This is a genomic window from Anthropogastromicrobium aceti, assembly GCF_020687335.1.
In the GTDB taxonomy this organism is placed as follows: domain Bacteria; phylum Bacillota; class Clostridia; order Lachnospirales; family Lachnospiraceae; genus Anthropogastromicrobium; species Anthropogastromicrobium aceti.
This window is the reverse complement of record NZ_JAJEQN010000004.1, coordinates 1-115,343: the sequence shown is the minus strand read 5'-3', so window position 1 is coordinate 115,343 and position 115,343 is coordinate 1. Positions and strand designations below refer to the sequence as shown.

Below are 115,343 nucleotides of genomic sequence, written 5' to 3'. Positions count from 1 at the left end.
AGGGCTTTGTACTAAGCATTCCTGCTTTTTTCTCAAATGCCCTTCAAGCTTTCACTACTTTTATACAAAAAACGACTGGTATCTCGCCGGCCGATCTGCACCATATCTTACGCTGGACTGGTATATTTTTGCTTGCGTTTTTTCTTTTTTTGATTTTAAAGCGTCTTTATCATCTATGGCTTCCTGGTCATTTTGCACGCCGTTATGGTATTAGCCGTCTGCCGAAGCATACTATTATTAAGCGTCGTTTTCGTCTGCCGCTTACGCGAAATTCTTATGTTCTTCGCTTTCCGTCCTGGCGCTATGCCAATCAGGATAAGACACGTGATCAGAGGCGTAAGGGCAATAAAATCAATTGGAAAAACAGCTGTCTTATGATTGACTCTTATAAGATTTTCATGAAAAACCCTATGCAGATGGTTCGTCTTGTTCGTCATTTGCGTGAGGAGGGCTATGAGATTTTGCCTTGTGCTATTGAGATTGAAAAGAAAAGGCTGCTGCGTAAGAGTGATGACACTTACAGAAGCGGCTCTTCCCGCGAGCTTCACAGACGCTTTCAGGAGGATCCGTTTGCATTTGAGGAATATTGTGCCGCTCTTTTTCGCGCAATGGGCAAACGGGCACATACAACGCCTCGCACTAATGACGGCGGCTATGATGTTATTGTAAGCGATGATAATGGTCTAAATGGCATTGTTGAATGTAAGTGCTATGCACCTGACTCTAAGGTTGGACGTCCGCTGCTTCAAAAGCTTGTAGGTGCCTGCATGGCTTATCCGATTCGCCTTGATTATCTTATTTTTGTAACGACTAGTGATTTTTCTGAGGAGGCACGGACATTTGCTCAGGATTTTCAAAAGCGTGAAAAGATAAGCTTTTCACTTATCAATGGTCAGACCTTATCTGATCTTTCTGAGAAATATTTATCTGAGTCTTCTTCTAGGAAAAAGATGAAGCGCCCTATTGATGACTGGAAGCAGTGGCAATTGACTACGGCTGACCTAAAAGAATATGTTCCGCCTGATCTTTATGATCGCCTATAAATAAACAGCCCGGCTTTTGACCGGACTGTTTTTTATTTGTTTGCTCCTGATTGCTGTCTTATTTTTGCATATTCTAGCAGCGGCATCTGTTCTTCTAATGTACCTTCTACGATAAGATCAAGGTAACGATAATTTTTTACGCCGTCGTCTCGGCCGCATGTAATGATATAGCATTTATCGCTTCCTATACTAAAGTTGTCTACGTAGTTTCTTGTGGCTTCGTCTCTTGATACGGCAAATACGTTTGTTACACGGTATGTATAGCGTCCTGATTCTGCCGTTAGATAAAAGGCATCGCCAACTTCTACATCCTTTAGGCGGTTAAATGACAGATCTTGTGCCGTATGGTTATGACCATAGATGCACATATGAGTCTCGCCTAGTGTATAATCTGGTCGTGCTGCTGTTACCATCCAGATATCCAGGTCGTAGTTTATCTCTTCCCATGTTCCTGTGTAGACACCTCTTCTTATGCCTGCTGTCGGAACTTCAAGCACACACTGGATCGTGCCTTTTGCATAATCTGGCGTATAGACAATGCCGTCTCTCATATAATAATTGGCATCCTCATAGTCAAGGTCTGAAAAATCGTATGTTGGTGCTGATTCAGCCTCTCCGGCACTTTCACTGCTTTTTTCTATATCGTCCCAGCCTTTTGCATTTTCCTGCTGCTTACGCCTTGCCATGCGCTCTGCCTTTTCCTTTGCTTCTTCCTGAACCTTTTTTTCGTATGCTTCTGGATCTGTAAGCTTTAAAATCAGATCATCTATATACGTATCGGCAAGATCGCGTTCCTCTGCCTGGCGCTCGTAGGCATCACGATTTTTAAAGAACATCAGATACACACCTGCTGCAATCAAACCAATTGATGCTGTGAATAAAAGTGCAAACAGAAATTTCATGCCTGCCGCCATTTTTTTCTTTCTTTTTTTCTTCACAAAGTCTGCTCCTTTCCCTGATTTTCTTTTTTTCAGCTTATCATCTTTTTTTGTTCTGCACAACCCTTTTTCCTGATTCTTATGCTGCCGTCAAAAATCGTAAGAAATTCGTCAGATTAAAAAAGAGACAGACATATTTCATGCCTGCCTCTCTTATATTAAATAGTTGTTATTACTTATTAGAAAGATACTCGTGAATACCCTTTGCACCAGCTTTTCCAGCTTCCATTGCAAGGATTACGGTAGCTGCACCTGTTACGGCATCTCCACCTGCGAATACACCATTCTTGGAAGTCTGGCCGTTTGTTTCTTCTGCTACGATACACTTCCACTTATTTATCTCAAGTCCCTCAGTTGTGGAGGAGATCAGTGGGTTCGGTGAAGTACCAAGTGCCATGATAACGGTATCTACGTCAAGTGTGAACTCTGAATCCGGGATTACAACAGGACGACGTCTTCCAGATGCATCTGGCTCACCTAATTCCATACGAACACACTTCATGCCCTTTACCCAACCCTTCTCGTCCTCAAGGATCTCAGTCGGGTTTGTCAGAAGATGGAAAATGATTCCCTCTTCTTTTGCATGATGTACTTCCTCTACTCTTGCAGGAAGCTCTGCCTCACTACGGCGATATACGATATATGTGGTTGCACCAAGACGAAGTGCTGTTCTTGCTGCGTCCATTGCAACGTTTCCACCGCCGACAACTGCTACCTTTGTTCCTCTAAAGATCGGGGTATCATAGTCATCGCGGAATGCCTTCATTAAGTTGTTTCTTGTTAAGAACTCATTTGCAGAGAATACACCAACTGCGTTCTCACCTGGAATACCCATAAACTTTGGAAGACCTGCTCCAGAACCGATAAATACAGCCTCAAAGCCTTCCTCCTCCATCAGCTGGTCAATGGTAACAGACTTTCCGATAACAACGTTGCACTCGATCTTAACGCCAAGCTTGCGGACATTATCGATCTCTTTCTGTACAACCTCATCCTTCGGAAGACGAAACTCCGGAATACCATATGTTAATACACCGCCTGGCTCATGAAGTGCCTCGAAGATAGTAACTTCGTAGCCAAGCTTTGCTAAATCACCTGCACATGTAAGACCTGCCGGGCCGGAACCGATGATGGCAACCTTCTTGCCGTTTGTAGTCTCTGGCTTCTTCGGAACATAGCCATGCTCTCTGGAGTAATCAGCAACGAAACGCTCCAGCTTTCCGATGGAAATAGGATCACCCTTGATACCACGAATACACTTGCCTTCGCACTGTGTCTCCTGCGGACATACACGTCCACAGATTGCCGGAAGTGCAGATGATTCTGCAATGATATCAGCAGCTTCTGTGATCTTTCCTTCCTTTACCGCTTTTACAAATGCTGGAATATTGATAGATACTGGACATCCCTGAATACACTTTGCATTCTTACAATTAATGCAGCGTGATGCCTCTTCCATTGCCTCTTCCATGTTATATCCAAGACAGACTTCGTCAAAATTAGTAGCTCTTACCTTTGGATCCTGCTCTCTGACTGGAACTCTGTTTAAAACGCTCATATTCAACCTCATTTCTGCGTATTTTGCGTATTTTTACTTTTCTATATCTTGTTTTATCAGCCTTCGCAGTGTCCGCAGCCGCCGTGATGGGTCTCGCCCTCAAGCTCCTTTAACATTGCTCTGCCTTCTGCTGTCTTATAGGTCTGCTGACGCATCATTGCCTCGTCCCAGTTTACCAGATGACCATCAAACTCTGGTCCATCTACGCAGGCAAACTTGATTTCTCCGCCTACAGATACACGACATCCGCCGCACATACCTGTTCCGTCTACCATGATCGGGTTTAAGCTGACGATTGTTGGAATACCAAGCTCCTTTGTCAGCTTGCATACGAATTTCATCATGATCATCGGTCCGATTGCAACACATACATCATACTGCTTACCCTGATCGTGCAGTTCCTGGATTACCTGAGTAACCATTCCCTTACGCTCATAGCTGCCGTCATCTGTTGTGATATAAACGTTTCCAACAGCTTTCATCTCTTCTTCAAGAAGGATTAAGGACTGTGTCTTTGCACCGACAATTACATCTGCCTGAATGCCATGCTCATGCAGCCACTTTACCTGTGGGTAAACAGGTGCTGCACCAACACCACCGGCAACGAATAAGAACTTCTTGTTCTTTAAAGCTTCTGGATCTTCCTTTGTGAACTCAGATGCCACACCAAGCGGTCCTACAAAATCTGTAAAGCTGTCTCCTGCGACAAGCTTTGACATTTTCTCGGTTGATGCACCTACGATCTGGAACACGATGGTGATAGTTCCATTTTCTCTGTCATAATCGCAGATTGTAAGCGGAATACGCTCACCTTCCTTGTCTACCTTTGCAATAATGAACTGTCCCGGAAGGCAGTTTGCTGCCACTCTCGGTGCCACAACATCCATCAGATAGATCTTATCTGCCAGCTTTTTTGCCTTTGTGATCTGATACATAATAACCTCCATTTGTTGATATATTCACTGCACTAAAGTGTATTCTACTATAATCAGAGCAAAACTTCAATACCATTACTTGGAAATCGTCAAAAAAATCACAAAGAGGGATGCATCAATACTCTCTTCCCAGATCTTTTATCCACGTGATTGACAGACCCATCCAGGACTGTACTTTTGGAAGCTCGCCGTCTTTGTCACATTTTGTTTCTTCGTTTGCGAGGGAGAGGCCATGCCAGCCGTGCGCATACATATGAAATTCTACTGGTACTTTTGCTTTTCTAAGGGCTGCTGTGTAGAGGAAGGAGTTTTCTACTGGTACTGCCTGGTCTTCGTTTGTGTGCCAGATGAAGGTTGGCGGATTTTGTGTGCCTGCCTGTTTTTCCAGTGAGGTGAGCTTAAGATATTTTTCCTGATCAAGTCCTCTGCACAGCTCGTTGAAGGAGCCTCTGTGGGCGAACTCGCCTGATGTGATGACTGGATAGCAAAGGATATTTCCATTTGGGCGAATGTCTTCTGCCAAAAGACCTAGTGGTTCGTAGACAAAGCTTTGATTCCAGAAGCATCCTAAGCTGGCTGCCAGGTGGCCTCCTGCTGAGAAGCCTGCGACTAAAATCTTTTCTGGATCTATATTCCACTCTGTGGCATGACTTCTTACTATGCTTACTGATTTTGCTAACTCTAACAGTGCACATGGGAATACTGCCGGTGCACAATTATAATATAAAACAAATGCCTGCATTCCGGCTGCTAAGTACTGCATTGCTATGGACTCTGACTCTCTTGATGAGGTATAACGATAACCGCCGCCTGGACAGATAACAACTGCCGGACGCGGTACTGGCATGTTCTGAGGCTGCTGCAAATAACATACAAGCTGTGCTGCTGATTCTGGCTTTTCTGCGCCTGCCTTTTCATATGGGATCTCTAAATTCAGCTTTATCAGTTCCATCTTATTTTGTCTCCTTATTCTCTTCGTCAATATCAATGCGTCGTCCTGCCGGAACTAGAAAACGACTCTCAAAAATACCTGCTGCATTTGCGCGCAGCTTATATGGCTCTTGTCTTTGCACATGAATTATAAACTCTGCATGTGGATCTAATGCTGTCAATGTCAGCTTTAATGCTGCATCCTCCTGTGAGGAATTGCAGTAATCAGCGTGAATTAGTCCATCTGACTGCTTTTTTACCGCGTAGTAACGTCCTTTTTCAAGGATATCTCCCGGTTCGCCCTGCATCATATTCAGGACAATTGATTTTTCCTTCATAAATCGATTCCATCTCTTTCCACTATATTTAACTATTAACCCCTGGAAATTTTGGTAATGCAAAAGAGGGATCACCTGACGGCAACCCCTCTTACTTACCATACACGTAAACATCATTGTCATCGACAACTATCAGTGACAATTAGTTGTACTTACGCTTTCTAGCCGCTTCAGACTTCTTCTTACGTCTTACGCTTGGCTTCTCATAATGCTCTCTCTTACGGATTTCCTGCTGGATACCTGCCTTAGCGCAGTTTCTCTTGAATCTGCGTAATGCACTGTCCAGGCTCTCGTTCTCTTTAACGATTACATTAGACATAGACTCTCACTCAACCTCCCTCCAGTTGTGTATTGTGCAAATACAACTGTTTGGGTATTTTTAGCACATGTTTTATTATAACAGATTTTTTTCTTTTGTCAATCAGATTTTTTCTTTTTTTATCAAACTTTTAATGCCATATCGCCTTCTCTGATCCAGCCTTTTTTGCGCATGAACTCGGATACGCCAAGTGTCAGAAGCGCCGGAAGGATGAAGTGCATAATGGCAATCTGAAGAAGTGCCATCCATGTTGACATGCCTGCCTCGGTCATTGCACCGAATGCTGCAATCTGTCCGACAAAACCGGCTGATCCCATGCCTGAACCAACTGGTGTACTTACCATATGAAGTACAGCAGATGCAACTGGTCCTAAAATGGCACTTGATACAATAGCCGGAATCCATATGATTGGACGGCGCACGATATTTGGAATCTGAAGCATAGAAGTTCCAACACCCTGTGCAATCAGACCTCCTACCTTGTTCTCGCGGTAGCTGGCAACTGCAAATCCAACCATCTGACAGCAGCATCCGATAGTTGCTGCACCTGCTGCAAGTCCGGTAAGACCCATGGAAATTCCAATTGCAGCGGAGCTAATCGGAAGTGTTAAAATCATACCCATTAAGACAGAAACGACGATTCCACCAAATATTGGAGACTGCTCTACGTTTACATTAACAAGTCCGCCAAGCCACTTCATAAAGTCAGTGATGTACGGTCCTACAAATAAACCAATCGCAGCACCTGCGCAGATAGAAATAAGCGGTGTTACAAGAATATCAACCTTTGTCTTTCCTGCAACAAGATGGCCAACCTCAATTGCTACGTAAGCAGCTACGAATGCGCCAAGCGGCTCGCCAGGTGCGCCAAGTGTGATTGCCTCTGGTGCAGCCGGGAATGCTCCGATCATACCAGCAACAGCAGCTGATACAGTTACAAGCGGTCCCTCTTTGAATTTACAGGCTACGCCAACACCGATGCCGGCACCTGTAAGTGTCTTTGCTACATTGCTGATAGCCTTTAAATAGCTGCCAACCGGTCCACCAATCAGTGTTCCGATCTGTGCAATGATAGTTCCGATAATCAGAGTGGAAAATAAGCCCAGTGCCATTCCGCTCAGTCCATCAATAAAAATGCGGTTTAATATTTTCTTTGTTTTCTCCATGCAAACAACCTTGCCTTTCCCCTCCCGTTTTCCACGGGTGTATTTTATCTGACTGACGAAACAGTGAAGTGTAAACAAATGTCTTGTCCACTGTCTTGTCAGTTGACTTGTCAAACAGGTGCAAGTGTATCACATTCTGACAAAGAAATCAAGTGTCTTTTTTAAATTGTTTCCTGTAAGTAACCTAGAAGCCGCAGTTTTTGCTCGATACGGTCAAAAATTTCCTCACGGTCTGCTTCTACAGTATGATAATGCTTTCCGTTTGTGAGGATGCTTAACGGGCGTGCCGTGCTTTTTGAGATTTTGTCAAGAAAATCCTGAACGTCACATCTGTTTTCAAGAATCAAATCTACTGTTATCTGTCCGTAGATCTCATGCTCGACTACAACGTCCCTTAAGCGTCCGCCATTGTCTACAATGGCAAATAGTTCTTCTGCCATCTGCTCATCCGTATGGCATACAAAAAAGGTACGGCGTACTACTTTTTTCTCGTCTGCCCTGTCGTATAGATATCCCTTATTCGTCGAGAGAATATTTCGGTTTGATGCGCGAAGCAGTGCAATGTCCTGCACGATCACCTGACGGCTTACCTTCATCTGTTTGGCAAGCTCTGTTCCTGAAATCGGCTTTTTTGTCTGCGTCAAAAGCTGAATAATATATTCTCTTCTCTCTTCTCCTTCTGTCATAATCTCTCCTTTATAAAAGGGGACTGCCAAATAGCAGCCCCCTTATTTTTTTACAGCATTATTTGTTTAACTGATCCTTAAGAACCTCTGCTGCTTTTTTAAGTGCAGCCTGGATTCCGTCTGGATTCTTTCCGCCGGCCTGAGCCATATTTGGACGGCCGCCGCCGCCACCGCCTACAAGTGCAGCAATTCCCTTGATAAGATTTCCTGCATGTGCGCCGGCCTTTATAGCCTCGTCTGTTGCAGTTGCCATAAGGTTTACCTTGCCGTCTGCTGCAGATGCGATTACTACAACACCGTTTCCAAGCTTCTCCTTGAACTGATCGCCTAAGTTGCGAAGCTCATTCATTCCAGTATCCTTAAGTGCTACAGCCAGAAGCTTAACACCATTAATCTCTACTACCTGATCCATTACGTTGCCGACAGCATCTTTTGCCATCTGGTTTTTTAATTTCTCATTCTCAGACTGAAGTGCCTTGATCTCGCCCTGCATAGTCTCGATACGCTCTGTCAGCTTGTCCGGAGTAGTCTTTGCTGCTGCGCTTGCCTCTGCAAGATCAGCTGAAAGCTTCTCGTAGTAATGAATAAGGCCCTCAGATGTAAGTGCCTCAATACGGCGAACACCTGCTGCAATACCAGACTCAGAAATGATCTTGAAGCAATTTATTGCTGCGGTATTTGATACATGTGTACCACCGCAAAGCTCTAATGAAAAGTCTCCCATGCAAACGACACGTACTGTAGAACCATACTTCTCACCAAACAGTGCCATTGCGCCCATCTTCTTTGCCTCATCGATTGTTGTTTCCTTTGTAACAACTGGAAGTGCTGCTGCGATCTGATCATTTACGATCTCCTCTACCTTTGCAAGCTCTTCCTTTGTCATTGCCTGGAAATGAGTGAAGTCAAAACGCAGACGATCCTTTGATACATAGGAACCTGCCTGCTCAACATGGCTTCCAAGTACCATACGCAGTGCCTTCTGAAGAACATGTGTTGCGCTGTGGTTCTTGCTTGTCAGCTGACGGTTCTTCTCATCTACCTTTAATGTAACAGTTTCGCCCTGTGTAAGCATACCCTTTGTCATGGTTCCTACATGGCCGATCTTGCCGCCCTGAAGGTGAATTGTATCCTTTACAGTGAAGCTTCCGCTCTCTGTCTCGATAACACCGATATCACCCTGCTGACCACCCATGGTGCCATAGAATGGTGTCTCCTCGGTAATGATTGTTCCGTTCTGACCATCTGTAAGTGCCTCTACGATCTCATCCTCTGTTGTTAAAACAAGGATCTTTGAGTCGCTTACAAGCTTGTCATATCCAATGAACTTACTTGTAACAGACGGATCGATGGACTGGTATACAGTTACATCTGCGCCCATGTAGTTTGTTGTCTTACGAGCCTTTCTTGCAGCCTGTCTCTGTGCTTCCATGTTCTCCTTGAAGCCTTCTTCATCTACATCAAAGCCCTTCTCCTCAAGGATCTCCTTTGTAAGATCAAGCGGGAAGCCGTAGGTATCATACAGCTTGAATGCATCAGCACCGTCAAGTGTAGTCTTTCCTTCTTCCTTCATTGCTGCCTCAAGATCCTCTAAGATTGTCAGACCCTGATCAATTGTCTTGTTGAATTTATTTTCTTCCTCAGAGATTACCTTTAAGATCATCTCTTTCTTTTCTTCTAACTCCGGATAACCATCCTTAGATGTTGCGATTACGACCTTAGCTAACTCGCTTAAGAACAGGCCATCAATTCCAAGGATTCTTCCATGACGTGCAGCACGACGAAGCAGACGGCGAAGAACGTAGCCTCTGCCCTCGTTAGACGGCATGATACCATCGGAGATCATAAATGTTACGGAACGGATGTGATCGGTGATGATACGAATGGAAACATCCTTCTTTTCATCCTCATGATAAACAGCATGTGCAACCTCACCAACATGGTCGGTCAGTGCGCGAAGTGTATCTACATCAAAAATAGAATCTACGTCCTGAACAGCAACTGCCAGTCTCTCAAGACCCATACCTGTATCAATGTTTTTCTGAATCAGATCTGTGTAATGACCATGTCCATCGTTATTAAACTGTGAGAATACGTTGTTCCATACTTCCATGTAACGGTCACAGTCACAGCCTACAGTACAGCCCGGCTTACCGCAGCCATACTTCTCGCCTCTGTCGTAGTAGATCTCAGAACATGGACCGCAAGGACCTGAACCGTGCTCCCAGAAGTTGTCTTCCTTTCCAAAACGGAAGATTCTCTCAGCCGGAATGCCCTGCTGCTTATTCCAGAGCTCAAATGCCTCATCATCATCCTCATATACGGACGGATACAGACGGTCTGGATCAAGACCAACAACCTGAGTTAAAAACTCCCAGCTCCATGCAATAGCTTCCTTCTTGAAGTAATCGCCAAAAGAGAAGTTTCCAAGCATCTCAAAGAAAGTACCGTGACGTGCAGTCTTTCCAATGTTTTCGATATCACCTGTTCTGATACACTTCTGACAGGTGGTCACTCTGCGTCTCGGCGGGATTTCCTGTCCGGTAAAATATGGCTTTAACGGTGCCATACCGGAGTTAATAATTAAAAGGCTGTTGTCGTTGTGCGGCACCAGTGAAAAACTCTTCATCTTCAGATGTCCTTTGCTCTCCATAAAATCAAGGAACATCCGGCGTAATTCATTTACTCCATACTTTTCCACAATCGTTTCCTCCAAACTAATCTGCACCTGCGGCCGTTTTTGCAGACCACAGGCAATTTTATCGCATTTATTATAGTATAAATAGAAAAATACTGCAAGACGTTTTTATTCTAAACTCCACACTCCTGTATCTAAGAAGCGCTTTGCTGTTTCGTCTGCCTTTGTGATGACATTCTCGTCGTAGCCAAGAACACCTAAAAGCTTGATTGCATTTCTTGATACGGCACGTCCCTCGTACAGACGGTAATTGAAGATGACATCGTTATCCTTGACATCTTCTTTGAAATGATAATTGCTGTACAGATGCTCTAACATATGAGTAAGCTCAATATCATGTGTTGCTGCAAAGCACATAACACCGCTGTCGGCAAAGCTCTGTAAGATACGGCTTGATGCCGCGATACGCTCTACTGTATTAGTTCCGCGAAGAACCTCATCTACAAAGCAAAGAACTGGTGTCTTGTCCTGATTTACAGCATCAAGAATACGCTTTAAGGACTTGATCTCGACAATGAAGTAGCTCTCGCTGCCCTGAATATTGTCCTTTAATGCCATTGATGAGTAAATTCTAAAGAAGCATGAACGATACTCCTTTGCAAGAGCCATACCACATGTCTGTGATAAAAGTGCGTTGATTGCAACAGTCTTTAAGAAGGTTGACTTACCAGATGCATTTGAACCTGTAAGAAGCACTGGATGATGCTCGTAAATACTATTTGCAACTGGCTCTGAAAGCAGAGGGTGATACATATCCTTTGCCTCAACAAAGCCCTCTTTTGACTCCTCTAATTCGCTCTCGCAGTAAAATGGCATAAGCTCGCGGAATGAGGCAATAGAGATATAGGCATCGAGACGGCCAATCTCGTCCATTAAAATAAGCATCTCTTTTTTGTGCTTCTGAACCTTTGCCAACAGACGATTAAACATGATCAAGTCAATTCTAAAGAACATGTTTAAATAGTCCATCATCATAGAGCCCATATTTCCGCTGAACTTGTCAGTGGAACCAAGAAACTTTGCATTTCCCTTTACTGATGAAAGGACATTTACAGCCTGCTTTAAGTTCTCTGTGTAATCTTTAAGCTCTGGCACATTCAGCTTTAACAGTCCCTGTGCACAGGACACTAAATGTACAATGGCACCAACAGACACATAATATGGTTCAATCTCTGTTTTCTTTTTGTAGTAGGTGTAGATATTGTAGATCAGCACACCTATTGCAACAAGAATACCGCTTGCCGGCTGTGCGATAATCGCAAATATTACTACAACATACAAAAACAGATGCATGTAGTTGTCAAGGTTGCTGTCAGGAAGAAGCTTTGTGATGTTGTTGACATAATCAATCAACGCAAACTTCTTTGAATGACCTACCTTGGAAAGCTCCATCTGGTAAGCTATTCTTGTCTTTTCGTTTCGCTGAAAGAAGCTTATGATGCGGTTTCTCTCCTCAAGCTCCTTCTTGCTTGTCAGCGGTGTACGCAGCAGCTTGTAAAGATAGTCGTCTCCGCTGCTGCTGCGGCACTGATTCATCATACAGAACACAGAGTCCATATCTAAGTCGTTCCATGTGATATCATCAATCGTAAACTCTTCCTTTTTTGTTGCCTGAAAATATTTGGCAATGTGCTCAAGCTCACCGTAATCATACTCTCTCTTTGGCAGATTTCCCCATGAGTTGATGATCGAGCTTAAAAAACGCTTGTTGCGGCGGCTGTTGCTGGTGACAACCTGATAGACCAGCACACCGACAACAATAACGGCAAGCCCGATATACAATAGTGTCGTTGTGTCCATAAAATTCCTTACCTTTCTGTCGGCTCATTATAAGGAGCCTTATCTTTAGTAATATACCTTTTTTTGCGCGTATCGTCAAGGTATCGTTAGATAATTATGCACACAATACCGCCATTGCTGTCGTTTATAATCTTTTTAAGCGCATCCTGAAGCTTTTGCTGGCAGCTGTCTGTCATTTGGTTTATTTTAGCGTTCATGCCGTCTTCGACGATCTGCTCAATTGATTTTCCGAAGATGTTTGTGTTCCATATTCCATCCTGCTCTTTCTGTGCCGCAGATTCTATGTAATCGACTAGATCTTTTGCCTGCTGTTCACTTCCGACTATAGGTGCAATCTCTGTCTCTACCATGCTTTGTATCATATGAATTGACGGAGCCGTTGCCTTCATTCTGACGCCATATCTGCTTCCGTGACGCACGACTATTGGCTCTGAGATATTTATCTGTTTTCTCTCTGGCGTGACAACACCGTATCCCTTTTGGGCAACTGATTCCATTGCTGACTGTACCTTTTGATACTGAGAGCGAAGTCTGGCATACTCGGCAAGAGCATCAAAAAGCTGCTTTTGTGATGTAAGCAAAAAGCCTGCACATTCACTGGCCAATGAAAAATAAAGTTCTTCCTTTAAGCTTATTTCATAGACGATCTTTCCCTGTGCAAGATTTGTCTCTTCTAGCACAAATCGGCTAATCTGCTGCGGAAGGTTTTCTTTTTCTGGTACCTTTGCATCGCGCATACAGCTGATCTGATTCATGACTTTCTGCGCAAATTCGATGACTGCTTTTTTGACAGGACTAGAAAGCTCAAGCACATCAAACCAGCCCGGCGTTTCAAAATCAACCTGACACACTGGAAATTCAAACAAGATTTTCTTCATCAGCTGACTTATATCCTCAAGATCCATCGATGCACAGTCCATTGGCACAACTGTAACCTTATACATTTCCTGCAGCTTTTTTGTAAGCTGCTTTACGGCTATTGTATAAGGTGTCTTTGTGTTTAAGACAACTACAAATGGTTTTTGATGCTTTTTAAGCTCTTCTATTGTTTTCTTCTCCGCTTCCTCATAGGCTGCTCTCTCGATTCCTGTCACACTGCCATCTGTCGTCACAACAATACCTACTGTGCTGTGTTCTTCAATTACCTTTCGCGTGCCAAGCTCTGCCGCCTGTGAAAATGGAATATCATAATCAAACCATGGTGTATGTACAAGACGCTCTTTTTCTTCTTCTGTGGCACCAAACGCGCCAGGAATCAGAAAGCCAACACAGTCAATGAGACGAATTTTCATCTCTGTCTTATCCTCTAAGAAGATTTTTGCCGCCTCTGTCGGAATAAATTTAGGCTCTGTTGTCATAATGTTCTTGCCTGATGCTGCCTGCGGAAGCTCATCTTTAGAGCGCGTTTTCGCCGGACCATCCTCCATATGTGGGATGACCATCTCCTCCATAAAACGGCGGATAAAGGTGGACTTGCCGGTACGCACCGGGCCTACAACCCCTAAGTAGATCTCTCCGTTTGTTCGCTGTCTGATATCCTTATAAATGTGAAATTCCTTCATACACGCCTCCTGACAATCATCCCCGGACAGTCCGGGCTGTTACTGTCAGTCTATGCGCATATGAAGGAATTTATTCGTTAGGAATTTATTCGTTAGGATATTATTGTTACTTATTTTCCCACAGCAAATTTTCACTCTCAATTGTTCTGTCTCTAAGCATCAGATCCTTTAATGCTTCTGCTGCTGTTTTTCCACCGAACAAAACCTGATTAGTTTCCTGCACGAGCGGCATGGAAACATTATATTTTTTGCTGAGTGCAAGGGCTGCCTTCGCAGAGTACACACCTTCTACCACCATCTGAACTTCGTCCATGGCTTCCTGCATTGTCTTTCCCTGTCCGATCAGGATGCCGGCTCTTCTGTTTCTGCTATGCATGCTTGTGCATGTGACAATCAGATCTCCGATTCCTGAAAGTCCGGAAAATGTCTCCGGCTTTCCGCCCATTGCTACACCAAGTCTTGTGATCTCTGCGATTCCTCTTGTCATAAGAGCTGCCTTTGTGTTATCACCGCAGCCAAGACCATCGCTGACACCTGCTGCAAGGGCAATGACATTTTTAAGTGCACCGCCAAGCTCAATACCTAAGATATCAGGGCTTGTATATACACGAAAGACAGATGACATAAACAAGTTTTGGATGTGCTCAGCTGTCTGTCTGTCCTTTGCTCCAGCAACAACAGTTGTCGGAATGCCGCGACTGACTTCCTCTGCATGGCTTGGGCCAGAAAGAACTGCAACATTTGCCATCGGAAGTTCTTCTTCAATCTGCTGGGACATTGTCATTAATGTTTTTTCCTCAATGCCCTTTGCTACGCTTACAATCAGCTGTCCCTCCTTTACGAAAGGATTCATCTGTTTTGCTACTCCTCTGGTAAATACCGAAGGAACTGACAAAACAAGCATCTCCTTATCAGTACATGCCTCCTGTAAATCTGCTGTAAATACAATGCTTCTCGGGATCTCAACTCCCGGAAGATTTTTGCATGTATAGCTTTCCCTTAGTGCCTCAATTTCCTTCGGCAGCGCAGACCACGCCGTTACTTCATGGCCATTCTGCGCCAGCACCATGCCAAGGGCAATGCCCCATGTTCCCGTTCCTATAATGCTGACTTTTGCCATAACACAAACCTTCCTTATATTTATTTCTTAGCACCTATTTTATTTTCAGTGCCGCTTAACAGACGCTTGATATTTGCTCTGTGGCGAATATATGCCTGAATTGTAATTAGGGCAAGCAATATAATAAACTCTGCCATATTTGCCGGCTCTACACTAAGCATACCGTTTACGCCAAAAATCACACCCATCACGAAGCAGATTGAAACAACTGTCAGTGAGCCTAATGATACGTAACGTGTCGTTCCAACAATTACACTGAATGCTGCCAGACACACAGCGGCGATACGAAGATCAAATGCTAAAATAAAGCCTGATGTACTGGAGATTCCTTTTCCGCCCTTAAAATTTAAATAGCATGGATAATTGTGTCCCAAAATAACACCAAACGCCAGATACAGCATATAGATATCTTCCATATGCTGCTGTCCGCTTGAAACAGCCCATGCCTTTACGATCAAACATGGAATAAAACATTTGCACAAATCGACAGCAAAGACGATAAGACCAGCCTTTTTGCCAAGTACTCGAAGTGAATTTGTCGCACCGGAGTTTCCACTTCCCGCCTTGCGGATATCAATTCCCTTCATTCTTCCATAAAGATAACCTGTCTGGATCATTCCCAGACAATATCCGATCACCAGCAATAATACGCGTATCATTACTTATCTTCCTTTCTCTCGCGGATAATAAAGCGAAGCGGCGTTCCTCTAAAGCCAAATGCATTGCGGATCTGGTTCTCGATATATCGTGTGTAAGAATAATGCATCAGTTTCTTATCATTTACAAAGACAACAAATGTCGGCGGCTTTACTGAAATCTGAGTCATGTAGAAGATCTTTAAGCGGCGTCCTTTATCTGACGGCGGCTGCTGCATAGCTACAGCCTCTGCTAAGATTTCATTTAACACACCAGTTGCAATACGCATAGACTGATTTTCGATGATCATATCAATCAGCTCAAAGAGCTTGTCTAATCTCTGTCCTGTCTTTGCAGAGATGAAAACAAATTCTGCATATGGCATATATGCAAGTGTCTGCTTGATCTTTTCTGTCATCTTGTAGATTGTCTTATCATCCTTTTCAACAGCATCCCACTTGTTTACTGCAATGATTACACCCTTACCGCGCTCGTGTGCGATACCTGCAATCTTTGCATCCTGCTCTGCAACGCCCTCTGCCGCATCAATTACCATAACGACGACATCGGCACGCTCTACTGCTGTAACAGTACGAATGATACTATAGCGCTCAAGATCCTCGTGAATCTTGCTCTTGCGGCGAAGACCTGCTGTATCAATAAGGATATACTCGCGGCCATTTCTCTTAAGAGGCGTATCAATGGCATCACGTGTTGTTCCTGCAATGTCAGATACAATCACACGCTTCTCGCCTACAAGACGGTTTACAATAGATGATTTTCCAACATTCGGGCGGCCTACGATAGCGATGCGCGGACGATCATCATCATCTGACTCACTGCCGTCCTTCTTAAAATGATCACTGACAGCCTCAAGAAGATCACCGACACCCTGATGGTTTGATGCAGATACAGGGATCGGATCACCGATTCCAAGGTTATAAAACTCGTATACATCTGCTTCCATCTTCTTAAAGGAATCCACCTTATTAACACAAAGAACAACTGGCTTTTGGCTGCGGCGAAGCATATCTGCTACCTTGCCGTCTGCATCGGTAAGTCCCTGTCTTACATCAACAAGGAAAATGATTACATCTGCAGTATCAATTGCGATCTGTGCCTGATCTCTCATCTGTGACAAAATTACATCACTTGAATCCGGCTCAATACCACCTGTATCAATCAGGGTAAAATTATAATTCAGCCAGCTGCAGTCCGCATAAATACGGTCTCTTGTTACACCTGGCGTATCTTTTACGATGGCGATGGAATCGCCTGCAATTACATTAAACAACGTAGACTTTCCGACATTCGGGCGGCCTACGATAGCAACTATCGGTTTACTCATATTCTTCTCGCTTTCTTACATAAATATAAATCTTCAAAAACATTCGTAATTACAGCTCATATGGAGAATGAAGCTGCTCGGTTTCTTCACTTTCTTCCATCAGCATTGCACGAATCAGTTCCTGCCCGTCTGATTTTACAATATTTATCGGAACTTGTAAAGCTTTTTCGACATCCTGCTTTGTTAGATCGTCCAAAAATACTTCTTCATTACTTCTAAACATATTCGCTGGAAGAAGAAGAACCTCTCCTAATGGCTTGCCTTTAAGCTGCTTAATTAAATCCTGTCCAGTGATCAAACCAGACACAGTAACACCATGTCCAAAGAAATCATTCAAAATCTCATAGACTGTAATGTTCACATTTGGGAACTTCTCATGAACTTTTGCCGCAATATCCTTTAAAAATGGGTATGCCAGCTTTCCTGTCGCAAGAGACAATGTATGGACACGCTCATCACCGCTTAACGCTTCTAATGTATAATCTGTTTCTTCTATTAAAAGACGCAGCATACCAACACCATTTTCAAGTTGCACATAGCCGTCATAAACTTCTTCCGGCGGCAGAGGACGGTTTGCAAGCAGATAAAACTCATCACTTGCATGAACAAAATGTGTGCCAAAACGTTCATACATTTCATTTTGAAAACGGCCAATAATATCAAGGGCATTTTCTGCATCCTCTTTTGTAAGCGGCTCTAACGGATACAAGCCTTCACGATATTTACTTAAACCAACTGGAACTACTGACATACTCTGCATCTGCGGATATAATCCTGCAAGATCGCGAATTGAACGCTCTAGCTCGGCACCGTCATTTACTCCCTTGCACAAAACGATCTGACCGTTCATCTCAATATCTGCATCACGAAGACGATTCAGCGTTTCCATGATCTTCCCTGCAAAACGATTGTGAAGCATCTTTACGCGAAGCTCTGGATTTGTCGTCTGAACTGAAATATTGATAGGTGACAGATGATATTTTATAATACGTGAAAGATCATGCTCTTTCATGTTTGTCAATGTAATATAATTTCCCTGAAGAAATGAAAGTCTTGCATCATCATCTTTAAAATAAAGCGTATCGCGCATTCCCGGCGGCATCTGGTCAATAAAGCAGAAGATACACTTATTTGTACAGGAACGATAATCTGACATAAGACCGCTCTCAAACTCGATGCCAAGGTCTTCGTAAAAGTCCTTATCGAACTCCCACTCCACCTCTGAGCCGTCCTTTTTCTGGACAACCATATCTATTTCTTCATTTTGAATATAAAAACGATAATCAAGGACATCCTCGATATCCTGACCATTAATCTGCAGGATCTTATCACCTGGCTCTAGCTCTAGCTCCTCTGCAATTGAGCCCGGCGCCACCGATTTGATCTGATGGGCATGTTTCATAAAATTAACCTCCCGGCCCGCAGGCCTGTATCTATAAGCTGTCAAGTAAAAAACAGCAGATTTCTCCATATTCTACTATCATACCAAAATTCAAAAGATCCTACAAGAGTTTTATTAAAAAAAGAGGAGCGTCAAAATGACCACCCCTCTTTTGTAATATTTTTCATCAAATCTTCTGGAACTTAGCGGCATATACCGGGAAGGTATTTGTGCCCTTGATTTCCTTATCGGCAGAGATGGTTACATTCTTATCTGTGATAACATACTCAAGATCACAGCCTTCACCAACTACGGTATCCTGCATCAGCACGCAGTTTCTTACCTTTGCGCCCTTTGCAATCTTAACACCTCTAAAGAGTATACTATTCTCTACCTCTCCCTCGATGATACAGCCATCGGCAGCCATCACGTTCTTTACCTTAGAACCGTTGATGTAGCGTGTCGGGTTATCATCACGAATCTTTGTGTAGATCGGATTTGGTGCAAACAGTGCATCAAGATTTTCATCCTCAAGAAGCTTCATGTTCTCATCGAAGTAGCTCTTCATATCGGTGATTCTTGCAAGGTAGCCGTCAAAACGATATGCCTTTACATTCAGCTTATCGAGTCTATGTGCAAGAATATCACGCTCAAAGTAAACATATCCGCGAACAAATGCAGTATGTACTAAATCAATCAGAAGCTCTCTCTTTAAGATGTAGATATTCATAGAAAGCTTCTGTGGACCAGACTCTTCGGAGTTTACATAAATCTTCTTTACTCTATCTCCTTCAAGTGCAAGTGTATAGAAGAAATCTTCCTTCATGATATCTAAATTCTTCAGACTGTCTGCTAATTCCTCTTCCTTATATGCAACTGTTACATCAGCACCACTCTCAATATGAGCCTGCAGCATTGCACTGAAATCAAAATTAACTGCAATATTGGCATCTGACATTACAACATACTCTTCCTTCTGGTCACGCAGAAGTTCAAGAATGCTGGCAAGTGCCTGAACACGTCCGTTATACATCTTTACAGTCTTCTCTGCAAATGGAGGAATAATTGTCAAACCACCATTTTTACGGGTAAGATCCCACTCACGTCCCGAACCAAGATGATCCATCAAGGAATGATAATTATTGCGGACAATAATGGAAATATTATCAATTCCGCTGCTTACCATGCTTGAAAGGATAAAGTCGATCATACGATAACGTCCTGCAAAGGGAATGGAAGCCATAAGACGCTCTGTTACCAGCTCCGGAACCATATTATCATAACTGTTCGGGAAGATAATTCCCAGCGCATTTACATTTGATTTTACCATTGTTCTTCACCACCCTTTACATTCTCGCTGACCATTGCGTTTGGACCAATCTTTGCATTGTCTCCAATATAAACACCTGCACCGACTGTCGCAACGCCCTTGCCGCCCTCTGAGAGCGCCTCGCCTACAACTGCATTCTCGCCAATTACAACATTCTCAGCGATAATACAATGTCTTACCTGTGCACCTGCCTTGATTACAGTGCCACCCATGACAACTGCATCCTCAACAACTGCACCCGGCTCTACAGAAACACCTGCAAATAAAATGGAGTGCTTTACTTTACCATGGATACGGCATCCATCGGTAATCATGGAGTTTTGCACTTCTGCATCTGCACCAATGCGATGACCTGTCATACCGCTGTTTCGGCTATAAATCTTCCAGTTTTCATCAAACAGATTGATACCGCTGTGCTCAGGATCAAGAACCTCCATATTTGCTTCCCACAAGGAAGAAATAGTTCCAACATCCTTCCAATATCCATCAAAACGATATGCATACATATTACGTCCGTCACGAAGAAGGTTTGGAATAATGTTGTTTCCGAAGTCATTTTGAGAATTTGGATCTGCCTCATCCTCAATAAGATACTTCTTTAAGATATCCCAGTTGAAAATGTAAATACCCATGGAAGCCAGATTTGACTTTGGATTCTTTGGCTTCTCCTGGAACTCTGTAATACGAGAATCCTCGTCAGCCACCATCAGGCCGAAACGAGATGCCTCATCCCACGGAACCTCCATAACTGCCACACTGAACTCTGCGCCCTTTTCCTTATGGAAACGAAGGAAATCACTGTAGTCCTGCTTGCAGATCTGATCACCTGAAAGGATAATTACGTACTGTGGATTATAACGCTCTATAAAGGAAATATTCTGATAAATCGCATTTGCGGTTCCCTTATACCAGTCAGAGCCGGACGCCTGCTGATACGGCGGAAGAACATGAACGCCGCCATGCAGACGGTCAAGATCCCAAGGCTGTCCGTTTCCAATATATTCGTTTAATACCAACGGCTGATACTGTGTGAGAATACCGACGGTATCAATACCTGAATTCACACAATTTGATAACGGGAAATCGATAATACGATATTTTCCGCCGAAAGGTACTGCTGGTTTTGCAAGCTTCTGTGTCAGTGCGTACAGACGTGATCCCTGTCCACCGGCAAGCAGCATTGCAATCATTTCTTTTGCCATGATTAAAATCCCCTCTTTCACTTAGCATACATCTAAATTATACCACGCTTTTCAAAAAAAGCGATGGTTTTTTGTTCAAAAATACTCATTTTATTTTGTTACTTTTCAACAAATTCGCATTTTGTCCTATACTTTATCATATTTGCTTTTTATTTTTGTGAAAATAAGGTAGAAATTGCGCAAAAAGAAGTTGAAATTCGGTTGACAAAAATAAAAAAGCACTCACGCAAATGTTTACATGAGTGCAATCTTTTGCTTATTCTATTTTCTCCGACAAATCTGGCTGCTCTTGTATTTCTTCCGATGCTGCCAGTTGCGGTTCTTCTAGTATTTCTGCCACTTCTGGCTGTGGCTCTTCTAGTATTTCTGCCACTTCTTGCTGTGGCTCCTCTAGTATTTCTGCCACTTCTGGCTCTTTTTGTTCCCACTCTTTAGTGTTTTCTTCCTCGTCCACCACTTCCGGTTCTAATATCTCTGTCTCTGACTTAGCATGCATGAAATATTCCTGAATATCAATCTGCTTTTCTGTCAGCAAATATAACTTATAGTAATAACGATTGTTATACAAGAAGTTGATTTCGCCGCCAATAAGCACAATATTCATGCAGACATACATCCATACTAAAAACACGATAATTAACGCAAGGCTTCCATACATAAAGGCAAGATTCTTACTGTTGCGTATATATGTGGCGTAGATCGCTGAAAAGCTGTACCATCCAATAGTTGCTGCGATTGCACCAGGCATCTGCTTTCTATAAGGCAGACGCTTTTGCGGGAAAATGTTGTAAACGGCAAGAAAGAAAAGAATCATGCCGCCAATCGCAATGCCATTTTGCAAAATGGTAATCAAAACAGTCCAGTTTTCAAGTTCCGGCCATACCGAAACTAAAAACACACGAAACTTGCTTCCATATACAAGAAATGCCATTACAAGAAGCATTATCACTAGAAATATGCCCGTATATACAAGGCACAATGCCCTGTGTACAAACCAATTTCGCTGTTCCTCTCTTTTATAGACGCGGTTTAGTCCCTTAACTAAAAATGAGATTCCCGTTGATGACGACCACAATGCCATGATAATTGTGATCGACAACGCTGATACGCTAAGCGATTTCTCATACAAATCAGACACAATTCCTGTTACAAGCTCAAGCATTTCTTCTGGAAGAACAGAGGATACTATCTTTAGAAGCACCTCTGGCGACAGCATCATGCGTGACATAAGCCAAAGCAAAATCATCAGCATTGGAAACAATGACATAACCATAAACAATGTAATAGTTGCAGCATTTGTCATGACCTGATCGTCATCGTACAGCTTTTTTGCAAATCCGATAGGATTTAAAATAGACTGAATGATACCTGTCTTTTTCTTTACTTTAGGTGTATGTTCTTCTTTTTTCTTTTTCCGAAGATGAATCACTCCTCCACCTGCTTTATCACTACTTCACCGGCGTGCTTATAGATACTTCCGGCGGGAACGATTCCTCTGACTGAGGAAAGTGGATAGATATTGCTGTTTGATCCGATAACAGTTCCCGGATTAAGAACGCTTCCACAGCCAACCTCTACATTGTCGCCGAGCATTGCACCGAATTTCTTTAATCCTGTCTCGATCGCTTCATCTTCTGATTTTACAACAACAAGCTTTTTATCAGACTTAACATTTGATGTAATGGAGCCTGCACCCATATGAGACTTATATCCCAAAATGGAATCACCTACATAATTGTAATGAGGAACCTGTACATTATTGAACAAAATTACATTCTTTAATTCTGTTGAATTGCCAACTACACAATGCTTTCCAACGAGTGCATTTCCACGGATAAAAGCACAATGACGAACTTCTGTATCCTCGTCAATAATACATGGTCCTGTAATAGATGCCGTTTTTGCAACTACAGCTGACTTTGCTACCCATACATTCTTCTCAATCTCATCAAACTTATCCTTCGGAAGTGTCGGGCCAAGTGTTAAGATAAAATCCTTAATCTTCGGAAGGATTTCCCACGGATAGCAGTCATCCTTAAAAAGCTCCTTTGCGATTGTCTCTTCTGTGTTATAAAGTGCAGATACTTTAATTGAATCCATCTTTTTACCATACCTTTCCGTAGTCTGCGTTTTTTGCAGGCTGCCTGTCATCATTAGTTTACTTTATATTTTGCTTTTGTGCAACCATGTTTTTTTAAGACTTGCGCGAAGTCTCATAAAAAGCCTCAAAGCCTGCAAAGTTTCCGCGGATTGCTCCCGGATTTGTTACCTGCTTAACTCCCTGTGTTCTTCTAGCAACAAAATTTTGCAGCTTATCCATATATTCCTGTGATGTGATTGTACCCTCTGAAACATAAGTCAGTCCCTTTTCCCAGCTAGCTGTCAGCTCAGGATTTAAAAGCTGCCTGATAGACACAGCTACTACTTCATATATGGCTTCTCCAAGCTTTTGCGGCTTTATGATCTGTGTCTTTGCATTTAGAGACAAATATCCATTTGATACAAGTTTTTTTAAAATCTCTGCACGCGTAGCACTTGTTCCAATGCCGCTTCCCTTAATCTGCGCGCGAAGCTCATCATCTTCAATAAGCTGGCCTGCATTTTCCATGGCCAGAATCAGTGAACCTGAGTTATAGCGCTTAGGCGGTGATGTCTCACCCTCCTTTACAGCATATGATGTTTCTTCAAAGAGCATACCCTTTTTTAAGCCTGACAAAATGCGGCTTAAAAATGAAGTTTCATCAACAGCAAATTCTTCCTCGCCTTCTTTTTGTGCTGTACTTTCCTGTGGCATGCCTGTTACCTTTAAATAGCCCGGATCCTCCAGCATACGATATGATGTAAAAAAGTGCTCCGTCTTTACCTGAAATTCAAGTGCGTATTTTTTATAGACAGCCGGCCCATAAAAAATGCTGAGAAAACGGCGGCAGATTACCTCATATACGCCCTTTGCCACGCCTGACAGACGCTCATATGCACCAAGACCTTGTCCCGTTGGGATAATGGCATAGTGATCTGTGATCTGCTTATCGTTTGTGTAGCGTGTCTTTGCGATTGTTTTCCATGCATCCTGTGACAAGATTTCCTGTGCAAAACTGCCCATAGGTGCAAAATTACTTAAGCCGCGAATATTTTTTGAAATTTCTTTTGCCACTGCAGTAGAAAGCACACGCGCATCTGTTCTTGGATATGTGACCATCTTCTTCTCATATAATTCCTGAACGATTTTAAGTGTCTCATCAGGACTTATCTTAAATCGTCTTGAACATGTATTTTGAAGCTCGGCAAGATTAAATAAAAGCGGTGGCTGCTTCTGCTCTTTTTTCTTCTCAATTTTAATTAAAGTACAGTCAGGCTTTTTTTCTTCTGGATTAAGAGGTGCCTCCAGATAACTTATAAGCTCCTGTGCCGTCTCTCTCTTTAAAAAGCCATTTTCCTTATAAAGCTTTGGCGACTGAAAATACTTTGAGCCTTCCACACTTCGCCACTCAGCCTCCATAGTTCCCTTATTTTCCTCCTGCGCCACAGGAAGTGATATAATCACACGGTAAAATGGTGTCTTTACGAAGCTTCGTATTTCACGTTCTCTTCGCACAACCATGCCTAGTACGCATGTCATTACACGTCCTACTGAGATGACAGACCACTTTGTATTCATAAAGGAAGCAACAGCAGGACCAAATTTCAGCGTCAGTGCTCTGGAAAAATTGATGCCCATAAGATAATCTTCCTTCGCTCTTAAATAAGCAGAATCGCTCAGATGATCATAAAAGCTCCAATCCTTTGCCTCACGTATTCCTCTTAAAATTTCTTCTTCTGTCTGAGAATCAATCCACACTCTCAGCCTCTTTTTGTTCTTGACGCCGGCCATCTGATCTACCAGACGATAAATATATTCACCTTCACGTCCAGAGTCGGTACAAATATAAATAGTATCTACATCTGCACGGTTTAATAATCCCTTTACAATGGCAAATTGTTTTTTGACAGAGCCAATCACCTCATATTTCCATTCCTCTGGGAAAAATGGAATTGTATTAAGGCTCCACTTTTTGAGTGCAGGATCATAGACCTCTGGATAAGACATCGTGATCAAATGACCAACACACCAAGTCACCACATACTGGTCAGACTCTAAATAGCCGTCCTTTCGTCCGCCATTTACCTTAAGCGCCTTTGCAAATTCTGCTGCAACGCTCGGCTTCTCAGCGATAAACAATTGTTTCCCCATGAAAAAACCTTTCTACATTTACTTTTTTCCTTAAAACGCAAACAAGAGGCAGTAGTTTTTGCTGCTGCCTCCTCCTTGCCGTTATACCGTATGGAAACGATATTCTGTAACAGTTGTAAACTTTGTATTTGCCTTTAATACACAGCTCTTGAAATTCTCATGATGAATGGAATCCGGGAAAAACTGTGTCTCAAAGCATGCACCGCAGAATGGCTTATATGAGCTTTTATTTTTTCCGCATTCAATTGTTGTTCCGTTTGCAGTATATACCTGCATACCTGGCATATCGGTGTAAACATCCATCACGATACCGCTCTTTGCACCTGTCATAGATGCAACCTTTGCAAACTTGCCATCTGTCTTTAAGACATAGTTATGGTCATAGCCGCCGCCATTTTTTATCTGCTCATCATCTGCATGAATATCCTGTCCGATGGTTTTTTCTGTTCTAAAATCAAATGGTGTTCCTGTAACATCTCTATACTCACCTGTCGGGATCAGAGTTGCATCAGATGGTGTAAACTGATCAGCATCAATCCATACCTTCTGTGACAAAACATCACCACTGTCATGACCATCCATGTTAAAATAGCTGTGATTTGTCAGATTTGCAAGTGTGTCCTTATCGCTCTCCATATCATATTTAAGAGAAAGACCATTCTCATCACTTAGCGTATAGGTAACTGTAACTGTAAAGTTACCCGGATAATTCTGATCACCATCTGGGCTATGAAGTGTAAAGGCAACTGAGTTTTCTCCAATCTTTGCATCCCACAGACGCTTATAGTAGCTTCCCGGGTTGCTGTGAAGATTGTTAGGACCATTATTAGCCTCAAGCTTATAAGTAACTCCATTTAAAGTGTACGTTGCATTTGCAATACGGTTTGCATGACGGCCTACGACAGCGCCAAGACTTCCGTTATTCTCCAGATAAAGCTTTGGATCACCAAATCCTAATACAACATCTACCAGATTTCCATTTTTATCTGGTACAAGAAGACTCTCAATAACAGCACCGATATCAAGCAAAACTGCCTTCATTCCTGATTTGTTTGTGAGTGTGTAGGAAGAAATCTCCTTCTGATCGGCTGTATAGCCATAAAACTTTTTTTCAACAGACATTTTTATCCCCTTTCTGTCATCATTTATATTTTACGCTTATGCGTTCTTTGGTGTGATATAGCCCTTTGCAGTTAAAAGCTCTGCACTCAAAACTGCACCGCCTGCTGCACCACGCAGTGTATTGTGGGAAAGACCAACAAACTTATAGTCAAATGCAGTATCTTCTCTCAGACGGCCTAATGAGATGCCCATTCCATGCTCATAGTCACGATCTAAGTGTACCTGCGGACGATTGTCCTCCTCCATGTAGCGGATGAACTGCTTTGGTGCGCTTGGAAGATTTAACTTCTGCGGCTCGCCGCTGAAATTGTTCCAACGATCAATGATCTCTTCCTTTGTTGGCTTCTTCTTAAAGTTTACAAATACTGCTGCTGTATGACCATCCTCAACTGGTACACGGATGCACTGTGTTGTGATCAGCGGTCCCTCTGCCTTCTTGATCACACCATCCTCAATCTTGCCCCAGATACGAAGCGGCTCCTGCTCACTCTTTTCTTCCTCACCTGCAATGTAAGGAATTACGTTGTCGATCATCTCCGGCCAATCCTTGAAGGTCTTTCCTGCTCCGGAAATTGCCTGATATGTAGTTGCAACAACAAGTGTTGGCTCAAACTCGCGCAGTGCGTGAAGTGCCGGTGTATAGCTCTGGATTGAGCAGTTTGGCTTTACTGCGATAAATCCTCTCTTGGTGCCAAGACGCTTTCTCTGATAAGGAATGATTTCTGCATGCTCTGGATTTAACTCCGGAACCATCATCGGAACATCTGGTGTCCAGCGATGTGCGCTGTTATTAGATACAACCGGAACCTCTGCCTTTGCATAAGCTTCCTCAATTGCACGGATCTCATCCTTTGACATGTCAACTGCACTAAATACAAAATCTACCTGTGCAGCAACTTCTTCTACCTGATTAACATTTAACACAACAAGCTTCTTTGCTGCCTCAGGCATCGGTGTCTTCATCTTCCAGCGTCCGCCTACTGCCTCCTCATAGGTTTTTCCTGCAGATCTTGGACTTGCTGCTACTGCAACAAGCTCAAACCACGGATGGTTCTCCAAAAGTGTTACAAAACGCTGTCCTACCATTCCTGTCGCACCAAGTACGCCTACCTTTAATTTCTGCTCCATCTGTGCACCTCTCTCTGTTTTTGTTTTTCATAACTCTTTATATGTAAGGGCTATTTGCCTACATATCGTATATTACTGCTGTGTATCTGTCGGCCCAGATTCAGTTTGCTCATCATCTTTTTCTGATGACTCCTCACTGTCAACACGAGCACCGCAATTAGTACAAAATACATCCTCCTCATCAACTGCAGCACCACACTCAGGACAAACCTTCTGTGTCGGCTGCGGTTCTGGCTCTGGCTGTGGTCTTTCTATTTTTGTTCCGCAGTTAGGACAAAACAGCACATCTTTTGAAATGGTTGCGCCGCAGCTTGGACAGGTATTCTCATTTTTGATATCCCTAATCTGCTGCTCACACTTAGCAATCTTTTCCATAGCATCAGCAATGATCTGAAACTGATTTGCCATATCATTCTCCACATCATCCTTGTGAAGCTCATAGTATCTTTCTCCAATTGCCATGTATGTATTTTTCATCTGATTTTTTGCTTCATTTACCTGAGCATTCAAACGAGAAATGGCCTGCTGCTCTTCGAGCTTGCCCTTGATATCTTTCGTCATCTCCTGGGCTTTGTTTCCAAAATCCTTTGTTACCTTTGAAAATTGATCAAAAATAGACATCGTATCCTCCTTCAACACTTTAATTTAGTATCATAAAGTATAGCACTTGCTTTTTCTTTCGTCAATGACTCATTTTTCAAAATGGTATCATATCCTATATTGGGGGTCGTGTTCACGGATTTTCTTATACAAAATGCACTTTTTCCGTGAAGATATATGCCCTTAAGCTTCATTAAAAGGAGGCAACTATGGAACCAATGCTTGATGTTAGCAATCTTTCCTTTGATTATCTTTCTGCATCATCTTGCTTACCTGTAATCGACAATATCTCGTTTCAGGCTTTTGAAGGCGATTTCATATCGATTGTCGGACCGTCCGGCTGCGGAAAATCAACGCTTCTTGATATTATCGCCGGTCTGATGCCGTCATCTGCCGGACAGGTTTTCTTTTTAGGCGAGCCTGTCATAAAACCGAGAAAGGAAATTGGATATATGCTGCAGAGAGATCAGCTTTTTGAGTGGAGAAGCATTCTTCGCAACACACTTCTTGGCCCTGAAATACAGCATTCCTCCCATAAAGATAAAAGGAAAACACGAAAAACCGCTTCTGAAATGCTTACTCGCTATGATCTTGGCGGCTTTTTGGGTGCAAAGCCTTCTGAATTATCCGGCGGCATGCGCCAGAGAGCTGCTCTTATTCGCACACTGATCATGGAGCCCACGCTTTTACTTCTTGATGAGCCATTTTCAGCACTTGATTACCAGACAAGGCTCACTGTCTGCAATGACATTTGTGAGATTATCCGCACGAACAAGAAAACTGCCATTTTGGTCACACACGATCTGGCAGAGGCTGTCAGTACAGGAAACAGAGTGCTTGTTTTAGGGAAAAGGCCTTCAACAATTAAAATGGAGCTCGTATTTGATCCTGATTTTACTGCACTCTCGCCACTCGCCCGCAGGAACCATCCATTATTCAATCCATATTTTCAAAAGCTTTGGGAGGCATTTGCCCATGAAAAATGAAGAATTGATGCGTCTGCTTGCCAGACGACAAAAAAGAAACCGCAAGCTTTTAACTGCCGGACGGTTTCTGATTGGGATTTTGTTTTTTGCCATCTGGGAACTTTGCGCCCGATTTGGCATTATAAATGATTTTATTTTCAGCAGTCCGTCACGCGTCATACGCACAATACAAAGCTTTGCAGCAAATAATACACTGTGGCTTCATGTTTCTGTTACACTAAAAGAAACAGCACTCAGCTTTTTTATGACTATGGTCATAAGCCTTTTTACCGCTCTTTTATTCTGGCGCTTTCGCTGGATCTACAAGCTATTTGAACCGTATCTGATTCTGTTAAACAGCCTGCCAAAATCAGCACTTGCACCACTTTTAATTGTGTGGCTTGGCAATAAACCGCGCACCATCATTGTTGTCGCAGTTTCTCTCGCCGTATTTGGCGCAATATTAACGCTTTACCACGCATTTGAATCTGTTGACCCAGAAAAGATAAAGCTAATACAAACGCTAAACGGCACAAAAATGCACATCGTCACAAAGGTCTTGCTTCCCAGCACCGTGCTCGTCTTTATCAACAACATGAAGGTCAACATTGGCCTTTGTCTTGTCGGTGTGATAATAGGTGAGTTTTTAGCAGCCCGCGCAGGTCTTGGCTACCTAATAATTTATGGCAGCCAGACCTTTAAAATGGACTATGTAGTTACATCCATAGTAATTTTATGTACGGCAGCTATTGTGCTGTATGCACTTCTTACATGGGCTGAATCTGCTTACAATCGCTATTATTTAAAGAATGCCTCAGCAAACTGATCCATTGCAAGCTGACTAGAACGAGCCATAAGCTCACGGCTAGAATGCATTGCCAGAATCGGTACGCCAAGATCTACTGTCATTGCCGGAATTGAAGTACTTAAGATACTTCCAAGTGTTCCGCCGCCAACAGCATCTCCATGATTAACAAACTTTGTATGAGCGATCTTCTCTGCACGGCAGATTCCCTCTACAATTGATACTGCATTAGTATCTGTTGCATATCTCTGGTTGTAGTTCATCTTGATAACAACACCACCCTCCATTGGAATCGGATTGGTCGGATCGTTCTTCTCTGGATGATTCGGATGCATAGCATGAGCTACATCCAGTGATGCTGTCAGGCTGTGAAGCATTACGTCGATGAATGCTGTGCGGCTCTTGTCTGTATCTGGTGTATTCAGATAAATCTTCTCTAAAATGGAAGACAAGATTACTGAGCCTGCACCCTGCTTTGAGCTTGAACCACACTCTTCGTTATCAAACAATACAACAAGATTACAGATATCAGAAAGTGCCTCTGTATCCATGATTGCATTTAAGCATGACTGGCAGGAGGTCAAATTATCAAGTCTTGGCGCTGATAAAAACTCATCATCAAAGCCTGTAATTGATGGCTCCTCACCATTACATAAAAACAGTTCATAATCAAGAATGCTGTCTGCCTCAATGCCAAGCTCTGCAGCGATCTTTCCAAGAAGCCATCCCTGTGTATTTTCCTTTGCTCCTATTAAAGAGACAATCGGCTCAAGATCAGTCTGAACCTTTAACTCAACACCCTTATTTACTTCTCTGTTCATATGAATTGCCAGATTCGGGATTACGGCAACTGGCTTTTTAGAATTGTACAGAATGGTCTGCGGATTAAACGGATCATCTGTTGCCACACATACACGTCCTGCAATTGTCAGCGGACGATCAAGCCATGTATTTAAGATCGGACCACCATAGCGCTCTACATTTAAAGTGATGCAGTCAGATTTCTTTCTTTCCGGATTTGGCTTAATCATAAAGCACGGATTGTCGATGTGGGATGTGATAATACGAAATCCCTTAAAGCCAGACTGCGGCACACGAAATGCAGCAAGTGAACGATCATAAATTGACACATAATATGCCTTTCCAGGCTCAAGCGCTGCAGACTCTGCAAGTGAAATGCGCTCAAAACCTGCCTTTTCAAGCTGACTGATAGCCTCCTTCATTGTATGATACGGTGACTGGGAGTGGCGGATCAGCTCAACCAGACGATTTGTGGATTCCTGTAATTCCATAACTTTTCCTTTCTGACAGGGTTTATAAATAGCCCTGTTCTGCAATTGCAATTAATGTCGCGATGCTTCTCGTATCATACCATAAAAAAGGGAGGTTGTCACCCTCCCTTTTTCTTTGCGGCTAGTTTAAAAAAGCCCTTCGGTGTAATGGTTTCTGTTTTATTTATATCATTTTGACTTCTATATCCATTTTAATTGAACATATATAGCTCAGCAAAGATTCTACTCCAATCAAAATGATATACATTACAAACATATATTCTCCCGACAAATGCGGATAACCTGAAACGGTATTTATGTTTTCAAGACTGCTCCAATTTATCGGAGAAACATAAAACAAACCATATTGTTTAAAATTTGTAAAATATACAGCTACTGGATCCAACATAATAAAAAAGACTGCTGCTGAAATTCCTATTGTTTTTTTGCCAATTTTTAAATTTAGCAGATACATCAGCTTACCAATGAAAACTATACTTAACCATCCAGTAATAAAAGTATACATAAATGCGGCTAAAGGATAATAATTTTGTATTACTCGTACTGGCATTACTAGTCCCCACGTATAAACTGGAATTAAGCTTCTTTGATTTACAACAAAATCTCCTGCAATTTCTCCCCAAAGTCGATTTGTTGAAACTGTTGGAAGAACTGCTATCAGCGAAATAAGCGAAATAAACAACATATAGAGAAATGCTGCCAGCCACACGTACATGTTTTCACCCAAATACCAGCCTTTCCGCTTGCATCGTAAAATCATATATGGTTTTTGATTATTCAAAAAAGGAGCATTACAAAATAGCATAACACATCCTAAGTAGATTAATACTTTTAATAATCCATTACTATTTTCTGCCTCCGCAAAAACAATTGGAAGAACAAACGGCGTAATTGTTTTTCCTGTTGCCTGCCCATACTCAGATAATCCATGAAGATATCGAAAAATCAATATTGTTTCTATTGCCGCAATCATCCATATTCTATAATTTTTACGCCACTGTATAAAATTGCTTTCGCAAACATACCAACCTTTCTTCAAATTACCCATTTTCATACCTTCCTTTTAGTTTTTTCCATAATACAATTCCCGAAATCGCATTTAACACAAGTAATAAGCTAACAGAATATAAATAATTCCAAAATGAACTATCCGTCATTCTGAGCATTTTTGCTGCACTCGTGAGATTCCAAATATCCAACTCTTTCGGCAAAAAATCAGTAATTGATAATAATCCATAATAAACCAAAAAGGAAATTGCATGTGCTGCAAAGCGATCTGGCATATAAAATACAATCCATAACCCAAAAGAAGTAAAAAAGGATGCAGATAATCCAAAAATTAATCCCATCGCTGCCAAATAAAGAATGGGGCCTAGTGTTTGATAAATATCGTAGTATTCAACTATATCTTGCTGTGGATTATTACCTACTAACGGCATTAGCGGTCTTACGAAAGCCACAAAAAGCCAAATTCCACCAATCGTTGCTGTTGTTACAAGAAACATATTCGCAGCAATCTTTGAGATCACATATCGCTCTATCCTTCCTACTCGAAGTTTTTGAAACAGGAAAAAACCACTGGAGATATCTTCATAAACACTTCCTGCACACAGTAATGATAATACCGCAATCATGACTGCTTTAAAACGATCAAAATACAGCACGTATAAAACATGCTGAATACTACTAAATACGACGTTAGCATTTTCTCTAAATTCTATCGCCTGCGACAGATTTTCTGTCCACCCAAGTGCAAATAGTATTGCTACCATCATCATCACATATATTATTTTCCCATGCAGTATACCACGTTTTAGTTCCGCTTTTAATTCCTTCATATGTGTCTCCTATTAATACATGATTGATCCATCAACTGCATTAATCAAAAAATATCCATTTTCCTGATGTTTCCCATCTTCTGTATCACTATATGTGTCATACTCATTCAAATCTTTGTATAGCCATACAGATTCAGAATTTTTTCTTTTTTGAAAACCAAAACGCCAATATGGTGAACATTGAATTCCTTCAGATGACAGTTCATCTACTGCATACACCAATGAAATATCCGTAATCTGTATACTCTTTCCATCAATATTTGTCGCATTTATTTCCTTATCCAAATAATCTGCTGCCTGTGTCCTGTCAATCAAATTTTTCTTTTGTTCGCTGCAAATACGATAACGTGGAGGAATTTTCATATATAATAATCCCTTCACTGGATGATAAACCATCCACGCAATATCTGAATTTCCATTGTTTTCTAATATTCTTCCATTTATTAGGGGATTTTTCATTATAACTAAATATGCCTCGTCCTCTTGTGTCCACGGCTTCCCACCTGTAAATACACCTGACCAAGTACCATCATATTCATCTTCTTTATTTTCATAACCAGGACCAGATACACTATCTCCTGCATTTTTATTAATTTTCTTAATACTCTGCAAATCCATTACATATGTTCTAACGTATGTATAGGAATATCCTATTTTTTCTGCAATCTCTCTGCAATTTTTTTCTGCATCTTCAGGCTTCATTTCACTATCAATTTTATCCTGTGGAAATGATTCCCTCAACAAAATTTCCTGCCACCGAAGTGTATTGGTTGCCATCTCTGCGATTGCAGAATAGCTTCCTGACACGCCTTTTACTTCATATTCTAAGCCAAGCATATCATACTGGCGTACTCTTCTGTCCCCATCCGTCAAATAATACATGCTATATTGATTTTGACTTTGCTCAACTTCATCTAACGATTTTTCAAATATAGCATTACAAACATCAGACAATTCATATGGTTCTATTTCTAGTGCTAATATATTCACGTTGTTTTCCTGCTTATCCTGAGATTGATTGCTTTCTTTCATACTACTTTCACTCTCTTCAACACTGCTTTCGCTTGTTGTGTTGTTCGCAGATGGCGTTGTTTTTATTGCTTCGGGAGATTTGGCTTGCGTTGCCTCTTCTGTTTCTTCTAATAGCTGTTGTGCTACTGATATTCCATTTGGCATGAACTGCTGACGATCCTGACTTGTCATACGAACTGATTTACAGCCAGTCAAAATTATTCCTGTTAATATTACTGAATATATTTTATATTTTTTTCTCATACAAGTTCCTTTCTGCCGTGCTGAGATAAAAAACATATTTTATTCAGCACGGCAAATTTCACTTACCACTTTACATACTCATTTATTCTCTCTTGATCTCATGTCCGACCATTTTTCCCTTATCAAAGCGAAAGATTTCATCGCAAAGCGTTCCGATATCTTCTTTACTGTGGCTTGCCAGAACAATTAGCTTTCCATCTTCTTTTTGTTTCAAGAAAAGCTTCCACATTTCCTGTACGCCGTCATTATCCAGACCGCTTAGAGGTTCATCTAATAGCAAAATATCTGGATTTTCCATCAATGCCTGTGCCAGTCCCAGACGTTGGCGCATACCTAGTGAATATTTTCCTACCGCCTTTTTGCTTTCTGGATCTAGACCAACAAGACGTATCGCGTCTTTTATCTGCTCATCTTTGATTTTTCCCTGAATCATAGCAAGAAGCTTCAGATTTGTGAAGCCAGAATATTCTGGCAGAAAACCCGGATTTTCGATGATAGCACCAATATTTTCCTGCATGTCATCATTTTCTCCGACTACTTTTCCATTTATCAAAATTGTTCCCTGCGTTGCCTTTACAAACCCAAGGATATGCTTCATAAGCATAGTCTTTCCGGAACCATTTCTGCCTACAAGTCCATAGATTTTTCCAGACTCTAGCTTCATATTAATATTACTTAATACTTCTGCCTCTCCATAACGTTTTGTCAGATTTTTTATTTCAATTGTACTCATATGTTTATCTCACTCTAATGAAATTCGTGTGTAATTCTCACACGTTTTTTCTTCGCCTGCTTTGTTAGTATATGATACCTTCAGAACATATCCCTCTTTCTCATTATTATGATTCTGAATATATACTGGATATGCTTTCGTCTCATTTCCAAGACTCTCTGCATCGATATATTCAATATCATCCTCACCATTAGCTTCGGTCCACACTGCAATTCTTACATTGCTAATTCCTTCTTCGTTTGCAGAGCCATGGAATTTCACCCAAAAATTATCTTCTGTAATCGGGTCCACTGTAAACCAGGCAACATCACCATCACCTTCCGGCACATCACCCGTGATCCACTCAAATGAAAAGCTGACTTCCTGCTCCTCGCTTGATGGCGTCACGTTGCCGGCTTCCGAACTGCTGGCTGGCGCTTGGCTCTGAGCTGTTGACTCTGGTGATGTCGGCTCAGTTACTGCCTGATTTTGTTGTTCTTGTGTTGACACCTGCACAGTTGTATTAGGTGTCACACTTGACGGCTGTGTATTTGCATATGACTCCGCTGTTTTACTCGTCTGTGCTGCTGTGGATGTCGTTTGATTCTTATTTACAGCTCCCTGCAATTCACATCCCGTCATCATCATCATTGTTCCTGCCATTGCGGTAATCGCCGCTTTCTTCCATAATAATTTTCTCATTTATCTTGCTCCTTCCTAATTTATTCTGTTCTTTTAATACGAATCAGCCTACCTGCGGCGGCAGAGGAATTACAAAGCTGTCTGCTGTTGTACTTTCTGTCGGCGACTCTGACTCTTTTTCTGTCATCTCTGCTGCTGTTCCCTGTTCAGATTCACTTTCTTTTTCAGACTCTGGTTCAAACTCTGATTCAAAAGCTTGTGACTCTTTTGTAAGCACTCCTGCTTCCCCTGATGATACCCAAACTGGTTCTGCTGCCCATGTTTTTTCATCTGATGACGACAGTTTTTGAGGAAGCTGTCTTTTAGATCTGTCAAACTGAATTGAGACCATACAACCTGATGTTGAGACAAGTGCCGCTGTCATCCCTGCCGCTGCCAACAGCTTTTTCCATACTTTTTTCATGCGTATTTTCCTTTCCGCTCTCCCCGTTAACTGCACTTTTTTAATGTCTTTGAAATTTCAAAAGCAGCCAATTCAATAATTATTGTTTGACTATTTTTTACTTTTTCTTATGTTATCCCTATTTTATCAGCATTAGGTCTAAAATGCAATTACATTTCCTTTACATTTCTGATACATTTCTATGTATGTTTTGTTACAAAAACTTTGTTATTTAAATTATTCTGTAACATTTGATGTAACATTTTGACTTTATGTCAGAGACAGCCAGACGCATTACTTACTTAAATTTATAAATCCATTTCTTGAGTTTTTTCTTTAATCACCATCATCAATATGGCACAAATACTCAAACTCACCGCATAGACATACACCGAAGTCAGCATGCCTTCTCCTGAATATTTCTTCAAATTTTCAATACTGCTCCAATTTACTGGTGAAAACAACATCATCCAGCTTGTCTGTTCATGATAAAAATAAATAACGACTGGATCACCCAGGACAAGACAACTCGCTGCCAATATTCCCGGCCAGTTTTTTCCCGTTATCACATTAAATGCGTACACTAGATACCCTAACAGCATCACCGTAAGACTACTTACCACATACGAATAAAATGCAGCATTCCATACATTTGTACTAGAAATGACATTTTTCGGATATACCTTAGAATACAAAACATAATTCATCAGTTTATTCGAGGATATTTCCCATATGCTTCCCCAGCCATTCCACTCCAGACAAGGAAGCACCACGAGAAAACTACATACCGCGATGAATGCCATATAAATAAAGGATGCGATTGCAATGTATAGACATTCTCCCTTCCACCATCCTCTTCGCCCTGCTCTGTGAATTAAAAACCATTTATTATCCTTTAAAAATGGAGCGTCACAGAACAGTAAAATTCCACCAAAGAAAATCAGCACTTTTAGCAATCCATTACTGTTCATTGCATCAGCTAACAGCACCGGTAGTAAAAGTGCTGTCGAAGTCTTTCCATTTGGCAACGCATAAAGTGGTACTCCAATCAAATAACGAATAATTAAGACCATTATCACTGTACCTACTGACCAGATTCTGTAGTCCTTTTTCCAACTTAACAGATTTAGGGTCGCAATAATTGTCGCACTCTTAAATCCATCCTTCATGTTTCCTCCTCTTCATTGCCCAAAAACACAAGCACCATGGAACCATGCAAAATAAAAGCATTATTCCAATCGCATAAAAATAATTCACTGCAAAGCCGTTTACATTTAACACCTGTACGCCTGAACTTAAGTACCACACATTCACGGAAAATGGAAAGGTTCCTGTAAATGCATAAATCACATAGAATGCAACAAAAGAGGCCGCAATTCCTACATACCGATTTGGAAATATAGATACAGCAAGAATTCCAAATGATGTCACTGAGACTGCAAACAGTCCAAACAAAAGTCCTACTAATATACTATAAGCAAGTGGTCCTGCAAAATTCATTGCACATGCGAAGTAACCAAAGTACTGCGTCATACCATCTCCACCTACAAGCGGCATAATCGGCAATAGTACAATTGAAAATAGTACAAAGCTTATACAGACTGCTGACACAACCCCTATTGCATTGGAAATCAGCTTTGACAGCAGATACTCTCCTGGCCTGCATCGAAACAGAATCAATCTGTCATACGAACTGTTTCGATCATCACATAATCCAAATGTATATACCGCTGAAAGCAGAACAATTACTGCTGCCTTAAAGCGATCAAATATCAGCAGTTCCATCAGTTTCTCTAAGCTTCCCATCATACGCATTTTATATTGTAATTCTATCATTACCGATTCCCATACATTTGCAATCAGTAATACTACTATTAGAGCAATAATCACAGGAAATCGCTTTGCACCGATGCAGCGATGCAAATCCATTTTCAGCAGTTTTAAGAGATGACTTTTCTTTTTCACTTTAAAAATTCCGATCCAAATATGGAATCTGTGCTGCCATTGACTGCATTCACCAGCATTTCTCCTTGCTTTTGGGAACTGCCTATAATAGTATCATTTGCCCAGAAGAAATCTTCTGCTTCCCCCTTGCATGTGAATTTATATCGAAAACATGGTACTAACACTGATGTTTTTTCATCTAGCGCCGTCTGATCAACTATATATACAATATCAATATCCTGTACATCTGCCTCCTCTGCCTCTACCTGATATCGCTCGGTAACTTTATTGAAATACTCCATTGCCTCATCTTCTGGTAAAATCTGTACTGGTTCTTTTTTTATTAATTCAAATTCTGGACGAGCTTCCAAATAAATTAGGCCATATTCCGGATGCCAGATTATAACAGTAACATTATCTATAATCTGTGTGCTTAGCGGAAAACCTTCCACCTCGTCCAATCCTCGAAAAAGCATCAGCCATGCACCATCTTCTTCGCTCCATTCCCTATCATTTACCTCTTCATAGCCTACTTCTGTATAACCTGGTGCAACAATGTCCATATCCAACGCTTTAACACTTTCGATTCCCATAAAATATGTAGAAATCTCACTGTAGGAAAAATCAAGATCTTCCATCAGCTTCCTGCCATAGTCAATCGCCTTTTTCTTATCTTTCTCATCTCCTTCTTCTGGGAATTTTGATTCCAAATAAATATCCTGATATTGCCAATTCCAGTTACTATAACCAAACATTGGATATGCTCGATAATAACCTGTCTTATAATACTCCACATGTTCAAGCTCATCTTCAAGCGTACCTTCTTCATTATACCAGTACCTTTCATACTCTTTATCTCTTTGATAATCTTCCCCCAAAACTACAGAAGCTATTTTCTCGATATCGTATGGTTTTCGTTTTACTTCTAAGGTATAGTAAGCCTCATCCTCTTCTGTAGTTGTCTCGATTTCTTTTGCATAAGCCATACTTGTCATTGCCATGCACAATGCCGTCGCCGCTATGCATATTACCCTTCTTTTCATACCTTTTTCGCTCCTTGTTTTTTTATTTTGTTGCTTCTATTTATTTATATTTTATATATACCATTTCTTATATAGCTTGTCAATATTATATTTAAGATTCCTAAGTATTGACTTTTTATATATTATAGTTCATACTGAAAAAAATCAAAGATTTCATTTGCAAGATGGAGGTACATTTTGAAAAATAATGCCATTAATACGTATTTAAAAGAGCTTTCAAACCAGCTGTGCTGCAGTGGAAAAGAGAAAAAGGAAATACTGTCATCTTTAAAAAATCGACTATCAGAATTTGAATCAGAGCATTCGGCTGCTTTTAAATATGAGGATATCGTTGAACAATTTGGATCACCCAAGGAAGTGGCTAACAGCTTTTTAGGCGAATATAGTTCAACACAGCTACATAATTTGGTAAAACGCAGGAAAATAAAGCACTTTTGCATTATAACTGCGTGCATATTAATCTTTGCAGCTTTGCTTATCTATTCAATCCGCAGGATTTATCAATTTTATTGGTTTCAGGATGGGTATGTCATTGAAACTATGTATGATGGTACAGATATACCCGGTCCCGAAGAAATTGGTATTACTGATTACCAAAGATATTAACAAAGGAGCAAGATTTCATTTGCAAGATGGAGGTACATTTTGAAAAATAATGCCATTAATACGTATTTAAAGGATCTTTCCAAGCAGCTGTGCTGCAGTGAAAAAGAGAAAAAGGAAATATTGTCGTCTTTAAAAAATCGACTATCAGAATTTGAATCAGAGTATCCGACTGCTCTTAAATATGAGGATATCGTTGAGCAATTTGGATCACCCAAGGAAGTGGCTAACAGCTTTTTAGGTGAATATAGTTCAACACAGCTGCATAATTTGGTAAAACGCAGGAAAATAAAGCACTTTTGCATTATTACCGCGTGCATATTAATCTTTGCAGCTTTGGTTATCTATTCAATCCGCAGGATTTATCAGTTTTATTGGTTTCAGGATGGGTATGTCATTGAAACTATGTATGATGGTACAGATGTACCTGGATTTGAAGAACTTGGTATTACTGATTACCAAAGATATTAACAAAGTAGTTTCACTATAAGCTTCCAACAAAATACTTAATATCAACATGTCATGTGATATTTACGGCAATATTTCATGATTACTACCACTATATAAATCTTAACTCTTGACTTTTATTATCTTTTCATTCATAATAATTGTTTAGTATGATGTTGGGGTTAAAGGTGCTTTACACTCCCGCAATCTTCAAAAAAGTTGTCGAAGGGAGGGACACATGGCAATAGAAATGTTTAAACGAGGGTCTGTTGAGATGCTTGCCCTCCTTATTTTAAATGAAGATGATGCTCACGGCTACCGTATTGTTCAGGAAATTAAGGACAGAAGCGATGGACGCCTGATCATCAAGGAAGGCTCTCTTTACCCAATTTTGTATAAGTTGTCTGACGAGGGCTATATTATTTCTCAGGAAGATATTTCTGAGACTAAGCTTGGGCGTAAGCGTATTCGCGTTATCTATTCCATTACACCTAAAGGACGAGAACATCTGATTCAGCTTAAGGAAGAATACGATATCGTACATGACAGCATTCGCTGCATTTTTGAAAGGAGCAAAAGTCTTTAATTATGAATACCGCTATCGAACAATATATTCGTGAGCTGTCTGATTTACTTTGCTGCGATAAAGCGACAAAACAACAATTTCTTTCTAAATTTCAGCAGACATTAGAGGATTTTGAGGCTGAGCAGGAAAATTCACCGATTTCTTACTCGGATTTAGTTTCCGAATTTGATACTCCAAGGGCAACAGCTGATGCATTTCTTTCTCAGCTTGATATTTCTCATGTGCAGCCTGCAATGCGAACAACCAATAAAAAGAAATTATTTTGGGCTTCACTATGTGTCATAGCCATATTATTCTTAGTCGGTTTGTCCCTTTATCGTGTATACTTAAATAAGCTGGCTGACGAAGGATATTTTGAACCGCCCGTGTACCACCTCACTCCAGCAGAAGCTCGAACCTTTGATCCTGACGAGTATTTTAACGATAAATAAAACTTTTACGAAATCATTACACCGAAGGGCTTTCGTAACATACCGCGTGAACTTTCATTTTTCTCTTGACAAAACCCTCCACCTCTGGTATCATAATATAGTACGGTTCAAAGCGCTTCCGTGGCTCAGTTGGTAGAGCGATTGATTCGTAATCAATAGATCACGGGTTCGAGTCCCGTCGGGAGCTTTCCAGTACAAAAGAGTGTCCGTCACCGGATGCTCTTTTTTTATTTATTTGTAACTATTCAGAGCCATGCAAAATTGCTTTCTATGAATGCTTGCATTCAGACAGAATAGCAATTTTATATTGCGAATGGGGTTCTGAATAGTTACGTTTATTTTTAAAATGCAAATGAGTTAAATTCTTGGAGGTACATGATGCTTGCTTTTACACTCTCTTCTTTAAAGGATGCCACATCCCATTTGTTTACACAACCGTCTTTTGATGACTTTGATGTGCTGTCTGTTACTATTGTCAGCTATATCACTTTTTCTATGGACGGTCATTTAAATGCCGCTTTTTTTGAGGATGCTGATACGCAGCCTGACAAGCTTTGTTCCTGGCAGCGTCTTCGCCCTGTCTGTTTTTCGATAATTAAGGGTAAGCAGCCTCCTGTTTCCTTTCAGATCACATTCTTTCTTGATAAAGACAAGGCTTCCAACTTGTTTAATGATCCGATGCTTGCCAATAATCAGGACATTGATGGCTTTACACTTCATCTTTCCTATAGAAATCACACTCTTTCATTATCGACTGGCACTGTATTTTCCCGTTTTTCCCTTGACCGTGACAGTGAACGACTGTGGGATCACTACGTTGCTGCTTGGATCAAGCAAAAGCAGCTTGATTTTGAGGAGGCTTAATCGTGCAGTCAGCACTCAATTCTAGTGAGTGCTAAAATTTTTATAAAATTGTGCCTTTTCTAGCAGAATTGTCATCTTTTCGTGTTGACAAATCATGTTCATAGCTGTAAAATACGAATTGCAGCAAGAAAATAGCAATCAGGCAGCGACAGTGCTAATAATGTTCGATGTCATGATTCTAAATTGGCTATGAAAGTCGCGTCGTCAAATTTTTACGCTTGCTGTGAAAACGACAGACGCAGAAACGAGGATGTTATGAATAAAGAAGGCAGTTTATCAATTAACAGTGAAAACATATTTCCTATCATTAAGAAGTGGCTGTATTCTGACCACGATATATTCTTCCGTGAGCTTGTCAGCAATGGCTGCGATGCGGTTACAAAGTTAAAGAAGCTTGACATGATCGGTGAGTACACCATTCCGGAAGGCAAAGAGCTTTGCGTAAAGGTTACTGCTGATGCAGAGACTAAGACCATCACCTTTACTGATAATGGTATCGGTATGGATGCAAATGAGATTGATCAGTATATCAATCAGATCGCTTTCTCTGGTGCACGTGATTTCCTTGACAAGTATAAGGATAAGACAAATGATGATCAGATTATTGGTCACTTTGGTCTTGGCTTTTACTCAGCATTTATGGTTGCTGACCGTGTAACGATTGATTCTCTTTCTTATAAGGAAGGTGCTAAGGCTGTTCATTGGGAGTCTGATGAGGGTACTTCTTTCGAGATGACTGACAGCGCTAAAACTGAGATCGGTACTACTATCACTCTTTACTTAAATGAGGACAGCTACGAGTTCTGCAATGAATATCGTGCAAAGGAAATCCTTGACAAGTACTGTTCTTTCATGCCTATCCCGATTTATTTTGAGGCAATCAAGACTGCTGAGGAGCAGGCAAGAATAGATGAGGCCGAAAAGAAGGCTAAGGAAGAAGAAGAAAAGAGAAAGGCTGAGGAAGCTGCAAAGAAGGCTGCTGACGGTGAAGCTGTTGAGGCTGAAACTGAAGCTGAGCCAACCGAAAAAGCACCTGAGGCTCCTAAGCCAATCAATGAGACTACTCCGCTTTGGGCAAAGCATCCAAATGAGTGTACCGATGAGGAATATAAGGAGTTTTATCACAGAGTATTCCATGATTACAAGGAGCCGCTGTTCTGGATCCATCTGAACATGGATTATCCGTTTAACTTAAAGGGTATTTTGTACTTCCCGAAGATCAACACTGAGTATGATTCCATCGAGGGTACAATTAAGCTGTACAACAATCAGGTATTTGTTGCCGATAATATTAAGGAAGTAATCCCTGAGTTCTTGATGCTGTTAAAGGGTGTTATTGACTGTCCTGATCTTCCGCTTAATGTTTCACGTTCCGCTCTGCAGAATGATGGCTTTGTTAAGAAGATTTCCGATTATATCACAAAGAAGGTTGCTGACCGTCTGACTGGTATGTGCAAGACAAAGCGTGAGGATTATGAGAAGTTCTGGGATGACATCAATCCATTTATCAAGTTTGGTGTTTTAAAGGATGAGAAATTCGCTGAGAAGATGAATGATTATATCATCTTTAAGGATTTGAATGGCAAGTATCTGACTCTTCCGGATATCTTAAAGGAGAATGAGGAGAAGCATAAGAATCAGGTCTTCTATGTAACTGATGAGAAGGAGCAGAGCCAGTATATTGAGATGTTTAAAAAGGAAGGCATCAATGCCGTTCTCTTAAAGCATAACATTGACGCTCCATTTATCACAAGATTAGAGCAGAAGAATCCTGATGTTAAGTTTGTACGCATTGACTCTGATCTGACTGATTCCTTTAAGGAGGAAACATCTGATGAGGAGAAGGAAACCTTGAAGAAGGACAGCGAGTCTTTGACTGCACTCTTCCACAAGGCATTAAATAATGATAAGCTGACTGTTAAGGCTGAAAAGTTAAAGGATGCTTCTATGGCTTGTGTTATGACTCTTTCTGAGGAAGGAAGAAGAATGCAGGAGATGATGAAGATGTATGGCATGTCTGGTATGGACTTTGGTACACCAGATGAAACACTTGTCTTAAATCTTACACATCCGCTTGTTCAATATGTTCTGGCTCACGCTGAGGATGAGTCTGTTACAAAGTACTGCGAGCAGCTGTATGATCTTGCCGCTCTTGCTCACGGCACACTCTCTCCGGATCGTATGTCTAAGTTTATCACACGTTCCAATGAGATTATGATGGAAATTGCAAAATAAAATAAAAAATAAGACAGCCCAAAAGGCTGTCTTATTTTTTTATTTTTGATTACGCAAGGAAATCACGGATTCTCTTGCTTCTTACTGGGTTACGAAGCTTTCTTAAAGCCTTTGCCTCGATCTGACGGATACGCTCTCTTGTTACGTTGAACTCCTTGCCGACTTCCTCAAGTGTTCTCGGATGGCCGTCCCGTAAGCCAAAACGAAGCTCGATTACCTGACGCTCTCTCTCCTTAAGATCTCCGAGCAAGGCATCGATATGATCGCGCAGCATAACGGATTCTACATTTCCTTCCGGTGTAACTGTATTGACATCGGCAACGAAATCACCAAGGTTGGAATCATCTTCCTCACCGATTGGCGTTTCAAGGGATGCTGGCTCTCTTGCGATCTGCATGATCTCCATAACCTTATCCTCTGACATATCAAGTGCCTTAGCCAGCTCAGCAACGCTTGGCTCATAGCCTAACTCCAGCGTCAGCTTACGCTGCATCTTTGACATCTTGTTAATTGTCTCAACCATATGAACAGGAACACGGATGGTTCTTGCCTGATCAGCAAGTGCTCTTGTGACAGACTGGCGAATCCACCATGTTGCATAGGTACTAAGCTTATATCCTTTGGTATAGTCAAACTTCTCTACACCCTTGATAAGTCCTAGATTTCCTTCCTGAACAAGATCCAGAAAGCTCATGCCACGTCCGGTGTAACGCTTTGCAATACTGACTACAAGACGAAGGTTTGCTTCGATCAGACGCTCTTTTGCGGACTCATCGCCCTGAGCTTTTCTCTTTGCAAGCTCCATCTCCTCATCCGCTGTAAGAAGCGGTACTGTACCGATCTCCTTTAAATACATACGGACAGGATCCTCTGTTCCTACACCCTCAAGCAGATCAATTGCATCAAGATCAACATCTTCCTCATCATCGGAAAAATCTATATCTTTATCAAAATCATCTGCTGCCATATCTTCTGTTGCGGCACGCAGAACATCAATCTTCTTGCGCTCCAGATATGTGTATACAAATTCCAGTTCTTCTGGTGTCAGGGTTTCACCGGCAAAAAAATCATTTACATCATTGAAATCCAGCGTCTTATTCTTGCTAAGGCCAATTTCAACTAACTTTGTCAAACGTTCCTTTAATACTTCTTTTTCCATGTGCATTGTCCTTTCTGTAAACAATTCTCACACTGTTTCTATGTATGCCCAGGTACGCCTTTCTTTTATTCACGCCATTGGCTTCCTGTTGAAGCATCAAACAGCCACTTGCGCAATACCTTAGCAACTTTATATTATACAGGAAGTCCCCTCATTTGTAAAGAGTTTTTTGAATTTTATTTACTTTTCTTGTGGAATCGTTTCGGCTGGCACTGCAATCTTCATTGCCTGCGGCATTGCCTGAATATGAACCTTCTTGTGGCTTCCGCCATATTCTCCGTCAAGCACCCAGTCAATATCACTGTCGCTTTCAACTATCAGATCTGAAATCTCATAATTTGCTATAAACTTTGAATTTGGATTCTTTGTTACTAGATCTGCCAGCATAACAGAAAAATCTACTGCATTATCTGGTCTGTAAACGATCATAAGATTTAGCTTGCCATCGTCAAGCTCTACATTTTGTCCGCTTATGTTCTTCATGCCGCCTACGCTGAATGAATTGTAGACCATTGCATAAATGCACTCTCCTGCAATCTCCTCGTCGTCAAATGAAAAGCGCACCTGATATGGTTTTAGATTTCCGACCTGACGGATTCCTTCTAATATATAAGCGTTATGGCCTAACGCATTTTTTGTTTTCTGCGGTGTGTTCCAGGAAACCTCTGTAAATGCACCAAATGCTGCTACATAGACGAAGTAGCTGTTTTCCTGAAATTTACCTACATCGACAGCACGGAATTTTTCCTCTGCAATCACATTTGCACAGCGCTTCATCTGTGACGGAAGGCCGAGGCTATACGCATAGTCGTTAGTGGAGCCTGCCGGAATGTAGCCAATCTTTGGACGTCTTTTTTCGTCAATAGTCATCACACCATCAAGCACCTCGCTTAATGTGCCGTCTCCACCGCTGCATACTACAAGATCATAGGCAGCACCCAATTCCTTTGCAAGTCTTGTCGCATCTGCCCGCTCTTGTGTCGAGTATACAACAGTCTCGTATCCAGCCTTATTGAATGTGTCAATAATATCTGCCAGATGATTTCGAATCAGTCCTTTTCCAGAATGTAAGTTGTAAATAAATAGTAGTCTTTTCATAGAATACCTGCCTTTCCTGCATCATCTGGAGTACAAAAATGCCAGTTCTTTTTTGGCATCTTTGTCTGCCGGATACTGCTCTAAATAACTCATCAGTTTTTCAATTGCCGTATCGTAGTTCCCCATTTTTTCATAGCAGATGCTTTCATTCCATAAAAAATCTGCCATCTGGCTCTCATCTGCCAGCTGCATCCCTTTTTGAATCATAATCAGCGCATCCTGATATTCTCCCTGACGAACAAGGCACGATGAAAGCTGATTGTAAAGCCCGGCATCCTGTGGATCGTGCTTTATCTGTTCCTGATAAAGATTTATGGCCTCCTCACTTTTTCCCTGAAGTTCATAACAATAGCCAAGATAATACCCTGCCTGTGCATATCCTTTGTTGTAAGATTCCTCAAATGCAGAAAATGCCTCATCTGTCTGCTCTAGCTCTAAATAAATACGCCCGCGGTAGCACCAGTCCTTCGCCTCGTAGGGAATGACCTCTAATGCTGCATTAAGCACGACCTGGCGCGCATCTTGTGCTTCTGCCTTTTTTAATGCATCTGCCATCGTCAGATATCCCTCGTAGTTGCGGTTATCTATATCAAGACACTCCTGATAGCAGTGAAGTGCCTGATCTACATCATCCATTAAAAGATATACATTTCCTGTCAGCTGATATATGTCACGCAGACGATAGCCTGCCTCAATGAGCTCATTGTAATCCTCAAGTGATCCCTCATAGTCGCCAAGCTTCATTTTTGCTTCTGCGCGATATCCAACCACATCAAGGCGACAGGAGCTGTCGAGTGACCCGGCAGCTTCTATCGCCTGCTGAAAGCTTTCTATTGCTTTTTCATATTCTTCTAATCCATTGTAGGCAAGTCCCATTCCTCTATAGCTATAGAAAGAACTGCCCCCTAGGTTAATGGCTTGTGTGAAGCTTTCGATTGCTTCCTCATAATACCCCTGAGCGCAGTAGGCCTGACCCAAATTACAATAGTAGGCATCCTCTGACGGCTCCTGCGTTATTGCCTGCTTAAATAAATATACGGCATTTTGATAGTCCCCGTTTTGATATGCCTCTAATCCCTTTTTGTTGCTGTTTGAACCTGCGGGGGCACAGGCGCTGATGGCAGCTGCCATCAGTGTCAATGCCCCCGCAAGTATTATATTTTTTTTTCGCATAAATTATATTCTTTCAGTTTTATCGTTGTGAAAACAAAATTTTGGTTCTATTTTCATACACTATTTTATCCCTTTATTGGATTGATTTCAAGCCTATATTGAAAAAATATTTACCGTTCACTGTATATATTATTAATGCCCTTCGGTGCAATGGTTTCGTCGCCGGACCAAACTCAGCAGGCTCCTTTTATATTCTTTCTTATCATACATTACTTTGAAAGACCTGCTTCAAGTGTCCGGCTCGTGAAATCCATTCACCTTCGGGCATGCTGCAAATATTTAACGTCCTGTGAACTGTAATAACACTAATTATAGTGTTTCGATAAAACGAAGGAATCCTTCTTTTCCGCTTTCTGTGCGCTTATAGACACCTGCATCTTCTAGAACCTGTGCGAATACTTTTCCTACCTCGTCCTGCAAAATTGCATCGATGTTGGATTCATCTATCTTGTCGTAGGAAGCCATAAATTCTTCTGCCCAATCAGCATGCTTTGCAAGGACTTCATCCTCACGAAGATTCTTTCCTGCAAGAATAGCCTCTTTTAGTGCTGACAGCTCGCCTTTTAGACGTGACGGCAGTACGGCAAGACCCATAACTTCGATAAGACCGATATTTTCTCTCTTGATATGATGCAGCTTTTCGTGCGGATGGTAAACGCCAAGCGGATGCTCTGGTGTTGTGATGTTGTTTCTAAGCACAAGATCAAGCTCGAATATGCCGTCTTTCTTTCTTGCAATTGGCGTGATTGTGTTATGTGGCTCTCCATCTGTCTCAGCAAAGATGAAGCTTTCCTCGTCGGTGTAGCCTCTCCATGCCTTTAAGATATGATCAGCCAGATCAATCAGACGCTCTCTGTCGTTATGACGAATACGGATAACTGACATAGGCCACTTAACAATACCTGCCTCTACATCCTCGTAGCCTGGGATTGTTACTGGTGTCTCAATTGGAGCCTTTGCCATTGCAAACTCGTAGTGACCACCCTGGAAATGATCATGTGTCAGAATAGAACCGCCTACGATTGGAAGATCAGCATTTGATCCAAGGAAGTAATGCGGGAACTGACCGACAAAATCAAACAGCTTTACAAATGTGCTGCGGTCGATCTTCATCGGTGAATGCTCTCCGCAAAATACGATACAATGCTCATTATAGTACACATATGGAGAATACTGGAAGCCCCACTGAGACTGATTAATTGTAATCGGGATGATTCTGTGGTTCTGTCTTGCCGGATGGTTAACACGTCCTGCATAGCCTTCGTTCTGAATGCAAAGCAGACATTTTGGATAACCGCTCTGCTTCTGTGTACGTGCTGCTGCAATCGCCTTTGGATCCTTCTCTGGCTTTGACAGATTGATTGTAATATCAAGATCACCATATTCAGTGGCAGTCATCCACTTCATATCCTTGCAGACACGATAGCGGCGGATATAGTTTGAATCCTGACTCAGCTTGTAGAAATATTCGGTTGCCTTCTCTGGGCTTTCCTTATATTCATTCCAGAATGCCTCTCTTACCTGTGACGGTCTTGGCATAAGCGCATTCATCAGCTTTGTGTCAAACAAATCACGGTACACTACGCTGTCCTGTGTCAGTCCACGACTGCATGCATCTGCAAGCAGCACATCTAAAATTTCCTCTAACGGTGCTGCTGTCGGTGCTTCCTGTTCCTCATAATCATCAAGCTGCATAATTTCAAGCAGCTGATTTGTTGTATAAATGCGCTCACACTCAGGTGTCAGTCCTGTATCAATTCCATACTGAACGAGTGCTGCGATTGCCTCATATACTGTCATCACTCTACCATGCCTTTCTAGAAAGTCTTTTTTCTAAGTTAAGTAATATTACGAATTGCTCCGTTGCTTTTCGCCCCTGGTATTACATCTTGTGTGCGCCGTCACCTACGGTTACTACGTAGAAGTCTGCTGCATAGCCAATCTTATCCTTATATACATTTCCTACGTTCTCGATGAAGGCATCAATCTTGTCATCTTCTACGATACTTACGGTACATCCGCCAAAGCCTGCTCCTGTCATTCTAGAACCGATTACACCTGGCTGCTTCCATGCAGTCTCAGCTAAGGTATCAAGCTCAATTCCTGTTACCTCGTAGTCATCACGCAGTGATACATGAGATTCGTTCATGAGCTTTCCAAACAGTGCGATATCGTTATTCTTAAGTGCCTCTACTGCACGGATAGTTCTCTGGTTCTCATATACAGCATGCTTTGCTCTCTTTCTGTTTACTGGATCGGTGATTGTATCTGCAATGGCATCAAACTCTTCCTCTGTAAGCTCACCAAGGCTGTTGATTGGCTTTACTGCCTGAAGCTGTGCAAGTGCTGTCTCACACTGGCTTCTTCTTTCATTGTACTTGGAATCTGCAAGTCCTCTCTTCTTGTTGCTGCATGCAATTACAATCTTTGCACCTGTAAGCTCAAGCGGTGCATAGGTATAGGAAAGATCTGCTGTGTCAAGGAAGATTGCATGACCTGCTTTTCCCATTGCGATAGCAAACTGATCCATGATACCACAGTTTACGCCATTGAATTTGTTCTCTGAGAACTGGCAGATCTTGCTGACTTCAACCATATCAACATCAAAGCCAAACTGATCATTTAAAATAACAGCTGTTGCAACTTCGATAGATGCTGAGGAGGAAAGACCAGAACCATTCGGAATATTTCCATAATATAAAATATCAAGACCGCTATCAATGGTATAACCCTTCTGTGTATATGCCCACATAACACCCTTCGGGTAATTGCACCAGTTATCTGCCAAAACATTTGTAAACTCCTGTGCCGGTCCCTCTACTGCCAGCATTCCAAATCTGGTAAAATTCAGGGAGTAAAAACGCATCTTGCCGCAGTCGTTCTTTCTTGCCAGAGCGTAGGTACCAATGCTGAGTGCGCATGGGAATACATGACCGCCGTTATAATCGGTATGCTCTCCAATCAGATTAACACGTCCTGGTGCAAAATAAAACTCAGGCTCTCTTCCTTCTCCAAAAATCTTTGCAAATTCTTCTCTCATTTTAGTCTGCATAATTTTAATCTCCTTATCTGCTTATATCCGCTTCACTGTCAGGTATTTCCCTGATGCTGACCTAAGCATATCACGAAATATGTCTGCTGTAAATAAAATAACTTTGCAATTATTATAAATATATTGAGATTTACCTTTTGTTTTCAAAAAAAGAACCCCGCCTAAACGGGATTCTCTTTTTTCGTCTTTTATCACAAACTAATTGTAAATCAGTCTACTTTTTTTACATCAAATGAGGATGCAACACACTCTCTTGCCTCTTCAAGTGTCTTAAAGCTGCCATCCTTTAACATTTGAACCATAAGATTGCCAAGTGCTGTACCTTCTACTGGTCCTGCGTAAACTTCTTTTCCTGTAAAGGTTTTGATTTTCTGATTTAAGAACATATCCTGGCAGCCGCCGCCTACAACATGGATTCTTGTAAACTTGCGTCCAGACATTTCTTCAAGCTCTGCAACAGTATCCTTATAGCTTTGAGCAAGTGAATTGTAGATAACTACCATAACCTCACCCATAGACTGAGGAATCTTCTGGCCTGTTCTCTCACAGTAATAGCGTACTGCATCTGTCATGCTCTTTGGTGCAAGGAAGCTGCTGTCATTGCAATTTACGATTGACGGGAAGCCATCTGCCTCTTTTGCCATTGCAATCAGCTCTGGGAACGTGTAGGTCTTATTGTCCGTATTCATTTCCTTGCGGACATTCTGCAGCATCCACAGACCCATGATATTCTTTAAATAACGGAAACGATAATCATAACCACCTTCGTTTGTAAAGTTATACTTCATGCTCTTTAAGCTGCACTCTGCATACTTTCTCTCAATTCCCATAAGTGACCATGTACCTGAGCTTAAATAGATAAAGTCATCATCGTTTGCCGGAACTGCCAAAACAGCGGAGCCTGTATCGTGTGTTGCCGGAAGAATTACTTCTGTCTGGCATCCGCACTTTTTTGCAATCTCTGGCTTTAACATACCAACGCTTGTCTTTGGCATATGAAGCTTTCCAAAGATCTTAGATGGAATGCCGATTCTGTCAAGCAGCTCGTAGTCCCAATCCTTTGTAACGGCATTTACAAGCTGTCCTGTCGTTGCATTGGTGTACTCGTTCATCATCACTCCGGTAAGCAGGTAGTTAAAATACTCTGGAACCATCAGATAATGCTCTGCATTCTTAATATACTCTGGATGCTCATTCTTGATTGCAAGAAGCTGATAGATAGAATTATACAGCTGCTTCTGGATTCCTGTGCGCTCATACAGCTCCTCTGGGGAGATCATTGTCTCTAAGAGTTTGTCCATATCATCTGTACGGCTGTCACGGTATGCAATTGTATCTCCAAGAATCTGATTATTCTTATCAAGAAGAACAAAGTCAACACCCCATGTATCGATACCCATAGATGATGGTGCCTTGCCTGCCTTTGCACAGGCTGCAATTCCGTTTACAATTTCCTCAAACAGTCTGTCTAACTCCCAACACAGATGACCATCTCTTGTTACATTTCCATTTGTAAAACGGTACATTTCCTCAAGAATGATCTTTTCATCCTCAAGATGTGCTAAAATATGTCTTCCACTTGATGCACCGATATCAACTGCTAAGTAATATTTCATGATTCATATCTCCTTTTTATATTCATTCAAAGCTTGCTGCAATGTTGCTTTGTGCCTTCGGACGGCGTCCTCTGCGCGCTGGCTTTTTGGGTTCCGCTGCTTCCTTTGCTGGCTTTTCCTGCACTAGCTTTTCCTTTACTGGCTTCTCTTTTGCTGGCTTTTCCTTTGCTGGCTTTTCCTCAGCTGGCGCTGCCTCTTTTTTTGCTCTTGTACTTCTTGTAATTGGCTTTCTGGCTGGCTTTGCCGGCTTTTCTTCTGCTAGCTTTTCTTCTAGCTTTTCTTCTGCTACTAAAGCTTCTTTTTCTGTTTTCTTCTTTGGAGTTTTAGCTGTTCTTGTCTTCTTTGGCTTTACTTCATTTTCTGATGTTTCTTCCTGCTTTGGTGCTTTTTTCGTTTTTGCAGGTGCCTTTTTCTTTACTGGCTTTGTCTTAGTTTCTTCTTCTACATGATGAATGGTCATTCCGCTTTCCACTACAGTAATAGTTGAAACTGACACTGCCGCAGCAATCTTCTTTTGAAGATCTTCCTCGCTGCTATCCTTATACTGCGCATCTGCCTTTTCAAGCTCCTTTCTGACAGACTCTGGAAGCTGTGCAGGCGGCATTACAGAAATTGGCTTATGCTGCTGAACTGGATAGATTATTGTATCAGATGCAAAATTTTCTGGTTCTTTGTTTTCTTTTTGCTGCTCTGTTTCCTGTACTGGCTCTTCTGCTGGTTCTTCCTCTGCGGATTTTTCCTGTACTAATTCTTTTGCAGGTTCTTCCTGTACTGATTTTTCTGCAGAATTTTCCTGTACTGGCTCTTCTGCAGGCTCTTCTTCTGTAGATTCTTCCTGTACTTCTTCATCTGCTGGTGCTTCTTGTATTTCTTGTTCAGCCTCTGCTTCCTGATCTGCTTCCTGCATCACCTCTTCTGCTTCACTACTTTCTTTGTCATTAACAGCCTCTGCTGCTTCTTTTACATCTTCTTTTGTTTCTGGTGCAAAATCTTCTTCTGACTCTTCTAAGTCACTGTCACCCTGAGCCTCAAGCTCTTCGCTCATTGCTGCGAGTTCTTCTTCCATTGCACGTGCACGCTCTTTTGCAGTTGCATTTTTAAAGCGGTTCTGTCTTGCATTGCCATCTGCGATTGTCGCAAAGCAGTATACATATCCGTCAAAGCGGAATGTTCTCTTCCAAAAATCTACTACGTGCTTAAATCCGTTGTCCTTACTGATAATATAGAAATAGGAATCTTTTGCTTCATGAATCAGATAGCCCAGATACGTGGACAGCTGAAAATCAAGTGCATTTTTCCCACCGCACAGAATTTTGTACTTTGATACCTGTGCCTTTGAATTAAAAATCATATCCATTGCTTCAAAAGTAATGGTGTCTGCATTGTGACTATAAAAGATCACAACGCGGTCTTCTTCGCTAAGCTGCGCAATTCCTTTAATACCTTCTGATTTGACATTTTCATAGTCAATAAGATATGTTGCCATAAAAGGTTTCTCCTTTAGCATTTATAGAGTCCGTGGTTAACCACTTCTTTCATCATATCATACAAAGAAGTCGCTTTGCAATAACATTTTTCCTATATATAGCGCAATTTTTACTTTTTTCTTAAAAATAGAAATAATCTTCTATAAAAATAGTAAATATAATTTCATTTTCTTCTAAAAAAAGAGAACACATTTCTGTGCTCTCTTTTCTCTTATTTCTGTGGTTTATAGTATAATGTTCTCATTGCATTTAAGATGGCTATAACTGCAACACCTACATCAGCAAATACAGCTGCCCACATATTTGCAAATCCTGCTGCTACAAGTGCAAGAATAATAACTTTGACTGCAATTGCAAATACAATGTTCTGGTTGCAAATCTGAACTGTTCTTCTTCCTATCTGAATTACATCGGCAAGCTTTGACGGCTGATCTTCCATGATTACAATATCTGCCGCCTCGACTGCTGCATCAGATCCAAGTCCGCCCATGGCTATTCCAACGTCAGCTCTTGCAAGAACTGGTGCATCGTTGATGCCGTCTCCTACGAAGCAAACCATTCTGCCTTTTGTCTTTTTATTGCAGTAATCATTGACATAGCTTACCTTATCTGCCGGAAGCAAATCGGTGTGCACTTCATCAAGATCAAGCAGCTTTGCTGTATACTCACCTATGGCTTTTCTGTCTCCTGTCAGCATAACTGTTTTCTTTACGCCGACATGATGCAGGCGGCTGATTGCCTCTTTTGCATCCTCTTTTACTTCATCGGAAATTAAAAGATAGCCGCTGTATACGCCGTCTACTGCTGTATATACAACAGTTGCCGCTTCCTCTGGTGTCGGAACTGTCAAGCCAAGCTCTGCCATAAGGCTCTGATTTCCAGCATGGATTACATGACCACCGGCAGTTACCTTTAAGCCTTTTCCTGCAATCTCCTGTGCATCCTCTACCTTTGCCAGCTCTTTGCCATTTTTTTCCTTCCATTCAGATAATACAGACAATGCGATTGGATGACTGGAATATTGCTCTGCTGTAGCTGTGTTTAAAAGAAGTGATGACTCGCTGCTTCCCTCTACCGGGGCAAGCTTTGTCACACGAAATGTTCCCTTTGTCAGCGTACCTGTCTTATCAAATACCATAGTTTCTGCTTTTGATACAGCCTCTAGGTAATTGCTTCCCTTTACTAACACACCATTCTTACTTGCACAGCCAATGCCTCCAAAGAAGCTAAGCGGTACTGAGATAACAAGTGCACATGGACAGGAACAAACTAAGAATGACAATGCACGATAAATCCACTCTGCAAACGGATGACCTGGCAGGAAAATCGGAACGATCAAACCAATAAATGCTGCCAGACCGACAACAATCGGCGTATAATATCGTGCAAACTTGGTGATAAAGTTTTCTACCTTTGCTTTCTGGCTGCTTGCATTTTCAACAAGATCAAGGATTCTTGCTACAGTTGACTCACCATATTCCTTTGTGGTGCGAATCTTTAAGATATTCGTCAGATTGATACAGCCGCTGATGATCTCATCGCCAACAGATACCTTTCTTGGAACGGCTTCTCCTGTAAGAGCCTTTGTATCCTCCATGCTGCTTCCCTCTAACACAATACCATCAAGAGGAATGCGCTCACCTGGCTTTACAATGATAGTCTCGCCTACTGCAACTTCGTCTGGAAATACTTCTTCCTCAACACCATCGCGAAGAACAACTGCACTGTCAGGTCTGATATCCATTAATGATGCAACTGATTTTCTGGACTGATTTACAGCGTATGACTGGAACAGCTCTCCTACCTGATAAAACAGCATAACAGCTATTCCTTCTGTATACTCCTGCAGCGCAAATGCACCAATTGTTGCAATTGCCATCAGAAAGTTTTCATCAAACACCTGACCCTTTGTGATATTCTTTCCTGCCTTCGCTAGCACATCATAGCCAACAATCAAATAGCCAGGAATGAAAAATATAAGCTTATAAAGCTCTGGAATCGGAAGAATGACTCCGACAATCAACAGCACAAAGGCTACCACAATCTTGTAAAACTGCTTTTTTTGCTTTTTTGTCATCTTCTTTAACATAACTAAACCACTTCTTTCACTTTTTGTGTGCTTACAGAACTACTCTGCAGTCTGGCTCTACCTTTGCAATGCACTTTACTGCTGCCTGCAGTACTTCATCAAACTGGCTGTCCTCAGCATCTAAAATCATCTTCTGTGTCATGAAGTTTACAGAAACTCTCTTTACACCAGGAAGCTTCTTGATTGCCTCCTCCATCTTTGCAGCGCAGTTTGCGCAGTCTAAATCCTCTAACTCGAATGTCTTTCTCATAATGTTTGCCATCCTTTCTTTTTTTGTTTTGGCGTATTGTTTCGCTCTCTTTCAATTAAACGGTTGTTTAATCGTTGATTTAACTATACCTTTTTTTGCGCCATATGTCAAGGGCTATTATTGAAATTTTTTCGCAATTGTATTACAAGAGCCCTAAGGTGAATGGATTTCACGAGCCGGACACTTGGAGCAGGTCTTTCAAAATAACTTTTGATAAGAAAAAACATAAAAGGAACCTGCGGAGTTTGGTCCGGCGACGAAACCATTACACCTTAGGGCTAATTGACTTATCCATGAACTATAACACGTTTATTTGCATATTTTCATAATCTGATAAAAAGGGGTAAAAGAGGAGCTATGCGGATGGAGAAAAGGGCTGCTATTTACTGCCGTCTTTCCCGCGAGGATGACAATTTGGCTTGTGATGAGGTAAGCGAAAGCATTCAAAATCAGCAGAAGCTGCTTTGCGAATATGCGAAGAAAAATGGATTCTCTGTCTATTGTATGTATGTGGATGAAAATTATTCTGGACTTGATAATACACGTCCTGCTTTTTGCCGCATGATTGAGGATGCTCGCTGTGGGCGTTTTGACACGATTCTTTGCAAAAACCAGTCACGTTTTACCAGGGATATGGAGACGGCTCAGTATTATTTAAATGAAGTGTTTCCTCTTTGGCACGTCCGTCTGATTGGAATTTGTGATGGTGTTGATACAAATGACATGAAAAATTTACGGCTTCGACAGATAAATGGGCTGATTAATGAATGGTACAGTGAGGATCTTTCCGATAATATTCGCCAGATTCTTCGCGATAAGATGATGCGTGGCCAGTTTATTGGCTCATTTGCTTGTTATGGCTATACAAAGGACCCTGCCCATTTGCACAGCTTAATTCCTGATCCGCCTGCTGCCGCCGTTGTACGGGAAATTTATCAGCTTTATATTGATGGATTTAGTCTTTCAAAAATCGCTTCTTTGCTCACTAAAAAGCAGGTTATGCCGCCATGCTTTTATAAGATCCAACATGGCATTTTATTTCAGACGCCTTTTTCTAAAAATAAAATCACAGATGAAGCTGACGGCAAAATTCCAAAATGGTCTGCCTCAAGTGTGCGCCATATTCTAACTAATCCCGTCTATACTGGTACGCTTATTCAGGGAACTACAAAAAAGGAAAGTGCTAAGAGCAAAAAACGCATTAAGCTGTCAAGCACTGAATGGATTATTTATCCTAATGCTCATCCTGCTTTGATCAGTGAAGATATATTCTGCGAGGTTTCCTCATTATTACAGAAACGGCGAAAGAAAAATAAAAAAGTGTAACTCCTTGAGACTATGACGCATAAGATACACTGTAAATGATTTTGGAGGTATCTCCTATGAGTGATTTGGCAGCAACAAACTGCGGCGGATGCACACAGACAACTACTTCTGGCGGATGCAATTGCATGTGGATCATCCTTATCCTGTTATTCTGTGGTGGATGGAATAACAATGATGGCTGCGGATGCGGCGGTGGCAATGGCTTCTTTAACAATGGAAACGGCTGTGGCTGTGATGCCCTGATCTGGATCCTGTTACTTAGCTGCTGTGGATGCGGCTTCTGATTATCATACCACTGACATGAAAAAAGCCCCGGGCTCTGCCCGGGGCTTTCTAATGATACCAGATTACTACGTGCTTTGCACTCCCGCAATCCCTCTTGCAAGCGAGCTTGCATCGGATTTCTGACCTTTTGACCCTGGTATCATATTATCCAATTACATCGCGCATGGTATATACACCTGGCTCTTTTCCCTGCAGAAACTTTGCTGCCTGGACAGCGCCCTTTGCAAATACACCTCTGGAGAATGCCTGATGGTTCAGTTCGATTACCTCGTCCTCTCCTGCGTAAATTACATCATGTACGCCTACGATGGTTCCACCTCTGACTGCTGAGAATCCGATCTCCTTTGGATCTCTCTTCTCGCGTCTTTCACTGCGGTCAAATACAAAATGATATTCACCATTTAATGATTTGTTTGCTGCGTTTCCGAGCATGATTGCTGTACCACTTGGTGCATCAAGCTTACGTCTGTGATGGCGCTCTACGATCTCGATATCAAATCCAGCGTCTGCAAGTACAGGCGTAATAAGCTCTACGATCTTTGCAAGTGTATTGATTCCAAGAGACATGTTGTAGGACTGTACAATCGGAATTGTTTTTCCTGCCTCCTGCACATGAGCAAGCTGCTCATCGGAAAGTCCTGTTGTTGCAAGAACTAATGCAAGTCCTTTTTGTGCACACTGATCTAATACCATATCTGTAATTTTTGAAACGGTAAAATCAATCAGTGCATCAGCCTCTACATCACACGCCTTGATAGATTCAAATACAGGAAATGGTGTATCGACTGCCTGCGTGATATCAATTCCAGCCACAACCTGTGCCTGCTCATCCTGTTCAATGATATTAGCTAACATCTTGCCCATTGCACCATTGCATCCGTTTAAAATAATACGTACCATCGTTTGTTCCTCCGTCTTAAGGTCAGTTTTAAATCAGCTTCATTGCCGCTAATTCTTTACGAAGCAGTTCCTTATGCTGCGGCTCCATCTCGCACAGAGGAGAACGTACTGCACCTGCATTCCATCCCATCATATTCAGTGCTTCCTTTACCGGAATAGGATTTACTTCACAGAAAAGTGCCTTATTTAAGTTCATAACAGACAGCTGAAGCTGACGGCTTAACTTTACATCACCGTTTAAGTAGCTCATAACCATATCATGTGTCAGCTTAGGCATTACATTTGATAAAACGGAGATAACACCCACACCGCCAAGTGACAGAAGCGGAACAACCTGATCATCATTTCCAGAGTAGATATCGATGCAGCCGTCTGCAAGTGCGGCAAGCTCTGCTACCTGAGAGATATTTCCGCTTGCTTCTTTGACTGCTACAATATTCTTTACATTCTTTGCCAGTGTAACAGCAGTCTGCGGCAAAATGTTAACACCTGTACGTGACGGCACGTTGTACAGAATGATTGGCAGATCTACGCTGTTTGCAATTGCAGTATAATGCTGAATCAGACCCTTCTGTGTTGCCTTGTTATAATATGGTGTTACAAGAAGCAGCGCATCTGCACCGTTATTCTGTGCATGTGTGGACAAACGAATTGCCTCTGCTGTGGAGTTTGATCCTGTACCTGCAATAACAGGAACTCTGCCTGCTGTATGCTCAACAGCAAACTTGATACATGCATCATGCTCTTCATGAGTCAATGTGGAAGATTCACCTGTTGTTCCGCAGATGATGATCGCATCTGTTCCTCCGGCAATCTGAAAATCAATCATTTTTCCCAGTTCTTCAAAATTAACCTTGTCATCCTGTGTAAATGGAGTGACGATTGCAACTCCTGCTCCCTTAAATATTGGCATAATAATACCATCCTTTCTTGATTCAGGTAATACTCTATTCAAATGCAGCCACCAGAGTGTCTTGGGATTTCTCCAAAGAAAAAGCCGGTCACATGCGGCCGGCTCATAAGGTTTTCTTTTTCTATTTCCCTTAGTAGCTCCCCATCTGTGAACAGATGACAGTCATATACCTATTCGATATATGCCCAAGAACAGCCTTTGCACAGCCATTCTTTCGGCGCCAATGCCTTTTAGCTAACTTCCCTTGCTCTTGCCTGCATCCATCAGCCTACTCATCAGTAGCGCAACCTCTACCTTTTGTATGAATTTTCTTTAGTGTACATCAATTTTACAGTGCTGTCAACCCTTCTGTTCGACATATTCTAATTTACTTACGGAAACTTCATATGCAATTCGTTTCTCACTCTCAGTCTCGCTTATCTTTTTCATATACTCTCTGCTCTGAACACGGCCCCACACGCGAAGTCTGGTGCCAACCTCAAAAGTGGACACATAGCGGGCGTTTCGTCCCCATGCAATACAGGGAATATAATCACTCTTGCTGTAAGGGCGGTTGACTGCTACCAGAAGATCTGCGATCTCACGTCCAAGCGGTGTCTTTCTATACACCGGCGGTTTACAGATGTAGCCGTCAAGCATGATCTGATTTGTCTTCGTATAATCTGTAAATGCCTCCATGAAATGATATTCTCTGACAAACACAGAGAGCACAAGACGATTTCTCGTCCCCTCATGACGATTATAAGAACGAAACTGTCCGATTGCTTCCATTGTGCGTCCTCTGTAATCCTGATTGATATCGATAAGACGCTCTGAAATCATCACAGGGATCGTATCAGACTGATCGCTTAAGCGATTTACTGACAGCTCCATTATGTAAAAGCTCTCCCCAAAGACCTCATGGCTAAACTCAAACCCTGACACGACAACTCCAATGACACTGACTCTGTTATTTTCTGCGTTTCTTTCTGGCATTTTTGATTCCTCCTGCTTTTTATTCGCAGCTGCTGGTACCATAGCGGCTGCTGCATGTACTAGTTATTCTGCTAACTGTTTGTATATAACTTTTTTTGCAGCTAGTTATTTATATGTCTCAACACACGTACATTATAACGAAGTTATTTTCAAAACGCACGGAAAATGCTTCGCAGGATTCGCGGTCTGACCACTATTATTCGACAAAAAGCAGGCTTTTTTTCATCTTTTCTTTCCCAATTTTTCGGGCATTTTTCCTTTTTTCGACATATCTTTTGTTGTTACGATGAAAATAGATATGCCTAATGAAAGACATTTGTGATGAAGAACGCGAAAAGACGGGCTGATCGACTCAGTCCGCCTTTTTTCACTTTTGTTTTTTTATTCATAACTATTCAGAACCCTATTCGCAAAATCGCATCTTCGATGCTTCCATTTTGCTCATATGGTTACCTCGCCATATAAAATTGCTATTCTGTCTGAATGCAAGCATTCACAGAAAGCAATTTTGCATGGCTCTGAATAGTTACAATTATTCTTTGTGATTAATGTAGTTAATCAAGCCGCCCTCACTAATGATTTTCTGCATGAATGGCGGGAATGCCTGTCCCTGGAAGGTTTCTCCTGTCGTCTGGTCCGTAATGACACCAGTATTAAAATCAATATCTACCTGATCTCCTGCCTTGATCTTTTTGCTTGCCTCTGGACATTCAATGATCGGAAGACCAATATTGATTGCGTTGCGGTAGAAAATTCTTGCGAAGGTCTCTGCTATTACACAGCTTACACCTGCTGCCTTGATTGCAATCGGTGCATGCTCTCTTGAGGAGCCGCATCCAAAGTTTTTATCCGCAACGATGATGTCACCCTTCTTTACATTTGAAACGAAATCCTTATCGATATCCTCCATGCAGTGCTTTGCCAGCTCTGCTGGATCTGATGAATTTAAGTAACGTGCCGGAATGATTACATCCGTATCCACGTTGTCGCCATATTTAAATACACATCCATTTGCTTTCATATCTTCTTTACCATACCTTTCTGAATCGCCTGACCAGCTGTTTTTATGTCACAGTCTGCGAGACTTCTTTATAAAACGTCCTTTGGTCCGGAGATTTTTCCGGTTACAGCACTTGCTGCTGCAACATATGGACTTGCCAGATATACTTCACTTGTTACATCGCCCATACGTCCTACAAAGTTACGGTTTGTGGTAGAAACGCATCTTTCATGCGCAGCCAGAATACCCATATATCCGCCAAGACATGGTCCACAGGTCGGTGTGCTGACAACAGCTCCTGCCTGAATGAAGGTTTGAACAAGTCCTTCCTCGATTGCCTGAAGATAGATTGCCTGTGTTGCCGGAATTACGATGCAGCGAAGGCCTTTCTTTACCTTTCTGCCCTTTAAAATCTCTGCTGCTGCACGCAGATCTTCGATACGTCCATTTGTACATGAACCGATTACAACCTGATCAATTGCGATGTCGCCTACCTCATCTATAGTATGAGTGTTCTCTGGCAAATGTGGGAAGGATACTGTTGGCTTTAAGCTGCTAAGATCAATAGTATATGTTGCCGTATACTCAGCATCCTCGTCTGCCTCGTAAACCTTATATTCCTTTGTGGAATGCTCCTTCATATAGGCGATAGTCTTCTCGTCTACAGGGAAGATACCATTCTTTCCGCCTGCCTCAATTGCCATATTTGCAATACAAAGACGATCATCCATTGAAAGATAAGAAATACCATCTCCTGTAAATTCCATAGACTGATACAGTGCTCCGTCAACACCGATCATTCCAATAATATGTAAGATAACATCCTTACCAGTTACATACTCAGCTGGCTTTCCAGTAAGCACAAATTTGATTGCAGACGGTACCTTAAACCATGCCTTTCCTGTTGCCATACCTGCTGCCATATCTGTACTTCCCACACCAGTGGAGAATGCGCCAAGCGCACCATATGTACATGTATGTGAATCAGCACCAATTACAACGTCTCCTGCAACTACAAGTCCTTTTTCCGGAAGAAGTGCATGTTCAATTCCCATCTCTCCTACATCAAAGAAATTTGTGATTTCGTTGCAGCCTGCAAATTCTCTTACACACTTACAATGCTCGGCAGACTTGATATCCTTATTCGGAACAAAATGATCGAGTACTAGTGCAATCTTGTCCTTATCAAATACTCCCTTTTTGTCAAAGCGCTCCATCTCGTGGATCGCTACCGGAGAGGTAATGTCATTGCCTAAAACAAGGCTCAGATCTGCCTCAATCAGCTGTCCGGCCTTTACCTCTGACAGCCCTGCTGCTGCAGCCAGAATTTTTTGCGTCATCGTCATACCCATAATCGAGTCCTCCTGCTTGTAAATACCTGCTTTTGCTGTGCCAAACTGCACACAAAATTTCAAAATCAGGCAGCTGCATGCGCAACTGCCTAATTTCCTGCATTATTTTTATTTTAATGGATAATAAAAAGTTCGTCAATGATTTTTCTTTTTCTTTTATATGTGTATATTTATTGCCGTTACATCCCATACCCAGAAATTGCATCTAAGACCGCGTCTACACTTTCTTTGCTGACTGTGTTGACCTGATCTGAGTCGTCCATGGAGACGTAGTAATATGCATCGTCTTCTGTTGTTGCTCCTATTGTCAGCTTTAAGGTGGTTTCTTCTTCGCCTGACTGGTATGTTATTGTAAGAACTGTTGCACCGTCTGTTAAGCCATAGGATTCTTTTTCTTCTTCGTCTGCATAATAATCTGCGCAGTCGTTGAAGGTAAGACCTACCATGTTGACTAACAAATCATGAATATCATCACTTTCGTCAAATCGCTGTGTCTTATTATCCTGTGTGAATACCCAGTGTGTTACATCAACCATTTCTACGGTTGATTCCTCTTCTGTTAATCCTTCTTCTGTAGAATCTGATACAGCTTTCGTTGTCTCTTCTTCTGATACTTCACTTCCCGTTTCTGCTTCCTCGGATGCGTTTTCGGTCGTCTCTTCCTCGGTTGCCGGTTCTTGTGTAACTTCCTTTTCCATATCAATTGTAGTGCCGTCTTTTAATAACTGTACATTTGTGATGGATGTGCTGGTGATGGTTGGGAAGCTTTCTTTTTCCTGCAGCGCTGAAATATCGTTGCTGATATCTGAGACATAGCTTGATGCTATTGTATAAATATCATCTGAGCCTTCTACTTTTGCATAATAGTCTGAATTATAGCTGTTAAGGCTTCCAATCTGAATCGTTACCTCTGTGTCATCAGATCCCTTTGCTGTGATCGTGCAGCTTGGATTGTCCAGACCATACACTGACAAGTCATCCTGTACTTCCTCTAGCTTACGCTCTGCAGTAAATGATTTTAAATCGCTTGAAATAGAAGTCAAATAGCTTTGTGTGACAGGAAAGTGCTCGTCGCTGTCATAGCTCCAAGTCTCGTTCTCAGTGTCATAGCTGAATGCGAATGTTCCGTAGCTGTTTGTGTAGCTGATTGAAACAGGCTCTTCCATCTGGCTTAAATAAAAGGTGTTTGCCTCTTTTTCTGCCTTTGACTGCTCGGCTGCCTTTTCTTCGTTATTCTGGTTGATCCACACGATTCCGCCGTATGCGCCGCCTAGGACGGCAAGCGCACCGACTAAACCAAGTAGTTTTTTTGTATTCTTTGTCATATACTCACACCATTATGCCTTTCTTCTGCGGATCCATACAACCAATCCCGCAACAATTGAAAAGACTGGGATGATGATTATAAACAATGCATTCCAAATGCTGCTTCCTGTTACAGTATTGTAAGTAACTGAAAGGCTCTTTGCCGGAATTGATACGTTCTGAACATCATCGAAGTAAGATGATACGATGTTAATGAACTCATTTAAGTTTTCAATTCCAGTGAAGTTCCCAATCAAACTGGAATCAATCATGGTTGATGCTGAGATAACAGTCAGCTTAGAATCTGCTGATGGTGTCTCAAGCCAGCCATCTGTGTTTCCAACTGAAATGTCAGTCAGAACATCCTCAAGAGTACTTTCCTCGGTAGATTCTGCCTCAGATGCTGCTTCAGACGTAACTTCCTCTGATGCATTTTCAGTTACACTTTCAGTTGAAGCTTCCTCTGAAACGCTCTCAACAGATGTCTTTTCAGTTTCTTTTGTATCACTGCCAGATTCTAACTCGCTCTCGCTTTCTGTATCTGCTGGTACTGTCTTCTGTGCTGATGCTGCCAGAATAAACTGTGTTGCCTCATTGCTGTTTCCTTCACGAAATGCATTGTTACTTGTAGTTAAAAGTGTTGTCAGTGTTACATCTTCTGGTGTATTTTCTGATGCTGTCATACCTGCTACTGCACCGACTAAGATGCTGCTTGTTGTTTCTACATTTGTGTCATTGCTTGTGATCATTGGGAAGAAATAGAACGCACTCTGTGCTCTCTGGTAATAGCGATCACGATCTCCAATATAGGAGTTTACCATAGTCATACCATAATCTTCCATCAACTCATTGAAGTTTGTAAGCTCCTTATCGGTAACACCACGAAGCAAAAGCACATTTCCGCCCTGATACAGATAGTTATGAAGTTCTGTATATTCATCAGTTCCAAGATCACTTGTAGGATTGTTGATAATCAAAAGATCACAATCATCCGGCACAGATGCTGTCTCAAGAAGATTTAAATCTGATGTTGTCATGCTGTTTTTAGTAAGCAGCTCGCCAAGCTCTTGACTTATTGCTGACTCACCATGGCCTCTTAACATGTAAATCTTTTTATCGTTATCGGAGGTAACAGCTGCAACAGCACTTGTCAGCTGACCCTCTGCATCAAATTCTGATTCGCTGCTATAGCCATAATAATTTTGCTGACTTACAATTATATCGCTAAAGGAAATTACCTGATTCTTTCCAGTTTCCTCGCATGATACAACAACAGAGTTTGCTGAAATTCCATACTTTGTAAGAATTTCAGGGTGAAGAACAGGGTCTATATAGCTAACCTTTAACTTAGATGAGAGATCGCCATAGATAGAGATAAACTTTTCAATACGAGAGTCTATATTTCCCGTCTCTGCCACTACCTCAACAGTAACATCCTTGTCTAAGTCCTTTAATAATTCTTTGGAAGTATCTGAAACACTGAAAATTCCAGTTTCGCTCAAATCCCAATTTAATAACTTTGATGGAAGCTGTCCTATAATCAAATTTACTACTACAATAATTGCCAGCACAATTGCCGTCACTGCAAGGCTGAAGCTTCCGTTTTTCAGCTGCACTACAGATGAAATATTTTTACCTGACGGCTTTTTTTCTTTCTTTTTTTTGATATCCATTCCTGCCTGCTTTCCTCTCATTCTGCCGCTTTTTCGGCTTTTTTCTTACACCAATCTAGCGCTTATCTTAGCTCCATCTTCTCTTCTGGATTACCTGTGTGGTAAGGAAGATGCATGCCGCACAAATCGAGATCAGCTCCACAACACCCTTTACATCAAACACATAATCAGAAACAAAGCTTGTCATTACCTTTGCAAATGCTATGTTTTCGATCATTCCTGGAATAAGTCCCTCAAAAAGAGCTGGCTTTACAACGTAAAGAATAATTAAAACTGCTGCTCCACCGATCAAAAGACCAAACGTAGCTGCATTGCTCTTTGTCATTACATAGACAATGACGCAAAGAAGAACTAAAAGAATCAGACAGCCTATTAAAGAGGCAATTGCTGTATTTGGCACATATTTGGAAAGACCATTTGACAAATTGATCAAAAGCAGTGTAATGATCGTTCCAACTGCCGCGATGATGACACTCTCTGTCATTGCTGAGATCAGCATTCCAATGGCAACATAAGCGCAGCCGATCAGAAAATATACAAGAATAGTTGAATAGTCAACAAGAAAATATGCTGTTCCAGTGCTCTTAATGATCAATGGACACAGGCAAAAGATCACACACGGAATCGCAACAACTGCTGCCATTGAAAAGAACTTTCCTAAAACAATCTGTGTCACAGATACCGGTGATGTCAAAAGAAGCTGATCTGTCTTTGAATGACGCTCCTCTGAAAAGCTTCTCATTGTCAAAAGCGGAACAGTCAGTACAAATACGATGGCAGAGGCACTTAATGTGTAGGCAAAGTAAGGATAGCCATAGCTCATGTTATACACCATAAAGTAAATACCTGTCACGAGCACAAGTGCGGCCACAAATACAGGTCCAATCATGGATGTGAAATAAGATTTAAATTCTCTGTTAAATATTGCTTTCATTGTCATCCTCCTTATTGGCCTGCTTTGTCTGCTCTGCTTCCTTTACGGCCTCTTCTGCCGATTTTTTAATCTCATCCATCTCTTCTTCATGAGCCTTATTGTCGGCAGTCAGCTCCATAAAGACATCCTCAAGTGTTGCCTTTGAATATTTCATCTCATAAATAGGCCAATTTTTTTCTGCGCAGATACCAAATACAGCTTCGCGCACATCAGCGCCATCTGTACGTATCTCAAATGAGGTCAAATTCAGATGCTTATCATCCTCATTCTGCTTTGTGGCTTCCAAAACTGCTACAACATGATGAAGCTGTGCAAAGCTGTTCTTTGCCTGCTCCTTTGGCGCCCTTATGCTGATTTCAAGCATAGCATCACTATCCATGTAGTGCATCAGATTTTCTGTTGTATCACTTGCAACTAGTCTTCCGTGAGAGATAATTAAAATCTCATCGCATACGGCACTAATCTCGGAAAGGATATGTGAGCTTAAAATAACGGTATGCTCTTTTGCAAGCTCCTTAATAAGTGAACGAATCTCAATAATCTGAATTGGGTCAAGACCTACAGTCGGCTCATCAAGGATTATGATTTCCGGCATGCCAAGCACAGCCTGTGCAAAACCGACTCTCTGACGGTAGCCCTTTGAAAGATTTTTGATAAGTCTTTTTGCTACATCGACAAGTCCAGTCATCTTCATAGCATTTAAAATGCTCTCCTGACGCTTTTTCGCCGGGATATTTTTTAACTGTGCTGCAAATTCAAGATATTCCCATACTGTCATATCTGTATACAGCGGCGGAAGCTCCGGCAGATAGCCTATACAGCGCTTCGCCTCTGCTGGTTCCTTCACGATATCGTGACCATTAATTAAAATCGTTCCCTCTGTAGGGCCGATATATCCGGTCATCATATTCATGGTAGTTGATTTTCCAGCTCCGTTTGGACCAAGAAAGCCATAAATCTTTCCTGGCTCCAGACGAAAGCTTAAATGATCGACAGCCACATGGTTTCCATATTTTTTTACCAGACCTGTTACTTCAATCAAAGTCTTGTCCTCCTGCATCTCATTTTTGCAAACAGCCTTATTGCTGTTTTGCTATCGTTTGTAATGTTAGGCGCCAAATGTGACGACTCTTTGATAAATTTGTGTCCATTGTTTGTCCTCTTGTGAAGAATTATTGAAATTAGGTATTGACTTATTTCTAATTGAGTATTATATTAGACTTTAATATGGTAAAGCACCATAGTGAATTACTGCATCTCACCGGTCTTTGACCGCCCGATAATATCTAATGCAGTGATAAGGAGGTTTCTTTATGGGAAGAGTTTATAATTTTTCTGCTGGTCCAGCTGTGCTGCCAGAGGAGGTACTGCAGGAGGCTGCAGATGAAATGCTTGACTATCAGGGAAGTGGTATGTCTGTCATGGAGATGAGCCATCGTTCTAAGGTTTACGATGCAATCATTAAAGAGGCTGAGGCTGATCTTCGTGAACTGATGAATATTCCGGACAATTATAAGGTTTTATTTTTACAGGGTGGTGCATCCCAGCAGTTTGCTATGATCCCAATGAACCTGATGAAAAATAAGAAAGCTGATTATATTGTAACCGGTCAGTGGGCAAAGAAGGCTGCTAAAGAAGCTGAGCTCTACGGCGAGGTTAACGTTGTCGCTTCTAGTGCTGACAAAACATTTTCTTATATTCCAGACTGTTCTGATCTTCCAATCGATGACGATGCCGACTATGTTTATATCTGTGAAAACAACACTATCTACGGCACCAAATTCCACACACTTCCAAATACAAAGGGAAAAACACTTGTAGCTGATATCTCTTCCTGCTTCTTATCTGAGCCGGTTGATGTTACTAAATATGGTATGCTTTACGGCGGTGTTCAGAAAAATGTCGGTCCTGCCGGTGTTGTAATTGCAATCATCCGTGAAGACCTTATTACTGATGATGTTCTTCCAGGAACACCTACCATGCTTCGCTACAAGATCCATGCAGATGCTGATTCTCTTTACAATACACCTCCATGCTATGGTATTTATATCTGCGGCAAGGTCTTCAAGTGGCTTAAGAAAATGGGCGGTCTCGAGGAAATGCAAAGAAGAAATGTAGAAAAGGCAAAGATCCTCTATGACTATCTTGATTCTAGCAAGCTGTTTCACGGTACAGTTGAGCCGTCCTCTCGTTCTTTAATGAATGTTCCATTTGTAACTGGCGACAAAGAGCTTGATGCCAAATTTGTAAAGGAAGCTGAGGCTGCCGGTTTTGTTAACTTAAAGGGTCATCGCACTGTAGGCGGTATGCGTGCAAGTATCTATAATGCAATGCCAAAGGAAGGTGTAGAGGCACTTGTTGCATTTATGAAAAAGTTTGAGGAGGAGAATTTGAAATGAAAAGTGTTTATTGCTTAAATCCAATTTCTAATGCCGGAATGAGCCGTTTTGATGATACATACTGCATCGCTGATTCGATTGAAAATGCTGATGCTGTGCTTCTTCGCAGTGCTTCTATGCATGAAATGACACTTCCTGATTCTCTTCTTGCAATTGGACGTGCCGGTGCCGGTGTGAATAATATTCCGCTTGATTCCTGCGCAAAAAAAGGTATTGTTGTTTTTAATACACCAGGTGCAAATGCAAATGGTGTAAAGGAACTCGTTATTGCAGGACTCATGCTTGCTTCACGTGATATTGCAGGCGGCTGTCACTGGGTACGTGAAAATAAGGATGACCCAAATATTGCAAAGACAGCTGAGAAGGCAAAGAAGGCTTTTGCTGGAAATGAAATTAAGGGAAAGAAGCTTGGCGTAATCGGACTTGGTGCAATCGGTGTTCTTGTTGCAAATGCTGCAAGTGAGCTTGGAATGGAGGTTTTTGGCTGCGATCCTTATTTAAGCATCCAGAATGCAGTTCGTCTCTCTCACCACATTACAATCGTAAAGGATAATGATGAAATCTATAATCAGTGTGATTACATCACCATCCATGTTCCTGCACTTGACTCTACAAAGGGTATGCTGAATAAGCGTGCTTTTGATCAAATGAAGGATGGTGTCAAGATCTTAAATTTTGCAAGAGATATTCTTGTAAATGATGCTGACATGGCTGATGCTCTTGCAAGCGGCAAGGTTTCTCGCTATGTTACAGACTTCCCGAATCCAGCTGTTGTAAATATGCCTGGTGCTCTTGTACTTCCTCATCTTGGTGCTTCAACTGAGGAATCTGAGGAAAACTGTGCTGTTATGGCTGTCAACCAGATTATGGATTATCTTGAAAATGGAAATATTGAAAACTCTGTCAACTACCCATCCTGCAGCCTTGGCTATCGCAAAAAGGCATCACGTATCTGTGTATGCCACTACAACAGACCAAATGTTATCAGTCAGCTGACTTCTCTTTTTGGTGAAGCTGGTGTTAACATCAGTGATATGGTTTCAAAAAGCCGCGGCGAATATGCATATGCAATGTTTGATGTAGAAGCGCCTGTAAGTGATGAATTTGAGAAAAAGTTAGAGGCAATGGAAAATATTATTCGTATACGAATCTTATAATGAAAAAAAGCAGCGATCAATCCGGTCGCTGCTTTTTTATTTACAAAATTTCATCAATTTCAGCCTGTGTCATAGGCTTAATATGTGCCAGTGTATTTCTTGCATTTCTAAGCCTTGCAATCATTTTCCCATCTTCGAAAGCGACAACTAATCTCCCTAATGATACCAGATGAGACAAGACACCAATTTCCACATCCTCGGCATCAAAAAACATTTCGCCGTATGCACCAGTGATTGGAAGAAGTGCTTCAATTCCTTTTCTGTAGCGCTCTACGATAATGCTTCGCTGCTTTTCTATAATAGGAAATACTACCTTAATCTGTGCTTCCCACATTCGTTCTGCAATCTGCTTTTCGCTTATGTCAGGCCAAAAGGCCGTTCCATCGCTTCTAAATGTTTCTTTTTTTATTGACGCAATTGTCTTTACAGGATCCTCTAAAAATGTACGCCCTCTCTTGATACATGCGCAGGCAAGCTCTGCATCATCTGGCACAACTGATGAGACAGCTTCTGCCAGATACTGGCGAAAACCTTCTGTCTGCTTTTGCGTGGATGCCGCAAGCATCGCAAAAAGATATGTGTCATAATGTGCTATCTCTTTCTCATAAACAAGTCTTTTGATGCTTCCGCGTTCACGAATTGATACATCTTCTCTTGTTTCAATCAAAAATATGCAGCCCTTTTTCCCTTTGCCAAGCGCCTTGCTGTAGCCTTCCAGAAAAGTGTACCACTTCTTCGCCTGCGCTGCATCTGCCTGCGTTACCCAGAGGATATAATGGTTCATTATTAACTCTTCGCTTTTTGCAAGAAACTGCGCATATCCTATTCCTGGCCTATACTGCGCCCTTTTCTCCTGACGGCAATATTGATAAAACAGATATTCCCCCGGATCTTTGCCGCTATCCATAATAATTTTCAGGGAACGGTCTGAGTTTTGCCTTTCAATTTTCGATATGACCAGATCGCTCATTGTCTCATACCACGGGACAAACTGCGGAAGCTGTAAAAACAGATGGCTGCCTGACTGAACGGCTTCCACAATCTGATCAATGAAATGTGATGTATTTGTTATATTTTCCCACCATAGTCTATCCATTGTTTCACCCCGTTATTGATTCTCCATGTATTCAAGCAAACGGCTGTCAATTTCATCTGATGTTCCCATCATCTGGAAGAAGCTGTATCGTGAGAACAGATACTTTTCGTTTACTGTATGACGCAAAATGTTAAGCTCAAGAAGCTCCTGCATCAGTCCATTAATGACTTGTGTTTTCTGAACGGCAACCTGATTGATGCCTACGCCAATTGCCGCCTCTTTGATATCCTCTGCTGAAAAGCCCTCGCTGTCAGCTGCTGAGTTTGCATTTTGGTGATACAGATATGCCATCAAAAGTGCAATGATATAGTACATGTTATCTTCGTCAAGCTTAAGCGTGATCTCAAACTTTTCACGGATCTGATTCATAAAGGATGGATCTGAGAGCACCTTTTTAATATGCTTTTGTGTAACCTCATAGGCTGGTGTATTGCCTTCATCATATCCGGCATAATCGTCCTTTTTCATTGCCTCAATTAAATTCGCACAATAAAGCTGAATCAGACCTGGAAAATAATTGGTGCTTGCTAAAATAAGTGATATCAGCGCCTGACGCTCCTTTGGAAAACGAAATCCCAGACAGTAAAGCGGCTCCTCAAGAAGCTGTCTTGCATCCTTTGTGTGAAATGGTCTAATCGTAATCGAGCTTAAATGCGTAATCACACTATTATTAGACAATGCTGCATCGCGCTTAAAACGCACAATATTATGAAGACCTGCAATAACAAACTTAAAGCGGTCCATTCCAATATTTTGAATCTCTTTTAGAGCATCAAACGGTTTGAAATTTACTTCTGTACAGCTCTCGATAAATGTGTCTGCCTCATCTAACAAAAGTAACAGATAAGGAATACGTTCCTCTTTATCGTCAAGCAGCCTTTTTTTGATTGCCCTTGCTAGTACATCCCAGTCTGTCGTATCAATTTCTTCTTTTAGAACACCAGCATCATACAGCTCACAGCAAATCTTTTTAGCTGCTCGTTCATAATCCATGCCCTTGATTTCAATGTAAACTGCACGGTTATTATTTTCATCAAAATCAATATCCATTTTTGCCTTTTTTAAAAGTGCCGACTTTCCAAGCTGACGTCCTCCATAAACGATATTGACACCGGAAGGTGATTCGATTTTTTCAAGCTCTTCCTGTCTTCCGATAAATATCTCCGGAGGCATTACCTTTGAAGAATCCCACACATACGGCTGACAATATGAAAATGGCATCATAACAGACATCAATATCTGATTGATAAACTGCACACTGTAATTGTTTACTAAGAACATTAATAATACGCGGTCAATGACTGCAAAGACTTTATCACTAAAGCTTGCCTTTATCTTTTTTGCAAATAATCTTCTGTCTGGAAGTGACAGCGCATAATCAAGAAGAACTAGTGTATTTTTGCTGTTTCCGATATTTTTTAATTCTTCAATCAGACGGTCTGCATCATACTTTCCAAACAGGCAGGCAACGCGAAAGCCCTCTGTCTGCGCCTTTGATCCAAATACCGCAATTGGATGCTTATAGTTTTTTTTTCTTCCTACTACAGCAGGAATCGTAACCATATAGTTTTCAATTCTTCCAAGCTTTGCCTGCTCCTTTACCTGTGCGTCTAAAAAGCCAAGCGCCTCAAGAAGAGCTGTCAGCTTATACTGTCCCAAAGCCTGTCCGTTATTCATCCAGTTGTCAATAAGGCGCTTTGCCCACTTTTCGTCCTTGTTATGAATCCGCACAACTGCCAGATCACTAAGACTCTTGCTGCTGTTAGCAACTGCCTTATAATTATAGTCATACTCTTCAATAAACTTTGCCAGATAATCAGTGCCTCGAATTTCCCGCTCCTCATCTGTCTCTTCACTATTAATTTTTGACAAAAGATCCTCTGCCACTGTATAGTTTTGACATTCGATCATGCTTTTTATTGCGGCAATGCGCTTTTTGCGGCACTCATCTAACGTGTCGTTATTCTCGATTCCTTCCACCTCGCGAAGAAGTGCCTCTCCGCGCACCTTTGCGTCCTCGTGAAGTTTTTTCTCGTACTCCTCCAGGATTCGTTTGAAGAAGCCATAATTTTTCGTCTCATCAGCATAAGCAAACCACTCATTTGCGATCTTCTGAATTTTTTCTTTCTTATTTTCCTTTGTCTCTTCAATCTGTCCATAGCTTTGCGCCAACTCCAGATTTTCAATAAAGTTATTAAGACGGATTTGAGCATCCTTTCCAGCCTGCTCCTTAGATGACTGAATATTGTATTCTTCTGTTGCATTTCTATTTTTTTGCATATAATCTAAAATCTGTTCTGCTGCTCCGTAGTCATCTCCATATTCCTTGAAAATATGCTCAAGCTTTTCCTCAAAACTTAACAGCTCAAGCTTAGAATGACGCAAAATACGACCCGGAAGTGACAATTTCTCAAAATCAGCAAAATTTCCCCGCTTATCTGGGAAATATTCTTCGTCTAAAAGTACCTCGCTTCCTCTTAAAAAATCTATGTAAAAATATTTGTGAGACTCTTCCTTGTATCTGCCATCCAATCTTGCCAGAAGCTCTTTTATTGTCTGCGCTAGCACAGCTTTTCCTGCCTGCACATAAATATCTTCTGCTGTTTCCTTCTTTTGAACGATTTTTTCAGCAGCTTTTAATTCTGCCCTAAGATCACTTTTTATCTCACGGTAGCGCTTTTCACCTGTATCATTTTCAGAACGGCTGCGTCCAGATGCCAGATCAATCCACTCACATGTAATCCCAATAACCTTTTCCATAGCATTTGTCAGGTTATTTCTAAGGTCGCTCATAAGATTGCTAGTCTTAAATTTGGTTCCACCATTCGTCTTTGATTTATCCCAACAGTCATTAATATAGTTTCCTAACTTTTCACGGTTAAGATTTGAATATTCGGCTGTACAGCCATCACTAATAAAATTAATAAGCAAATTTACACGAAACAGACTCGCATACTCGTATTCGCCATTCATGATTGCCTGAAGATATGATGCCATCTCACCATCCTCAGCAAAAACTAATTTCCATGTATCAACAAAGCGCTTTACGTTCTTATGGTTTTTAGGCTGACCTAACACGTATGTTTCATAATATCCCTTTGCACGCACTGCCAGATTTTCCAGTCGGTGTTCAATTTTCATCTGATCCCTTAGGCGATAATCGGCGTAGCAATCAATTCCCTTATGGAATTTTCCCTTAAACTGCACCATGCGATATGCTGCGCTCATCAGCTCAGGATAAGCCTGTGTCATAGGAATACTCTTCATGTTCTCATATAATGCCTTCATTTCATAATCATATTCAATATGGTTCATAAAAAAATTGCGAAGGCAGGTAGACAGCATAAGATAATTTGTCAATATATCCTCATTCTGCGGATACATTGCAAAGATTTTATGAGAATCATAGGAGCATCTCATTTTAGGATCATTGACTGCGTAAGCTAACTGCTCATACAGCATTTTATATTGTTCATTTGTATCCTTTACAGCATCGAGATAAGCTGTAGCACAGTAAGTTTTTTCTTCCACAATCATCATGCAGGCATTTTGTATTTCATCTTTTGAAGAGTCTGCTGACTGATCTGGTAATTGATCTTCAAATTGACTTTCTGGCTGACACTCTAACTGATCTTCTGACTGGCTTTCTAGCTTACTTTTCAGCTCACCTTCTAACTGATCATCTGATTTATTCTCTGCTTTGTTTTCTACTTTACTCTCTGCCTTACTTTCTGCTTTGTTTTCTACTTTACTCTCTAATTTTACTGATTGATTTTCCTTCTTTTCTAACAGCTTCTTTGGAGAAAACGGATCATTTGACACATACTCAAAATATTCGTTTTTTAGCAAATCGTAGCAGATTACACACTTTGGATCAAATGTCATTTCTTTTACTACATAATCGGCATTGCAAACTGCATAATCCCTGTTTAGTCCCGCAACAATAACGTAATCAGTGCCATAATTTACGCTCTCTCGAATATTTTCAAGAAGAATCTCTTCATCCTTACTTCCCTTTAAGCTCCAGAAAATACCAATCATAATTATTGAAGATGCATCATTTAATACAGCCACAAAGCACTCATCAAAAACTGCTTCCTTCATTGATGTATTTGGCTGAATAATCTCATAAAATGTATTCAGCAAACGCAGATAAGCAATCCTTGCAAACGCTGCATTGACAGATTCCTCATCCACATCAAGATTCATTTCATTTTTTGCCTGATTATCATAAACAATACCTTTTATTTTTAAATAATTGCGTGCTTCTCTTGACTGCATTGCTTTCCATGCCTTTGCTGAAAGGGAATAAAAAGAATCCAATCCAGGAATTTTATAAATTCTGATATATCCTTTTTCAAATAAGTAGCGAAATGACATTTCGAGTGTGATCATGGATTTCTTCGTTGCGAGTGCCAGAAACTGAATGGAAAGCACACCAAACGTATCAAGACATGTTAAAACCAATCCATTTTCCGTTGCAAACTTTGCACGAATTTCGTTTAAAAAGCTCTTTGTTCCAACTTTTTTCTCTTCTTTTCCTTTTTCAATCTCAAGTGTATAGCAAGCCACATCCTCATCACGAATAAATGGAAGCTGCTTTGCTGCCGCAATCTCTGATAGAAGCTGCGCATCTTCAACTGCTTCGTTATCTTTCGCAGGCTCCTCGTTGCTTTCTTCCACTACAATGTCAGTCTGATCGCTTTCATTTGATGCTTCTTTAATCGTTCTTGCCACAAATGCCTTTCCAAGCAGCTGATTATCAAATACAGACGACAGTTCCAGAATATATGCTATAACTTTGGCGCTGTCTGTCTCATCAAGTGCCTGCATGAATGTACTGTAAGCATCTAATTTTTTCTCTATCTTTTCATCTGACGGTGCTTTTTCATATGCATCCAATAATTCCTTAAGATCATTCTTATATGACGAAATATGCTCATTTGTATCTGGATCTAGCGACTGCAGGGACTTAAAACGCTTATACGCAAGCCTTCTCTCCTCTTTCTCAATCAGCTGCAGCTGTTCTGTTAAAACATTCTTTGCCTCTGACATAGAAGATTCCATAAGATTTTTTATCCCTGTCTCGCCACAAATATCTGTATAATTTTTTGTCTCTTCCCGCAATTCTTTTAATTTATTCTCAAGTTTTGACGCGATTTCATCTGAAAGTAATTTTTGCTGTTTAATTGACTTTGCTGCTTCGTCCATATCCTGCTGTACTTCTGTCATACAGCATAACAAACGCTCTGCACATGCCAACAGATTTTTGATTTGATTTTTCTGTTCTTTTTGAGTCATTCGCACATCCTCCTTTAAAATATCGTGTGGTTTTTGTTCAAATCGCCACCATCATATGACTATTTTACCACAGGATTCATGCAAAATCTACTTTTTTGCAGGGTTTAAACCAAAAAATTTGCCTGCCTAATCTCTTTTGATGCACATCAGCTTTTCTCATCATATATTAAAATATCATCAACCTTTTTTCTTTGCCCTTGCTGCTTTTAGTATATCAGTAAGATTATCTCCATTGAGAACATCTGGATAGTTATCCTCGAATTCTATTAGGATATCTTTGTTCGTCTTTTCATCTTCTCTAACTTTTGCATACAGTTGTGTCAAATCAGGATTTTGATATACTGTCTCAATAAAAGTTCGAGATTCTTCAGATAACTTATCATATCCGCCATAAAGTTTTTCTGCTGCTTTTTTTATATCTTCAAGGCAAATCTGTTGTTGTGATTTTTCTTGTTCCAACAAAATTCCAACAACATCTGACAAATCGTTCTTATACTGTCTTCCAGCCATCAATTTCATGACAACCAAATATTCAGCTGAAACCGTTCGTATTCTTAAAACATTTGAAAATGTCTTATAATATTTAGAGTATTGAATTAACTTTGGCGTATAGGATGTTGTTTTCATGAAGTCTGTATTTAGCCAGCCATTTGGAAGCCCCATGCGATCACCAACACTATTAATTGCATCCTTCATCGACGATGATGCTTGAATAATCGCATCCATATCATATGTCATCTCGCGGAATCCGTAATTAATTAGTACTGATGCCCCACCGATCAAAATAATCTCAGCTGGCATTTTGTTGCCATTTATCTTACGAAATTCTTTTGCTAGTTCTTTTAAATAGCTATCCAAGTTTTCCTTTGTAAAAAAAACTTCAGGCAAGATTTCTCACCTCACTTTCTACAATATTAAATCTCATAAACTCTGGAATTGCATTCTTTATAGCCTCAATTTTAACCTCATCACTATGCATGACTGCAGCCTGAATTAGCACACTTGATGGATATAAAATTGTCGCAAGCTTATGTTTTCGAATATCATTGTAATTCGTACATATTGGCAAATCATTGATTTTAGAGAGATAATCAACCATTCCCAGTAAATATAGTGATTCTGGATACCATGCTTTTTCATATAAATTTCGAATTGTATTCTTTTCAAGTGTATCAATGATAAAATCAATATCTCCCATATCTTTTACATGATGGCATGTGTTGCTCTTGAATGTTTCAAATGAACTGCGATATTCTTGATTTTTATCATTTTCCTTTGCTTGCTCATCTGCTTCTAACAACAAATCCACCGTGACATTTAATGTTTTTGCAATTCTGTATAGGGTTCCAGCAGCACATTTTTTCATTGTCGTCTTTCGGCTACAGATATCAGATATTGTTGCCTGTGCGACTCCGCTTTCCTTACTTAACTTATATTGACTCATTTTTGCATCACGAAGAAGATCATCAATAATCATAGGTTCTGTTCCCCTTTCGTCTTTGTTATCTATAGTATATCGGTATCCCGAAGTATTGTCAAGCAAAAAAGGCAGCTTACCTTTTCGGATAAGCTGCCAATGCATTTATTTTTTTTCTTGTTCTGTACTGTCTTCGTCTTTCTCATGGAGGAGCACCACATGAATCTCTTCTGCTTTCTGTCCCTCGGTTTGTGTCACTTCAATATGAAGCTTCTGCGGCTTGTTGTTTTGATTTTCTTTATCCTTTTCTGAATCTTCTTCCTCTGAAACAGGATTTTCAAAATCAAATGAATCGCCTACTTCCGGAATCTTTCCAATCTGCTCGGTAATCCATCCGTTGATAGTAGAAGCTTCTGTCTCGGTGTTGATGGAAAACTGCTCAAAGAAATCGTCTAAATCCATGTCCTCTGGAACGATGAAGCTTCCATCATCTAACTTTTTGATGCCAGCCTCTACCTCATCATGCTCATCCCAGATATCACCTACAAGTTCCTCTAAGATATTCTCCATGGTAACAATACCCTCTGTACCACCAAACTCATCCACAACAACAGCGATATGAAGTTTTGTCTGCTGGAACTTCTTTAAAAGCTCGGAGATCTTGACTGTAGGCGGAATGAACTCAGCCGGCTTCATGATCGTCTCGATTGACTTTGTAGTTCCTGCCACATAGTTATGGAAATCTTTCTCGTACAGGATACCGATAATATCATCAATCGTATCTTTGTATACAGGGATTCGGGAATAACCAGATGTCTTAAATACATCCGCAATTTCTTCGTTTGGCGTTGTGATATCAACTGCTGTAACATCAACACGCGGTGTAATGATGTCGCCTGCCTGAAGATCATTGAACTCGATTACGTTGTGAATCAGCTCACTCTCATTACTGTCAAGTCCACCGACCTGCTCAGCCTCATCTACTATTGTAAGAAGCTCATTCTCGGTGATTCCATTCGTTGTGCCGCTTACCTTCAAAAGCTTTCCTACACTGCTCTTTAACTTGATCAGAAGGAAATTCACCGGCTTTAAAACAGTAATTAGAATATTAATAATTGGAGCAACAGTTATTGCAAATTTTTCTGGACATTCCTTTGCCAGACTCTTTGGCGTGATTTCACCAAAAACTAAAGTAATCACTGTCATAAAGATAGTTGATACAGTAGCTCCATTTGATCCGAGCCATCCTACAAAGAGAAGTGTTCCAATTGTTGTTGCTGCAATATTTACAACGTTATTTCCTACAAGTGTACTTGAAATCAATTCATCATAATTCTCTGCAAGCTTGTATGCTAGCTTTGCTTTTTTATTGCCTTCTGCTGCCATATTTTTTAATCTCGGCTTATTCAGCGAGGAAAAGGCCGTCTCCGTTGCAGAAAAAAAGGCAGAACCCATCATTAATAATATTAAAGCGACCACCAGGGTCATACTGTGACTATCCATAAAGGATACTATGCACCTCCATACTTAATTAATTAAACTAATGTCAGGATCACAACTAGCTGACCCTGACATCGTATTTTACAAAAACTCAGGTAACTATTTACTTCAAAATCAATCCTTGAAGTTAAAATATGCCTTTGCATTGTTGTAGCTGATACCCTCGATAATGTTCTTTAATGCCTTCTTATCGTATGGATACTCGCCGTTCTCTACCCAGCCTCCTACTAACTCACACAGGATACGGCGGAAATACTCGTGTCTTGTGTAGGATAAGAAGCTTCTGGAGTCAGTCAGCATACCAACAAAGTTTCCGAGCAGACCAAGATTTCCAAGGCTTACCATCTGGTTGATCATACCTGACTTGTTGTCATTGAACCACCATGCAGAACCGTGCTGGATCTTGCCTACTGCCTCGCTGTCCTGGAAACAGCCCATAATGGTACCGATGATCTCGTTGTCAGCTGGATTTAATGAATACAGAATTGTCTTTGGCAGCTCGTTTGTAGTGCTGAGTGCATTTAAGAAATCAGCTAACTGTGCTGCCGTTGCATCGTTATTGATGGAATCGTATCCTGTATCTGGTCCTAACTGATTATAACGGAAGGTATTGTTGTCGCGCTTGCAGCCATAATGCATCTGCATTACCCATCCACGGCGATGATACTCTCTTCCTACATGAATCATAAATGCAGTCTTATACTGGTCAACTTCAAGCTGAGTCAGCTTTTCACCGCGAACCTTCTTCTGGAAGATTGCCTCAACTGCTTCTTCACTTGCCGGCTGATATACAACATAGTTTAAACCATGATCAGATACACAGCACTTCATGGAATCAAAAAATTCCATACGGTTGTCGATTGCTGCAAGCAGACTCTTTACACTGTCTACCTTGATTCCAGATACACAAGCTAACTTCTGTACATACTCTAAGAAATCTGGCTTCTCAATGTTCATTGCCTTATCTGGTCTCCATGCCGGATATACCTTGAAATCTACAGTCTCATCTGCAGCGATCTTCTTATGCCACTCAAGGCTGTCAATCGGATCATCAGTGGTGCAGATTACCTTTACGTTAGACTTACGGATGATATTTCTAACAGTCATAGAATCCTCAGCAAGCTTTGCGTTGCAGATATTCCATACCTCTTCTGCAGTATCACCATTTAATACACCGTGATAATCGAAATATCTCTGCAGCTCTAAGTGACTCCAGTGATACAGCGGATTGCCGATTGCCTTCTCAAGAGTCTCTGCCCACTTCTGGAACTTCTCTCTGTCAGTTGCATCTCCTGTGATGTACTTCTCATCGATGCCGTTAGAACGCATCTGACGCCACTTGTAGTGATCACCGCCAAGCCATACCTGAGTGATATTCTCAAACTTGCGATCCTCATAGATTTCCTTCGGGTTGATATGGCAGTGATAGTCAATGATCGGCATATTTTCTGCGTAATCATGGAACAGCTCTTTTGCTGTGTCAGTTGTCAGAAGGAAATTTTTTCCCATAAATGTTTTCATAATAATATCCTATCCTTTCTTAGTCTTAAAAATCATGTTTTTACGGGTCTCAAGGTCACAAACTTCTTCGTGCAAGCCCGATCAGCTTGTGACTTTTCGACCCTAGTATCACAACGTAACACCCTGCTTGAAGATTGCCATATCGTGGAAGCCAGCTTCCTCAGCCTTAACCTTCTTTCCAGAAGCAACTGCGAGCACATACTCAAACAGCTCCTTAGAAAGCATTTCCATTGGCATATCCTCTACAAGACGTCCTGCATTAAAGTCGATCCAGTTATCCTTATGACCTGCAAGCTTGGAGTTACTGGAAATCTTTACTGTCGGAACTGGTGATGCAAATGGAGTTCCTCTTCCTGTTGTGAATAAAACGATATGAGCACCTGAAAGTGCCAGTGCAGTTGCCGCAACAAGGTCATTGCCCGGTGCACTTAATAAGTTAAGTCCCTTTGTGTGAACTGGCTCTGTATACTCTAATACACCCTTTACAAGTGCGCTTCCAGACTTTTGTGTACAGCCTAAAGACTTATCCTCAAGTGTGGAGATTCCGCCCTTTTTGTTTCCAGGAGACGGATTCTCATATATGGTCTGGTTGTGGCTTGTGAAGTAGTTCTTAAAGTTGTTTATCAGATCTACTGTCTTATTAAAGAGCTCCTCATTTGCACAGCGGTTCATAAGAAGTGTCTCTGCTCCGAACATTTCAGGAACCTCTGTCAGAATCGTGGTGCCGCCCTTTGAGATCAAAAGATCTGAAAATGCGCCGACAGTCGGGTTTGCAGTTATACCTGAAAGACCATCAGAGCCACCGCACTTCATACCAATAATCAGCTCGGAAGCATCAATTGGCTCACGTTTGAAGGTTCCTGCATAATCTGCTAACTCCTTTAACAGCTCCATTGCTGCTGCCTGCTCATCCTCAACATCCTGACACTGTAAAAACTTCACACGATTCTTATCGTACTCACCAATGTAATCCATCAGAACCGGAATATTGCTGTTCTCACAGCCAAGGCCAAGTACAAGCACACCGCCGGCGTTTGGATGATGAATTAAATCTGCAAGTGCCTTTCTGGTGTTCTCCTGATCGCCGCCCATCTGAGAGCAGCCATAAGGATGTGGGAATGCAACTATGTCCTCTACTGTTCCAACTGCCAGACTCTTTGCCTGCTTCTCCAGTGCAGATGCAATGGAGTTTACACAGCCAACTGTAGGAATAATCCAGATCTCATTTCTTACACCAACACGTCCATCCTCACGGCGATATCCCATAAAATGTGCGTGCTCTGTCGGCTCTAACTCACTTCCTGACGGATTATACTCATAATCAAGCACATCACCAAGACCTGTCTTTACATTGTGAACATGCACCCAAGAACCTGCCTTGATGTCCTGCTTTGCCACACCAATCGGGAAACCATACTTGATGACCTTTTCACCTTCTTTGATATCAGCAAGTGCAATCTTATGACCCTGCGGGATATCCTCTAGTGTGGTCACGGTCGTGCCTGCGTTTATCTGTGTACCAGCTGCAATAGGAGCCAGTGCAACACAGACATTATCCTGTGGATTAATCTGAATGTAAGTTTTCATAAATTCTATATGCCTTTCTGTTCGCATTCTGACGTTTTGCGCCGCTTTACGGCATACAGCCGAACCATAAATTGGTCCGGCTGCTTTGTGATTATTTATTTAATACTAAATCGTAAGCTGCCTTCATGCCATCCTTCTCGATTACATCGTAGTACTTCTGTACCATCGGAATCATCTCGGTCAGATCTGCATGCCAGTAGTCCTCTCTCTTCATGATATCCTCTACGCTTGCAGTCTTCATAAACTCCATGATCTCTGCACCATCGTTTGCCTTATCGGTACGATAGAATGCGATCAATGCTGCCATAGACATTACAAGACCTTCCGGATATTTTCCAAACTTCTCTTTATGCTCAAGAATGGTTGGAAGTACACGAACCTGGAACTTACTTACAGAATTCAGTGCGATAGACAGTAACATGTGACGGATGAACGGATTTGCGAAACGCTCTAAAACAGCCTTTCCGAAATTGATATCGGTCTGAGTGTTTCCAAGAGTCGGAACGATCTCCTCGAAGATGCAGTGCTTTAAGTAGCTGCTTACTGTCTCATCCTTTAAGCACTCGCCTACTGTCTCAAGGCCATACAGGTAAGCGCCAAGTACCATAGATGTATGTCCGCCGTTTAAGATACGAACCTTTCTCTTCTTATATGGTGCAACGTCATCAGTCCATACGATGTTATAGCCAGCCTTGTTAAATGGCAGCTCGTCCTCGTGATGACCCTGAATTACCCACAGATGGAAGATCTCAGCAGTATCAATCAGGTTATCGGTGTAGCCTAACTCCTTGCAGATATCAGCAGCCTCTGCTCTTGGATAACCAGTAACGATACGGTCAACTAAGGTGTTGCAGAAATCGTTTTCGGACAACAGCCAGTTTTTAAACTCATCTCCTAACTCCCACAGATCTGCATACTTTAATACACACTCCTTTAAGGTGTCTGCATTGTGATCGATCAGCTCACATGGAAGAAGAATGAATCCCTTTAAGCCTGTCTGGAATCTCTTGTATAAGAACTGGGTCAGCTTTGCAGGATATGACTTAGCCGGCTTGTCATCTAACTTCTCAGTTCCAAGATACTCAATACCAGCCTCAGTGGTGTTAGATACGATTACACGAAGATCTGGGTTCTCAGCCAATGCCATGTATGCATCAAAATCCTCATATGGATTGATACCTCTCGAGATAACATCAACATGAGTATGCTCGATAACTTCCTCACCGTTCTGAAGTCCTCTTAAGTACAGATTATATTCGCAATTCTGATCGTTAAGCATATTTACCATACCCTTATCGATTGGCTGAATTACAACAACCTTTCCTTCATACACCCCGGCATCATTCAGCTTCTTGAAGAAGTAATCAACAAAACCGCGTAAAAATCCACCTTCACCAAACTGCATCACTGTTTCTTTCATTATTATAATTTCCTCCGTTTCTGCTGCAGGGCAGCAAGTTGTGACAAAAATTTGCCGATATTAAGCCTAAAGTTGCAGCCCATCCCAACGGCGCGGTATTCCCGGACAATGCTCGCTTTTTTTGGCAGCTCTTACTTCTACAAAGCAACCACACACACGGCACATACCACCAATCAACTTTTCGCACTCCTTGCATAATTCAAGACGTGCATCGTACTCCCCTTTTGAGCACCGAAGTTTAGGAGGAATCGCGTCAATCGTTCGCTGTATCCTGTGATACATATCTTCATTTGCCATTTCTCGAAGCAGGCATTTTTTGCATCGGATATCCATCGTTCTTCCCCCTATTCTGACCGGTCTTTCGACTCCATACTTATTATTATCATAACAAAAAAGGTGATGTTGTGCAAGCCTTTTTCACAATGTACGTAAATTCATACAAAAAGTAGGCCTGTCAATGTAGCACAACTGCTAAAAAATGTATTTTCCTATCCTTTTTGTTTGAATAAACGGTTTATTTTTCTAGCAAATTCATAATTTCGTTTTTATTAAACTGAGTGCTGCTGATACCCTCGCCAGAAAGAACCTCCTCAGCCAGATCTTCTTTTACCTGCTGAAGTTCACAAATTTTTTGCTCAATTGTTTCCTCTGCTATCAGCTGATAGACATTAATTGCATGTTTTTGTCCAATTCGATGTGCACGATCAGTCGCCTGATTCTGAGCTGCCTTATTCCACCATGGATCATAATGAATTACAATATCTGCTGCAGTCAGATTTAGTCCGGTACCTCCAGCTTTTAATGAAATACAAAACACTGATACTTGATTTTGTGGATTTTGGAATTGCTCCACCATCTCCATGCGCGCCTCTTTTTTTACGCTTCCATCAATGCGATAATAATCTATTTTTGCTTTTTTTAATTCCTCGCCAATAAGATCCAGCATGGACGTAAATTGAGAGAATAGCAGAATCTTATGACCTCCGGCAATAGCCTGTGTAATAAGTTCAATACATGTTTCAAGCTTTGCATTTTCACCCTTATAATTTTCCAAAAGAAGCTCTGGTCCGCAGCAAAGCTGACGAAGCTTTGTCAACTCAGCAAGAATCTGAAGCTTATTCTGTGCAAAATCCTCATCGTTTTGATCCTCAAGAAACATTTTCAATCTCTGTGAATGTGCCTGATAAAGCTTTTTTTGTTCACCTGAAAGTGCAACCGTGACGATCTCCTCCTGTTTTTCCGGAAGCTCCTTTAATACATCCTTTTTCAGTCGGCGAAGGATAAATGGATGTATCATAGCGCGAAGACGCGTCATCGCATCTTCATCCTTGTCAGAAACAATTGGCGTCTCTATTTCACTTCTAAAACGCGTGTATCCATACAAAAATCCAGGCATCAGATAGTCAAAGATACTCCAAAGCTCACTTAGGCGGTTTTCCATCGGTGTACCTGTAAGTGCCATGCGAAAACTGCTGTTTACAAGACGCACTGATTTTGCTGCGTGTGTTGTCTGATTCTTAATATACTGTGCCTCATCAATAATCTCATTTGCAAATACAATATCCTGATACAGCTCGATATCGCGTTTTAACAGATCATATGATGTAATCCACACATCTACATTGCTTGTCTGATTTTTAATAAGCTCCTTTCTCTCATGTGCAGTTCCTGCCATCACGCATACTGACAGCTGCGGTGTAAAGCGCTCGACTTCCTTTTTCCAGTTATAAACAAGTGAGGCTGGAGCAACTATTAATGTGCGAAGCTCGTCTCCCACTTTTCCCTGTTCCTTTTCTGATAAAAGAAATGCCAATATCTGAAGAGTCTTTCCAAGACCCATATCATCTGCTAAAATACCGCCAAAGCCATTTTCTTTTAATGTCTTAATCCAGTAAAAGCCGTCTCGCTGATATTCTCGAAGTACTGCTTCAAGTGACTGCGGTACTTCATAATCACCGTTTTCATAGCTTCTCATCTTTCCAATTAGCTTTCGATATTCACGATTTTTCTTAAGTTCAACTGACTCTTTTTCTGCAAGCAGTTCATCAAGATAAAGTGCCCTAAAAAGCGGCATCTTGATCGTATCAGGATTTTTTTTATCGGCATAATTTTTCATCACGTCTGAGATAGCAGACATTACCTGCTTTTGTTCTTCATTAAAGGTGATAAATGCGCCATTTTTCAAACGATGGTACTTCTTTTTTCTGTCATATGATGAGAAAATTTCAGCAAGCTCTTCCTTGTTAAACTGATTTGATGCCATCGACATCTCAAGAAGGCCGCTAGATACTGAAACTCCAACCTGAAAACTGGCTGACGGAACAACGCTAAGCTTCTTCATCGAATCTGTCACATAAATATCGCCATATTTTTGCAGCTTTGGAATCACCTGAGAAAGAAATGTGAAAATATCTCCCTCATCACCAGAATAGACTAGAAGGCTCTTTTCCTGATCGAACGCATTAAAGTACATCTGGATTATCTCTGCTAATCTATGCTCCTCTGTGAAGTTTCGCTTTTGGCTGTAACGCTCCTTTCCATAAACATGATACTTTTTCTCACCATAAATAGCTGCCACATCACATGTAATCATATTTTCCTGCGGAGAATCTAGGTACAAAGCAATTGTCGGCTTTGGAGGCAGATATTTATCAGGATCCATGCCAGTATAGGTGATTACTGCCGCGTCTTTAAGATTTGATAACACATCTCTTGTGACTGCTGGCAGATCCTTATCTGATATAAAAAGCTCTTTCTTACTCTGGCACAGTTCAAGAATCTTCTGTACAGCCATCTCTGGTTTTTTCATACGATATATGGTATCACCTGACAAGACATAGCTATACTCAAGACTCTCACATAAAATATGATATCGCTCAGCCCTCACAGTCGCTCCATATGTAAGTTTTGCAACTTTGATCTTAGGACTATAGAACTGCTCATCATAAAAAATATTTTTCTTTTCATCTGAAAGCAAATATACGCCATTTGCAGCAATAGTATCCATAAAGGAATCAATGCGGCTTCCAAAAATGGAAACAGATCTTGCCTGCTGACTAGCCGAAGCATAATAAGAATAATTTGTCCTTCCAGAAGCCTTTTCTGTTAAATATTCCTCTAAGAAAAACTGAATAATTTTACGCCCGTTTTCGTCAAACAGATTTTTATCCGGAATAAATTTTATATATTTTCCTAACTCAATTGTTTTTTTCTCTGTCCACTTATAAAAGAACTCATTCAGATCTCGTATTACATACGTTCTCGTCTCACCAACACGAAGCTCCAATAAAAGACCATCCTTGCATTCACCAATGCAGCATTTTGCCTGCATTGAAAGCGGCTGTTTTATATTCTGTTCAACTGGCAATGCCCGCTTTTTAAAGAAGTTCTCTTTTAGAATTTCCATCATTTCCTCATCGGTGCTTTTTAAAATACCCGGAATAAATGGATCTTCTACATTTGTTTTCTGAAGCATTAAAGGAAAAATCTCAGACTGCTTAACCACGTCTTGACCATATATCTCTACAATATACTGCATCACCACCGCTGCCACATGCTCACAGCAAAAATATTGTTTTTGAAAATGACCACACCTGCAAGCTGTCTTTACAAGCTCACCATTTTTCTCATCAAGCCAAACTACTGCATTGTAAATGCTTGTTCTCTGCATTTTTAAGCTCAGCTTTAAAAATCCATTTTCCTTTGTTTTCTCCAATGTCCTTTTGCTATCCTTCAATATATCGATCATTCCATCTGCCAAATCTTCTTTTTTGAAGTCCGCAAGTGCATTTTTTATATTATAACTCACTTTGTTATTCCTCCTGTAAGCCGCATAAACTCATTCTTCGTATGACCATAATACTCAGGACGCCGGATCGTTGCCTCTAGCTTTTCAAGTGCATCTCCTAAAATTTTCACACTGGCTGTTCCTTTTATAAAACAATGTCTGTAATTATATACCACCTTCCTTGGACTCTCACCATTAATACATTTCAGCATCATCTCTGTGACTAATTTATTTTCATCTTCAAAGCTCCTGCAGTTATCGACCAACACAGAAAAAAACATCTTATAACCAGGCAGAGAATAATCAATTCCATCAAACTGCAGTAATTTTATCTCCTCTCCACCTGGTATATAATAAGGAATCTCCTCAAAGTTCTTTTTCACCTGCTGTATGATCCAATCCTGGTCACTTGTAGGTTTAAAAAATACATTTGAGACACTTGACCACATATATCGCCATCGTCCTTCTTTTGCCCGTTCAGCAAACATATCCCAATATTGTTTTTTTGCCTCTTGCGCTATGATTTTTTTATAATTGGCATCAATTAACGCACTGTAGTGCCAATAACTGGCAAATCCGTATAGATTCACGCATGCAGCAATTACAGCCTGTACAACCTGAAAATTTCGAAGCGAACTTTTTTCTGGCTCTTTCATAAATTTGCCTGCTCCCATTGCAAGTTCAATACTCATATCAACTGTGATAGAACCGCTATAATCTACATCAATAGAAACCAATCCGTATTTCTCTAACGTTTTATATTCCAAACAATCTTCGATACTTCTTGAAACCGTTCCACCTGAAGCATACAGTTTTAAAAATACATCAAATTCAGTCAAACTAATCTGTTCAAAAATATGTAACATGACATCAGTTTTTTCTATATAATCCTGCAAGATTAGTTCAGCTCTTTTTTCCTTTTGAATATTGGTCGGATGGTTCATATCTAAATTTTTTTCAATTTCTTTTAGCTCATCTACCCTCATTTGCTTTAAACTGTCCAAACAACTTTTCATCTGCAAAAGTGTGGACGAATCAAGTTCAATACCTTTTTTACCAGATGCATGATTTTCTTTCGATACCCCAAACTCACTAAAAAGTAAATTAAGCTTTAAATTAACAGACTGTTTCTGAACCTGCAAATCCTGTAAGCTGTACCAGCTATTTGAATAGCGATTAAATTCTGCTACTTCTTTTCTCCCATTTCCAATATTTGTTCCCTGAAAACGCAGTAGTATTGGATATTGGACTGTTTTTTCGTCAGAAAGTCTGTTTTCTTTTGAAACAAGTTCAATACGCCACTCCCAGCATACTTTATCATTTTTTTTAACGATACATGACAACATTTTTTCTGAATCAGGCACAGACTCACTAAGCATAATTTCATCAACTTGTTGTGTTTTCTTTAATTGAACTCCATCTTTAAAAAATAAGGTGTCAACACCAAGTGTATCCATATCCGCACATACACAAATCACCCTATACAATTGCTGTAGGGTGATTTTTTCTGGTACCGCAATCTGCCTTATAACATGGGGATTTGAATATTGCAGCGTACATTTTAGTTCCATCTGATATCCTTTCTTTCGTTAACGATTTTTTTAAATTATTATAACATCAACCCTTTTGGTTGTCGATAGTCAAACTTGAATTAGCGTCCGCCATTGACTTTTCCTCCAAACTGCGCTACTATTTTGATGTTAATCATTTGAGAGGAGAAAATTTGTTATGCCTATTCGAATACCCGATTCGCTTCCAGCTCATGCCATACTGGAAGCTGAAAATATATTTGTTATGACGGAACACCGTGCGATGCATCAGGATATACGTCCGCTTAATGTTTTGATTTTGAATCTGATGCCAACAAAAATTATTACTGAAACACAGCTTCTGCGTAAGCTCTCCAATACACCACTTCAGATATGTGTTGACTTTTTACAGACAGCAAGCTACACTTCCACACACACAGACCCTGAACATTTAAAACAGTTTTACTACACCTTTGACCAGATCAAGGATCGCCGTTATGACGGCATGATTATCACTGGTGCACCGCTTGACTATGTGCCATATGAAGAAACTGCCTACTGGGATGAGGTCTGCAAAATCATGGAATGGACAAAGACACACGTTCACTGTACATTCCATCTGTGTTGGGGAGCTTATGCCGGACTCTACTATCACTACGGCATTAAAAAATTTGATCTTGACAAGAAACTGTTTGGCATCTTTCCACATCAGATTTTAAAGAAGACATCACCGTTATTTCGCGGTTTTAATGATGAATTTCTTGCACCTCATTCCCGCGCAACAGATGTGAATGTTTCTGATGTAGCAGCCGTACCAGAGCTTGAGATAATGGCTCTTACAAAAGAAGGCAGTCTTGCCATTGCTAAGACAAAAGACAGCAGACAGTTCTTTGTCACCTGTCATGCCGAATATGATGCCAATACTCTTGCACTTGAGTATAATCGTGATATGGAAAAAGGTCTTACAAGCGTTGACCTTCCAATCAACTATTTTCCAGATGATGATCCGACAAAGGCACCAGTTGTCACCTGGCGCTCTACAGGACAGCTCTTATATTCTAATTGGCTAAATTTCTATGTTTACCAAAGCACTCCTTACGATATCAAAGACATCAAATAAAAAAACACAGGTACAAGACATCTGCCTTGTGCCTGTGCTTTTTTTTATTTAATTACTTTGCTCTTTGCCGCCTTTTTTTCAAATGCGTGCGTCCAATCTGAGAAAATTAAAAACAGTAAAAATACAATGCTGCTGCAGCTCCAGGTCAGCGGGTAAGCCCAGCTGATCATTGTAAATTTTGGTATAAACTCCAGTGCTGTTGTCACATAGACGATTCTAAGTCCACACCAGAAGGCGAGCATTGCTGCCATAGGAATGATTGATTTTCCACAGCCTCGAAGAACACCTGCTGCACAATGTGAGAAAGCAAGCAGGCAGAAAAACAGCGTTGTCACATGCGCATGCATTTCTCCATATGAAACGGATTGTTCCTCATCTACAAAGAAACGAAGAAGCGGCTCAATTCCAATATAGAAGCCAATTCCAATCAGCTCTGCCACAGCGACGCCCGTGATAATTCCAAATACAGCACCCTTCTTTGCACGGTTATACTCCTTCGCGCCAAGATTTTGGCTGATAAATGTAGGAAGTGCCATAGACATACAGGTAATTGGGAGAAATGCAAATCCCTCAAGCTTACTATATGCACCAACACCGGCCATTGCAAATGATCCAAATGAATTGATATTTTTCTGAATAACGATATTTCCAATACTGATAACAGAATTTTGAATACCTGTCGGAAGACCCTGTGTTATTACCTCATTCATCATAGGACCATTATAGTGAAGCTTTTTAAAATCAAGACGTGCAACTCCCTCCATTTTACACATACGATAAATGCACATTACTGCACTTACACCCTGCGCAATGATTGTTGCCGCTGCTGCGCCGCCTACACCCCAGTGGAACACAGCAACAAATAATAAATCAAGCACTACATTGATTACAGATGAAATAAACAGATAATACAGCGGATGAAGGCTATCACCAAGCGCTCTCATGATTGACATACCAATATTATACATGATAATAGTTGATACGCCTGCGAAATATACACGTAGATACAATAGTGATGCCGGAAGCACATTCTCTGGTGTCTGCATCAGACGAAGCAAAACTGGAATCAAAATAAGTCCTACAATTGTAGAAAGGGCTGATGCGATAAGTCCAAATAAAAAGTTTGTATGAATGGCAACTTCCACGCTTTTTTCATCACGTGCACCAAAATATTTTGAAATAACAACGCCGCCTCCAATGGCAATTCCATTGAAAAATCCAATAATTAAAAAGGTTAGACTTCCTGCTGAGCTGACTGCTGCAAATGAATCGTTATCTGCAAAATTTCCTACAACCCATGCATCTGCCACATTGTAAAACTGCTGCAATAGCTGGCCTAAAAATAATGGAATAGCAAATGATAAAATTCCCTTTGCTATTGAACCTTCTGTCAGCAAACCTGCATTTTTCTTTCCTTTCGCCGTTATTCCCATTTTTTATTTCCTCCCTGTTTTCCCCGACAATAGCGGTGTTTTATTTTATATTCTCGTCTGACAGTACTTCTTCTAATGCATCTATTAAACGATCATTTTCCTCTTGTTTTTTTACTGCAATACGATAATACCCTGATTCAAGTCCTTTATAATTACTGCAGTCCCGAATCAGCATTTTTTTCTTTAGCAGCATTTCATATAGATTCTTCTCTGAATAAAAAAGCAAATAATCTGCCTCCCCCTGCCACACAGTAAGACCGAGCAAACGAAGCTTTTCTGTAAGGTATTCCCTCTGTTTTTCTACATATTCTGATGTTTTCTGTACAAACTCATCTTCCTGTAGTGCCGCTGCTCCCGCATACTGTGCTAAGAGCGATACATTCCACTCTGGGAGCTGTCTTTTCAAACATTCTACCATTTTTTCAGATGCCGCCAGATAGCCTAGGCGCACACCCGGTATCCCGTATATCTTTGTAAATGCACGCACAACAATCAAATACTGTGAATGAATCGCAGTTTTTATAAGGCTTTCATTTTGACGCTTCGTAAATTCAATAAAACATTCGTCAATCACCAATGTAATTCTATGTTCACAGCAAAGAAAAACAATCTGTGAGATAATATCAAATGAAATACATACTCCTGTTGGATTATTTGGATTTGCAAGAAAAATCAAATCTGGCGCTTCGTGCGCTTTTATCTGTCTGATCAATTCCTGCACAAAATGCTCTGTCAGTTCAAAATTATCTTCTTTTTTCAGATAATAATAGCACACCTGACAGTCCTCACATGCTGCTGAGTGCTCATAGCCTGAAAAGGACGGTGCAAGCACAAGTACAGTCTTTGGCTTTCTTGCATGGATAATCGCCACAAAAAGCTCTGATGCACCATTTCCAAATAGAATACATTCCTGCGGCACATCAAGCTTTTTCGCCATTGCTTCACTAAGCTTTGAAACTTTTTCATCTGGATATTGAGTGCATAAAAAAATAGCATCGCCAAGTGCCTTTTTAACACCATCTGGCATGCCAAATGGATTTATGTTTACTGAAAAATCAAGCTCTACCTGATTACGATATACATCTCCGCCGTGTACGCTTTTTTCTGTATGCTTGTCCATTTTTGCCCCCTTTGATACCAGATTGTTATCCTATGAAATTTAGCAATATCATCAATATTACGCAGATTACCTCTCCAAGAACTGCAGCCGCATACATCAGATAATTGCACCGGCAGATATCCTCTGGCAAAACTGCCCTTTTATCATCACCGATATATGGCTTTTTAATGACTTTACTGCCATAAATGGTGTCACCTGCCAGACGAATGCCAAGTGCACCTGCGCATGCAGCTTCTGTATGTCCGGCATTTGGACTCGCATGCTTTTTTGCATCTCTTCTCCAGATATACCATGCATCTTTAGTATTATATACTGCTTTTTCTTTGCTGAAAATCCTAGTCACACTAAGAAAAGCGCTTCCTGCAATTAAAAGAAGTGCACTGATTCTTGCCGGAACCCAATTGATGACATCATCTAATTTTGCTGCTGCACGGCCAAAATACAGATAACGGCTGCTTTTATAGCCTACCATTGAATCCATCGTATTGACTGCTTTGTAAATCATGCCAAGCACTGGGCCGCCAAGTGCCGTGTAAAGCATAGGCGCAATCACACCATCAGATGTACTCTCTGCCACTGTCTCTACTGCAGCACGCGCCACACCTGCCTCATCTAAGACATTTGTATCTCGTCCTACAATCATGGAAACAGCATATCGTGCACCTAAAAGATCATTTTTTTTCAATGCGGTGTATACCTTTGTGCTCTCTTTTTGCAGACATCTTGCCGCTAAAATCTGATATGTCATAATTGCTTCGACTACAAAGCCAGCAATTTGGTGAATTGCGTAAGCTCCCAAAAAGATGATTCCTGAGACAATAGCTGTCGCTGCCAACACACAGATTACAAGAAGTATTCCTTTTCTGCGCTCACTTCGTATTGTTGCATCATCTTTTACGCCTGCACCATTTGGGGCATCGGCCTTTTTTTCTTCACCCTTATGCTTTTCTCCCATAAGCTTTTTATCAAGAAAACTAATAAGATTCCCCATAAACCGCACAGGATGCGGCATCCAGTATGGATCACCAAACAAACAGTCCAGCAAAAAACCGCTGACAAATGCCAGCATATGTAATGTTATTGTCATTTGTCTTTTTCCTCTGCCTCTTCCATTGCAATTGGTGTCAGTTTTTCTAACTGCACATTGTTGTTTTTTATCGACAACTCAATTTCATAGCCCTGACCATTTTTTACCTGATAGTCATAATAATCACCGCCTGTAAGACTGCTCATTATAGCCATGATCGTGCCGCCGTGAACAATACAAACTGCACTTTTTTGTTTATAATCTTCCATACATTCTATACACCATTCAAGTCCTGCCATTGATCTTTTCACAAATTCATCACGGCTTTCTCCACCAGGAAATGCAGTCACACCCCCGCTATCTATCCAGCGCTGATAATCAGGATCTCCATTTAAATCCTGATAATTTTTTCCTTCAAAGCGTCCAAAGTCAATTTCCTTCCATTCTGGAAGTAAAATAGCTCTTGTATCCGGATACAAAATATCCTTTGTCTGAAGGCATCGAAGCATTGGACTTGAGAAAATAAGAAGATTATCTTTTTCTTTTGGATATCTTCCAGCTTCATTATAAAAAATAATCTGCTCTCCTCCTTCATTTGATAATGGCTCGTTTGTATTTCCAAGATAGGCGTGACGCTTGTTGGACTTCGTGGCCCCATGGCGGATAATATAAAGTGTGATTGTCATTTCAGCCGCTGTCCTAGTCCACATAATATACGTTCCACCCTTTCTGCCTGCTTTGCAAGCTCTATCATAAGCCGCCCTGTCTGCTCACGCCAGATGCGCTCTTGCTTTTTTATCGGCACAATACCGTTTCCAAGCTCATCACAAATTACAATTACATCAGGATTACTCTTAATCCAAGAAAGAATTGTCGTCTGTATTTTCTCTTCCTCCATACCTTCATCTAATAAATCCCTAACCCACAGATGAAGATGATTTAAAATTAATACATCACATTCTGTTTCTAAAAGCATTTTTTTATAATGTGAATCTGCGCAGTCAATCACCTTTACAAAAAGCTTCTCTGTCTTTTGATTTTCGTTGTATCTACGCTTCACATATTCAAGCTTTCCTTGTGCGAAACCGCCTATATATAGTTCCATGAAAATGTCCTTTCTTATAAGCAGGCAATTGCCGCCATAACCATCAGCGCACCCTCACACAGTGTTACAAAATATCCGGCGAGATCACCTGTGATGCCGCCAAATTCCTTTTTGCTCTTATAATAGTAATAGCCAAACACTGCCAAAGCACATATAAGCTGCATAATACCTGCCTTTGGATTCATCAAAATTTGCCATAATACGCAAAACGCTAACTCTGCATACAGGCTTCTCTTTACTATTTTCTCCTGTGCCGCATCTGCAAACATATACAGCGTTCCTTCTTTTTTTGCACACGGAAACGAGACAACTGCAATTGCACTTAAAATACGTGACAAAAAATATGAACCGCAAAATGATGCCATAACTGAGTAATTTTTAATCTCAGAATATGCACCTGCTGCTATCAGCACATAAAGAACAGTCATAATCACGGCAAATGCACCAATATGAGAATCCTTTAAGATTTCCAGCTTTTTCTCGCGGCTTCCATAAGAATGAAGCGCATCCATCGTATCCATATAGCCATCCATATGAATACCGCCTGTCACCAAAAGAATGATTGCCAGGCCAACAAATGCAAAACACATTTTTCCAATGCCAAATTGCTGGCAAAAAAGCCACCAGCACCATGATAACAGTCCTATTACAATTCCAACAAGAGGAAAGAAACACATTGAATAGCGCATATCTTCTTCCTTCCACTCAAACTGCACCATAGGAATTTTGGAATACATAGAAAAAGCAATTGCAATTGATTTTCCAATTTTTTTAAATAGATTCATTTTGTAATCCTCTGTCAATTATTCTATTTTTATGATCATCTTACTTTTTCCATATGACAGGGCAGCCCGCCACAACTTCTGTGACCTCATCTGCCCACGCAGCAAGTTCAATATTTATGCGCGCCAGTGCACGTATATAAGCCATTGTAGATTCATCATATGTGATTCCATCGTCAAACACATTGTTTGTCACGATGACAAGCTCACGCACTGACTGTGACAGCACTTTTAATCCAGACACAACACGCCTTACAACTTCGTCCTCGCTTCGCTGTCCATTTTCATCGAACATTTCATTAGCAGTAAGATTAGACACACATTCAACAAGTGCTACATATGACATCTTATCACTGTCTTTAAATTTTTTCAATGCCTGTTCAATCTGCACCGTCTGCTCTGATGTAATAAACCCTTTTCCTGCACGCAGCCTTCTATGGCGCTCTACCCTTTTTTTGCCTTCTTCTCCATATACCTGCATCGTGGCAATATAATAGCGGCTTCTGATATTTTCAAACTCAGACAGCAATGACTCTGCATAGGCTGATTTTCCGCTGCCGCTTCCGCCTGTTACAAGATAAATCATTTTATTTGCCTTTCCTTTTTAACTAAGACGTTCATATGGTGCCATCTCCAGACGTGAAAAATCTGTACGACCATTATATACTGACATTGCAAGATCAAGAAGCGAAAATACCATGACTGCACCTGTTCCTTCGCCAAGCGCCAGATCTCCATGGATGACTGGCTTGATCCCTATTTCTTTTAAAATTGCCTTTGCCGCCGGTTCTTTTCCCAGATGAGATGCTATCATAAAATGCTCTGTACCAGGAATAATACGCTTTGCAAGAAGTGCTGCTGCACCGCTTATTAGACCGTCCAAAACAATAGGCACATGATACATTGCACCTCCTATAAAAACTCCTGTCAAACCTGCAATATCAAAGCCGCCAACAGTCTGAAGCACAGTAAATGCATCTGCCTTATATAGATCGTATCTGTCAATTGCCTCTTGAATGACCTGTTTTTTTCTGCTTAGCCCCTTGTCGTTTAATCCAGCTCCTCTTCCTGCCGTCTCACTGGCTAACCTATGAAGAAGTGCCGCTGTCACTGCACTGCTTGTTGTCGTATTTCCTATACCCATCTCTCCTGTTGCGAGTATCTGATAGCCATTTTCCTTACACTGCTTTACAAGGCGCACGCCTGTATCAATCGCATCTAATGTCTCTTTTTCTGTCATGGCAGGCTCTTTTGCAAAGTTTCGCGTACCACAGGCAATTTTTTCATCTAACACACCATCTATTTTACATGAAGCTGCTATTCCAATATCTACTGGAATAACATCTGTATGTGATGCTGATGCCATACGGCAAACGCTCGATTCACGCCTTCCCATTGACTGTGCAACGGCAAGCGTAACTTCCTGCCCTGACTGACTGATGCCTTCCCTAACAATGCCATTATCAGCGCACATCACAATAACTGCCCTCTTAGAAATACATACATTGGTGCTATCCTCTATAGCACCAATCTGTGATATAACATGCTCGAACCAGCCTAGCCCGTCAAGCGGCTTTGCCACTCCATCCCAGTTTGCTTTTACCGCATCATACATTGATTGATCCGGCGGTGTAATTTTATATTTTTCTCTTAAAAACTTAATTGCTTCCATATATAGATGACTTTAATCCTTTCTTTCAGCGCAAGTTAAATTTTTGCTTCCCGTAAAATTCTGTATACAAAATCCATGTCCATATGCTGGCGAATGGTGTCTGCCAATAAATCATATTGTGACTCCTGAAACTTTTTATAATCAAAGCCACTCTGCAGTGCCTCTAATGTCACATTCTTTTTGTCTGCAAGCATCTTTACAAGCTTCCATGCAAGATCGCCTTCATCAAACAGACCATGAACATAGCTGCCGCACACCATACCATTCTCGCTGCATACCACAGTTGGAAGATCACTAGATGGCTGCTTTGGGGACTGACCTACTTTTTTCTCTTTTGAGCTTGAAGCATTGACGGCTGTTGACTTTCCCATATGAATCTCATAGCCCTCATATGGACTGCCATTTAAGCAAGACCAGACTCCACTCAAATGATCAATTGTTCCTGTCACCTGTAATCTCGTCTTTTCTTTTGTGAGAGTCGTCTGAATCGGAAGAAGTCCCATTCCCGGCGCATCCATTCCCTGCTCGATGCCAAATGGATCAGCAATCGACTCGCCCAGCATCTGAAATCCTCCGCATATACCAATCACCGGTGTCGTTTTTGAAAGCTTTTTAACTGCTGCCTCTATTCCGCTTTGACGCATCCACAAAAGATCACCGACTGTATTTTTGCTTCCTGGAAGGAAAATGCAGTCTGGTGTTTCTAGCTCTCTTACATTATGTACGTAGCGCACGCTTACTCCCGAAAGTTGCTCAAACACATCAAAATCGGTATAATTTGACATTCGCGGAAGACGAATTACTGCAAGATCAATCAGTCCCTTTTGGCTTTGCTCTAGCTTTTCACTTAGGCTGTCTTCCTCTTCGATTGCCACCTTCATATATGGAATGACGCCTGCTACCGGCACATGACCACGCTCTTCAAGCATCACAATTCCTGGAGCTAAAATTGTCTTATCTCCTCTGAATTTATTTATAATAAGACCCTTTACTAGCTCTTTTTCATCTGGCTCAAGAAGCATAAGAGTACCAAGAAGCTGAGCAAACACTCCGCCTCTGTCGATATCACCAGCTAAAAGCACAGGTGCACCTACAAGCTTTGCTAAACCCATGTTGACTATATCATCTGCCTTTAAATTAATCTCAGCCGGACTTCCTGCACCCTCGATTACGATGATATCTGCCTGTTCCTCTAGCTTCTTAAAAGCATGAATAATATCAGGAATCAGTTGCTTTTTGTAGGCAAAATATTTTCGTGCCGGCATATTGGAGACTGGCTTTCCATTTACAATCACCTGTGACCCCATGTCACTTACTGGCTTTAATAAAATTGGATTCATATAAACGGATGGCTCTATCCCTGCTGCTCTTGCCTGAACTACCTGAGCACGTCCCATCTCAAAGCCATCCTTTGTAATAAAGGAGTTTAATGCCATGTTTTGTGACTTAAACGGTGCCACCCGATAGCCATCCTGCTTAAAAATACGGCAAAGTCCTGCCGCAAGCAGACTTTTTCCCGCATTTGACATCGTGCCTTGAATCATAATTACTTTTGACATGCATTATTCCTCCGTTTTTTTTTGCTGTTTTCTACTTAAATGAATAATTTACACTCAATATCATTTATTGTATCGCATATGAAAAACAATTACAAGTGGAAGGCAAAAAATAATACAATAAGGGCAGACCTTAATTAGGTCTACCCTTAATACAAGAGCTATATAGTTGTCATTATTACGTAAATGGTGATGAGACACATGCACTTTACTCGAGATTCGTATATCCCATCAAGCTTTCGTCGACTGCCCTCGCTGCTTCTCTGCCCTCGCGGATCGCCCATACAACAAGCGATTGTCCACGGTGCATATCACCTGCTGTAAATACGCCCGGCTCAGAGGTTTCATATGAATCTGGTGCTGTCTTTACATTTGTTCTTGGTGTCAGCTCTACTCCAAATGCATCTGATACATAGCTCTGGCAGCCAAGGAAGCCCGCTGCGATCAGTACTAGCTCGGCTTCGAGTGCAAATTCACTACCCTCTACAGGCACCATCATCATGCGTCCTGTTGCTTCATCCTTTTTTGATTCGAGTTTCACGCAGATCAGTCCGCAAAGCTTTCCGTCTGCATCTTTTACAAACTCCTTTACGGTTGTCTTGTAAATACGAGGATCTGAACCAAATACGGCAATTGCTTCTTCCTGACCATAATCTGTCTTGCAGACCCTTGGCCACTCTGGCCACGGATTATTTGCGGCACGTGTGAGCGGCGGCTGCGGCATCATCTCTAACTGTGTAACAGATGCACAGCCCTGACGAATTGCAGTTCCTACGCAGTCATTTCCAGTATCACCGCCGCCGATGACAACGACATGCTTATCCTTTGCAGAGATATAATTTCCATCTGCAAGATTAGAATCAAGCAAACTCTTTGTCGTGCGTGACAGATAATCAACTGCAAAATAAATACCCTCTGCATCTCTTCCCTCTGCCTGAATATCTCTTGGATTTGATGCACCACACGCTAAAATCACGCTGTCGTATTGTGATTTAAGATCCTCTGCACTTATATCCTTTCCTACATTCACACCAGTCAGAAAATGAATGCCTTCTGCCTTCATAAGCTCCACGCGGCGCTTTACAAAACGCTTTTCCAGCTTCATATTTGGGATTCCGTACATCAAAAGACCGCCTGGACGATCTGAACGCTCATACACAGTAACTTCATGGCCTCTCTTATTTAACCAGTAGGCAGCTGACAGACCAGATGGACCAGAGCCTACAACTGCAACGCGCTTTCCTGTGCGTGTCTTTGGCGGATTTGGCGCCAGATATCCGCTTTCATATGCATTCTCAATGATGGACAGCTCGTTCGCCTTTGTTGTAACTGGCTTTCCATTTAAGTTGCATGTGCATGCTGCCTCGCATAGTGCCGGACAAACTCTTCCCGTAAACTCCGGGAAGCAATTTGTCTTTGTCAGGCGATTAAATGCCTGTACCATATTTCCAGTATATAAAAGATCATTCCACTCTGGAATTAGATTGTTAAGCGGGCAGCCGCTTGCCATACCAGAAATCATTTTTCCATACTGACAAAACGGCACACCGCAGTCCATACATCTGGCTGCCTGCTGTTTTCTCTCAGTCTCAGACAGCTCCTCGTGAAATTCATTATAGTTTTGGATTCTTGCCTTTGGTGAAGAAGCCGGGGCATCTTCTCTGGCATATTCCATAAATCCTGTTGGCTTTCCCATTGTCTTCTCCTCCTTTATTTTCTTCCGGCATTTGCATAGAATGCCTCGATCTGTGCCTGCTCGCTGCTTAAGCCCTTCTCCTCCATCTGAACGATGGCGTTAAGCATACGCTTATAATCATTCGGGATAATCTTCTTAAACTTCGGCAGATACTCGGAGAAGTGTTCCAGGATATACTTTCCTTTTGCAGAGCCTGTTGTCTTTGCATGCTCTGTGATCATCTCCTTTAATTCCTGTACATCGTATTTATTTGTAAGCTCCTCAATACTGATCAGTGACTTATTCAGTCTTGTGTAGAGATCATTGTGCTCATCAAGCACATAAGCAATACCGCCGCTCATACCAGCTGCAAAGTTCTTTCCCGTCGGTCCAAGGATAGCAACGCGGCCGCCTGTCATATATTCACAGCCATGATCACCCACACCTTCAACAACTGCAATTGCACCAGAGTTTCTTACAGCAAAACGCTCACCTGCCACACCTTCGATAAATGCCTTTCCGCTTGTCGCACCATAAAGCGCAACGTTTCCAATAATGATGTTTTCATCTGGCTTGAAGGCTGCCTTCTTTGGTGGGAATACGACAAGCTTTCCACCTGAAAGTCCTTTGCCAAAGTAGTCATTGCTGTCTCCTTCAAGTGTCATTGTCAGACCCTTAGGTATAAATGCACCAAAGCTTTGTCCGCCGCTTCCCTGTGCATGAACAGTAATTGTATCCTCTGGCAGTCCGTCTGGATGAAGTCTTGTTATCTCAGCACCAAGCTGAGTACCAAATGCACGATTTACATTGCCCACATGAATATCAAGTGTCTTTGCATGGCTGCTCTTTACAGACGGCATAAGCTTTTTAATAAGTACACTCTTATCAAGTGTTTTTTCCAGCTCAAAATCATATACATTCTTATGATAATAGCCTGCTACTGATGCATCACTGTACGGATTATCAAGGATGCGGTGCAGATCAACCTCATTTGCTCTCTTATTTGCAAAATCCTTTCTCTGGTATAAAAGATCAGTACGGCCAATAAGCTCATCAACAGTGCGCACACCAAGTTTTGCCATATATTCACGCATTTCCTGAGCAACGAAACGCATAAAGTTGATTACATACTCTGGCTTTCCACGGAAGTTCTTTCTTAGCTCTGGATTTTGTGTAGCCACACCAACAGGACATGTATCAAGGTTACAGACACGCATCATAACACAGCCCATTGTAACAAGCGGTGCTGTTGCAAAGCCATACTCTTCTGCACCGAGAAGAGCAGCAACTACTACATCATGACCATTCATAAGTTTTCCATCTGTCTCTAAGATAACACGGTCTCGAAGGCCATTCATTATTAAAGACTGATGTGTTTCTGCTACACCAAGCTCCCAAGGAAGACCGGCATCATGGATTGAGTTTCTCGGTGCGGCTCCTGTTCCGCCGTCATAGCCTGATACAAGAATAACCTGTGCACCTGCCTTTGCCACACCTGCTGCAACAGTTCCAACACCTGCCTCAGATACAAGTTTTACTGAAATTCGTGCCTGATCATTTGCATTCTTTAAATCATAGATCAGCTGTGCCAAATCCTCGATTGAATAAATATCATGATGCGGCGGCGGAGAAATAAGTGCAACTCCAGGTGTTGAATGTCTTGTCTTTGCAATCCACGGATACACCTTTCCTGCCGGCAGATGACCACCCTCGCCAGGCTTTGCGCCCTGTGCCATTTTAATCTGAATTTCCTTTGCGCTCGTCAGATAGCGGCTTGTAACGCCAAAACGGCCTGAAGCAACCTGCTTGATTGCTGATGAACGATTTAGTCCGTCCTTGCCGATTGTAAGACGCTCTAACGCCTCACCGCCTTCACCGCTGTTGCTCTTTCCATGAAGAGTATTCATTGCGATTGCAAGTGTCTCATGTGCCTCCTGAGAGATAGAACCATAGGACATAGCACCTGTCTTGAAACGTCTTACGATGCTGTCAACACCCTCAACCTCCTCAATCGGAATGCCTCCGTCCTCAGGGAATTTAAATTCCATAAGACTTCTAAGACTCATCGGATTTCCATCATCGCGAAGACTCTCTGAATATTTTTTAAACAGTTCATAATTTCCTGTTCTTGTTGCTTCCTGCAGCATATGAATAGTAAGCGGATTATACAGATGCTCCTCCTTACCGCTTCTTTCCTTATGAGCACCAACGCTGTCAAGTGTCAGATCTACGCCAAGTCCAAGCGGATCAAATGCTGTTGCATGCCAGCTCTCAATATCATCCTCAATATCCTTTAAGCTGATGCCCTCGATACGAGAAACTGTTCCTGGGAAATATTTGTCTACCAGATCCTTATCAAGACCAATTGCCTCAAAAATCTTGGAGCTGATATATGACTGAATAGTGGAAATACCCATCTTTGCTGCAATCTTTACAATACCATTTAAAACAGCCTTGTTGTAATCGTCTATTGCTGCATAAGGATCCTTGTCAAGCATATGGCTGGAAACAAGATACTTGATTCCCTCATGTGCCAGATACGGATTGACTGCACTTGCACCAAATCCAAGAAGTGTTGCAAAATGATGAACTTCTCTTGGCTCTCCTGTCTCTAAGATAACAGACATAGAGGTACGCTGCTTTGTAACAACAAGATGATGGTTAAGCGCAGAGACTGCTAAAAGAGACGGAATTGCAATTCTATTCTCATCTACGCCACGGTCGGAAAGAATAATAATGTTCGCCCCGTTGTGGTGAGCGCGGTCAACATCAATGAATAGACGATCAATTGCCTTATTTAAGGAAGTACTGCGATAATAAGTAATCGGAACTGTCGCTACCTTGAAGCCTTCGATGTTCATGTTGCGAATCTTAAGCAAATCAGTGTCTGTTAAGATCGGATCATTGATACGAAGAATCTTGCAGTTTTCAGGTGTATCCTTTAAGATGTTTCCTGCGCATCCAATATACAGATTAGTTGAAGTGACGATCTCCTCACGGATGGAGTCAATCGGCGGGTTTGTAACCTGTGCGAAACGCTGCTTAAAGTATGAAAACAGCGGCTGATGCTGCTTTGAAAGCACAGCTAATGGAGTATCATGACCCATTGCAGCTGTCGGCTCTGTTCCTGTCTTTGCCATCGGCAAAACGATGCTTCGAAGCTGCTCAAATGTATAGCCAAAGTTCTTCATTAAGCGAAGCATCTCTTCTCTTGTAAACTCTGGTACGCGCACATTCGGAATCTTTAAATCGCGCAGTTGAACCATATTGGAATCAAGCCATTCACCATATGGCTGGCGTGCTGCATAATAACCCTTAAGCTCTTCATCATCAATCACGCGTCCCTTCACTGTGTCTACTAACAGCATACGGCCTGGGCGAAGACGCTCTTTCTTTACGATGATTGACGGATCAATGTCAAGTGTACCCATCTCAGATGTTAAGATCATACGGTCATCAGATGTAATGATGTAGCGGCTCGGACGAAGACCATTTCTGTCTAATACAGCGCCAAGCTGATCACCATCGGAGAATACGATGGCAGCCGGTCCATCCCATGGCTCCATCATAGTTGCATAATATTGATAGAAATCCTTCTTCTTCTGTGACATGGACTTATCATTGATCCATGGCTCTGGAATCAGAATCATGACAGCAAGCGCCATTGGCATGCCGCTCATAATTAAAAATTCCAATACATTATCCATCATTGCGGAATCTGAGCCTGAATCATCGACAACAGGAAGAACTTTTGAAATTTCGTTTTTAAGTTCTTCTGACTCCATTTTTTCCTCACGGGCTAACATCTTATCCACATTGCCGCGGATAGTATTGATCTCACCGTTATGTACCATATAGCGGTTCGGATGAGCACGCTGCCAGCTTGGGTTTGTGTTTGTAGAGAAACGGGAGTGAACCAGCGCGATTGCAGAAACATAAGCTTCATCCTGTAAATCGTTGTAGAAATTGCGAAGCTGTCCAACAAGGAACATTCCTTTGTAAACGATAGTTCTGCTTGAAAGCGAAACAACATAGGTATTATCATTTGACTGCTCGAAGATACGGCGGATGACATAGAGCTTGCGGTCAAATGCAAGACCCTTTGCCACACGTGACGGACGCTTTAAGAAGCACTGCATGATGCATGGCATGCAGTCGAGTGCCTTTGAGCCTAAGATACCCGGTGTGACCGGAACCATTCTCCAGCCAAGTACCGTTACTCCTTCCTTCTTTGCAATAATCTCGAACATCTTCATCGACATGCGGCGGTCAGTCTCGTTCTGAGGCAAGAAAAACATTCCAATACCATAATCTCTCTCATCACCGATGTCGTATCCAAGTTCTTTACAGACACCTGAGAAAAACGGATGAGAAATCTGAAGTAAAATGCCTACACCATCTCCTGTTTTTCCCTCTGCGTCCTTACCAGCACGATGCTCAAGATTTTCAACAATCTTTAATGCATCCTCTACTGTCTGATGCGTTTTTGTTCCTTTAATATTGACAATTGCACCAATACCACAGTTGTCATGTTCAAAACTGGGATCATACAGACCTTCTGTAGTTCCCCAAGGTGTTTTGCTAGTCTGTTCCATGTTGGTCCTCCTGTTTTTTTCAAAGAAAGCCAGAGAGGTGTTCTGCGTCTTTGCAGTCCGTGCCCTCTCTGGCTTTTTCTTTCTTTGTTTGTGCCTACTATACAGCATCTTATTCATTTTGTAAAGAAAGACTTTTTGATAAATTTTCAGATAATTTTACTTTATTTTGTATGCCGTTATATTTTCGTTAATTTTTTAAACTATTTCTCATGATTTCAGTTTTTTATTTTGTTTATATTTTTAAATATTTTTTCTTATTTTTGTTGTTTTTTCTTTTCAACAAGGTTTTTTAACCATTTCTCTGTTTCAAGTTGACAAAATCACTTTTCTCACCTATTATCTTATTAGATAGTTTTAACAAAATTGTGCCGTGACGAACTATCCTTGGCAAAACGGCATAGGAAAGGTTACAAAAAAATGAAAATTGCATTAATCAATGAAAACAGCCAGGCTGCAAAGAATAGCATGATTGAGTCTGTTTTAAAGGAAGTTGTTACACCAATGGGTCACGAGGTTGTAAATTACGGCATGTATGCTGCTGATGATGAGGCTCAGCTGACTTATGTACAGGTTGGTCTTCTGACCGCTATTCTTTTAAACAGCGGTGCTGCTGATTTTGTTATCACAGGATGTGGTACAGGTGAGGGCGCTATGCTTGCATGCAACTCCTTCCCAGGCGTTCTTTGTGGACATGTTGTTGATCCGTCTGACGCTTACATGTTCTCCCAGATCAATGCTGGAAATGCTGCTGCATTCCCATTTGCAAAGGGCTTTGGCTGGGGCGCTGAGCTTAATTTACAGTACTGCTTCGAGAAACTGTTCTGCACTGAGCCAGGCGGCGGATATCCACCGGAAAGAGTTGTTCCGGAGCAGCGCAATAAGAAGATCCTTGACGGTGTAAAGAAGATCACTCATACTGATATGATGACCATCTTAAAGAATATTGATCAGGATTTCTTAAAGGCAACTGTAAGCGGTGCAAAGTTCAAGGAGTTATTCTTTGACAGCTGCAAGTGCCCAGAAATCAAGGCTTACATCGAGAAGGTTCTGGCTTAAGATTCTACCCGGTAGGGTACGGTGGCAACCCGATAATTTATTAAATGAGCATGAAAAAGACCGACAGCGATGTCGGTCTTTTCTATATCTATATTTAATTCTTTATTGCATTTACGTTGAAAGCGCTAATATTCGTATGTTTGATTGAAATGTAATCTGTCATGCCCGATGAAATTCATTTCCCGGCATTTCTTCTATGAGCTTACGAACACCGTCCATCGTATCTGGAAGCGCATCGCGAAGCAGTTCAAGTGTAGTGATTGTATTTAAGCCCCACTGCGCTGCGAAGTTTGTCTTGATCCACAAAATTTCCATATGTGCTTTCTTTTGGTCGTCAGTTGCGTAGCAAACTGGTGTGAAGCCAGCTTCGTCACCTATTTTAATCAATGCATTCAACAAATTTTTCCAAACCGTTTTGGCAAGTGACTTATCTTTTGTGAAAAACGCAGCATAGGCACCGATATCGGAAGCAAACCAAGGGAATGCAAATGGACGTTTCTCAATTAAGCCATGCGTCTTCTCTTTTTTCTGCTCTGGTGTCAGATAATAAAATCCTCCGTAGATAGAAAGGAGCTTTCTCAGTGTCTCATCGCCAAGCATATCTGCTAGCTCCCACCAGACTTCCGGGCCACCCATGCAAATCTGCAAGTGCATGTTTGGACTCTTCTCGTCCTCGCCCTCGTAAATCAGATGGCCATTTTCCTCGTAGCGATAAGACGGACCTGATGCCAGTCCAAACGGCATCTTACTCACGTCCTTAATGCCCTGACGAATCTTTTCCAGATAATAAGGCTCTAATGTGCGCTCATACTGCGTCATCCAGTTTGATAAAAATGAAGTCCAGTCTGGACCGCTTCTTATGACTACATAAGGACCTGTCTCATCCTTTTGCTGGAAATAGGTAATATTTTTCAGCGAAAGATCTGCGTCCTTTGCATCGGCCATTGCATCGCCAATACGCGCATCTCCTGTCAAATAATAGTAAACGCGGTGATGACCTGCCATGGAAACGCGCGGTTCCTTGCAGGAGCAGCCCCAGTGACGCACATTATGACGTGATCCGATACCTGCCATCGGTCCAAAGTGGTAAAAATCCACTTCTGAACAGTGACGGCTCATTGCCTCTGCTACTGTAAATACATCTTCTCTTCCTGTGCGAAGAAAATAAAGCCACAGCCAATAGGTCGGAACAAGCTCCGTGTTCTGCCATGCAAAACCGCCCATATCATAGCGCCAGCAATGACGAATCGGATCATACGTATGCATAACATCACCGTAATCAAACAGACCATACCATTTTCTTGCCTCGATCTCATTTTTGTAAAAATCAAATAGCTGATCAAGCTGATTCTCTAAGAAGGCTTCTGGCTCTGTTTTTCTTTCTGGCAGACTCCAGTAGCCAAATGCTCGCTTTTCATGGTAAGCTATTGGTGACTCCACATAGACTGGCGGCTTATTTACGCGATTCGCAAATGTATTTAATTCATCTTCCGCAGTTAAAGATGAACAAACAGAAAGCGTGCACTCGCTTGTCACGGCAATTCCTTCTGGGCTTGCGCCAAACCAAGGAAATCCTTCGTATGATGTCATCTGGTAGCTTCTCGTATCATAATGACGAAAATCAAAGCTTTTGGCCTCTGGCGAATAAAACCATGCCGTGCAGGATGCGTTATCATCAGCAAGATTTGTCACCTCAAGACCAGACGGATATTTCTGCCAGAAATCACGGATACCAAGAAGGATGCCTCCATCTTCACCACATACCTCCATTGCTCCATGCGCACGTCTTCCTTCTGCGGCACTAAGCACACAACACTGCGGCTTTGTCTGCTTACCGATTCTGTAATGATCAGCACTGTCCTGATAAAGAAAATATCGGTTCCATACTGGAAGATCGGCTGCTGCCTTTTCGACATCACTGTCTGCCGGGTAGCCCCACGTTTTTCCATCAAGCTGTTTTTTTAAGACAGATGGCTGCAAACGAGGATAAGAACTGTTTAATAAAATCGCTGCCTCTTTAAATGGCAATTCGCCTGCAAAGCGAATATGATGCTCATATGGACGACCCTCTAGCACGGTATCAAAGCGGATGCCAAGTCCTTTTAAGAAATCCGTTTGCTCGTCTCCATCAAAGAAAAAGGTATGAACAAAGCGAATATCGCTACTATCTTTATTGATGTACATGCGAATACAGAATTTCATTTTATTTTGATTTTGATGCTGATAGCTACCCTCTGCCTTTATCGTTAACGCAAGTGGACCATCTTCTTCTATTGTTACAGCTGTGATTGCTGCTTTATAGGCTCTCGTCACCTTTGTCTGACCGTCAAGATCAAAATTTGTACTATTTTCATTGCCTTGTTCTTCAAGATAAAGAACTGGCGATGCCTTTTTTACACGCAGCTTTCCATTTAAGAAAATATCCTCTGCCAAAGTATCTGCCTTGTTTTTCCCTGTTGGGACTTTCAAAGAAAGGACGCCATTGTCTATGTACAGCCAGTTATCGTCTCTTCGGATAATCATGGAAACTAGCTCAGCTGTTTCTTCACTAACTTCTCCTAATTTGATTTGTGCTGTCAGTGCAGCCTCTTGCCCCATCTTCGATGCATCTGCCGTATGGGCTACCCACTTGATACTTCCATCTGGCCACCATGCCGTGATACGAGACTGCACTGGAATGGATTCTTTATTTTCATTTTGTAATACAAAAGAATCCATCCCATCATTCTTAAAATTTGGAATGACCAATATACCTTTTTCCCAATAGCTTCCAAATGTCACATAACCAGATGCAACCCTGTTTTCCAGGCAATGCAATTTAATTGTTTGCTTCGACTCCATAATGTTACCCTTCCTCTCTGAATAGGTAGTGTTAAAACATTCTAATTAAATTTTTTACTTATCACTGTAATGATATCGACAAGCCAATATAAAAACATTATTTTCATCAATTTTATAGATAAGCCTATCCTTATCGTTAATGCGCCTGCTCCAATACCCAGCAAGATTTCCACTCAGCGCTTCCGGCTTTCCGATTCCTTCATTTCCATTTCGGCAAATATCTTCTATCAGCTTATTAATCTTCTTTAACGTTTTTCGATCTTCCGTCTCCCAAAATGTATAATCCGCCCAACCATTTTCTGTAAAAACTTTATTCATCCTCCACCTCAATAAGCTCATGTGTAGCACAATGTCCATTTTCCAACTGTGCCTTAGACTCAATTAACCAGTCATAATTTGCCTTGTTTCCCATTACGTACACATTTTCCATGAGATTGTTGTAGGTTTCTTCTGACAGGATGACAACATTTTTATTATTCTTTCTCGTAACAATCATGGTTTCATAATCATCTGTGACCTGATCCATGTAGCGTTTCATGTTATCTCTCAAATTTGTATAATTAACTGCTAACATATGATTCATCTCCTTCCAACTTATTGCGTACAGTTTTCTGTACTTATTCTTGTATTATATTATATAATGTAAAAAGCGATTCGTCAATTCTTTTTCTGCAATCCGCAAGACAATATCATAGCCTGAATTAGCTGCACAAAAAACGGGCAGACCGTTTTGATCTGCCCTATCATTCGTCTATTCTTTTTTTGAAATTCTTATCTTGAGTACAGCGGAATACTCTTATCATTTGACATGCGGTAAATTTCTGCTGCCTCTGGTGCTCCAATCTTCTTCATCACACCTACTGTGCGCTTTCCATAAAAGCTGCATTTGTCGGCCATTTCTTTGATCTGCTCCTCGGTCGCATCAATGCCAAGTTCACAAAGATTAGTTGGCATACCGACGCTTCGATAGTAATCTTCCATTGCCTCGATGCCTGCTACTGCTGCCTTTTCATCATCAGTTTCCTGAATATTAAAAATATTTCTGGCAAATTTTGCAAAACGCTCTGGACGTGCCTTGTAGACATAACGTGCCCAGCTTCCCCACACTGCTGCAAGTCCTGCACCATGTGCCACATCAAACATACCGCCAATCTCATGCTCTAGCTGGTGGCAAGCCCAGTCGCCTCCATCTGTTCCACATCCAGTCAGGTCATTGTGTGAAAGGCTGGATGCCCACATCACCTCTGCACGTGATTCGTAGCAGTCTGGATGCTCCTTTAAAATCTTGGAGTGCTTCATTACAGTCTTTATTAGTGCCTCACTGATGCCATCGGTCAGCTCCATGTTTTCACTCATATTAAAATAGCGTTCCATCGTGTGCATCATAATATCGGTGCATCCACACTGTGTCTGATAATCTGGCAGTGTGTATGTCAGCTCAGGATTCATCACAGCAAAACGGCAACGGCAAAGATCAGTATTACATCCACGTTTTAATCCGCCGTCCTCATTTGTGATAACTGAGGAATTGCTCATCTCACTTCCTGCTGCTGCAATGGTAAGCACCGCACCAATCGGAAGACATGCAGTCGGCACACGTTTTTTTGCATAGAAATCCCACACATCACCTTCATTTGCAACACCATATCCGATTGCCTTTGCAGAGTCAATAACGCTTCCGCCGCCAACTGCCAGAACAAAATCAATCTTCTTTTCCCTGCACAGTGCAATGCCCTCTCTTACCTTTGATAGACGTGGATTTGGAACAACTCCTCCAAGTGTCTCATAAGCAATGCCCTCTTCTTTTAATGACTGGCACACACGATCAATCAAACCAGAAGCAATCGCGCTCTTTCCTCCAAAATGAACAAGTACACTTGATGCGCCCTGCTCCTTTACGAGACGTCCCGTCTCTTTTTCTGTATCTTTTCCAAATACAACCTTTGTCGGTGCATAATAATTAAAGTTATTCATTTATTTCCTGCCTTTCTTTGAGCCACCAGGGACGGATATTTGGCCACCGTACCTGTCCCCGATGGCCTCTATGTAAGCCTGCGCCAGCTTTCCAAGCACAGCTTTCTTATGGTGAATATAGCCAATCTGCATCAAACCTTGTTCCTTTAATGGAACTGCTATAATGTTTTCTCCATTTAAGTTTTCATCAATTACACCACTGCAAACCGTGTAGCCATTTAGTCCAATCAAAAGATTAAATAAGGTTGCACGGTCACGCACGCGAATATTTTTTTTGCGTAATACACGGCTGTAGCGCTCTTCCGCATAATAAAATGAATTATGTTCTCCCTGCTCAAATGACAGATATGGATATGGCGCAAGATCATCCCAGTCTACTGTCTTTTTTGTGGCAAGCGGATGTACACTGCTTATAAATACATGCGGTTTTGCTTCAAAAAGTGGTGTAAATACAAGCTCCTTTTCGCGAAGTGCTCTTGTGATAACATTTTTATTTTCATCATCAAGATATAAAATGCCAAGCTCACTTTTCATAAGCGCAACATCTTCAATGATCTCGTATGTCTGCGTCTCGCGAAGATTAAAGTCATACTCTTCGCCCGCATACTTTTGAATCAGCTCTACAAACGCATTAACTGCAAATGAATAATGCTGTGTTGAAACGCAAAAATTTCGCCCCCACTGGCGCTCATTCGTGTACTTTTCTTTGAGCAGCTCTGTCTGCTCCAATATCTGCCTTGCATATCCAAGAAAGACCTCGCCCTCCTTAGATACTACCACGCCTCTGTTGGAACGGATAAAAATCGTCAGATTCATCTCCTTTTCCAACTCCCGAATTGCAGTTGTCAGACTCGGCTGTGTGATGTAAAGCCGCTCAGCAGCCTCTGTGATTGTTCCCGCAGAAGCGACGGTAACGGCATATTGTAACTGTTGTAATGTCATGCTTCTTCCTTCCCGGAAAAGGTTTGATCAAAAATTTTACCAAGACGCATTTCTCCTCGATATGCCTTTTCTAACTCCTCTGACATTTTTATGGCATCCTGCACACTTTTCTTCATAAGAAGTTCTAGCTTTTCATTGCTGTAACGGCATCTGGGATTGTCTCTCTCATTGGCAAAAAAACCATGAATCTCACCATATACACGCGCAATACGCATTCCGGCAAAAATGACATGACGTTTTGCCTTGCTTGTCGTGAAGAACAAACGTGAAAACCACAAAAAGCCTTTGATTGACTGATGAATTTGAACTGGCTGCAGGCCATAAAACAGTGCAATAGGCTTTGCCCAGCGAAAATTTGTGGATAAGGCCTGTCTAAAATCCCAATTAAACGGATCTAATCCATCCTTTTTCATTAAATATTTTTCAAATTCCTTTTCGATTTCATGATGAGAAATACGTCTTGTCTTTTCGAAATGGTTGATATAGGTATGACATGATGCATCTAGTGCAAAATGACACACAACGCCAAGCGCATATGCCCATAATGCTTTTTGCATTTTGTCTCCCTCTGCTGCCGAGCGATGCATCTGGGTCAGCGCATGTTCAAAAAACACGCGCCCCGTCTCATGATGAATAACAACGCCGATCTGCGTGATCGGGTGACGAATAATTGGATGATAAAAGAACAAAATATCTGGTCCATGCAGACCAATCTCATACAGATCCTGATAATCCTCCAACAGTCTTTGATATTTTGCTGGAATCTTATTTTTCACCATTTGTCCAAATTTATAATGTGCATAAAATGCCGGCATCGAAATCTCCCTTTCTGAAATACAATAATTTACCTGATAAAATTAGTAGAAACTTCCTTTTTTGTATCTGGAAGCGCAATGTTTTGTGCCTTTCCAGCCTCAAAACATTTTAGCATCCATGCCATGCATTTTGCTGCATTGCGCATGGTCTGCAAGCCCTCTAAATCCTGACGAACCTCTTCTGGACAATTTCCATGAACCATGTTCCAATAGGTAGAACCTACTGTTGGCATCTGGTTAATTCCAAAATATTTATTAATGGCATCTAATGACGCAGTTGTACCAGCTCTTCTTGCAGAGGCAACTGCCATGCCTGGCTTAAAACGAAATGCAGCACCGCCACTGTAAAAGGCACGGTCTAAAAATGACATAATGCGGCCGCTTGGATGCGCATAATAAACTGGTGTGCCAAATACAAAGCCATCTGCTTCTTTTGCCTTTTCTACAAATTCATTTACGCAGTCATCACGAAATACACAGCCATTTCCCTTGCTACAGCCGCCGCAGCCAATACAGTCACGAAGCGGTTCTGCACCAATCTGGAAAATTTCAGTATCAATGCCCTCTTCCTGCAAAGTCTTTGCAATTTCTTCAAGTGCCGTGTAAGTACATCCCTTTAAATTGGAACTTCCATTTAATAATAAAACCTTCATATTTTCTAAATCTCCTATCAGTCATTTGTCTTCGGACATCTCCATGAATATCCTGCCTTATTCTCATTTTCTCTCATTGACTTATAGCCAGTCGTCTTTTCCTTGCCGCAAAGCTGTACCTTTGTAAAATCAAGCACAACACTCCAGTCCTGCTTGGTGTAAGCATGACCGCCCTCACGGTAATGAATTGCGCTATGTTCCTTGACACCAAGAAATTCGAATACTTCAGATGCTGCAAGCCACGAAACCTGTGTGCCAAATGGATTGATCCAGTCATCATCAAGACCTTCTACAAGAATCAGCCGTCTCGGCGCAACACACGCACCGAGGATATTCGCATCAAATGGAATTTCATTTTCGCGAAAACGCGTCTTTCCATCTGGTGTACCATAGTCTGCCACATTTTCCATCAGCCAGTATGGGAAACGCTCTTTATTTAACATAACACCAATACGCTCTGAAAGACCAATATTTTCTCCAAGACGACAGCCGCTTAAACGCATACTTGCCATACCGCCGCAGCCAGAGCCTGCCGGTGCTACAACTGCTGCACGCTCATCATAAATACCGCAGCAAAGTGCTGCCTTTCCCATACGCGAGTGACCAGTCACAACTGTTTTTGTCACATCTGTATCTTTCTGCGTTTCGAGCCAATCAATAACACGGCTTTGCAGCCATGCCCACATTGCAAGTGCACGCCATGTGTAACCTGGGTACGCCTTTGCACAGCCACCTTCCCAGATTTTTTCTTTGTCATCCGGTGCTGCCTCAGCAATTTCAAAGCTGCAAATTTCAAAGCCCTGTTCAGCTGCCATGCTTATAATCTCCCCTGGCAGTGTGTCTGCTGCTGGAATTACAACAGGAATTAATTTTTCCTCACAAGGCATCACTGGACGATACACGTGTACATTAAAGAAAACAGGTGCTTCCTCACCCTGCGCGCAAAGACGAACTACTTTATGACAGACAGTATTTTGACATATTGTTTCATTTGACAACTCACTTGCTGCTAATGTCTGTGGACGTCCCGGCATTTTGCCATAGTACATTTCACTTAACAGTTCAATATACGCCTTTCGCTTTTCTTCCCACTCCGCCTTGGTACTCATAATGCTTCCGTCTGCCTTATAAAAAGGATTAGGGAGCTCCCAGGTCGGCTCAAAATAGATTTTCTCACTCATGGAAATCACCTCCAAAAATTGATTTTAATCTATTTTAGCCCTTCCTGATGCTCCCGTCAATTAATTATCTTATCTACTTTTTACAAAAGTCGGGCGGGAAAGCCCACGGTTTTAACCGTGGGATGAAAGCCAAGAAACTTTTTGCAATTATCGGACAATGATGTCGAATTTTGTCGAAATGTTGTACAGGCAACTGCTCGTTTTGTGCTTGTGTCCTTGTGTGTTGTATGATATACTGTTTATATCAACAAAGAACATATATTCATATTCGCAGTTAAAGGAGGGCACATATGCATACGG

General features: G+C 41.4%; 96 protein-coding genes, 1 tRNA gene and 1 riboswitch (1 of these 98 running past the window's edge). Of the genes, 16 read left to right on the top strand and 81 right to left on the bottom strand.

Translation table 11 applies throughout. The features are described from left to right. A protein-coding gene (locus LKD48_RS02645; protein WP_308731094.1) for a restriction endonuclease crosses the window boundary here: on the top strand, positions 1–1,043 show its 3' portion. The gene continues 22 nt to the left of window position 1, outside the view; 1,043 of the gene's 1,065 nt are visible here — the last part of the coding sequence; its start codon lies off the left edge, out of view; it ends in the stop codon at positions 1,041–1,043. A gap of 32 nt (positions 1,044–1,075) precedes the next feature. On the opposite strand, the gene LKD48_RS02640 is transcribed toward LKD48_RS02645, so the two are convergent. The 23 genes from LKD48_RS02640 to LKD48_RS02530 form a co-directional block, all read right to left on the bottom strand. Continuing rightward, positions 1,076–1,981, bottom strand: a complete 906-nt coding sequence (locus LKD48_RS02640) for a sortase (protein WP_308731093.1) — start codon at positions 1,979–1,981, stop codon at positions 1,076–1,078. Positions 1,982–2,153: 172 nt separating this feature from the next. Next, positions 2,154–3,539, bottom strand: coding sequence for an NADPH-dependent glutamate synthase (gene gltA, locus LKD48_RS02635; RefSeq protein WP_082868731.1), 1,386 nt, complete (start codon positions 3,537–3,539; stop codon positions 2,154–2,156). Positions 3,540–3,595: 56 nt separating this feature from the next. After that, positions 3,596–4,474, bottom strand: coding sequence for a sulfide/dihydroorotate dehydrogenase-like FAD/NAD-binding protein (locus LKD48_RS02630; protein ID WP_308731092.1), 879 nt, complete (start codon positions 4,472–4,474; stop codon positions 3,596–3,598). 115 nt (positions 4,475–4,589) lie between these two features. After that, positions 4,590–5,426, bottom strand: coding sequence for an alpha/beta hydrolase (locus LKD48_RS02625; protein WP_308731091.1), 837 nt, complete (start codon positions 5,424–5,426; stop codon positions 4,590–4,592). A gap of 1 nt (position 5,427) precedes the next feature. After that, entirely contained in the window at positions 5,428–5,742 is a 315-nt protein-coding gene (locus tag LKD48_RS02620) for a hypothetical protein (RefSeq protein ID WP_308731090.1), read from the bottom strand. 142 nt (positions 5,743–5,884) lie between these two features. Next, on the bottom strand, positions 5,885–6,061 hold the full coding sequence (rpsU, locus tag LKD48_RS02615) for a 30S ribosomal protein S21 (RefSeq protein ID WP_005603101.1): 177 nt from the start codon (positions 6,059–6,061) through the stop codon (positions 5,885–5,887). A 122-nt stretch (positions 6,062–6,183) separates the two neighbouring features. Continuing rightward, positions 6,184–7,227, bottom strand: coding sequence for a PTS sugar transporter subunit IIC (locus tag LKD48_RS02610; protein WP_308731089.1), 1,044 nt, complete (start codon positions 7,225–7,227; stop codon positions 6,184–6,186). A gap of 161 nt (positions 7,228–7,388) precedes the next feature. Beyond that, positions 7,389–7,913 (bottom strand): transcription repressor NadR, encoded by a 525-nt coding sequence (locus LKD48_RS02605; protein ID WP_308731088.1) that lies wholly within the window; start codon positions 7,911–7,913, stop codon positions 7,389–7,391. A 58-nt stretch (positions 7,914–7,971) separates the two neighbouring features. After that, positions 7,972–10,581, bottom strand: coding sequence for an alanine--tRNA ligase (gene alaS / locus LKD48_RS02600; protein WP_308731107.1), 2,610 nt, complete (start codon positions 10,579–10,581; stop codon positions 7,972–7,974). Between the two features lie 138 nt (positions 10,582–10,719). Continuing rightward, positions 10,720–12,411 (bottom strand): MutS-related protein, encoded by a 1,692-nt coding sequence (locus tag LKD48_RS02595; protein ID WP_118612445.1) that lies wholly within the window; start codon positions 12,409–12,411, stop codon positions 10,720–10,722. A gap of 86 nt (positions 12,412–12,497) precedes the next feature. Next, positions 12,498–13,973, bottom strand: coding sequence for a stage IV sporulation protein A (gene spoIVA / locus LKD48_RS02590; protein ID WP_308731087.1), 1,476 nt, complete (start codon positions 13,971–13,973; stop codon positions 12,498–12,500). Between the two features lie 106 nt (positions 13,974–14,079). Beyond that, a complete protein-coding gene (locus tag LKD48_RS02585) occupies positions 14,080–15,093 on the bottom strand; it encodes an NAD(P)H-dependent glycerol-3-phosphate dehydrogenase (protein WP_227101954.1) in 1,014 nt (337 codons plus the stop codon). 20 nt (positions 15,094–15,113) lie between these two features. Beyond that, the gene (plsY, locus tag LKD48_RS02580; RefSeq protein WP_066564059.1) at positions 15,114–15,752 is read right to left on the bottom strand and encodes a glycerol-3-phosphate 1-O-acyltransferase PlsY; all 639 of its coding nucleotides are present in this window, start codon (positions 15,750–15,752) and stop codon (positions 15,114–15,116) included. Further along, a complete protein-coding gene (gene der / locus LKD48_RS02575) occupies positions 15,752–17,077 on the bottom strand; it encodes a ribosome biogenesis GTPase Der (RefSeq protein ID WP_066564057.1) in 1,326 nt (441 codons plus the stop codon). Before der ends, plsY begins: the two co-directional genes overlap by 1 nt. Positions 17,078–17,126: 49 nt before the next feature. After that, positions 17,127–18,479: a DUF512 domain-containing protein gene (locus LKD48_RS02570; RefSeq protein ID WP_308731086.1), complete on the bottom strand. Its 1,353-nt coding sequence runs from the start codon at positions 18,477–18,479 to the stop codon at positions 17,127–17,129. A gap of 166 nt (positions 18,480–18,645) precedes the next feature. After that, on the bottom strand, positions 18,646–19,788 hold the full coding sequence (gene glgD, locus LKD48_RS02565; protein ID WP_308731085.1) for a glucose-1-phosphate adenylyltransferase subunit GlgD: 1,143 nt from the start codon (positions 19,786–19,788) through the stop codon (positions 18,646–18,648). Continuing rightward, positions 19,782–20,990: a glucose-1-phosphate adenylyltransferase gene (locus LKD48_RS02560; protein WP_066564051.1), complete on the bottom strand. Its 1,209-nt coding sequence runs from the start codon at positions 20,988–20,990 to the stop codon at positions 19,782–19,784. The genes glgD and LKD48_RS02560 overlap by 7 nt, the downstream gene beginning before the upstream one ends. Positions 20,991–21,246: 256 nt before the next feature. Next, entirely contained in the window at positions 21,247–22,419 is a 1,173-nt protein-coding gene (locus LKD48_RS02555) for a YhjD/YihY/BrkB family envelope integrity protein (protein WP_308731084.1), read from the bottom strand. Then, positions 22,416–23,090, bottom strand: coding sequence for an acyltransferase (locus LKD48_RS02550; protein WP_308731083.1), 675 nt, complete (start codon positions 23,088–23,090; stop codon positions 22,416–22,418). The genes LKD48_RS02555 and LKD48_RS02550 overlap by 4 nt, the downstream gene beginning before the upstream one ends. 94 nt (positions 23,091–23,184) lie before the next feature. Next, positions 23,185–25,221: a DNA topoisomerase gene (locus LKD48_RS02545; protein ID WP_308731082.1), complete on the bottom strand. Its 2,037-nt coding sequence runs from the start codon at positions 25,219–25,221 to the stop codon at positions 23,185–23,187. 81 nt (positions 25,222–25,302) lie between these two features. Next, a complete protein-coding gene (locus tag LKD48_RS02540; RefSeq protein WP_262536198.1) occupies positions 25,303–26,343 on the bottom strand; it encodes an aldose epimerase family protein in 1,041 nt (346 codons plus the stop codon). Between the two features lie 36 nt (positions 26,344–26,379). Next, positions 26,380–27,471, bottom strand: coding sequence for an aspartate-semialdehyde dehydrogenase (gene asd, locus LKD48_RS02535; RefSeq protein ID WP_066564039.1), 1,092 nt, complete (start codon positions 27,469–27,471; stop codon positions 26,380–26,382). Between the two features lie 72 nt (positions 27,472–27,543). Next, positions 27,544–28,092 carry a zinc ribbon domain-containing protein gene (locus LKD48_RS02530; protein WP_308731081.1) on the bottom strand — a complete coding sequence of 183 codons (549 nt, stop codon included), beginning with the start codon at positions 28,090–28,092 and terminating at the stop codon, positions 27,544–27,546. Between the two features lie 188 nt (positions 28,093–28,280). Between LKD48_RS02530 and LKD48_RS02525 the strand changes: the two genes are divergently transcribed. Then, entirely contained in the window at positions 28,281–29,057 is a 777-nt protein-coding gene (locus LKD48_RS02525) for an ABC transporter ATP-binding protein (RefSeq protein ID WP_308731080.1), read from the top strand. Continuing rightward, positions 29,047–29,862, top strand: coding sequence for an ABC transporter permease (locus tag LKD48_RS02520; protein ID WP_308731079.1), 816 nt, complete (start codon positions 29,047–29,049; stop codon positions 29,860–29,862). The genes LKD48_RS02525 and LKD48_RS02520 overlap by 11 nt, the downstream gene beginning before the upstream one ends. Here the strand turns inward: LKD48_RS02520 and LKD48_RS02515 are convergent. From LKD48_RS02515 to LKD48_RS02470, 10 genes are all read right to left on the bottom strand, one after another. Then, positions 29,835–31,133 (bottom strand): M18 family aminopeptidase, encoded by a 1,299-nt coding sequence (locus tag LKD48_RS02515; protein ID WP_308731078.1) that lies wholly within the window; start codon positions 31,131–31,133, stop codon positions 29,835–29,837. The two genes, LKD48_RS02520 and LKD48_RS02515, sit on opposite strands and share 28 nt — an antisense overlap. Positions 31,134–31,296: 163 nt before the next feature. Then, positions 31,297–32,181, bottom strand: coding sequence for a hypothetical protein (locus LKD48_RS02510; RefSeq protein ID WP_308731077.1), 885 nt, complete (start codon positions 32,179–32,181; stop codon positions 31,297–31,299). Further along, entirely contained in the window at positions 32,174–32,971 is a 798-nt protein-coding gene (locus tag LKD48_RS02505; protein ID WP_308731076.1) for a hypothetical protein, read from the bottom strand. The genes LKD48_RS02510 and LKD48_RS02505 overlap by 8 nt, the downstream gene beginning before the upstream one ends. 12 nt (positions 32,972–32,983) lie before the next feature. Then, the gene (locus tag LKD48_RS02500; RefSeq protein WP_308731075.1) at positions 32,984–34,246 is read right to left on the bottom strand and encodes a hypothetical protein; all 1,263 of its coding nucleotides are present in this window, start codon (positions 34,244–34,246) and stop codon (positions 32,984–32,986) included. 82 nt (positions 34,247–34,328) lie between these two features. Continuing rightward, the gene (locus LKD48_RS02495; RefSeq protein WP_227101967.1) at positions 34,329–34,979 is read right to left on the bottom strand and encodes an ABC transporter ATP-binding protein; all 651 of its coding nucleotides are present in this window, start codon (positions 34,977–34,979) and stop codon (positions 34,329–34,331) included. Positions 34,980–34,988: 9 nt separating this feature from the next. Beyond that, a complete protein-coding gene (locus LKD48_RS02490) occupies positions 34,989–35,660 on the bottom strand; it encodes a GBS Bsp-like repeat-containing protein (RefSeq protein WP_308731074.1) in 672 nt (223 codons plus the stop codon). A 43-nt stretch (positions 35,661–35,703) separates the two neighbouring features. Beyond that, on the bottom strand, positions 35,704–36,063 hold the full coding sequence (locus LKD48_RS02485) for a hypothetical protein (protein ID WP_308731073.1): 360 nt from the start codon (positions 36,061–36,063) through the stop codon (positions 35,704–35,706). A 287-nt stretch (positions 36,064–36,350) separates the two neighbouring features. Further along, a complete protein-coding gene (locus tag LKD48_RS02480; RefSeq protein ID WP_308731072.1) occupies positions 36,351–37,211 on the bottom strand; it encodes a hypothetical protein in 861 nt (286 codons plus the stop codon). Then, positions 37,195–37,878 carry a hypothetical protein gene (locus tag LKD48_RS02475; protein WP_308731071.1) on the bottom strand — a complete coding sequence of 228 codons (684 nt, stop codon included), beginning with the start codon at positions 37,876–37,878 and terminating at the stop codon, positions 37,195–37,197. The genes LKD48_RS02480 and LKD48_RS02475 overlap by 17 nt, the downstream gene beginning before the upstream one ends. Positions 37,879–38,003: 125 nt before the next feature. After that, the gene (locus LKD48_RS02470) at positions 38,004–39,029 is read right to left on the bottom strand and encodes a hypothetical protein (protein WP_308731070.1); all 1,026 of its coding nucleotides are present in this window, start codon (positions 39,027–39,029) and stop codon (positions 38,004–38,006) included. A 177-nt stretch (positions 39,030–39,206) separates the two neighbouring features. On the opposite strand from LKD48_RS02470, the gene LKD48_RS02465 reads away from it, so the two are divergent. The 7 genes from LKD48_RS02465 (at position 39,207) to htpG (ending at position 44,195) form a co-directional block, all read left to right on the top strand. Next, positions 39,207–39,635: an HAAS signaling domain-containing protein gene (locus tag LKD48_RS02465; protein WP_308731069.1), complete on the top strand. Its 429-nt coding sequence runs from the start codon at positions 39,207–39,209 to the stop codon at positions 39,633–39,635. Between the two features lie 39 nt (positions 39,636–39,674). After that, complete coding sequence (locus LKD48_RS02460) at positions 39,675–40,103, top strand: HAAS signaling domain-containing protein (protein ID WP_308731068.1); 429 nt, start codon at positions 39,675–39,677, stop codon at positions 40,101–40,103. A 214-nt stretch (positions 40,104–40,317) separates the two neighbouring features. Continuing rightward, positions 40,318–40,665 (top strand): PadR family transcriptional regulator, encoded by a 348-nt coding sequence (locus tag LKD48_RS02455; protein ID WP_066563999.1) that lies wholly within the window; start codon positions 40,318–40,320, stop codon positions 40,663–40,665. 2 nt (positions 40,666–40,667) lie between these two features. Then, complete coding sequence (locus tag LKD48_RS02450) at positions 40,668–41,096, top strand: hypothetical protein (protein WP_308731067.1); 429 nt, start codon at positions 40,668–40,670, stop codon at positions 41,094–41,096. Between the two features lie 114 nt (positions 41,097–41,210). Next, a tRNA-Thr gene (locus LKD48_RS02445) sits at positions 41,211–41,283 on the top strand. A gap of 188 nt (positions 41,284–41,471) precedes the next feature. After that, a complete protein-coding gene (locus LKD48_RS02440) occupies positions 41,472–41,960 on the top strand; it encodes a DUF5721 family protein (RefSeq protein ID WP_308731066.1) in 489 nt (162 codons plus the stop codon). 255 nt (positions 41,961–42,215) lie between these two features. Further along, a complete protein-coding gene (gene htpG, locus LKD48_RS02435; protein ID WP_308731065.1) occupies positions 42,216–44,195 on the top strand; it encodes a molecular chaperone HtpG in 1,980 nt (659 codons plus the stop codon). A 49-nt stretch (positions 44,196–44,244) separates the two neighbouring features. On the opposite strand, the gene rpoD is transcribed toward htpG, so the two are convergent. The 9 genes from rpoD to LKD48_RS02390 form a co-directional block, all read right to left on the bottom strand. Beyond that, complete coding sequence (gene rpoD / locus LKD48_RS02430; protein WP_227100718.1) at positions 44,245–45,354, bottom strand: RNA polymerase sigma factor RpoD; 1,110 nt, start codon at positions 45,352–45,354, stop codon at positions 44,245–44,247. A 180-nt stretch (positions 45,355–45,534) separates the two neighbouring features. Then, positions 45,535–46,452 carry a diacylglycerol/lipid kinase family protein gene (locus LKD48_RS02425; RefSeq protein WP_308731064.1) on the bottom strand — a complete coding sequence of 306 codons (918 nt, stop codon included), beginning with the start codon at positions 46,450–46,452 and terminating at the stop codon, positions 45,535–45,537. Between the two features lie 21 nt (positions 46,453–46,473). After that, positions 46,474–47,625, bottom strand: a complete 1,152-nt coding sequence (locus tag LKD48_RS02420; RefSeq protein WP_308731063.1) for a tetratricopeptide repeat protein — start codon at positions 47,623–47,625, stop codon at positions 46,474–46,476. Between the two features lie 309 nt (positions 47,626–47,934). After that, positions 47,935–49,425 (bottom strand): UDP-glucose--hexose-1-phosphate uridylyltransferase, encoded by a 1,491-nt coding sequence (gene galT, locus LKD48_RS02415; protein ID WP_308731062.1) that lies wholly within the window; start codon positions 49,423–49,425, stop codon positions 47,935–47,937. 82 nt (positions 49,426–49,507) lie between these two features. After that, positions 49,508–50,677: a galactokinase gene (locus tag LKD48_RS02410; protein WP_308731061.1), complete on the bottom strand. Its 1,170-nt coding sequence runs from the start codon at positions 50,675–50,677 to the stop codon at positions 49,508–49,510. A 209-nt stretch (positions 50,678–50,886) separates the two neighbouring features. Then, the gene (gene rhaB, locus LKD48_RS02405; RefSeq protein ID WP_308731106.1) at positions 50,887–52,296 is read right to left on the bottom strand and encodes a rhamnulokinase; all 1,410 of its coding nucleotides are present in this window, start codon (positions 52,294–52,296) and stop codon (positions 50,887–50,889) included. Between the two features lie 19 nt (positions 52,297–52,315). Then, positions 52,316–53,779, bottom strand: coding sequence for a PIN domain-containing protein (locus LKD48_RS02400; protein WP_308731060.1), 1,464 nt, complete (start codon positions 53,777–53,779; stop codon positions 52,316–52,318). A 212-nt stretch (positions 53,780–53,991) separates the two neighbouring features. Beyond that, positions 53,992–55,857: a heavy metal translocating P-type ATPase gene (locus LKD48_RS02395; RefSeq protein WP_308731105.1), complete on the bottom strand. Its 1,866-nt coding sequence runs from the start codon at positions 55,855–55,857 to the stop codon at positions 53,992–53,994. 43 nt (positions 55,858–55,900) lie between these two features. Continuing rightward, entirely contained in the window at positions 55,901–56,119 is a 219-nt protein-coding gene (locus LKD48_RS02390) for a cation transporter (protein ID WP_308731059.1), read from the bottom strand. 363 nt (positions 56,120–56,482) lie between these two features. On the opposite strand from LKD48_RS02390, the gene LKD48_RS02385 reads away from it, so the two are divergent. Together LKD48_RS02385 and LKD48_RS02380 are read left to right on the top strand one after the other, a co-directional pair. After that, entirely contained in the window at positions 56,483–57,445 is a 963-nt protein-coding gene (locus tag LKD48_RS02385; RefSeq protein ID WP_308731058.1) for a recombinase family protein, read from the top strand. Positions 57,446–57,501: 56 nt separating this feature from the next. Beyond that, the gene (locus LKD48_RS02380) at positions 57,502–57,729 is read left to right on the top strand and encodes a chorion class high-cysteine HCB protein 13 (protein ID WP_118612485.1); all 228 of its coding nucleotides are present in this window, start codon (positions 57,502–57,504) and stop codon (positions 57,727–57,729) included. A gap of 145 nt (positions 57,730–57,874) precedes the next feature. Here LKD48_RS02380 and dapB read toward each other — a convergent pair whose 3' ends face one another. From dapB to LKD48_RS02335, 9 genes are all read right to left on the bottom strand, one after another. Then, a complete protein-coding gene (dapB, locus tag LKD48_RS02375; protein WP_118612486.1) occupies positions 57,875–58,630 on the bottom strand; it encodes a 4-hydroxy-tetrahydrodipicolinate reductase in 756 nt (251 codons plus the stop codon). 28 nt (positions 58,631–58,658) lie between these two features. After that, complete coding sequence (gene dapA / locus LKD48_RS02370) at positions 58,659–59,543, bottom strand: 4-hydroxy-tetrahydrodipicolinate synthase (RefSeq protein WP_262536174.1); 885 nt, start codon at positions 59,541–59,543, stop codon at positions 58,659–58,661. A 126-nt stretch (positions 59,544–59,669) separates the two neighbouring features. Continuing rightward, positions 59,670–59,844, bottom strand: a riboswitch (Lysine riboswitch). A 38-nt stretch (positions 59,845–59,882) separates the two neighbouring features. Further along, entirely contained in the window at positions 59,883–60,518 is a 636-nt protein-coding gene (locus tag LKD48_RS02365; protein ID WP_066563939.1) for a single-stranded DNA-binding protein, read from the bottom strand. A 532-nt stretch (positions 60,519–61,050) separates the two neighbouring features. After that, a complete protein-coding gene (leuD, locus tag LKD48_RS02360; RefSeq protein ID WP_066563937.1) occupies positions 61,051–61,539 on the bottom strand; it encodes a 3-isopropylmalate dehydratase small subunit in 489 nt (162 codons plus the stop codon). Positions 61,540–61,607: 68 nt separating this feature from the next. Next, complete coding sequence (gene leuC, locus LKD48_RS02355; protein ID WP_066563936.1) at positions 61,608–62,870, bottom strand: 3-isopropylmalate dehydratase large subunit; 1,263 nt, start codon at positions 62,868–62,870, stop codon at positions 61,608–61,610. Positions 62,871–63,049: 179 nt separating this feature from the next. Continuing rightward, the gene (locus LKD48_RS02350) at positions 63,050–64,195 is read right to left on the bottom strand and encodes a DUF4340 domain-containing protein (protein WP_308731057.1); all 1,146 of its coding nucleotides are present in this window, start codon (positions 64,193–64,195) and stop codon (positions 63,050–63,052) included. A 12-nt stretch (positions 64,196–64,207) separates the two neighbouring features. After that, positions 64,208–65,848, bottom strand: a complete 1,641-nt coding sequence (locus LKD48_RS02345) for a DUF7088 domain-containing protein (protein ID WP_308731056.1) — start codon at positions 65,846–65,848, stop codon at positions 64,208–64,210. Positions 65,849–65,915: 67 nt separating this feature from the next. Next, positions 65,916–66,782, bottom strand: a complete 867-nt coding sequence (locus LKD48_RS02340; protein ID WP_262536167.1) for an ABC transporter permease subunit — start codon at positions 66,780–66,782, stop codon at positions 65,916–65,918. Next, complete coding sequence (locus tag LKD48_RS02335; RefSeq protein ID WP_262536166.1) at positions 66,766–67,824, bottom strand: ABC transporter ATP-binding protein; 1,059 nt, start codon at positions 67,822–67,824, stop codon at positions 66,766–66,768. Before LKD48_RS02335 ends, LKD48_RS02340 begins: the two co-directional genes overlap by 17 nt. 271 nt (positions 67,825–68,095) lie before the next feature. Between LKD48_RS02335 and serC the strand changes: the two genes are divergently transcribed. Continuing rightward, entirely contained in the window at positions 68,096–69,181 is a 1,086-nt protein-coding gene (gene serC / locus LKD48_RS02330) for a 3-phosphoserine/phosphohydroxythreonine transaminase (RefSeq protein ID WP_308731055.1), read from the top strand. Continuing rightward, entirely contained in the window at positions 69,178–70,338 is a 1,161-nt protein-coding gene (locus LKD48_RS02325) for a phosphoglycerate dehydrogenase (protein WP_308731054.1), read from the top strand. Before serC ends, LKD48_RS02325 begins: the two co-directional genes overlap by 4 nt. Before the next feature lie 40 nt (positions 70,339–70,378). Here the strand turns inward: LKD48_RS02325 and LKD48_RS02320 are convergent, their stop codons facing one another. From LKD48_RS02320 to LKD48_RS02270, 11 genes are all read right to left on the bottom strand, one after another. After that, positions 70,379–71,434 (bottom strand): hypothetical protein, encoded by a 1,056-nt coding sequence (locus tag LKD48_RS02320; RefSeq protein WP_308731053.1) that lies wholly within the window; start codon positions 71,432–71,434, stop codon positions 70,379–70,381. A 12-nt stretch (positions 71,435–71,446) separates the two neighbouring features. Beyond that, positions 71,447–76,735 (bottom strand): ATP-binding protein, encoded by a 5,289-nt coding sequence (locus LKD48_RS02315; RefSeq protein WP_308731052.1) that lies wholly within the window; start codon positions 76,733–76,735, stop codon positions 71,447–71,449. Between the two features lie 177 nt (positions 76,736–76,912). Next, the gene (locus LKD48_RS02310; RefSeq protein ID WP_118612496.1) at positions 76,913–77,623 is read right to left on the bottom strand and encodes a DUF6036 family nucleotidyltransferase; all 711 of its coding nucleotides are present in this window, start codon (positions 77,621–77,623) and stop codon (positions 76,913–76,915) included. Further along, positions 77,616–78,212, bottom strand: a complete 597-nt coding sequence (locus tag LKD48_RS02305) for a helix-turn-helix domain-containing protein (RefSeq protein ID WP_118612497.1) — start codon at positions 78,210–78,212, stop codon at positions 77,616–77,618. The genes LKD48_RS02310 and LKD48_RS02305 overlap by 8 nt, the downstream gene beginning before the upstream one ends. A gap of 105 nt (positions 78,213–78,317) precedes the next feature. Beyond that, entirely contained in the window at positions 78,318–79,610 is a 1,293-nt protein-coding gene (locus tag LKD48_RS02300) for an HlyC/CorC family transporter (RefSeq protein ID WP_262536222.1), read from the bottom strand. A gap of 156 nt (positions 79,611–79,766) precedes the next feature. Continuing rightward, the gene (uxaC, locus tag LKD48_RS02295; protein WP_308731051.1) at positions 79,767–81,173 is read right to left on the bottom strand and encodes a glucuronate isomerase; all 1,407 of its coding nucleotides are present in this window, start codon (positions 81,171–81,173) and stop codon (positions 79,767–79,769) included. Positions 81,174–81,281: 108 nt separating this feature from the next. Next, positions 81,282–82,760 (bottom strand): UxaA family hydrolase, encoded by a 1,479-nt coding sequence (locus LKD48_RS02290; RefSeq protein WP_227100697.1) that lies wholly within the window; start codon positions 82,758–82,760, stop codon positions 81,282–81,284. 91 nt (positions 82,761–82,851) lie between these two features. Beyond that, positions 82,852–84,180 carry a tagaturonate reductase gene (locus LKD48_RS02285; protein WP_308731050.1) on the bottom strand — a complete coding sequence of 443 codons (1,329 nt, stop codon included), beginning with the start codon at positions 84,178–84,180 and terminating at the stop codon, positions 82,852–82,854. A gap of 66 nt (positions 84,181–84,246) precedes the next feature. After that, positions 84,247–84,513, bottom strand: coding sequence for a DUF6171 family protein (locus tag LKD48_RS02280; protein ID WP_227100695.1), 267 nt, complete (start codon positions 84,511–84,513; stop codon positions 84,247–84,249). Positions 84,514–84,694: 181 nt separating this feature from the next. Beyond that, complete coding sequence (locus LKD48_RS02275) at positions 84,695–87,988, bottom strand: DEAD/DEAH box helicase (protein WP_308731049.1); 3,294 nt, start codon at positions 87,986–87,988, stop codon at positions 84,695–84,697. Beyond that, positions 87,985–89,538 carry a plasmid pRiA4b ORF-3 family protein gene (locus tag LKD48_RS02270; RefSeq protein WP_308731048.1) on the bottom strand — a complete coding sequence of 518 codons (1,554 nt, stop codon included), beginning with the start codon at positions 89,536–89,538 and terminating at the stop codon, positions 87,985–87,987. Before LKD48_RS02270 ends, LKD48_RS02275 begins: the two co-directional genes overlap by 4 nt. Positions 89,539–89,695: 157 nt before the next feature. Between LKD48_RS02270 and LKD48_RS02265 the strand changes: the two genes are divergently transcribed. Next, positions 89,696–90,616, top strand: coding sequence for a homoserine O-succinyltransferase (locus LKD48_RS02265; RefSeq protein ID WP_118612502.1), 921 nt, complete (start codon positions 89,696–89,698; stop codon positions 90,614–90,616). A gap of 44 nt (positions 90,617–90,660) precedes the next feature. Here LKD48_RS02265 and LKD48_RS02260 read toward each other — a convergent pair whose 3' ends face one another. The 11 genes from LKD48_RS02260 to gltB all read right to left on the bottom strand — a co-directional run bounded on the left by LKD48_RS02260 (position 90,661) and on the right by gltB (position 105,581). After that, positions 90,661–92,049 carry an MATE family efflux transporter gene (locus tag LKD48_RS02260; protein ID WP_308731047.1) on the bottom strand — a complete coding sequence of 463 codons (1,389 nt, stop codon included), beginning with the start codon at positions 92,047–92,049 and terminating at the stop codon, positions 90,661–90,663. Between the two features lie 40 nt (positions 92,050–92,089). Then, positions 92,090–93,169 (bottom strand): pyridoxal phosphate-dependent aminotransferase, encoded by a 1,080-nt coding sequence (locus LKD48_RS02255; protein ID WP_308731046.1) that lies wholly within the window; start codon positions 93,167–93,169, stop codon positions 92,090–92,092. 25 nt (positions 93,170–93,194) lie between these two features. Beyond that, positions 93,195–94,250: an adenosylcobinamide-phosphate synthase CbiB gene (cbiB, locus tag LKD48_RS02250; protein WP_334303534.1), complete on the bottom strand. Its 1,056-nt coding sequence runs from the start codon at positions 94,248–94,250 to the stop codon at positions 93,195–93,197. A gap of 2 nt (positions 94,251–94,252) precedes the next feature. Further along, on the bottom strand, positions 94,253–94,906 hold the full coding sequence (locus tag LKD48_RS02245) for a histidine phosphatase family protein (protein ID WP_262536147.1): 654 nt from the start codon (positions 94,904–94,906) through the stop codon (positions 94,253–94,255). Continuing rightward, positions 94,879–95,301 carry a bifunctional adenosylcobinamide kinase/adenosylcobinamide-phosphate guanylyltransferase gene (locus LKD48_RS02240; RefSeq protein ID WP_262536146.1) on the bottom strand — a complete coding sequence of 141 codons (423 nt, stop codon included), beginning with the start codon at positions 95,299–95,301 and terminating at the stop codon, positions 94,879–94,881. The genes LKD48_RS02245 and LKD48_RS02240 overlap by 28 nt, the downstream gene beginning before the upstream one ends. A 14-nt stretch (positions 95,302–95,315) precedes the next feature. Continuing rightward, complete coding sequence (locus LKD48_RS02235) at positions 95,316–96,086, bottom strand: adenosylcobinamide-GDP ribazoletransferase (protein ID WP_262536145.1); 771 nt, start codon at positions 96,084–96,086, stop codon at positions 95,316–95,318. 40 nt (positions 96,087–96,126) lie between these two features. Next, complete coding sequence (locus LKD48_RS02230) at positions 96,127–96,669, bottom strand: bifunctional adenosylcobinamide kinase/adenosylcobinamide-phosphate guanylyltransferase (RefSeq protein WP_262536144.1); 543 nt, start codon at positions 96,667–96,669, stop codon at positions 96,127–96,129. 18 nt (positions 96,670–96,687) lie between these two features. After that, a complete protein-coding gene (locus LKD48_RS02225; RefSeq protein ID WP_227100682.1) occupies positions 96,688–97,755 on the bottom strand; it encodes a nicotinate-nucleotide--dimethylbenzimidazole phosphoribosyltransferase in 1,068 nt (355 codons plus the stop codon). Between the two features lie 35 nt (positions 97,756–97,790). Next, a complete protein-coding gene (locus LKD48_RS02220; protein WP_308731044.1) occupies positions 97,791–99,314 on the bottom strand; it encodes a cobyric acid synthase in 1,524 nt (507 codons plus the stop codon). Between the two features lie 205 nt (positions 99,315–99,519). Beyond that, positions 99,520–101,007 carry a glutamate synthase subunit beta gene (locus LKD48_RS02215; RefSeq protein ID WP_227100678.1) on the bottom strand — a complete coding sequence of 496 codons (1,488 nt, stop codon included), beginning with the start codon at positions 101,005–101,007 and terminating at the stop codon, positions 99,520–99,522. 14 nt (positions 101,008–101,021) lie between these two features. Continuing rightward, positions 101,022–105,581 carry a glutamate synthase large subunit gene (gene gltB / locus LKD48_RS02210; protein ID WP_308731043.1) on the bottom strand — a complete coding sequence of 1,520 codons (4,560 nt, stop codon included), beginning with the start codon at positions 105,579–105,581 and terminating at the stop codon, positions 101,022–101,024. Positions 105,582–105,998: 417 nt separating this feature from the next. Between gltB and LKD48_RS02205 the strand changes: the two genes are divergently transcribed. Further along, positions 105,999–106,637 carry an RpiB/LacA/LacB family sugar-phosphate isomerase gene (locus LKD48_RS02205; RefSeq protein WP_066558342.1) on the top strand — a complete coding sequence of 213 codons (639 nt, stop codon included), beginning with the start codon at positions 105,999–106,001 and terminating at the stop codon, positions 106,635–106,637. Between the two features lie 159 nt (positions 106,638–106,796). Here LKD48_RS02205 and LKD48_RS02200 read toward each other — a convergent pair whose 3' ends face one another. The 8 genes from LKD48_RS02200 to LKD48_RS02165 form a co-directional block, all read right to left on the bottom strand. Then, positions 106,797–109,478: an exo-rhamnogalacturonan lyase family protein gene (locus tag LKD48_RS02200; RefSeq protein ID WP_308731042.1), complete on the bottom strand. Its 2,682-nt coding sequence runs from the start codon at positions 109,476–109,478 to the stop codon at positions 106,797–106,799. A 54-nt stretch (positions 109,479–109,532) separates the two neighbouring features. Continuing rightward, positions 109,533–109,796, bottom strand: coding sequence for a Txe/YoeB family addiction module toxin (locus LKD48_RS02195; protein WP_118612513.1), 264 nt, complete (start codon positions 109,794–109,796; stop codon positions 109,533–109,535). Continuing rightward, complete coding sequence (locus tag LKD48_RS02190; protein WP_118612514.1) at positions 109,789–110,052, bottom strand: type II toxin-antitoxin system Phd/YefM family antitoxin; 264 nt, start codon at positions 110,050–110,052, stop codon at positions 109,789–109,791. Before LKD48_RS02190 ends, LKD48_RS02195 begins: the two co-directional genes overlap by 8 nt. A gap of 197 nt (positions 110,053–110,249) precedes the next feature. Next, positions 110,250–111,452 carry an iron-containing alcohol dehydrogenase gene (locus LKD48_RS02185; RefSeq protein WP_308731041.1) on the bottom strand — a complete coding sequence of 401 codons (1,203 nt, stop codon included), beginning with the start codon at positions 111,450–111,452 and terminating at the stop codon, positions 110,250–110,252. Then, positions 111,453–112,394 carry a LysR family transcriptional regulator gene (locus LKD48_RS02180; protein ID WP_308731040.1) on the bottom strand — a complete coding sequence of 314 codons (942 nt, stop codon included), beginning with the start codon at positions 112,392–112,394 and terminating at the stop codon, positions 111,453–111,455. Then, a complete protein-coding gene (locus LKD48_RS02175) occupies positions 112,391–113,209 on the bottom strand; it encodes a zinc dependent phospholipase C family protein (protein WP_308731039.1) in 819 nt (272 codons plus the stop codon). The genes LKD48_RS02180 and LKD48_RS02175 overlap by 4 nt, the downstream gene beginning before the upstream one ends. Positions 113,210–113,238: 29 nt before the next feature. Continuing rightward, positions 113,239–113,862: a flavodoxin family protein gene (locus LKD48_RS02170; RefSeq protein WP_227100669.1), complete on the bottom strand. Its 624-nt coding sequence runs from the start codon at positions 113,860–113,862 to the stop codon at positions 113,239–113,241. A gap of 17 nt (positions 113,863–113,879) precedes the next feature. After that, positions 113,880–115,043 carry a glucuronyl esterase domain-containing protein gene (locus LKD48_RS02165; protein WP_308731038.1) on the bottom strand — a complete coding sequence of 388 codons (1,164 nt, stop codon included), beginning with the start codon at positions 115,041–115,043 and terminating at the stop codon, positions 113,880–113,882. Positions 115,044–115,343: the final 300 nt, after the last annotated feature.

Excerpts from the sequence above, each read along its gene's own strand:
- LKD48_RS02340 (WP_262536167.1), bottom strand. The coding sequence starts at position 66,782 with ATGAAAGCAATATTTAACAGAGAATTTAAATCTTATTTCACATCCATG.
- LKD48_RS02245 (WP_262536147.1), bottom strand. The coding sequence starts at position 94,906 with ATGTGGACTAGGACAGCGGCTGAAATGACAATCACACTTTATATTATC.
- LKD48_RS02475 (WP_308731071.1), bottom strand. The coding sequence starts at position 37,878 with ATGATAGAATTACAATATAAAATGCGTATGATGGGAAGCTTAGAGAAA.
- LKD48_RS02440 (WP_308731066.1), top strand. The coding sequence starts at position 41,472 with ATGATGCTTGCTTTTACACTCTCTTCTTTAAAGGATGCCACATCCCAT.
- LKD48_RS02425 (WP_308731064.1), bottom strand. The coding sequence starts at position 46,452 with ATGAAAAGACTACTATTTATTTACAACTTACATTCTGGAAAAGGACTG.
- LKD48_RS02230 (WP_262536144.1), bottom strand. The coding sequence starts at position 96,669 with ATGATTTATCTTGTAACAGGCGGAAGCGGCAGCGGAAAATCAGCCTAT.
- LKD48_RS02350 (WP_308731057.1), bottom strand. The coding sequence starts at position 64,195 with ATGACAAAGAATACAAAAAAACTACTTGGTTTAGTCGGTGCGCTTGCC.
- LKD48_RS02520 (WP_308731079.1), top strand. The coding sequence starts at position 29,047 with ATGAAAAATGAAGAATTGATGCGTCTGCTTGCCAGACGACAAAAAAGA.
- LKD48_RS02190 (WP_118612514.1), bottom strand. The coding sequence starts at position 110,052 with ATGTTAGCAGTTAATTATACAAATTTGAGAGATAACATGAAACGCTAC.
- LKD48_RS02205 (WP_066558342.1), top strand. The coding sequence starts at position 105,999 with ATGAAAATTGCATTAATCAATGAAAACAGCCAGGCTGCAAAGAATAGC.
- uxaC (WP_308731051.1), bottom strand. The coding sequence starts at position 81,173 with ATGAAAACATTTATGGGAAAAAATTTCCTTCTGACAACTGACACAGCA.
- rpsU (WP_005603101.1), bottom strand. The coding sequence starts at position 6,061 with ATGTCTAATGTAATCGTTAAAGAGAACGAGAGCCTGGACAGTGCATTA.
- LKD48_RS02170 (WP_227100669.1), bottom strand. The coding sequence starts at position 113,862 with ATGAAGGTTTTATTATTAAATGGAAGTTCCAATTTAAAGGGATGTACT.
- LKD48_RS02550 (WP_308731083.1), bottom strand. The coding sequence starts at position 23,090 with ATGGATTCAATTAAAGTATCTGCACTTTATAACACAGAAGAGACAATC.
- LKD48_RS02315 (WP_308731052.1), bottom strand. The coding sequence starts at position 76,735 with ATGACTCAAAAAGAACAGAAAAATCAAATCAAAAATCTGTTGGCATGT.
- gltA (WP_082868731.1), bottom strand. The coding sequence starts at position 3,539 with ATGAGCGTTTTAAACAGAGTTCCAGTCAGAGAGCAGGATCCAAAGGTA.
- der (WP_066564057.1), bottom strand. The coding sequence starts at position 17,077 with ATGAGTAAACCGATAGTTGCTATCGTAGGCCGCCCGAATGTCGGAAAG.
- LKD48_RS02215 (WP_227100678.1), bottom strand. The coding sequence starts at position 101,007 with ATGGGAAAGCCAACAGGATTTATGGAATATGCCAGAGAAGATGCCCCG.
- LKD48_RS02525 (WP_308731080.1), top strand. The coding sequence starts at position 28,281 with ATGGAACCAATGCTTGATGTTAGCAATCTTTCCTTTGATTATCTTTCT.
- LKD48_RS02390 (WP_308731059.1), bottom strand. The coding sequence starts at position 56,119 with ATGAGAAAGACATTCGAGTTAGAGGATTTAGACTGCGCAAACTGCGCT.
- LKD48_RS02320 (WP_308731053.1), bottom strand. The coding sequence starts at position 71,434 with ATGGATAGACTATGGTGGGAAAATATAACAAATACATCACATTTCATT.
- LKD48_RS02220 (WP_308731044.1), bottom strand. The coding sequence starts at position 99,314 with ATGTCAAAAGTAATTATGATTCAAGGCACGATGTCAAATGCGGGAAAA.
- LKD48_RS02255 (WP_308731046.1), bottom strand. The coding sequence starts at position 93,169 with ATGGACAAGCATACAGAAAAAAGCGTACACGGCGGAGATGTATATCGT.
- LKD48_RS02500 (WP_308731075.1), bottom strand. The coding sequence starts at position 34,246 with ATGAGAAAAAAATATAAAATATATTCAGTAATATTAACAGGAATAATT.
- plsY (WP_066564059.1), bottom strand. The coding sequence starts at position 15,752 with ATGATACGCGTATTATTGCTGGTGATCGGATATTGTCTGGGAATGATC.
- asd (WP_066564039.1), bottom strand. The coding sequence starts at position 27,471 with ATGGAGCAGAAATTAAAGGTAGGCGTACTTGGTGCGACAGGAATGGTA.
- LKD48_RS02380 (WP_118612485.1), top strand. The coding sequence starts at position 57,502 with ATGAGTGATTTGGCAGCAACAAACTGCGGCGGATGCACACAGACAACT.
- LKD48_RS02480 (WP_308731072.1), bottom strand. The coding sequence starts at position 37,211 with ATGAAGGATGGATTTAAGAGTGCGACAATTATTGCGACCCTAAATCTG.
- LKD48_RS02385 (WP_308731058.1), top strand. The coding sequence starts at position 56,483 with ATGGAGAAAAGGGCTGCTATTTACTGCCGTCTTTCCCGCGAGGATGAC.
- galT (WP_308731062.1), bottom strand. The coding sequence starts at position 49,425 with ATGACAGTATATGAGGCAATCGCAGCACTCGTTCAGTATGGAATTGAT.
- leuC (WP_066563936.1), bottom strand. The coding sequence starts at position 62,870 with ATGGGTATGACGATGACGCAAAAAATTCTGGCTGCAGCAGCAGGGCTG.
- LKD48_RS02285 (WP_308731050.1), bottom strand. The coding sequence starts at position 84,180 with ATGAAAGAAACAGTGATGCAGTTTGGTGAAGGTGGATTTTTACGCGGT.
- gltB (WP_308731043.1), bottom strand. The coding sequence starts at position 105,581 with ATGGAACAGACTAGCAAAACACCTTGGGGAACTACAGAAGGTCTGTAT.
- LKD48_RS02345 (WP_308731056.1), bottom strand. The coding sequence starts at position 65,848 with ATGGATATCAAAAAAAAGAAAGAAAAAAAGCCGTCAGGTAAAAATATT.
- LKD48_RS02225 (WP_227100682.1), bottom strand. The coding sequence starts at position 97,755 with ATGGAAGCAATTAAGTTTTTAAGAGAAAAATATAAAATTACACCGCCG.
- dapB (WP_118612486.1), bottom strand. The coding sequence starts at position 58,630 with ATGGTACGTATTATTTTAAACGGATGCAATGGTGCAATGGGCAAGATG.
- LKD48_RS02235 (WP_262536145.1), bottom strand. The coding sequence starts at position 96,086 with ATGAATCTATTTAAAAAAATTGGAAAATCAATTGCAATTGCTTTTTCT.
- LKD48_RS02545 (WP_308731082.1), bottom strand. The coding sequence starts at position 25,221 with ATGGGGAAACAATTGTTTATCGCTGAGAAGCCGAGCGTTGCAGCAGAA.
- LKD48_RS02450 (WP_308731067.1), top strand. The coding sequence starts at position 40,668 with ATGAATACCGCTATCGAACAATATATTCGTGAGCTGTCTGATTTACTT.
- htpG (WP_308731065.1), top strand. The coding sequence starts at position 42,216 with ATGAATAAAGAAGGCAGTTTATCAATTAACAGTGAAAACATATTTCCT.
- LKD48_RS02270 (WP_308731048.1), bottom strand. The coding sequence starts at position 89,538 with ATGGAACTAAAATGTACGCTGCAATATTCAAATCCCCATGTTATAAGG.
- LKD48_RS02470 (WP_308731070.1), bottom strand. The coding sequence starts at position 39,029 with ATGAAAAGAAGGGTAATATGCATAGCGGCGACGGCATTGTGCATGGCA.
- LKD48_RS02260 (WP_308731047.1), bottom strand. The coding sequence starts at position 92,049 with ATGGGAATAACGGCGAAAGGAAAGAAAAATGCAGGTTTGCTGACAGAA.
- LKD48_RS02570 (WP_308731086.1), bottom strand. The coding sequence starts at position 18,479 with ATGAAACATGCCCATCAGATCAAATCGGTGGCGCCGGGCTCAATTGCA.
- LKD48_RS02530 (WP_308731081.1), bottom strand. The coding sequence starts at position 28,092 with ATGTCTATTTTTGATCAATTTTCAAAGGTAACAAAGGATTTTGGAAAC.
- LKD48_RS02305 (WP_118612497.1), bottom strand. The coding sequence starts at position 78,212 with ATGATTATTGATGATCTTCTTCGTGATGCAAAAATGAGTCAATATAAG.
- LKD48_RS02195 (WP_118612513.1), bottom strand. The coding sequence starts at position 109,796 with ATGAATAAAGTTTTTACAGAAAATGGTTGGGCGGATTATACATTTTGG.
- LKD48_RS02510 (WP_308731077.1), bottom strand. The coding sequence starts at position 32,181 with ATGGGTAATTTGAAGAAAGGTTGGTATGTTTGCGAAAGCAATTTTATA.
- LKD48_RS02185 (WP_308731041.1), bottom strand. The coding sequence starts at position 111,452 with ATGAATAACTTTAATTATTATGCACCGACAAAGGTTGTATTTGGAAAA.
- LKD48_RS02325 (WP_308731054.1), top strand. The coding sequence starts at position 69,178 with ATGAAAAGTGTTTATTGCTTAAATCCAATTTCTAATGCCGGAATGAGC.
- dapA (WP_262536174.1), bottom strand. The coding sequence starts at position 59,543 with ATGCCAATATTTAAGGGAGCAGGAGTTGCAATCGTCACTCCATTTACA.
- LKD48_RS02240 (WP_262536146.1), bottom strand. The coding sequence starts at position 95,301 with ATGGAACTATATATAGGCGGTTTCGCACAAGGAAAGCTTGAATATGTG.
- LKD48_RS02265 (WP_118612502.1), top strand. The coding sequence starts at position 89,696 with ATGCCTATTCGAATACCCGATTCGCTTCCAGCTCATGCCATACTGGAA.
- LKD48_RS02420 (WP_308731063.1), bottom strand. The coding sequence starts at position 47,625 with ATGCGAAAAAAAAATATAATACTTGCGGGGGCATTGACACTGATGGCA.
- LKD48_RS02395 (WP_308731105.1), bottom strand. The coding sequence starts at position 55,857 with ATGACAAAAAAGCAAAAAAAGCAGTTTTACAAGATTGTGGTAGCCTTT.
- LKD48_RS02175 (WP_308731039.1), bottom strand. The coding sequence starts at position 113,209 with ATGCCGGCATTTTATGCACATTATAAATTTGGACAAATGGTGAAAAAT.
- LKD48_RS02620 (WP_308731090.1), bottom strand. The coding sequence starts at position 5,742 with ATGAAGGAAAAATCAATTGTCCTGAATATGATGCAGGGCGAACCGGGA.
- LKD48_RS02490 (WP_308731074.1), bottom strand. The coding sequence starts at position 35,660 with ATGAGAAAATTATTATGGAAGAAAGCGGCGATTACCGCAATGGCAGGA.
- LKD48_RS02585 (WP_227101954.1), bottom strand. The coding sequence starts at position 15,093 with ATGGCAAAAGTCAGCATTATAGGAACGGGAACATGGGGCATTGCCCTT.
- LKD48_RS02410 (WP_308731061.1), bottom strand. The coding sequence starts at position 50,677 with ATGCAGACTAAAATGAGAGAAGAATTTGCAAAGATTTTTGGAGAAGGA.
- rpoD (WP_227100718.1), bottom strand. The coding sequence starts at position 45,354 with ATGGAAAAAGAAGTATTAAAGGAACGTTTGACAAAGTTAGTTGAAATT.
- LKD48_RS02605 (WP_308731088.1), bottom strand. The coding sequence starts at position 7,913 with ATGACAGAAGGAGAAGAGAGAAGAGAATATATTATTCAGCTTTTGACG.
- LKD48_RS02180 (WP_308731040.1), bottom strand. The coding sequence starts at position 112,394 with ATGACATTACAACAGTTACAATATGCCGTTACCGTCGCTTCTGCGGGA.
- leuD (WP_066563937.1), bottom strand. The coding sequence starts at position 61,539 with ATGAAAGCAAATGGATGTGTATTTAAATATGGCGACAACGTGGATACG.
- LKD48_RS02365 (WP_066563939.1), bottom strand. The coding sequence starts at position 60,518 with ATGCCAGAAAGAAACGCAGAAAATAACAGAGTCAGTGTCATTGGAGTT.
- spoIVA (WP_308731087.1), bottom strand. The coding sequence starts at position 13,973 with ATGAAGGAATTTCACATTTATAAGGATATCAGACAGCGAACAAACGGA.
- LKD48_RS02200 (WP_308731042.1), bottom strand. The coding sequence starts at position 109,478 with ATGGAGTCGAAGCAAACAATTAAATTGCATTGCCTGGAAAACAGGGTT.
- LKD48_RS02625 (WP_308731091.1), bottom strand. The coding sequence starts at position 5,426 with ATGGAACTGATAAAGCTGAATTTAGAGATCCCATATGAAAAGGCAGGC.
- LKD48_RS02400 (WP_308731060.1), bottom strand. The coding sequence starts at position 53,779 with ATGGCAACATATCTTATTGACTATGAAAATGTCAAATCAGAAGGTATT.
- LKD48_RS02455 (WP_066563999.1), top strand. The coding sequence starts at position 40,318 with ATGGCAATAGAAATGTTTAAACGAGGGTCTGTTGAGATGCTTGCCCTC.
- LKD48_RS02495 (WP_227101967.1), bottom strand. The coding sequence starts at position 34,979 with ATGAGTACAATTGAAATAAAAAATCTGACAAAACGTTATGGAGAGGCA.
- glgD (WP_308731085.1), bottom strand. The coding sequence starts at position 19,788 with ATGGTAAAATCAAATGTAAATGCGCTGGGAATTATCTTCCCGAACAGT.
- LKD48_RS02165 (WP_308731038.1), bottom strand. The coding sequence starts at position 115,043 with ATGAGTGAGAAAATCTATTTTGAGCCGACCTGGGAGCTCCCTAATCCT.
- LKD48_RS02540 (WP_262536198.1), bottom strand. The coding sequence starts at position 26,343 with ATGTCTGTTGAAAAAAAGTTTTATGGCTATACAGCCGATCAGAAGGAG.
- LKD48_RS02505 (WP_308731076.1), bottom strand. The coding sequence starts at position 32,971 with ATGAAGGAATTAAAAGCGGAACTAAAACGTGGTATACTGCATGGGAAA.
- LKD48_RS02630 (WP_308731092.1), bottom strand. The coding sequence starts at position 4,474 with ATGTATCAGATCACAAAGGCAAAAAAGCTGGCAGATAAGATCTATCTG.
- LKD48_RS02610 (WP_308731089.1), bottom strand. The coding sequence starts at position 7,227 with ATGGAGAAAACAAAGAAAATATTAAACCGCATTTTTATTGATGGACTG.
- LKD48_RS02515 (WP_308731078.1), bottom strand. The coding sequence starts at position 31,133 with ATGGAATTACAGGAATCCACAAATCGTCTGGTTGAGCTGATCCGCCAC.
- alaS (WP_308731107.1), bottom strand. The coding sequence starts at position 10,581 with ATGTTCCTTGATTTTATGGAGAGCAAAGGACATCTGAAGATGAAGAGT.
- LKD48_RS02485 (WP_308731073.1), bottom strand. The coding sequence starts at position 36,063 with ATGAAAAAAGTATGGAAAAAGCTGTTGGCAGCGGCAGGGATGACAGCG.
- LKD48_RS02280 (WP_227100695.1), bottom strand. The coding sequence starts at position 84,513 with ATGGATATCCGATGCAAAAAATGCCTGCTTCGAGAAATGGCAAATGAA.
- LKD48_RS02595 (WP_118612445.1), bottom strand. The coding sequence starts at position 12,411 with ATGGACACAACGACACTATTGTATATCGGGCTTGCCGTTATTGTTGTC.
- LKD48_RS02560 (WP_066564051.1), bottom strand. The coding sequence starts at position 20,990 with ATGGCAAAAGAAATGATTGCAATGCTGCTTGCCGGTGGACAGGGATCA.
- serC (WP_308731055.1), top strand. The coding sequence starts at position 68,096 with ATGGGAAGAGTTTATAATTTTTCTGCTGGTCCAGCTGTGCTGCCAGAG.
- LKD48_RS02300 (WP_262536222.1), bottom strand. The coding sequence starts at position 79,610 with ATGATGGGTTCTGCCTTTTTTTCTGCAACGGAGACGGCCTTTTCCTCG.
- LKD48_RS02290 (WP_227100697.1), bottom strand. The coding sequence starts at position 82,760 with ATGAAAACTTACATTCAGATTAATCCACAGGATAATGTCTGTGTTGCA.